The following is a 115343-nucleotide window of genomic DNA, read 5'->3' on the forward strand; positions in this document are numbered from 1 at the left end:
GCCGTTTATATCTTTAACTTTAAATTCCGGTGCCTGCTCCGACAGCATTTTGGCTGCTATTTCCGCTTTATATTTGTCGTCAAACTGCTTGGTTAAGGTATCGAGGTAAGCATTTGCATCTTTCCCTGGATGCACCCTTACATAAGCATTTTTTAGTTCGGTCTTAACATCATCATTAGCCAGGCCTGATAAAACTGCTTTCTCCAGTTCAGGAAGCGCTTCCTGGTACCTGCCGGTTTTGCTCATCAAATAATAATACTGTGCAGTCAATCCTGCACTTTTCTTGTTAGCCTGCTCATAGCACTCTTTTATAGCAGCGAAAGCTTTCTCATGATCGCCCAGTTTATCCGCCACCTGACTGTATAATTGTAGCAAATACAACCGCTCTTCCTTTGCATTTGTTGAGTTGTTTAATTCTTGTTTAACCAAAGTTTCAGCTGCTTTCAAATCATAAGCCACTAAACCGGTAGTAACATTTTCAACATACATAATTCTTGCAGTTTCCTGGATTTGGTTAAAATAATATAAAGCCTTCGCAGAATTTTTTGCTACTATAAAATTATCTACGAGTATAGCCCTGTATTGGTCAAAGCTTTCGTTTGGATGGGCTTTGACCAGGCGATTAAGAATGTCTTCTTTTTTTGAAAGATCAATGAAGATTTTCATAGAATCGAGACTTGCCTTGTAGGCTGGTTGTGCTTGCTGGCTATATCCTGATAAACCTGTAAACAGGAGCGCAATAAACATTGTTATTTTTCTCATTTTGATTAGATATTATAAATCTTTTTCTAAGTTACATCGACAGATTTTGTCTGGCAGCGGCAATTTGCATAATTTCCCCAAAGCCGGTAAATTTCTTAGTGTACGTACCGTTGTTAAATTCTCCCTGCGCATTGATGTCGAAATAATAAACTTCGCCCGCTGAACCATTATTCACACCAATCACCAGTTGTTTGCTGGTACTTCGTTTCATTTCGATATCTTTAATTGCATACCCAGTTGGGAAAGTGTAGATAAGTCTTGCCGATTTAGCAAGCATGTCGTATAAATACACGTTATTTCCGGCGGTATAATAAAGTTGTTTTAAGATGGAAGAGGTTGCAAAGTTAGTGGCGCTACCAATTTCCGGACTACTATCCATTTTTTGATTAACCCCAGGGTGAGTACTATTTCCATCCCCTGTTAAAGATAGTAAGTAGCGTCCATCGTTACCTTCCATAATATAATACCATTCAATTCCCTCTTGTGATAAGGTTGTTACGCCCCGATCATAAGCGATCATTTTTTTGCCTACGTTTGCCATATCAAACGAGTTTGTTGTTAAAGGTGTTGCAGGTGCACGATCCAGAATTCTCGACAAATAAGGCATCTGCATAAAACTCATTGTGTTGTTGTCGTAGAAATAAGTCATACTATAATCGCCGGGGAATATGCCAGGGAATAAATCATAGTTACCAGGAATGCGCTGAGTAAAGGGTTTGACATTGTCTGAGTTTGCACCGGAAAGCCCAACATACAAATTGCCGTCTGCCACTATATACTGTTCAAATTGTAAATTATTTATCATGAATACTGGGGCAGTTTTGAACGGAAGTGGTGTAGCCAAACCCGGGAGAATCGAACTTTTGTCACCAAGATCCAGCCAGTCGTTCATGTTAAAACGATAAACATTTTGATCACTGAAGTAATAGAAGAAACCACCCTTACCAAAATTATATATGGCCAGTGCTTTACCTGGATAGGTTTTATTGTTTGCCACTTCCATAGGATTGTCAAAAATGACATCGTCTGTCCGAATCAAAGAAACTTTGCCTTTTCCATCTTTGTTATTGACAATATACCAACCATCAGGATAAACACCATTCACTGTGATGGTATATTGCTTTACTGTATAAATGCCATTTCTCTTGCTCGTCACTTTGTATACTACCGGATAAGTGCCAGGACTTAATGTTACTTTTATCCGTAGATTTTTTGTTTTAGCAATTGTTGTTGTATCTGTTGCGGTATTAAGTTTCCAGCTATAGGTAAATGAATCACCTTCCGGCATGGTTTGCGCCAATGTTGGTGTGATAATCAACGAATCCAGTTGTGGAACTGTAAAAGTAGTTATAGCATCTGTAATCTTAATGTCGTTGATTTGATCATATTTAAACGATTGATTGTCTTTTTTGCAGGCCGAAAATGCCAGCATGATTAGAATAAAAATCGGGCTGAGCTTTAAAAAGTATTTTAAATGCATAATATTTTAAATTAAGGGAACGATATCTCTTGACCGTTCTCATCTAACAATGGACCATTTGCAGCCTCGTAAGCGGCCAGCGCATTCCTTAGGGTAACCGGATAGTTCAATAAACCGTCAGAACCAATATTCTCGTAAGAGAAATCTGTTATACCCAATATCTTAACCATGAACTTGTACTTTTCGGCGCTAAATTCCCCGAAATCTGCATCTAAAAGATCCCAGTAAGCAGGCCTGACATACATACCGGATACATCGATCTTCAGATATCTAAAGTTTTCCTCCGTACCTTGGTTAGTGACGGTCTCCGGTGTCTGTCCTAAAGTACCCAAAATAAAGTCTTTAGTTTCTGCGGGCTCCAGCACAATTCTGTACACATTTTTAGCCATTCCGGCAGAATTGAGCAATATTAAGGGATAATTAAATTTCGATGCGCCTGCAGGAACGGTGAATTCTTTCAACTCAAAATCTACTCCTGCAGTTGCGGTAGTTCCCTGAGCTGTTTTCAGCAGCACCGTGCGCGGTTTATCGGATAACTTCCCGGTGATGCGCATGGGTATAAACAGGGTGTCCCTTTGCTTTTCAGTAGCCTGAAAGGCAAAAGAGTAGCTTCTTATGGCTGTGGTATTTAATTGTTCGTAGGTATAGGCAAAGAAACTAACGCCATCCTTTCCCTGGTAGGTTTCGACTGCTTCTTTCTTGCATGAAAAAAGACAAGCCGCTACCATGATATATGATAAGTATTTCATAATACAAGTGTGATTAATTAGCATAATTTGGATTAAATTGAAGTTCAGAAGGCGGAATTGGGAGTACATACTGCGCAGGTGCCATGGCAGGACCAAATTGCATTCTGGAGGCTTTAATGCGCTTATAGTAAAAGAACAATTGTCCTTCTGCATAAAATTCCTTCTGATATTCTTTCGTAATCTCCGCTTTAAGCGTCACTGCTGTAATCGTATTCGGCAAAACTTTAATTCCCCTGTTCAGGCGCACCGTGTTTAAATATCCAACACCAACATCAGGCGTTGATGCCGTCTCAGCCAGGATATAATACATTTCGGAAAGACGGATACCTGGTACATACTGGTCGAGTAAATTATCGGTAATTGGGGTGGTAGATGTAGAAGCCTGCCAGAATTTGGAAGGGAATACGGCTGTGCCATCCTGCTCAAGGCGAAACGCAAATCTAAAGTCTGAAGTTCCCCCATTGCTGGTTTCGTAAAGTGTAGCAAAATTAGCGGCGCTACGTGTAAGCGTTTGGCTTGCAGCCCCCCTAAATCTAAAATAATTTTGTACCGTGGGCAGTATATCCCTAACCCTGATCATAAACACCTGTTCGTTAAAATACAAGCGGTCACGTACTGTCAATCCCGTAGCAATAACACCAGCTTGTGCCTGGGTAACAAAAGTATATTTTGCAGAGTTAACGACCACAATTGCAGCCGCCGCCGCCCCGATATTATCGCCGCTATACAACATAATTCTCGCTTCCAGCGCTTTTACACCATAATAATTAAGCTTATTCCGCCTGGTCCGTAAATCGCTGGTCACAATCGGATCAACAGGTAACAGTAGACTTTCCGCTTCTTTCAAGTCGGCCAGGGCAAATTTAACCACCTCTGCAGTTGTTGCTGGGGGATTTGCATTTTGGTTGACATCTTTTTTATATGGGATGGCTTTTAGATTGGCACCCGCAGTATATTCAGGCCCAAACATCCGTAATAAATCAAAATGCAAAAATGCCCTTAAGGCTAAAGCTTCACCACGTAATAGTGCGTACGAATTATTAGATAGCACAGATCGGTTTGTTTCTGTATTTGCAATTATTTTATTAGCTGCGGCAATTGCACTATAACTGGCAGACCAGATGGAATCGGTATAGCTTACGACTTCCGTTGAAGCGTAGTTCAGGATTTGTGTCTGTTGCAACTGAACTGACGATGCAGGATCAATTGTCGCATAATTTTGAGCAAGCGCGGAAACGAAGCCCATGGAAAGGTTATCCCCATAGAGTTTGCTACCGGCAAGCTGACCATATACGCCTGATAAAGCCTGTTGAAAACCAACTTCTGAAGTAAACAGCTGTTCTTCAGATAGACTCGTTTTGGGTGTTACATCCAAAAATTTCTTACAACCGGAAAACATCGCAACTATTGCCAGGATTCCTATAATTAATGTTGTTCTTTTCATTGGGATATGAATATGTTTTTTGAATTTAAAATCTTGCACTTAAACCAAATGTATACTCTCTGGCAAAAGGGTTATCTGTACCACGTTCTATTTCAATGGAGCTAAAGGTAGCTAGGTTGTTCGTTGTGGCACTAACACTTAGGTTCTGCAAGCCTAACTTTTTTACAAATGCGGTTTTGAACTGATAACTCAAATTAATTGAGCTGAGCTGAATGTTATTATCGCGCTGAACAAAACGTGAAGTAAGCTTTGTTGGTGTCGGCGAGGTTGTAATTCTACGGTATGGGCTCAAACTTCCAGGTCCAGTCCAACCCAGGTCATACGCTCTTCGGTCTACGTTGTTACGCGCATCAACGGCCTCTACACGGTTTAATAACGTACTGTTATACAAATCAGCACCATAATTATAATTGAAACTGAAATTTAAGGCAAAACCTGCATATAGGAAGTTTGAATTGATGGCTCCAGTCCATCTGGGGCGGGTATCGCCGACATAGGTTTTATCGTTAACGTCCCATACAAAGGTTGGGGTACCATCTGCTTTCAGGTAAACTTCCTGGCCGGTAACCGGATCAATGCCCAGTGACCTCACCGCATAAATGGCCGTTGTCGATTGACCTTCAATAAACTGCGCATTTTCAGCTGTCTGATCAGGATTATTTGCATTCAATGCGGCGTTGAAGGCTTTAAGTTTATCAGAAACTTCTTTTAAAACCGATTTATTAGTGGCTGCGTTCACAGAAACATTCCATTTTAAGCCTTTACGAGGGTCAGATAGTATGGTATAACCGAGGTCGAGTTGCAATCCCCTATTCTGAATTTTACCCAAATTTTCAGTGTACGAAGGGAAACCGGTGCTAGATGCCAGCGAAACCGTAGTCAGCGCATTCTGCGTGACTTCGTTATAAAATTCTGCATTAAAAGTTAAACGGTTATCCAGAAATGCTGAAGCAATACCAATGTTAGACTTCAATACCTGTTGCCAGCTTAAATTCGGGTTTCCAAGTGCACCGGGAATAGCACCTACCTCGCCGAAATAACCGGTCGATGTACCCAGGTTGTACCTGAATTGTGCGGCGTAAGGATTTTGTACAGATGTACCGGTAGAACCGTAACTACCCCGAATCCTCAACAGGTTAACTGTTCTGCTGTCCTTAAGGAATTGTTCATTATTGATGTTCCATCCTAAACCTGCAGACCAGAAATTACCAAACTTATTATTCTCTCCATAAGCAGAAGAGCCATCTCTGGTATAAGTAAAATCGGTAAAATACCGGTTATCATAAGAGTAGTTCGCACTTCCGGTATAAGAAAGATTGTTAATGGTACTTTCCGTTCCGGTAGGTCTGCTGTTTAAATATTGCGCAGCAAACAGGATGTTATCTAAACGATCGAAAGGGAAACCCTGTGTAGATACATTATAAGAATTTAAGCTTGTGCTGGCAAGCCTGAATCCTGCATATACCGTAACGCCATGCTTTCCAAAATTCTTGTTGTAGTTCACAGCACCTGTTCCGTCCATGGTAAAGGCATCACTATTGTCTTTCGAATAGGAACCTCTTGCACTTAAATCTGCGATACCATCGAACCGGCTATCTAAAGCGGAATAGAAATTATCTATTGTACCATTCACTTTGGTGATGCCCAGTGCACCAGTGAACCACAAAGACTTACTATAGTCGTAACGAATAGTGGTGTTGTTTCTTAAATTAAAGTTCTTATTTCTGTTGTTGATAGTATTGTACTTAATATCCATTAATGGGTTTAAGACAACCGAACCTGCTACACCGAAGCCCAAATTGATGTTCTCCAGGTACTGGTTTATATTACCATTTTCATCGTAAGGTTTCCAGTAGGGATTCAAAGCCAGGTACTGACTAAATTCTCCATAGGGCGAGTCATTAGAAATAACCTGAGTGGCAATCGTGTTGTTTTGGAAGGTTAAATTATTGGTTTTATAACTCAGCGTAAAACTTCCAGAATAATTTTTCCTATCCTGTTCTTTCATTACGCCCTGTAACAGATTTCCGCTGAAAGTAAGGTTGAAGGTCAAAGACTGGTCGCCTCCACGTAATGACAGGTTAGTTCTGTTGTTGATCCCTGTTTGAACGGGGATAGATTTCCAATCCGTATTCACACCGCTCAACATTGCTTTATATCGTTCGGCATTAATGGCTTGTCCTCTATAACTGTTTAGAAAACCTACCCGACGTTCGAAATCCAATTTTTCTTCTGAATTCAGCATATGATAAACAGAAAGATCAGGAGATGATAATGTTAAGTTATTGGTTATGGAAACTTCTACTTTTCCTCTCGGAGGGAGGATTGTTGTAACAACCATCACACCATTACCCCCACGAGATCCATACATTGCAGTAGCAGAAGCATCTTTTAATAATGTTACTGATGCAATTTGATTCATGTCGAGGTCTACGATTGCCTGTAATGAAACCTGGAATCCATCGAGAATAAACAATGGCGTATTGGGATTTCCAACAAGTTCTGAACCCAGGGTTGGGTAAGAAGTTTGTCCACGCATGGTAATTTCAGGTAGCGCATTGATGTTACCCCCAATCTTATTATTGGGAATGATTCTGAAAGAAGGGTCAAGGGCGGCAATACCAGCAAATACATTTACCGGACTCACGGCCTTAAGCTCAGCTCCGGTTATGGTTTTGGCTGCTCCGGTGTAGGTGCTTACCTTCCTGTCGACCATTCCTGTGATCACCGTTTCATTTAGTGTCAACTGATCCTCCTGCATATAAATGGTATAATTAGAATTAGAGGAGATAGGCACATCAACTGTCTTATAACCTATAAATCTGAACTCCAAAGATGTTGCACCCTGTGGTATGCTGATGGAAAACTTTCCACTCTTATCTGTCTGAACCGCAGACTTTGTTCCCTTTATAGATACCGTAACTCCTGGGATTGGCTTGTGTTCTTTGGCATCGCCAACAAAACCAGAAATGACATCCACATTAGCCTTTACGCCTGCTTTAATCACCACAGTTTGGTTACGTATGGTAAAGTCCAGATTTTGTGCTGCAAAAATTTGCTTAAGCACAGCAGGCAATTCAGCATCTTTAACATTGATGGTTACAGGTATTGAATTTTCCAATAGATTGTCCGCATAAAAGAAATTATAACCAGTTTGTTGGTTAAGTTCCTTAAAAACGGATCGAAGTGAAGCATTTGACTTGGTTAAAGTCACTTTTTGAGCGAGACTTGATGCACTTACCTGCATAAGGCACGCTATTATTATTACAATGGTTAGGCGCATGGTTAACAATAATTTGAGGTACAGCCGGTTAGGTATACCAAATTTCCTTGATTTTTGATACATTAGTAGTTGGTTTGGTTAAACAGTCTCTGATGCGTTGGTCCGTAGCAAGACTGTGGTTGTAAATTGATTTTCAATCGAATATTCCAGACTATGATCAGGTCCCGGCAGTTAAACGGGGCCTGTTTTTTTGGGGATATCTTTAGTTATCGTATTTCTTTTATCATCTAGTTTGTTTAAAGGTTAAAATTCAGTTTATTATTCGTTATTTATTATTTGGATACATATACGGTTCGTCCTTTTAAATCGAAACGAGCTTCCCCTGTTGATTCCACGATTTCAAGCACCTTTGACAATTTATCAAACCTCGACACTTGACCACTAAAACGCTGGGTGGTTTTTTCACCGAGGTAAACAACCTCCAAATTATACCAGCGACTGATCATTTTCATGATTGTTTCGATGTTTTCACTTTCGATTACAAATTCATTATTTTTCCAGGCAACAGCCAGATCGGTATCCGTTTCACTAATCGTTATTTTGCCAGCGGATAGCTTTGCTTGTTGCCCTGGTTTTAGCAATTTGTAGTTACCCGATGCTGAGAGCTTTACGCTTCCTTCCAGCAAGGTGGTTTTTTCAACTTCATCATCGGCATAGCTGCTGATGTTAAAATGAGTTCCTAATACTTCTACTTCCTGCCGGCCTGTCTTTACAATAAATGGATGTTGCTTATCCTTCGCCACTTCAAAATACCCTTCACCACTAAGGGTAACTATACGCTGTCCGTTTTGAATGAGGGAGGTGGTATAGGTGAGGCTGGAAGCGGCATTTAAATATACAAGTGATCCGTCAGGCAACCGCACCTGATAGGTTTCGCCACGGGCGGTAGACAGGGTATTGGTAGCATTTGGATCCGAACCCTTTTCACTAACCTGGTACACCAGTTTGCCGTCGCCTGATTTAGTGATGATTATTCCGGATTCTCTTCCTATTTCACCTTTGGACGCATTTGCTAAGCTGACCTTCCTGCCATTTGCCAGGGTAAGTGTAGCACCATAGCCCCCTGACTTGATATCATATAAAGTAACTTTGGGAACAGTGGCAACCTTTTCCGGTTGGTTGTTGAAAAAATAAACACCCAGGTACACTACAGCTAAAACTGCAGCAACAGCAACAATTTTTAACCAAAGTTTAAGTATTTTATTCTTCCCTTCTGGTACGGCATGTGCTGATTCATGAATCTGAACAAACAAATCATGGTCAACCTTTTCCAATACCCCGGCAATGGCTAAATCATTTTCATAGTGTTCATCCTGTATTGCTAAGGCGCCGATGATGAGATCTTTCAACACCTCCTGATCTTCGTCAAGTTGAAAATAATTCATCAGACGCTGGGTTTCTTCGGGACTACAGGTATTATCCAGGTGTTTTTTGAAGAGTATATGAAGTTGTTCAAATGGTTTCAAGGTTCGATTTTTACAGCTAATACGGAGCTGCGCAAAAATATCCTTAGTCTCTTAACAAAAAATTAACAATTAATTTCCAAAAACAACGATCAGGATCAAAATCCTTTGCATAAAACAGCCAAAACTATCGAAATGGTAAGTGTGGGTGAATCTCTAAAATAGGTTTTAAGAAATCTATTGGCCTGCAGCATGTGGCTACTGATGGTTTTAGCATTAATGCCCATAATCTGCTCTACTTCTTTATAAGATTTACCCTCTAATTTGCAGAGTGTAAATACCATTTTACGCTGTGGGGGCATCAGGTCTATGGCTTTCTGCAATTTTTGAGCATCTTCTTTACTCAGCAAATCTTCTTCAACGTGAAGATATAATTCTGAACCTGAAGCAACCATTTTAGTTAACAAACGTTTGTCTTTCGCTACTTTCCGGAAATAATCATGTACCAGGTTCTCTGCTATACGAAAGAGATAAGATTTAAAAGATTTTTCGGCATCAATCTGTGTCCGCACCTCCCATATTTTAAAAAAAAGCTCTTGCAGCACTTCTTTTACCAGGTCGTCAGATTTGAGAAGTTTAAATAAATTTCCAGCGATCCGGTATTTATAGTTATTGTATAGGATTTCAAATGCCCGCTCGTCACCATTTTTTAATTGAAGTAATAAAGACTTTTCATCGGTGTGATTAACGTTGATCATTCGTCTGGCAAATATACATTAACTTGAAAAGACAAGGTAGTTATAATTTTGGAAACGCAGTGCCGCGTTATTTAACTATAGTTATTTTGATATTGATCAAATATTCCTCGCAATGGAAATGAAAGCCTAAACAACAAGGATATGACTGAAGATTTATCCTTTGTGATCTTAGGCTAAGTATTGAGGTTAATTAATGAACTTTAAAAAGCCAGTTCAAATTTGACTGTACGCATTAAATCCAATTTGGAATTAATTAATTTTTAATTGGGTATAGTGTTTAATAAACCATATTAATGCCGTGTTTTTGTTGGATTCTTTATAAGCCAATACCACCTCTGTATTAACAGGAATGGCATCAATTTCAATAAAAGATACCTTTAATTGTGCATATTGCTTTTTTAGTGATAATGGCAAAATAGATACACCCAGACCCGCTTCTACCAATTGTAATATAGAGTGTACGTTGTTAGCCTCGTGGGTAATATCCGGACTAAAACCCATTCTCTGACAAATCTCGATGAGTTTCTGGTTATACTGGGGTGCAAAATCTTTATTAAAGAATATAAATGGACTTTTTTTCAAAAAATCTGCAAGTTGTTGCTGGTCATCAATTTTTTGATCTGTTATGGGGATAACCACTACAAAGGGATCAAAAAACAAAGATTCTACTTTCAATTTCTCGGATAAAACCGGAGCTCTTAAAATCCCAACATCCAGGCTGCCATGTTCCAATGCTTTAATCTGGGTGAGTGTAGGTACTTCAAACAAACTCGTTTTTAGATAAGGAAATTCCTGATGCATCAATTTTAAAATTTCTGCAAGGTGCGATTGGTAAACCGAACTGATATAACCGATCCTTAATTCGCCGCTAACGCCTTCATGAATTTTACGAACCACTTCTTTACTTTCTTCCAGCTTGTTAAACATGGTATCAACCTCACTCTTAAAATATTTGCCGGCGTTTGTTAATGCCACCCGCTTATTATTCCGAACAAACAGCTGTACACCAAGCTCTTCTTCCAGCTCTTTAATCTGCCTGCTCAAAGGCGGTTGCGAGATAAAAAGTTTGGTTGCTGCTTTGGTAAAATGAAGTTCTTCTGCAACAGTTTTAAAATACAACAGATGTCTGAGTTCCATAACTATAATACTTAACAGGTATTGATATATGCAAAAATTGATATTTTACAAATATGATCAACAGCACTAACTTTACAAAAAATTAAAGCAATGAACAAAGATTATTCGCATAAAGCAACAAATGAAGAAATCAAAACAAGGTTTGATAACGATGTAGAACGTTTCTCGAACTTAGAAAGCGGTCAACAAACCACTATCGACGCACCACTTACCATGGAGCTTTGCACCGGAGCAGCCAAATATATTAATCCGGATGCCCAGGAACTGTTGGATATTGGATGTGGTGCGGGCAATTACACATTAAAAATGCTCAGCAAAATCCCAAATCTTAACTGTACACTGAACGACTTGAGTTTACCGATGCTGGAACGTGCAAATGATAGGGTATCGGAACAAACTACCGGAACAGTAACCGTTATACAGGAAGATATGCGAAACCTTAATTTACCTGACAATCATTTCGATATTGTACTGGCCGCAGCAACATTTCATCATTTGCGTACTGATGCCGATTGGGAACTTGTTTTTACTAAAGTTTACCGCGCCTTAAAACCCGGTGGCAGTATCTGGATTTCAGACCTCATTGCCCACGATTCTGTATTGATCGATAATCTTTTTCAAGATCAATATGGGGCCTACCTCGAAACACTTGGTGGTGAAGCCTATAAGCAAAAGGTATTTGATTATATTGAATATGAAGATACCCCCCGTTCTTTAAACTATCAGCTGGCATTACTGCAAAAAGTTGGGTTTAACGTTACCGAGATACTGCATAAAAACTCTTATTTTGCAGCCTTTGGTGCGATAAAATAAAACGATTCTGCCAGGTAATATTACAATCATTACCAGGCATAATCTCCACTAAGATTAATGAATAGCAAGAATAATTCTATTTTAAAAAACGAGAATCCCGGGTTTATTTTTAATAAATGATTTAATTGACCTCCTACCAAATTAAGGGTAGCCAGGTTTAAAACTTTTACTTAATATAGTTAATTCATCTTGATTGATCAGATTCGGATCTTCGAACTGTAGCTTTAAAAAGTTAACCGGAACTTTTAAAGTACCATTTGTAGTACGCAATATGCAAGCTTCTTCATTCGCTGTGGAGGATACATAATGACCGATTTCGGATTCAATTTCAGATAAACGGATTAGCAATTCGTAATAGATGTAGAGTGGGATATTCACAACGCAAAGTTACCACAATAAAAAGCAAACATTTAATTATTGTTACATTAACATTAATTCATCTGCTAACCATAAATTAACAGTAAGCATTTTTTTCATTTAAGCTCATCAACCGGGGTTTAAAACTTAATCCCTGCTTAACAATAGTAGTTTTAAGTTTGCTGTTAAAATCAGAAAGGTTATGAAAAAACGCTCAACTCACTTAATCAACTCACTTAAAAAGAATGGTTTATTTCGGATAACAATGCACCTGCAGAAGAGTTAAAAAACAACCACCCACTTTAACGTATTGATAACAATCTTTTAACATTCAAAACGATTTAAATCAGTTAGTTATTCAGTTATTTGAAAGCGCAGATATTGATCTGCAACATCAATATCCAAACTGATTTTATGCCGTCTTTTTGCACTGTTATACCCTTTTTAGGGAACACCAATTTAAGTACCCCTCTTGCCATTGTTTTTATCGTTTGTCTGCTTGCCGTAGTCGGATTTGAGTTTGTAAATGGTTTCCATGATACTGCCAATGCTGTAGCTACTGTAATTTATACCAAAGCTTTAAAACCTGTTATCGCCATCCCCTGGTCGGGATTTTGGAATTTCATGGGTGTATTTACCGGAGGAATAGCCGTAGCGATGGGTATTTTAAAACTCGTTCCGCTTGATGCTTTAATGAACCTTCCTGTTGGCGTTGGCGCTGCAATGGTTTTGGCTGTTTTACTGGCCTCTATCGCCTGGAACCTGGGCACCTGGTACCTGGGCATCCCCTGCTCGAGTTCGCATACCATGATTGGTGCCATGATTGGTGCAGGTTTGGCTTTTACCTGGTACTACGGTGGCCAGGGCGTAAACTGGGGCAAGGCCGAAGAAATCGGTTTATCGCTCATTTTGTCCCCTATTATCGGTTTTGGCCTGGCCATGTTGCTGATGTACTTTTTAAAACATGTGGTTAAATACCATGCCCTTTTTCATATCCCAACAGGCGAGAACGACCGTCCGCCCTTATTGATCAGGGGTTTATTGATTACCACCTGTACTTTAGTAAGCTTTTTCCACGGCAGTAACGATGGACAGAAAGGTGTGGGTTTGTTGATGCTGATCCTCATTGCTTTTCTCCCTGCAAAATTTGCCGTGAACCACCATATCCCCAATGATAAAGTATTGTTCCAGCTTAACCAAACTGAACAACTGCTGCAAAAAACAGCAAAACTTAATCAAGGTAAAATACTCGATATTACCGCTCTTGTAAAGGAAATAGACCAAGCGAAATTCCACCTTTCCCTTAAAAATGAAACCGACAAGAAAAACACTTATCTTTTCCGTAAACAGATTGAAGAGGTTATTGCTGCTATAAAAACAGTAAGGGAAGATAAAACATTGGTAATTAACACAACCGACGATCAACTCCTTCATGATAATGCTTCCGAATTATCGAAACTGGTAGAATTTGCACCACTTTGGGTAATTCTTGTCATTTCGATTTCACTCGGACTAGGCACCATGATCGGTTGGAAACGCATAGCGGTTACTATTGGCGAAAAAATCGGTAACGAGCATTTAAATTATGCCCAGGGTGCTACTTCAGAAATTGTGGCAGCTTCTACCATTGGCCTGAGCACCGCTTTTGGCTTGCCGGTAAGTACCACACACGTATTATCGAGCGGTATAGCTGGTGCAATGGTGGCTTCTGGCGGACGAAAAAACCTGAACAGTAACACACTTAAAAATATTGGATTGGCCTGGGTGCTTACCTTGCCGGTATCGATTATATTGGCTATTTTGTTATTCATGCTTTTTCACCTGTTTATTTAACAGTTTTAAAATATTATTCTCCAAAAAATGAAACAGATACTTGTAGCAACGGATTTTTCAAGAAGTGCAGGAAATGCCCTCTCCTATGCACTGGCCATGGCAAAAACGCTGAAAATGGAAGTTGTAGCCATTCACGCCATCCATCCTACCGAAGGTATAAATAACAGTACCTACAATGCCATTTTTATCGAATCTTATTACGGAAATAAAAGAGCTGCTTTAAAAGAATGGGCTGAAAACATCCGTGAAAGGGAAAACCTTAAAGATGTAAAGCTCGAAACAATATGTGATGTTGGTTTTTTAAAAACAGTAATTACCAAACATACCGAAACCAATCCGGTAGAGCTTTTGGTAATGGGCATTACGGGTGCCACCGGGATCAGCGGAATTGTAGGCAGCAACGCCAGCATGGCGGTTACCAAAATGCGGATCCCAACATTAATTGTTCCTTTGGAGAGCAGTTTTACCAATTTCCCGATTATTACGCTGGCCACTGATTACGAAACCGTATTATCGCCAAAAGATATTACCGCCCTTAGCGAACTGTTAAAAGCCTCTGGAACGAGGAAAATGCAGGTACTTTATGTGGCCGAAAAATCGGATGAAGTACACATACAGACGGGTGAAAAACGGATCAGGGATCTTTTGCCAGATACGGAGATCGAATTTAACTACATTATGGACAGCAGTGCCCCAAATGGCATTATGGATTTCATTAAAAGTAACCATACCGATATCCTTTGCTTGGTTAAACACCATCACAATATTATTTACCGCTTATTTACCAGCAGCACTGTTAATCAGGTAATGAACAAAACGGTGAAGGCTATTTTGGTATTGCACGAATAGTTTTTTAGTCCAGAGTCGGGAGTCCGGAGTCTTTAGTTGATTGACGCTAAAGCAATGATAAAAAATCAATAAGCAATGAATGTTCTCCCTGGATACATTTCTTTCCACTCATTGTCATCCTGAGCGCAGTCGAAGGATCTTTCAACATGGAAAATGTAAGATGTATAATGGAATTAAATGATCAATTAGCGACAGCTACTAAAACTTTATATTCTCCCCTCGGCACACTCCCATCGATCAATTTGTCATCCTGAATGCAATGAAGGATCTTTAAGGATGGAAAATGTAAGAGGGATGATGGAAATGAATCACCAATGAGCAATTTTCAATGAGCAATGAGCAACCGCCATTAGAACATTACATCCTTTTTCGGCACACTCCCATCGATCAATTTGTCATCCTGAATGCAATGAAGGATCTTTAAGGATGGAAAATGTAAGAGGGATGATGGAAATGAATCACCAATGAGCAATTTTCAATGAGCAATTAGCAACCGCCATTAGAACATTACATCCTTTTTCGGCACACTCCCATCAATCAATTTGTCATCCTGAATGCAATGAAGGATCTTTAAGGATGGAAAATGTAAGAGGATTGATGGAAATGAATCACCAATTTTCAATGAGCAATTAGCGAGCGCCATTAGAACATTACATCCTTTTTCGGCCACTCCCATCGATCAATTTGTCATCCTGAATGCAATGAAGGATCTTTTATAATGAAAATGATTATATAGATCTCTCCTTTTCGCTTTGCTCCGGTCGAGATGACAACTTTTCTAATAAAATCTCCAGCTTGTAAATTTTTAAATAAAATCTTAATGTCCTTAATTTCTTAATGGTCAAAACGAGTAAGAACCAACAAATTAAAATGACTAAATGGCAACTACTGCTTCAACAATTTAACAATGAAATAAATAGGCAATTTTCAGCTCCTAACAAACCAATGACTAATAAACATCTATCTCCTTACCTTCTTATAAAGCCTCTCGATTTTTTTAGCATCCTTTTTAAAGGTTTGGATATAATCTTCTATTTCCTTTTTAGATAAGGTTTCTACCTTCGCCTTAACATCATCCTTAAAACGACCTACAGCAAGTAGTTGGTTTTTATTATCGCGAAATTTCACATTAGGAAAAAGTTCGGTGATGTGGCGCTTATTCCTTTCCCTGATCTCGCTCAGTTTAGTAAAGGATTTTGGATGTTTGTCGCTGTTAATGTCTGTAAGTGAATCATAATAGTCGTAATCGCCGATGTAATTGATAAGATTTAGGGTAACAATGTTCGGATCCATATTGTACATTTGTTTCAGTTAAATATAGGATTTTGTGTTCAGAATACAAGAAGTAACAGCATTTTTATAAGATAATTGGAGTTAATAATATGAAATTAGCAATGTCTATTATTGGGTGGTCTGGAGTGGTATTTTGCACCCTCGGATACCTTTTATTAAGTATGAAATTAATCCGCGCAGATTCAATTTCCTTCCAGGCACTTAATATTATGGGTGGATTATGCCTCGCAGTTACTGCCCTTGATACCCATGACCTTCCCAATGCAGCAGCAAATGTACTCTGGATGTCTATCGGTTTATTTGCTTTAAGCCGTCAGTTTAGCAAACGGGAGCAGAAACAACCTTAACTGGAGGTATGCAAAGTGTATCGTAGGCTTTTTGCTTATAATAGGCTAAACGTTCCGAATAAGCTTTTTTATCACTTTCCATCGAAAGATAAAAATAAACCCCATCAACCATTACAAAAATAAAATCTGCAGCAACCTGTGGGTTATCTACATTTGTAATGCATTGTGCATTGCATTGTTCGATCAACAGCGCAAGTTTATTGCGCAACGAATCCAGAATCAACTTATATTTTAGCTTGATTTTTTTTTCCCTGAATGCCAAAGCATAAAAAGTATAAAATAAACCGTCATCAAAAAGCAGGTTCCATTTTTTAGAAAACAACATTTCTATAGTTTTCTGTAAGTCATCCAGGCTTGCCTGTCCTTTATGTTTGATGGTATAAATCAATAAATATCGGTCTAGTATGTGGTCGATCAATTCGTAAGTGAGTCCTTCCTTGGTTTCAAAATAATGAATAATAAGGCTTGGGTTAATATCCATCACCTTGGCAATCTTGGCAATAGATGTATTTTCATAACCTTCTTTTTTGGCTACCTGATAAAATACTTTAATAATTTCCAGTCGTCTGGTCTCTTTTAGGCTTTTGCGTCCCATTATTCAGTTAATTTAATTGAGCAAACTACTCAAAAATAGCTTGATTCTGCAAATCTATTTTATTAATAGATTGAATGAACGTTCAATTAATATATTAATTGAATCTTAACTTAACCTTAATATGATATGTTCAATTTAGCACCGTTGAAAAGCACCTGTCATTTCAAAACAAACAACTAAATATTAAGTAAAATGAAAAAAAAGCTTCTATGGATGTTCAACCTTCTGATCCTACCTGCTAGCGCATTTGCTCAGGAGATTGCCATTAAAGGAATGGCCTCTGATGCAAAGACGGGAGAAACGCTACCAGCGGTAAACAAAGGGCTATGTTAGGAGCAGGGCAAATGGAAACCAAACTGAACAAAGTTCCCGATAATAACACCAAAAAAACATTTAAAATTTTAACAAACGAATTAGCTTTTATGAAAAAAAGATTTACTTACCCATCTTTGTTTTGCCTGAAGAAGAGTTTATGGGTAACCTGTTTACTTATCGTTATTTTCAATTCTGCCTTTTCCATTCCAAAAACGAATGATAAAACTGTTCAAAAGCCTTCGCAGCAAAAAAAAACAACAGAAAATGCCAGAATTATTAAAGGCCATGTTACCGATGAGAAGAAAATGGGTATTCCCGGAATATCAGTATTGATAAAAGGAACCAATACAGGTACAGTTACTAACCAGGAAGGCGATTTTTCAATCAAGGCTGACGATGGCGATGTACTTGTTTTAAGTAGTATCGGATATGTGAACAAAGAAATCACGGTTAATCATTCCGATACCTACCAGATTGTAATGACTGAGGATGCAAAAGCATTATCTGAGGTGGTAGTTACTGCTTTAGGTGTTAAAAAAGAACGGTCAAAATTAGGTTATGTGGCGCAAACGGTGCAAGGCGAAAATTTAGTGAAGGCAAGAGAGGCAAACCTAATCAGTTCGCTTACCGGAAGGGTTGCTGGCCTCAATATTAACAATTCTACTGATTTGTTCCAGGAACCAACTATTTCATTAAGGGGAAGAAAGCCACTTATTGTTATCGATGGCATACCAGACCAATCTGCAGATCTTTTTCGCGTAAATGCAGATGATGTCGAATCGGTAACCGTATTAAAAGGTGCCAATGCATCTGCACTATATGGCTCTATCGGACAAAATGGTGCAATTATGATTACCACAAAACGTGGCAAAGGGAATAATCTTAGTATTGATGTAAATAGTTCTACGCAAATACAGCCAAGTTTTATCAGGATTCCGCAAGTACAAACAGAGTATGGTGCAGGTTATAAGGGAAAATATACCTATGTTGATGGTTCAGGAGGAGGACCAGAAGGCTCTGGATGGATTTGGGGTCCGAAACTCGATCAGCCCGATGCCACTACGCCAAGTGGTTTTTTTGAAACGCCTCAATTTAATAGCCCAAGAGACCCGGTTACCGGAAAATTAGTTCCGCTTCCATTCCTTTCTAGGGGAAAAAACAATGTAGAAGACTTTTTTCAAACCGGACTAATTTCAAGTAATAACATTAGCATTACCCAAAGTTCGGAGAAAGGTTCCTTCCGGGCTTCAGCTTCGCATATTTATCAAAAAGGTATTGTGCCGAATACCGATTTAAACAATAGTTCCTTTAATGTTTCCGGCAATTATAAACTCTCAGATGCATTTACAATTGATGCAAGATTGAATTACAACCGCCAGTTTACCAAAAACTTTCCTGAAACAGGATACGGACCAACCAACTACCTTTACAATTTAGTTTTATGGACAGGGGCCGATGTAAGTGTGCAGGATTTAAAAGACTATTGGGTGCCGGGCAAAGAGGGCATTCAACAACGCAATTATAATGTCTCTTACTATAATAACCCATATTTCCAGGCTTATGAATATTTGCGCGGTTATGATAAAGACAACACCTATGGTTCATTAAACCTGAATTACAAAATCAGTCCGGCTTTTAGTGTTCAGTTTAGAAATGGACTAAACGCTTATGGCCTGAACCGAACCTATAAGGAACCAATGAGTTATATCGGCTATGGTAATAAATCAAGAGGACAGTTTACTGTTGCTACCCAAAACTACATTGACCTGGTTACTGATTTAATTGGAGACTACAACCATACTTTCAGCGATAAGTTTAAGCTACATGCTCAAGTTGGTGCTTCTAATTATTATAGAAATCACAAATACGGTTCTACAAATACTGATGGATTAAGCATTCCAGGTTTTTATAACCTTAGTAATTCTGCAAATCCACTTCAGGGCAGTAATGCTATTGAAGAAAGAAGAACAAGCAGCGTTTATGCGATTTTAGATCTGGAATTTTTAAATGCAATTTATTTAACTGCTACAGGCAGAAACGATGTCATTTCCACACTCCCAACGAATAATAACAGCTTTTTCTATCCTTCAATAGGCTCATCTGTCGTTGTTTCCCAGTTAACAAAATTGCCAGACTGGTTTAGCTATTTAAAAGCACGCGGTTCGTGGTCAAGAGTTTCAAGCGGTACACTTGGTGATGATACTTATACCTATGGTTATCTTCAGGCATTTGATAAAGGAACGAGCTGGAACAGTACTCCCGCACTAACTTTTGGCCGTTTGCTTAAACAGGCTAATCTTACCCCACAAACTTCCGACAGTTGGGAGGTAGGTTTGGATACCAAGTTTTTTAAGAACAGGTTAAGTGTTGAAGCCACTTATTACCAGACAAGCGATTTTAACAATATCGCTTCTCCGGATATTTCCATAACAAGTGGTTATGGTAGCCAGTTGGTTAACGGAAACGTTTATCAGCGTAAGGGAATGGAGTTTGTGGTTAATGGAACCTTGTTAAAAAGCAACGATTTTCAATGGGATATGGCCATAAATCTGAGCAAGTACCGCAGGTATTTAAAAGAAATTTATGGGGGTGCCGAAACATTGGGCAATCTGCGCGTGGGTGATAGGACAGACAGGATCTATGGTTCGGTTTATCAGACCAACAACCAGGGACAGATTATTTACGGAAGCAACGGTTTTCCATTAAATGATAATTTTTCAAGGTTTATTGGACACGAAGCTCCAGACTGGACTTACGGTATCGAAAATACTTTTAATTATAAGAGTTTCACATTAAAGTTTCTGGTTGATGGACGACTTGGCGGATTGATGTACTCGACAACCAACCAGAAAATGTGGTGGGGTGGTACACATCCGGGTACAGTTAACCAATACCGTGTTGATGCCAATGCAGGGAAAGCAACCTTTGTTGGCGATGGTGTCGTGGTTACCAGCGGAACAGCTACCTATGATGCCAAAGGTAATATTACAAGCGATACCCGTGTTTTCGCCCCAAATGCCAAAGCGGTAAACTACATCGATTATATGATCGAGACCAGTAATGCTGCCTACAATAACTACAACTATTTTTCGCAAACCTTCCTGAAATTAAGAGAAGTAACATTAGGATGGCAGGTACCAGCCAAGCTGCTGGGCAAATCATTTGTTAAAGGTTTAGATGTTTCAGTAGTTGGCCGTAATCTTTTATTGTTCTCAAAAATGCCAAATATTGATCCTGATCCTGCAAAGGATAACCTCCAAACGCCTTCGACCCGTTCATTTGGTTTTAACGTTAACCTTAAATTCTAATCTGAATGTATATGAAAAAGACATTATATATTGTATTATTTGCAGCAATTGCACAAATGGGCTGCAAAAAATTTAGCGAGTTCCAGGTAGACCCTAACAAAACTACTGCTGCAACACCCGATTTATTATTGAATGCCATTGAGCAAAAAGCCTTCCAGTCAACTAATCTTGATGTAGCGCTTGCTTCCCGTCAAATGATAAATACAGATGAAATTACCTTAAACCAATACTATGGTTGGAACCGGGGCAGCTATGCTACTTATGATACCCTGCGCCAGGTCGTGAAGATGGAACAAGCTGCGATAAACACAAACAAACCTCAGTATTTGCCACTTGTGAAGTTTTTTAAGGCCTGGAATTTTTTACAATTAACCCAGACTTTCGGCGATATTCCTTACAGTGAGGCTTTAAAAGCCGAACAAGGTATTGTTGCGCCAAAATATGACAAGCAGGAAGACATTTACTTAAATATTTTAAATGAGCTTAAATCTGCCAACGGAATGATTGACGGAAATACCGCAAATTTACAGGGAGACATTGTGTTCGGCGGGAATATACAACAGTGGAAACGCGCAATCAACTCACTTTCCTTAAGGGTATTAATCAGTTTATCGGTTAAGGAAAACGACTCCAAATTTGACATCAAGAAACGTTTTGCCGAAATTGTGAACAATCCAACGGATTATCCACTGTTTACTGGAAACTCGGACAACGCCCAGCTTAAATTTTACGATCTCCAGGGAAACCGCTATCCATATTTCAATAGTAACAGTATGCAAACCGCATATTATATGGATGAAACTTTTATCAATTTGTTAAAATCGCTTCAGGATTCCCGTTTATTCCGCTTTGCCGATAAAGCACCAAAATTCGCATCGCTTGCCGCAACAGATTTTAAGGCTTACGGCGGGGGAAATGGTAGCGCACCAAAAGATGAAAATACGGCCCGTACGCTTGCGGGAGAAGTTTCTAAAATCAACCCGCGTTATTACAATAGCCCGGCAAATGAAGCAAGTATCGCATTGGGTTATGCCGAGCAGCAGTTTATACTTGCGGAAGGCGTTGTAAGAGGATGGATTTCAGGAAGCGCAAATGATTACTATCAAAAAGGCATCAGGGCATCTATGCAGTTTTATACTATCGACGAGACCACTATCAATGCCTATCTGGCGCAGGCAACAGTGCAGTTAAATGCTAATGCAAATCCTCTGGCGAACATTATTACCCAAAAATACATCGCATCTTTCATGAACAGCGGCTGGCAGCCATTTTTTGAGCAGAGAAGAACTGGTTTTCCTGTTTTTGATACTACAGGAGCCGGTGTGTTAAATAACAAACGCATTCCAAAACGTTGGATGTATCCGGAATCTGAATTACGATTGAATCAGCAAAATGTTAGTGGGGCAATAGCAAGACAGTATCCCGAAGGTGACGACATTAATGGGGTAATGTGGTTATTGAAACCATAAAACAGACCATAACAGCACCGCCAATTTTGTCGGTGCTGTTTATTTAACCACAATCTCTAATTTCTACAAAACATAAAATGATTAAAAAAATTCTTTTCCTCTTCCTGATTTTGGTTTCAGTAAATGGCTGGGCGCAGAAAATAAAAACTAAAAAAGTGGTGTATGTTATCGCCGACGGCATTCCGGCTGATGTGTTTGAACGCTTAGAACTGCCAAATTTTAAACGGATTATTCAAGCCGGATCGTATTCCCGCATGCATGTGGGTGGCGATAAGGGTACCTACAATGAAACACCGACTATATCTGCAGTTGGCTATAATAGTTTGTTAACTGGCACCTGGGTTAATAAACACAATGTGCCTGATAATGCAATCAAAGCACCTAATTACAATTACCAGCATATTTTTAGGCTTTTTAAGAGTCAATATCCAAAAAAGACGACCGGCATATTCTCGAGCTGGACAGATAACAGAACAAAACTATTGGGCGATGGACTAAGTGAAACGGGTAATTTTAAACCGGATTATGTTGCAGATGGCTTTGAGCTGGATACGCTGCACTTTAAGCATGATAAAAAGGCCGATTATATGCATCTGATTGATGAGGAAGTGGTTAAGCAGGCCGCCGAAACGATCCAGAATAAAGCGCCCGATCTTTCCTGGGTCTACCTGGAATACACGGATGATATGGGGCACCAGTTCGGAGACAGCCCTCAGTTTTATAAGGCTGTCGGCATGCTCGACAAACAAATGGGTAAAATCTTCGATGCGATCAACTACCGTCAGGCTAAATTTAATGAAGACTGGTTAATGGTGATCACGACCGACCACGGAAGAGATGAGCAAACCGGTCGCGCACACGGCGGACAATCTGAGCGTCAACGTTCTACCTGGATGGTAAGCAATTATAAAAACCTGAATAATTATGCCCACTATTTTGATCTTGGCATTGTCGATATCATGCCCTCAATTGCACGTCACCTGAATTTAAAATTTCCCCGGAACGTAGAACAGGAGGTAGATGGAACACCGTTTATTGGCCCTGTATCCATCACGGCTTTAAAAGCAAATTATGTTCAAAACCATTTAGACATTAGCTGGAAAGCACTGGAAAAGAAGGGAAAAGTAAAAATTTGGCTGGCAACCACCAACGCTTTTAAAACAGGAGGAAAAGATGACTATCATTTATTGGGCGAGGTTGACGTTAATCAGCAACATTATTTGGCAGACCTTAAAAACTACCCATCCTCTTTCTATAAACTCGTAGTTGAAGCACCAGATAACATGCTCAACAAATGGATAAGCGTTAAGTAACTAGATTTATTCTAATAACTTTTGCAAGCCCAATAGCTGATCGTTTAAGATCAGATATTGGGCTTTTTTAATTACTTATTGCACTTATCTTAATTGAATAACATAAACAAAAAACTATATTTTTAAACTTCGGGATATCGTACTTTTCAACCAATTTTTAGGATGTATAGACCTTTTTTAGCAATACTTCCTGAGCGAAATTTGTATTCTAATTATCGGCAGAATCACGTTTATTGATTTTTCTAGCTGATGACAAATCCAAATTCAATAAAAAATGGTCAGTCCCACAATCTCATCAAGCCCCAGCGGTTTAAAAACTGCTATTATCCGATTTCTTATTTATGGTTCAATAATGGTTTTATTGTCTGAATTTTTAAAGTGGAATGTGCAGCACGAAGCAGGAAGTAATAAATTCAATGAAGAATCAGTTGTAGAATATGTGCAGAGCTTGCTACTCCTGCTAAGTGCCATTACTTACCTTTATATTTCATTCAAACATAAATCATCATTCCCACTTGCTTTTGCGTTATTTAGCTTCACAATGGCGTCTCTTATCAGAGAGCAGGACGCTTTTCTTGATGAGCATGTTTATGATGGAGCGTGGCAAACCGGTGCTTTTGGTCTACTTTTTCTTGCAACTATTATTGTATACAGAAATAAAAGACTCTTTTTTGCTAACCTAAACGGTTTCGTAAATAAATTTTCCTTTGGGATACTGCTATCAGGAATTTTAACTACTTATATTTTCGCGCGTTTGTATGGTAGAAAAGTGTTTTGGATGGCCGTTATGGAAAATCAATATATCCGTGATGTGAAGAATGTGTCAGAAGAATCGCTTGAACTTTTTGGTTATACACTTATCCTTATCGCTACTGTAGAATTTTACCTGCTTGCGAAAGCAAAAAGCAATTACCTGGCTTTAAAAATGAGCAACAGCCAAACGAAATTTAACCTTTCCGCATAATATACTTAATATATAATTTAAACCGATCAATGCCTGATTACCTAATGACTAATGGCATTGATCAGTTTTTTCCCAAGGCTCTTTAAACCTGTATTTCGTATTAAATAATTGAAAGAAATAATACCCAATATAGCGCAGCTTAATCCGGCTAATACATCAAGCGTATAATGATGACTGGTATAAACTGCCGAAAACCAGATGCCAAGCATTACCGTAAAAAAGAAAATATTAATTTTCCCCAAACGGTTCTTTAAGCCATAATAAACAACAATAACGGGATAAGATGAGTGTAGCGATGGCATTGCCGCAAATACATTAGAACCTTTGCTGTATATCCCGTGAAAAAGGGTAATGTTAAAATAATGATCGAAACGCGCTAATCCGGCAGTATTGCCAGCCGTTTTAGCTATAAACTCAAAGCCATGTTCCTGCACATACCAGGGCGGTGCTGCCGGGAAAGCATAATATACCACAAAACCCAACAGGTTTACCCAAACAAAAGTGAGCGAAAACCGAACAAACTGTTCTTTGTTTTTAAAGAACAGGTAAGTAGCGAATGCCAGCGGGACAGGCACCCACATCAAATAGAAAACCCCTGTTAATACATCTAAAAATGCAGTACTGTTTATCTTCCAGTACTCGTTCGGCGTAAGTATTAAGCCATGGTAGTTAATGCCAAACATTTTTCTTTCCAGCTCATATAAATCTTCAATATGGACGGTATTGAACAGGTAATTCGGAAAGGCTTTCATGTAATCGAAAAGGATCCAATAAACAATGAAGATCGAAAAACCGAGAATAAATCGCCTTGTTCCTACAGAAATATAAAACAGGCTGTTAAAAATAAAAATCAGCACCAGCTGATCGGTTTTAAAGCCGACCAGTAGTACTGATAACAACAGATATCCAACAGATACAGCAACTGTCAGATAAATATTCCGAAGATTATAAAAACTGTTTTTAAGCAATACTTCTTGCTGCATATTATTTTTTATCAAAATTAGACCGAAAAATATGGTCCCAAAAAGTCCAGCTTACCCCATAACCTTTGGTCGAATCGGAATAGTGGTGAAGCATGTGGTGTTGCTTTAGCTGTTTCCAGAAACCACTTTTAAAATTGGCATGATGAAGTGCGTAATGCACCATATCGTAAAAGAGATAACCGATCATAAAACCTGAGAAAAACGGATAAACTGTTGTATCTGGTAATAACCAATCGAAAAGAAAGTAAAAACCCAATGCCATCGGGATACTGGCTGAAGGCGGCATGACCAATCTTTTGGCATCATTGGGGTAATCGTGATGTACTCCATGAAAAATAAAATGGATTTTTTTGCCCCATTCTACATCTGGTTCGAAATGAAAAACATAGCGGTGCAGGATGTATTCTGTGATGGTCCAGATGGCTAAGCCCAACAAAAACCAGCCAGCAAAGGTTAAAGCCGGCATCTGTATTTCTGCCAATGCTTTCCAAAAAAGAAAACCGATAACGGGTACATATACCACCAAAGGCACGTAAAATTGTACTTTTGAAAGGCTTTCTAAAAAGTCGTTTCTAAACATCCTGATGGATGATTTCGAATTTGAAACAAAATTCTTTTTCATTTGGTAAAATTATTTAAACTGGTCTTTGACTCCGTTTATGTGTAATCGTCATCCTTAAATTGTTTCAGGATCTTTTCCTCAAACCACTTGTCATTCTGAACGCAGTGAAGAATCTCTAATCTATAAAACACAGAACCCATAAATTAACTTTAAAGATTCTTCCTTGCACTTAGCATAACAAATAAGGCCGTTCAAACTAACATTTACGACGTACGAAAAGACTTATTCAACACCTTATATGTTCCTAGGTGACTCAGGTGGTCAAGTATTAAACAGGTGCATTTTTATGACCACCTTAGTCACCTAAGCTCACCTTAGTTTTATACGTAGCGTCTTTCTAATGAGCCTTAACAAAAGATTCTTCGTTGCACTCAGAATGACAATCAACGCCACCCGCAAAACGCCCCACGCTACACCTTAATTCTTTCAACTAACACCTTTGAAGGCTCTGAAGCATCAAAACCTTTTATCTCTACATATTTTACATTCGGAAACCAGAATGTACCGCCTTCAATCCGAAGGAATATCCTTTCTAACTGCATTTTTTTATTGTTAATTGTCGCAAAAACATGGTATTTTTTGTCTGCACCAGATTTATTCAGGTACATAGGCAGTTTTTTATGTGAGGTAAACCGCAGTTCAAACTGTCCGTTACCCAGATTTTTGCTCATAATTCCATAGGCAAATTTCCGTTGGATATAACTCAGTTCTTTCTTCTCGCCATTATCCCCATAACGTATCCAGAATACATTTACAGGTTGATCTTTATTCACTACTCCATGTTTGTCTATATTTAACTGGCAAATAATGGTATTGGTATTCGGATCGCGCTGTAGATAAAAAAGCTGGTTACTGATGTCTTTTGGAGTTGGAAAAGTAATCGGCGAAGGATCACTTCCCTGTGCATTTGCATGAAAAGAAAGCAGACCACCTAAACTCGTCATCAAAACCAGTCCCGCAATTAATGCTGCCCTGTTATTTCCTTTTCTTTCGTTAAACTCTTGCGCCTCGAGACCTTTTTTGGCTTCCTGCAGCCGTTTTACAGCGGTGATATTGGTCAATAAAGCCATTATGGTAATTGGCATGGTAAAAATCGACATCGTTTCAAAAACATGGAAGGATATGCCCGGCACATAAAGTTTATAATTGCCACCAATAAAGTGCCCGGCGATACCACAGACAATGGCAAAAACACCGATGGTGACTACACGTTCCGGCCTTTGCATTAAACCACCTTTACACTCCACACCTAATCCCTCGGCCCTTGCGCGGGTATAACTCACCATCATTGAACCGATGAGCGCAATAAAAGCAAATAGCGAACTTAAAAAATAATGATGTGCCACCAGGTAATAACAAATCCCTAAAAACATAATCATTTCGCTATAGCGATCGAGCACCGAATCGTACAAAGCACCAAATTTCGAACTCATGTTCCCTAAACGGGCTACCTGCCCATCGAGCATATCGAATAAACCCGCAAAAAGCACCAGTGCTCCTCCCCAACCGATGTATGACATATCACCGCGGTTTGATTTTTCGGCACCCAGCACAAAAATGATTGCCACACCGATATTCAGGATCAAACCGATAGTGGTGACGGCATTTGGGGTTAAGCCAATTTTAATCAAGCCCCGAACAAAAGGATTGATCACTTTATAAATGCCCTGTTGCAGGCTGTCCCTTAATTTCTTTTCCATAGCTTTTTTCTTAAAAATCAAATTTTACCCTTGCCCTTATTCCCCATTCTGAAACCTCCGGATGGTTAAGGTAATTGAAGCGTTTTACCAGATCGACCCTTAACAGTTTAAAGATATTGCCTACCCCAATACTGCCTTCCATATAAGGATCATTACCCAATGCATAAGTCCGCTGTGCACCATTTTCATAAACCGGAAGCTGATATAGACCAGATTGAAAATTCGGATTGTTCTCGTTCCTCAAACCACCATATAAGGCTTTGAACGACACCACTTCTCTCAACTTTAATTTTTTGATCAATGGCACTTTGTTAAAAAAGAAACCGTTAAAATTATGGTCGATATTGATGCTTACGTAATGATCGCTCACAAACTCAAGAAAGTTCATCAGGTTATATGAGTTAAGCTGATAAGCATAGGTTTGGTTGGCCCGGTGTATATCCAATAAAGGGAAAGGAACTTTTCCGGCAATATAACTGCCCTCTACCGTTACATCACTATAGCCCAGCTGTGATAAATAAAAACGTTTATCAATGCTTCCCAATAGGTTATGATAATTGTATTCGCCACCCAAAACACCTTTTAAACCAGCGGTATAACGTAAATTAAATACCGGATAGCGGTCGGCAATCGGCACACGGTATATTTTTCCCTGGTAAAATTTCTCATTCGGGGCGTATCTTAACTGTAGCGAAACCTCACTGGTGGTTAACCTGTTTACCAATTGATTATTTGAATTTAAATAATTCAATCCGCCGGCTGGTGTCTGACTCCATTTTTTAAAACCCAGGTTATAAGAAAAGTGGTTTTCGAACTCTTTTACATAATCCAGGCGGTAAAAATCGTTATACAGCAACATATCATTTACACCTCTTTTAAAGGAAAGTAAAAAGTTATCTTCCTGCACAAACTGAAGCTCTTGTCCGGGGATTTTGGTATCACGCTGAAAACTGGCCCTGATGTAGTTTTGAGGAAATTCGTAGATCGATTTATTGTTTAACGAATAAGTTCCGGAAAGAAAAAACTTCCATTTCTCATCTTTGATACCATAAGCCAGGTAATTTTCGAAATAATAACGTTTACTGAGCTCGGGTGTTGTTCGGCCTCCAAACCGCAGTCTTAAACCCTCTACATTGTTAAAACTGTAAAAAGTATTTACCGGACCAATTTCGTAAGGACCAAGATTCTGATAACCTGCAAATAAAAGGGTTACGATTTTCATCGTGCGTTTAAAAGATGGCAGATTCTGCAGGGTATCAATATTGCCATAAATCTTCAACTGATTTTTTGAAATGGTATCAAGCCTGTTTTTCTCCCAAAATTTATCATCTTTTTTTGCAGCATCAGCCAGCACAACAGTGCTTTTCCCTTGAAAAACGGAATCAGGCAACGCGGTATCGAACTGATAATTTTTGAAAGTAACCGTACGTTCGCCAGTAAAGCCTATGCCTTTTGTTTTGCCGATACCGAAATCGGCCAACAGATTGCTTTTGCTTAAGCTGTATTTGCCTTTATCGTTGGCTTCAAAATCAAGATCGACTTTGAGTGCACGTACAAAGTTGAGGTTAATGTTTTTGTTTACGCCAAATGAAGCGCCGGTAACAGCATAATGACTATCATTGGTTACATAAATTTTCCCCTCGAATAACATATCATTCGTATTGCGGGGGGTAAAAGACAACTCAATAACCTGTGGTTTTTGATTTTTTAGCGTATCGGTGATGAAGAACTTATAAAAAGCAGGCGCACCATCTGCAATCGGACTTAAAAACTCATTGCTGATCACCGAAATGTTGTTTTTATAAATATCAATATCCTGATACATTCTATCGAAATAAGTTTTCATTCCTTTATTATCGATGTACCTGCTATCGAAGTTTACCTGCTTTTCGGCAATAACAATAGTTTTATTCTTTTCAGGATCTTTACTGAGGTAATGATCGGCCAGTTTCTCCTGAATATATACCGGTAACAGGTTTTTTCCGCCAATTAAGGTAGAATCCTGTTCCTGAAACAGAAACTGATAATTCCTGAACATTCTTTTGCTCTTGAACTTATCCGAAACATTGCTTAAGGAAAACAACATCTTCTCATACTCCCTGAAAGAAGCCGTATTATAACTCTTAATGCGGTTTTCTTCTTTATGGGCAATTACCTGGCGGATCAGCTCAACTGCAGGATTATCTTTATTGCGGTACTTCACCTTTTTCCCACCTACAATAACCACTTCATCCAAAGCCCTTGCATCGGGTACTAAGGCCACGTCAAATTCCTGCGTAGCAGAAGGCACAATATTTTTAAAAACGGTTCGGTAGCCCACGTAGTTGAAACTGATTTCGCTTTGTGGATTTGGCGAAACGAGTGTATATTTTCCATTTACATCCGTCTGTGTACCAATTTGGGTATCTTTAAAGAAAACGGAAACATTGGGCAGCGTTTCTTTGGTTACAGCATCGCGCACGGTTCCAGAAACCACAGTTCTTTGGGCAAAAACATTTACCTGCAAAATAAAACTTGGGATCAGGAATAAAAAAAATGAATAAATCGCTTTCATTTAACTTGTAAAAATAAACTGCCTTTGCATGATATAATTGTAGCTGATGCCGGTTAAAACCGAGCTTAGCACTTTAGCGAGTACGTAATTGAGATTAAAAAAATGGGTAAAAATAAACACCCCGGTGGTAACTATGGCCAGATTGCCTGCCCATACCAAAATATACCTGAACACCTGCCACTTCACCTCCTTCGACCGGCTTTGAAAAACCCATTTGCGGTTAACATAAAAATTAACCACACCGCCAGAAATGGTGCCTATGATGCTTGCTGCCAGGTACCACAGTCCGAAAAGGTTTACTGCAATGATGGTGATACCAAAATCGGTTGCAGAAGCTATTAAGGATGATGCCTGTGCTTTTAGGTAGGTAAGCATGTCTAAAAAAAATCGAAAACCACTACCAGCTGGAGGAGTATATTTGCGTAAATCCCGGCCAGTATATCATCAGCCATTACGCCCCAACCGCCTGGCAATTCTTCCAGTTTACGGATATAAAAGGGTTTCAGAATATCAAAAAACCTAAAAAGAACAAGCCCAATAAGGGTATATTGCCATTTTAAAGGCACAAATAACAGGGTAATGCACATTCCCGCCACTTCATCAATCACTACCCTGTTATGGTCTTTGCCCCAAATCTCTTCTACCCGGTCGGCACTCATGATCCCGATCATTACAATGAACATGGTAGAAAGTATTGGCCATAAATATGGGTTGGTATAAGGGCTCTGGCAAAGGTGCCAGCAGATACAGGTTGCTATAGCAGCGTATGTACCGGCGCCTTTGCCGATGTAGCCAATGCCCAGGGCCGTTGAAAGAAATTTGTGGATAAACACTATACCGTTTCTATCAGTTCTTCTTCATAATCCTGACCTAAATGGGTGATCAACTCTTCGCCCATGATGTAACGTAAGGTATTCTGAAGTTTCATTAACTGTTTGAAAATGTCGTTCTCTGAAGGTACACCTGGAATCGTTTGTGGCGATTTCAAGTAGAATGATAACCACTCCTGGATACCCGACATATTTGAGCGTTTAGCAAGATCGATAAACAAAGCAAGATCCAATACAATTGGTGCAGCTAAAATTGAGTCGCGGCAAAGGAAATTGATTTTGATCTGCATTTTGTAACCCAACCAACCGAAAATATCGATGTTATCCCAACTTTCTTTATTATCACCGTGAGGAGGATAATAGTTGATCCTGATTTTGTGGTACATATCGCCATATAAATCCGGGTTAACTTCTGGTTTGAAAATATCTTCCAGCACACCCAGTTTAGATACTTCTTTGGTTTTAAAATTATCCGGATCGTCTAATACCAAACCATCACGGTTGCCTAAAATATTATCTGAGAACCAACCATTTACACCCAATGAACGTGCAGCTAAACCTGGTGCCAAAATAGTTTTCATTAAGGTTTGACCAGTTTTAAAATCTTTACCTGCAATTGGGGTATCGGTTTCTTTAGCCAGTTCGATCAATGCAGGGATATCAACTGTTAAGTTTGGTGCACCATTAGCGAAAGGAATGCCCAGTTTTAATGCAGCATAGGCGTAAATCATACTTGGCGCAATACGCAAATCGTTGTCTTTTAAACCTTGCTCAAATGCAGCAAGCGATTCGTGTACTTCTGATGCTTCAAAATAAATTTCGGTAGAACCACACCAAACCAATACAATACGGTCGCAGTTGTTTTCGGCCTTGAAGTTTTTAATATCTTCCATTACCGCTAAAGCCAGTTCGTAACGGTTATCGATGTCCTTTACATATTTACCATCCAGGTTTTTTACGTAGTTTCTGTCGAAAGCGGCGCGCATCGGTTTAATGGCCTGTAACTCTTCACGCACATCGCGCAAAAGGTTGGCATCCAGTACACGGGCGTTTAACGCAGCTTCGTAAACATTATCTTCATAAACGTCCCAGCCACCGAAAACTAAATCTTCCAGATTGGCTAAAGGCACAAAATCTTTAATTTTTGGCTCTTTTTTTTCTGTTCTTTTACCCAAACGGATAGTGCCCATCTGCGTTAACGAACCAATCGGTTTTGAGATGCCTTTTTTAATTGCAGCAACTCCGGCGATCATGGTTGTAGCTACAGCGCCAAGTCCTGGCATTAATATTCCCAGCTTACCTTCAGCTGCTTTTACTTGTTGTTTCATTCTGTTTTTTATTTAAAATCTTATAACCAATTGTTTTTACGGTACCAGTTGATGGTTTCGTTTAGTCCCTGTTCCAATCCGAACCGGGGAACAAAACCAAAATCGTTCTGAATATTTTTAATGTCGCAGCCCCAGTTAAGGGCAGTGAGCTCTTTTATTTTATCTACATTTAGGGCGGGTATTTTATTAAATACGCCATACACATGTTCCATCGACCATGCCAAACCTTTAATCAACGGCACAGGTACATTTACCCTTACCGTTTTTTTACCTAAAGCCTTACTTACATAATGAGCGAGCGATGAGCGGTTGTACACTGCCCCATCGGATATATTGTAAGCCTTGCCCGCCACTGCAGAAGCAAGCGCTTTAATGATGATATCGGCCAGATCAGTAGCATATACAAAACTGAGTTCCTGTTCCTGCTTGCCGATGTAAAGCTCCAGCCCAGCTTTAATGGTTTTGATCAGTATGAAAATGTCTTTCTCCCGTGGGCCATAAACCGCTGTAGGCCTGAAAATGATCAGTGGCAGATTGGAAATTTGCGCCAGATAAGTCTCAGCCAGCGCCTTACTGATGCCATATTGGGTTACCGGATTAGATGCACTTTTTTCCGTCAGTTTATCGTTTTTCTGCTTTAAAGGACCCAGAGCCGCCAGACTACTGATAAATATAAATTTCTCTATCGCATGTGTTGATTTCGAAGCAGCTACAGCTAAATTCCTGGTATATATTGCGTTGATCTTATTGTAATCTCCCAAATTCTTTGCCTTGGTTACTGCAGCGGCATGTACGATATAATCGTATTTTTTCTCTTCGATATTTTCTTTTAGTAAGTAGATCGATTCAAAATCCAGGTCGACATAATTGATCTTAAAATCTTTAAGGTGATTTGCGGCGGCCGATTGACGCACATTTGCATATACTTCCAATCCATTGGCTAAAGCAGATTTAATCAGGTGGTACCCTACAAATCCTGTCGCCCCGGTAATCAACACCCGCTTTTTCATATCGCTTTCTCTAAAATTCTGTATTTGCGGTACAGTTTGCCGCCTATATCTTCAATCGGTTTATTGATCAGATCGTTATGGTCTAAAGTCCAGCTCGCCTCTGCATATTTCATATTTTTAGCCTTGAAATGTTTGATGATACGACCGTAAAGACAAGCTTCAATCCCCATTTTGCGGTAACCATCAACCACACCAAGCAGTAAAATGCGGATACCATCTATTTTCTTTTTATTAGCTAAAAGTTTGATCAAACCTGTAGGAAAAAGCCTTCCACGTTTAATTTTGATCAGAATCTGATTGATATCAGGAATGGCCAGTGCAAAACCCACAATTTTACCATGCTGCTCTGCCAGGATGCAAAATTCAGGATCAAGGATCATTTTTAAATCGTTTGCCGTATAATCAAACTCTTTATCCGTCATCGGTACAAAACCCAGGTTTTTATCCCAGGCTTTATTGTACACCTCTCTTACCGCATTACATTCCTCTTTGAATTTCTTCATGTTAATTTTACGGAGGATGATGTCGTTACGGAGAAGCCGTTCTTCTATCCTATCCAGTAGTTTAACTGATCTTTCGCTATAATTACCAGCGGTATAACGATAAGCCCTTAAATCAACATTTTTTTGAAAACCCATTTGCTCCAAAAGCGGCAGATAATATTGGGCGTTATAAGGCATCATGGCTACGGGCGGACCATCAAAACCTTCAATCAGCAATCCACACACTTCGTTGGTGGAGAAATTAACCGGTCCTAAAACTTTGGTTAACCCATTTTCCTTTAACCATTCCTGTGCCGCATCAAAAAGCTGTTTAGCTGCAGATGCATCATTGATACAATCAAAAAAGCCAAAAAATCCGTCTGTTGATTCGTAGACTTTATTATGGTTGGTATTGTTGATTGCTGCAATACGTCCAATTACCTTGCCTCCATCATAAAGCAGAAAAAGCTGGATTTTGGAGTGTTCGTAAAAAGGATGTTTGCCAGGGGTAAGTAGGTCGCGCTGCGCAATAAAAAGTTCAGGAACGTAATTTACGTCATCTGCATACAGTTCATGCGGGAAATCTACAAATGCCGCCAATGCTTTTTTATCAGAAACCTTGATCAGTTCTCTCATGATTGGCTTCCTACTAATTCTACGTTAACAGCCTTAAAAGCTGCACTTAATTGCTCAATCGCCGATTCAATCTGTTCGAAGCTATGTGTAGCCATTAAAGAAAACCTGATCAAAGACGAATCTGAAGGTACTGCTGGTGAAACAACCGGATTAACGAAAACCCCGTTTTGCTGAAGGATATTCGTAATCATAAAGGTTTTGGTGTTATCGCGGATGTAAATGGGTATAATCGGACTGTTGCTGTGCCCAATATCGAAACCTGCATTGAGCAAAAGTTTCTTCGCATATTCTGTATTGGCCCAAAGTTTATCAATACGTTCAGGTTCTGATTCGATGATATCCAATGCAGCAATCACACTTGCCACGGCTGATGGCGGCATACTGGCACTAAACATCAACGACCTTGCACGGTGTTTGATATATTCGATGGTTTCGGCACTTCCCGCAATAAAACCACCAAGAGAGGCGAGCGATTTGCTAAAAGTACCCATAATCAGGTCTACATCCTCCGTAAGATTGAAATGTGATGCCGTTCCTGATCCATTAAAGCCAATTACCCCAAGGCTATGCGCATCATCCATCATGATGTTGGCACCAAATTCATTGGCAATTTCTACCATTTCTGGAAGATTAACTAAATCGCCTTCCATACTAAAAATACCATCAGAAACAATCAGTTTGGCGGCATCTTCAGGTAAACGGCTTAATTTGCGGCGAAGATCCTGCATATCGTTGTGCGCATACTTGATTGTACGGGCAAAGGCCAGGCGACTGCCATCAATAATCGAAGCATGATCGTACTCATCAAGCAAGAGGTAATCATTACGATCTAATAAACAGGATATTACCCCTAAATTCACCTGAAAACCAGTGCTAAAAAGCACCGCAGCTTCTTTGCCTACATACTCGGCCAAACGGTTTTCCAATTCGAGGTGGATATCGAGCGAACCATTTAAAAACCGCGAACCAGCACAACCTGTACCATATTTTTCGATGGCGGCTTTTGCAGCTTCTTTTATTTTAGGATGATTGGTTAACCCTAAATAGGAATTAGAACCAAACATGAGCACCTTTTTCCCATTGATCACCACCTCGGTATCCTGGGCAGATTCTATCGACCTGAAATAAGGATATAATCCCTTTTCTTTTATCACCGCCGCATCCTTAAAAGAGGCAATTCTATCTTGTAATTTTTTACGCATGCTGAACACTTATATTCTTCAGTTTTTAAAACCCTGTTCTGAAAGTTTAGCCAGCAACTTGAATGCTACTTGTAGAGATTGAAATCAACCAGGTAGATTAAGACCGCATTAGCCAAACGATTTGATAACACAATTTTAACGCGGAATTGAGGCCAAAAAAAGGTTCAAATGTGGGATATATTGGTCAAAAAGTCGGATCGATGAAATGTGACATTCAGATGAATTGACCAATTGACATTCTGACTTTTATTATAAAATAGTAAAAAAGTTAAAAACAGCTTAAAACGTACTATAAATCACATAAATAACTGTTTTTTAGCAAAGTACAAACCAATAATTTATTAATCAAAAACATAAAAATCAATCAGAAATTAGTCATTTTAAAAAATTATGCTTGCAAAAATGATCTTGAACATTACATTTGCGGGTACAAAATCCGACAGATAAAGGGCGAAATCCATCCGAAAAAAGATGGCTGAAATTGGTGTATAAAAGATGATCGTATCTGTTAAGAAATTATTAAAAAATACTGAACGATTTTATGCAACAAGAGTTACTCAATAAAACTTTTTCAGAAAAAAACCATGAGGAAGCACTTTCTTTGAACGATGGCCTGATGGCAAAAATACACCACAGCAGCGATCCAAATTATTGCAGTTCGGAGCCTTTCCGTGTATCGAGTTATGCCCTAATCCTTATTACTAAAGGCAAGCTCAATATTAAGATCAATTTTGAAGATTATGTGCTCAACCACAGGGATATTTTACTGGTTTTGCCACATTCTGTTTATGAAATTGCAGATAATAGCAGCGTTTCGTTTATCAGTATCCATTTTAATAAGAGCTACCTTAAAAATAAGGGTATATTTTTTAACAATGGCGAAACATACCGGATGTCGAAAGATGTTCAATCACATAAATTTTCATTATCGAAAGAGGAATACACCTTTATTTATTACGATATGCTGGCGCTCCACAAGAAACTTAATGTTTCAAAAGATACGCCACAGATCAAAAATATTGTGCACAACAGCTTTTTGGAACTTCTTTATGATATTTTCCTCCTTAAAAACAAACAGAAAGATTCTAAACCATTAGTACATAACAGTCGCACGGAATTAACCAACCGGTTTTTATCGCTGGTCTCGGAAAACTTTAAAAAGGAAAAGCGTGTAATTTATTATGCCAATTGTTTGCGCATTACGCCGAGGCATTTATCGCAGGTGGTGAAACAGGTTACAGACAGAACAGCTGGAGAAATTATTGATGAAATGGTAATCAGGGAAGCCAAATTGCTACTAACCAGCCATGTAATGAATATTTCGGAAGTAGCCATGGAACTACGTTTTAGCAACTCCTCTTTTTTTGGCAAGTATTTTAAAAAACAGACGGGAATTACGCCTTCTGAGTACAAAATGTCGAATAATATTGCAGTATAGATCAGTGAACCGTCATTTCGATTGAAGCAAACCGATTTAAGGATTTGTTTTTATTTACCTATGGTATGCAGCTTGTTTCACAGGTTTCACCGGTAGCGAAATGGAGAAATCTTTCGATATAGATTTCTATACTCCTCGACGCCACTATCGATGACATATTCTAAAAATCGGCGTCATCTCGACCGGAGCAACGCGTAGTGGAGAGATCTTTGGACTACATTAAAAGATCTCTCCACTACGGTCGAGATGACGAATTAAATGAAATTGGACAGGAAGATGGAAGTCTTAATCTATTCCTTTTTTTGAAAAGCAGGGATAGTGGTGCTTCGGCCGCCCTGGTCCCGCCCTTTGCTTTATCCCGACAGAAGGAATCGGGGATAACGCTGTCGGTCGGGTTTATTTCACCCATAATAGCAGTACTATTCATGCCACCTAAACCCGATCAAAGCGGGATGCCGATTTCCTTCAAATTGGCAGAAGCGGGAGCGGGACTGAACCCACCCAAATGCTCCTGCAACTGCTTTCCAGAAAATAAATGTTAGCACCTGTTAAATTTTACAACAAATATTACATAGTCTTTTGCTGCCATGTTGAGTTTAATGGATCGCTTTTACTAATGCGTTGAAATGGTCTTCGACTACGCTCAGACTGACATAGGAAATAATTTTATTTAATTTTTAAATAGTCTCTTAACCTTAAGGATTTATACTAGTCATTTTTTTACCTGCTATATCTTCCCACCTATAAAAATGAAAGGTTTTATCATCGCTCATCGCCACCAGCAAGCCATGTTTAAAATCGTTATTCAAAGGAACGGAAACCACATCAATACCATCTGTTTGATTAGCCGAATATTTAACTGTGGTTAAAAGCGGGTGGGGCTGAGCAGTATTGGCTTTCGCTACCCGATCGTACACTTTTAACTGTCTGGCGCCCTGATCGGATACCAGAATATATCCTTTATTTCCTGAAGTTTTATAAATAGCTATTCCTTCATTATCGACAGCAAAATCGCCTTGTCCAAATAGTGCCAATTCTTTATTTCCTTTGGCGGGGTCTGCATAATACTTGCGTACCCCTACCTGCTCATCGCAATAATAAACATACCCGAGTTCGTTATCAACGGCAATGGCTTCTATTTCTTTTTTACCACTATATAGACCAAATTTCCGCACCAAATCTGCTTTAACATTGCCTTTTCCGTCATCAGTTAACAAATATTGCCAAAGATAACTTCCGTTTTTAGGTCCGGTTTTACGACCAACAATTGCATAAATTTTTCCACTTGGATCGGTATACATCGAAATCCCCATCAAATCGCGGTACTCTGCTCCTGTTTCACCTACAAAAACCGGAATTCCGCCATTGTCGATTGCTTTCATATCGGGAAGAGAAAATATCCGCAGTTTATGGGTGTAACGTTCTGTTGTAACCGCAATATCTGTTTTTTTCCCAGCCAACTGTAAACCATAGGCAATATCAACGTTGTTAGGTCGCTTTAAACCTTTTATGGTTTTTGATTTGATGATTTTACCTTTCAGATCGAAAACATACAAGCCACCGCTGCTATCTTTATCGGTACCGATTACCAATGACTGTGCCGGATCATTAGGGTTTACCCAGATCGCAGGATCATCGGTATCAACATCGACAGGATCAGACACATATAAAGGTTTTACGGCTGTACTATTTCCGTTTTGTGTACCTCCATTACAAGAAATGGTCAGGCTTAGAACCGCTAAAGCGGCAAGTTTTAATATATTATGCTTCATTTTATATCTTAGTTCCGTATGCACCAACAAATGTTGATGGTGAAGGTGAGCTATAGGTGATACCATTTTTCATTGTAATTCCGGCCTGGTAATGGCGGGTAAAGTTAGTAATGCCCTTACCCAAAGCCGGTGAGTTGCCTTGCAGGTGAAAATCCCATGCGGTATTAAAATCGGCATTGGTAACTGCTGTGTTTAGAGGATAGTTCACAAATTTAGGATCATTAGCTCCGGCAACATTGCTAATCACATCGTTTTTACCACCCACAATATCGCCGGTTGGCTGAAACTGATTTACAGTCGCCTGATCAAAACCATAATACCAGTTATTGCTATAAGCAGAACGGCTATCTTCAGGCTTTTTCGGGTCTCTTTTCACACCAAAACGGGTATTGGCGAAAAGATTATTATATAAATTGGCACGTACTGTGCTCTCCAGCCAGATCGATCCGCCTTTGGCCGTTGGTCTTCTCCAGCCCGTATTCACCATGGTATTGTTATAGGCAATAATATAGGCTTGTGGTTTTTTATCTCCAGTGTTAGATAATTTTAAGGCATTGGTATTGGTACTATAAACCAGGTTATAGGCCACATCTGCCAAACAACCCGACTTAAAGTTCATGGCTTCTCCTCCTGTTACGCCAGTGGTATAAAACACATTATTGGCAAAAATAATCTTTCCACCATCAATGTAAGTACAATCTTCCTGAAGGTTTCTGAAGATACTATTTTGAACGACTAATTTACCATTAGCATTGGTAAACCAGAGCGCGGGTAAGTTTTCTCCGGCCCTTGCTTTATAAAGTCCCATTTTAACAGATGTTGAAGCATCTGAAGTAGTTGATCCTGCATATTCGAGAATTACGTGATCAAGCACCAGTTCCTCACATGTTTGGCCGGCCAAAATACCTCCCCAAAGCTTTCCGAATTTTTTTGATGAGGTTTTATAGAATTCATTTACCGTAAATCTGATCGGATTTTCTGCAGTTCCAAGCGCATACAGATTACCTTTTATAATAATTTCTGGTTTCGCAACCGTATCCATCAGCACCGTTACGCCCTCTTCAATCGTTAGTGTTTTACCTTCCGGGATTACAATATCGCCTTTAATTACCTGCGTACTGCCTTTTGCCCAAACACCGGAAACCTCACCAATTGCCGAGCCATCAACAGCAGTGGTATCAACATCTATATTGGCTTTTTCACATCCTGCTAAGGCCAGCACAACCAGGATTAATAATTTAAAAATCTGATTTGATTTCATGTCTTTGTTTCTTTAAATGCTATTAATTAAATTTATACCTAAAGCCAACAAGATAATTCTGGCCATAATAATCGCTTCTGATCAAGGTATTTCCATTTTTAACCAAATCTTCTTTGATATCGTTATTTGCCGGGTTTGTACCTTTTATAAATAGTTTTGTTGGTGTATTTAAGATGTTATTGGCTTTAACAAAAACACTGATGCCACCTTTAAAACGTTTCTCTGCAGATGCATCCACTTGAACAAATCCTTCCTGCCACAAATCGTTATTTAAGAACTGTGAAACGGTATTGATGCGTGGTCCCGTATAGGCACCGGCAACCTGTGCATCCCAGCCTTTTTTGGTGTCTTTAAACAATACAGATAGGTTGGCAATATGTGCAGACTGACCGTAAAGTGGACGTTCCTGGTTTACATTGGCAGGCTCGGTATCTCCGGTAGTGCTATTAATAACCCTGGTGGTTTTAGTGGTGTTAATGCGCGAATGGGTGTAGGTATAATTGGCCTTTACACCTATTTTACTGAAATATTTGATGTAATCTACCTCAGCTCCATAGTTATTGGCTGTACCAAAGTTTCCTGGACTATAATAAATATCCTGACCGCGAACAGCATCGGCCTGAAAGGTATATTCAATTGGATTTTTTATCCTTTTGTAGAATGCACCAACCAATAATTGCTCGGAAGCGCCAGGAAAAAGTTCGTACCTTAAATCGAAATTATCAGCCAGTGCACGTTGCAGGTTAGGATTACCACGTTCCTGAAATTCTTCATTTACAACTTTTCCGGGTACAATTTCGTAAAAACCAGGGCGATTAAGTGCTTTGTAGTAAGAAGCATGTAACTGTGCTTTTTCTGTTAAAAAATATTTTGCAGTTAAACTCGGTAATACATCGGTATAAATCTGGTTTCCTTTTGGAAAAGATTCTCCTGCCGGAAAAAGAAGATTATAACCCTGATTGGTATGTTCTACTCTTGCACCACCAATTACTTCTAACTTAGCTGAAGTATATTTAAACATTCCATAACCTGAAGTGGTTTGCTCAGTTGCATCGTAGGTAAGGGAATTGGCTACTGCACCTGTTGGATTGCTGACTACCAGATTCAGGTCGGTATAATTTTGGAAATTTACACCATAAATATCATTTGCATGATCTGCTCCCTGAGCCAAATTGTAATTATTAAAGAAGCTGCTCCTCTTTTTATCGCGGTATAAACCTCCTGCCATAAGATCCAGTTTATGGGTTCCTGATAAAACATGGTAAGTCAAATCAAGATAACCAGCTAAGTCCTCGTCGGTATTTCGTTCCCATCTGCGCGTAACCGGATTGGTATTGACTAAACTGGTACGTTTGCGTTGAAAATTCTGCTCCAATCCATTCAAACTGATACTGGTATTTTCCGGCACATCATTTTTGGCAGAAGAATAAACAGCCGACCATTGCACCTTAAATTTATCATCAAAAAATTTATGGTCGCCATGCAGCGTAGAATTGTAAATCTGCTGCTCCGTTAAACGGCTACGGGTATCGAAGACCAATTGTGCATTTCCTGCTATAGGATCATAATCCTTGTTGTAAGTTGTGGTTACGGCATCTCTAACCTGCTGGTTTTTCAGATTAACGTACACATTGTAAAAACTGATCTGATGGTTTTTGTTAAACACATAATCAATTTTCCCGTGCAACCCAGTACGCTGCTGTTGTTCAGAAAACTCGCGGTAACTTTTACTGGTAATTGTAGCATAAGCATCTGTACCAACCACTGAATTATTGTAGAAAGTGCTATTACTTCCACGGTAAGTATTCTGATAACTTCCTGCTAACACGACGCCTAATCTGTTATCTAAAAAGCGTTTACTTAAAGATAAACTTCCGATTAAATTAGGCGCAGGGTTTTTATACTTATAATCGAGTGTACCCTTGCTAAAATCGTTCTGTGTAGCATTATAGTTTTTCCCGTTTACTTCGTAAGGCGATTTATAATTAATATCTGAAGCATTGTAACTGGTAAACTTACGATCGAAAAACAATTGGCTATAACCGGTAGAAACGTTAGCATTTACCTGTAATTGGCCTGGTGCATTTTTCATCACCATATTAATGGCTCCGCCAATGGCATCGCCCTCTAAATTTGGCGTAAGTGTTTTGTACACCTCTAAACGGTCGAGCAAATCAGAAGGGAAAAGATCAAGCGGAACATAACGGTATTTATTATCCGGACTAGGGATTTTAATGCCATTTACCAAAGTATAATTGTAGCGTTTATCCATTCCCCTTAATATGGCGTACTGTCCATCGCCGTTGCTATTGCGCTCAATAGACACCCCTGAAATGCGTTGCATTACATTGGCCACCGTTAAATCCGGTGAAATTTCAATTGCCCTCCCTGATACGATATTCATCAGTTGCGGGGCATTTTTTTCTAAACGTCTTGCCCCCTGATCGGTAGAACTCACGGCATTTGACTTAATGGTGATATCGTCAAGGCTTTTCGAATCGCTCTCCATGTAGAACTTTAAGTGATCGTTATCCTCTTTCAGTATCACTAAGGTCTTCTCAATGGTTTTGTAAGTAATGTAGCTTACACTAATTTTAGTAGCACCTGCTTTTACATCCTTAAATTCGAAAGTACCATCTAATCCGGTATTCGTTACGCGCCTTGGGTTTTCTAAAACCACTGTTGCACCTACAATTGCTTCTCCAGTTTGCTTATCGTAAACGTGGCCTTTCAGTTTTGTGGCATTTGCTGTGCCTGCACAAAAAAGAAGTAAAAACAGAATTTGTAATAGTTTATTCATTGTGTTTGGTCATGTCTTTTTATTATCGACGGGGCAAAGGTGTATACACCATTTTACACAAAGAAATTATTGAGGTTACATAAAGGCAACAGCGTTACAACAAGCATATATCAAAAGGCAACATATAAACACAAAATATTGATTATCAACAAATTAAACACACACCGAAACGCCGTTATGTTATTATTACCGTTACATTAACAAATTGTTAAGCCTTTAAAATCCAAAAAAAATGGTAATAATATTACAGCTCATGTAACGGTTATAATGCCTGGATAAATGCTGATAAATTATCGCCTTGCGACAGATTCAGCTTTTTCCTTAGCCTGTATCTTGATACCCTTAAGCTATCGGTAGATATACCGAGCAAGGTTGCAATATCAGCTGAATCGAGATTCATTTTTAACAGTGCAATTAAGCGCATATCGGCTGAGGTAAGCTCGTGGCTATATTTTTTTAGACTTTCGAGAAATTGATGGTGCACCTGTTCGAAAGCCAGCGTAAATTCCTTCCAGTTGCGTTCGTGGTTAAAACTCTGATTAATCTCGGCGAGAATCTGGTTCATCTGCTTTTTCTGATCCCGTTTATCCTCTTTCACCATCGCTTGTAAGGTACTTCTAAGATTTTCTAAAAATTGGTTATGCTTAATCAGATTTAAAGTGTGGGTAGATAGTTCCCTGCTTTTAACCTCCAGCAATTGTTTCAGACTTTGTTCTTCGAGCTGAAGATTTTTAAGCTCGAGACTAGTCATATCGTGTTCTATCGCCTTCTGTCTCGCCAGCATCTGTTGATCTCTTAATTTTAAACGTTGTCTGCTGAAAATAACAAAACCTAAAACAACCAACAATATCACTACGATTGTGGCAGAAAAAGCAATAATCCTGTTCACCTTCCGGTCGTTTTTCAGTTTATTAATCTCCTCCGATTTTTTATTAATATCGTAAAGCACCTGCAAAAATGCTACCTGCCGGGCACCATCTTCCGAATACAGATCAATGGTGTGCTTATAACCAAGTTTTACATAGTGGTAGGCGCTGTCCATGTTGTTCAACAGTTCGTAGGCCTTGCCCAAATCCCTGCAGCAGGAACTCAACTGGTAAATATTCCCCATCTTTTCCGCTAATTTCAAGGCAGTTTCGGTTTGCACAATGCTTTCTTTATAACGGCCGGTTTTACGCAGGATATCGCCGAGATTATTAATTACCTCAATACTTCCCAAATTATTATGATCTTCCTGATATAAGTTTAATGACTGTTTAAAATGTACATAAGCAGAATCGTAACGCTCCAGATCTTCATATATACTACCCAGATTTTCGTGTATTTTTGCTGCTCCGCTTTTATCGTTAACCTGTTCGTTTATTTTTAAAGCCAGTTTTTGATAGTAAAAGGCACTATCGTACAATTGCCTTTTTTCGTATAGCTGTCCAATATTACCCAAAACGGTTGCCTGACCGGTTAAATTATTCGATTTTTTATAAATACCAATGGATTTGTTATAGCTATTCATGGCCTTGCCTTTCTGCTTCATATAATAGTAGAGCACGCCAGCATCATTAAGGTTAGCGGCCAATAAAAGCGATTGGTTGGCATTGTTGAATATTTTATCAGCCTTCAAAAAGAACTCTAACGATTGACTGAAATGCCCCTGTGTATAACAAACCTTTCCCATTTGCTGCAAGCATTTGCCCTCTAAAAGTTCATCATTATCGTCGATGGCTTTAGCATATATTTTTTTTAATTGAGCCAGGGCTGCAGTCGGATCTTTTTGATTCAGCGCAATAATCGATTCGAATCTGTCGCCCCGGGCGTATGTATTCGAAATGAAGAATAGAAAAAATATAAGAACACAAATGGGTTTGATCATGTTAAAAGCAATTATATCAGGCAATTCCGGACAAAGAAAGAGCACCCATGTTAACTTAAGGTTAAGTTGAAGAATTAACCAGTGATGATCAATATCATATATGTGTTTCTGATGTCGTTTTTATTATCCTCTACAAGTATATTTTGTAATTTAGAGGGTATGAATATTACCTATAAGTTAGACATTATCCCTCAGGCAGAAGAGGTGATTACTTTATTCAGCAAGGCGGGCCTTAAACGCCCTACTGAACCTGAAAGAATGACATTGATGCTAAAAAATGCCGATGTATTGGTTACTGCATGGCAAGAAGAAAAACTTGTGGGTATTTGTAGAACCCTTACCGATTGGGCCTGGTGTGCTTATCTGTCAGACCTTGCAGTATTTACAGATTTAAAAAATTCGGGAATAGGCAAGGAAATGATTTCGATAACACGAGAAAAAATTGGTCCGCAGTGCATGCTCATTCTCCTATCAGTTCCTACTGCTCTTGATTATTATCCTAAAGTGGGTTTTAATAAAGAAGACCGTGCATTCAGTATAGAACGTAAACAATAGTTTTATACGAATTAGAAAAATCATATTAAACCTTGCAAAGGCTTAATTTTTACCCTCTATTAACTGTTTTTGTGTCGGATGGAAACATCAGACACCACAAATAAGTTTTTTAACCACAGATGTACACAGATAAACACGGATTTTTATATTTGTGTGCATCCTTTTTATCTGTGGTTAAATATGCCTACCTGCGCGCTGGGGGCTTAACTCAATGACATTAAGCAAAGGGCGGAACTGATGTAACCGAAGCATCACCGGGTATTGCTTTCTTAAAAAAAATGATTAAGCCCAACATTTTATAACTACTTTAGCCCTTAATATCAAACATTTTTTCCGTGTCAGATGGAAGCATCAGACACCACAAATAATCATCAGATTCTAAACCAAGCCTAACAAAAGGTTTGATTTTAATTTTTTAAATGTAACTTTGTTGCATTGAAACATTCAACGTATAAATATCGCCGCGAAATTTTTACCCGCATATGGGGGATATTGGTATTAGTGGTATTTCTTAATGCAATGTTGTTAGAAAGTCTGCACCACCACGGAGCGAAAGAAATAACACATCATAATTCTCATTCAAAATACAATACACAACTTGGTTCGGCAAAGTTAAAATGTAAACTCTGTGAGGTGCTGAAACACCAATCGCACTTTTTCTATCTGCCAGCACCCTTTGCATTGTTTTTACCATTAAATAAACCAGGTGTTAAACCTTGCGCTTATTTGATCAAGCACTCAGTTGCTTATATCCTATCTTACGCAAATAAAGGGCCGCCAGGTTTATTGGCCTAATCACTAAAACCAGTTTTTTTTATTTATCAGACAAATCATTTTGTTAATGTGCAGCTGTGCCGGCATGCGCTATACTCTTATATTTTATGCTTCAAGCGATTTCATTATCTAAAAATTACGGGGCTTATCAAGCCCTGAATCAACTTAATTTAACAGTTAACCCTGGCGAGGTATTTTGCCTCTTAGGCCAAAATGGTGCTGGAAAAACAACGACCATTAATTTATTTCTCGGTTTTATTGAACCAAGTTCGGGTAAAATTTTAATTGACGGCAGGGACTTGGACACACATGATAGCGAGCGCCGCAAACACCTCGCTTATATCCCTGAAGTGGTGATGCTTTATGGTAACTTGTCGGCCATTGAAAACCTAGATTACTTTTCCAAACTGGCAGGTTTTAATTATGGCACCAAAAGTTTGATCGGTTTTTTAAACCAATGTGGCCTACAAGAATCAGCTCACCACAAACAGCTATCTGGTTTTAGCAAGGGGATGCGCCAAAAGGTAGGTATTGCCATTGCCCTGGCTAAAAATGCAAAAATCATTTTAATGGACGAGCCCACCAGTGGCTTAGATCCAAAAGCAACAGCAGAGTTTACACAATTGGTTAAACAATTGGCTGCCGAAGGTAAATCCATCTTAATGGCTACACACGACATTTTTAACGCGGTAAATGTAGGTTCGCACATTGGCATCATGAAACAGGGCGAATTGATCCATACCCTTAAAGCCAGCGAGATTAATGCAACCGATCTTCAGGAATTATACTTACAAACCATCTAAAAAAATCCATTTCATGTACCCAAAATATAAGGCCCTTCCTGGTGTCGTTACAATTTGTTTGCTTTTTTTACTCAATTTATTTAACCTGCAGGCCAATGCCCAAATTAAGGTAAGCGGAAAGGTGATTAATGCCCAGGATCAAGGCGTCCATAAAGCCACGATTAAATTTAAAAATGGCAAAGATCAGTTAAATGCAATTAGCGATTCGTTAGGAAATTTCTCGCTTATCTTATCTAAAACTGCAAATTATGCTGTCACCGTTAGTGCCATTGGTTATAGCAGCTTTAATCAGATTTACCCTATCAATCAGACAGGCGATTTAAATCTTGATGCCATTGTATTGCAAACTTCAAATGAAGAACTACAAACTGTTGAAGTAGTAGGTACCAACAGCAAAAAATATTACGGCAATTATTCCTTCTCAGCCACAAAAACGGCCACGTTTAATAAAGACATTCCTCAGGCTATTTCTTCGGTTTCAAAAGAACTGATTGCCGACAGGCAGGCAGCTGTACTGGCTGATGCTGTTAAAAATGTAACCGGTGTATCGCAAAGCAGTTATTATAATCAATTCTCTATCAGAGGAATTAACCAGAATGAAGAAGGTGCTATTATTAATGGCATGCGTACCCATCAATATTATTTTAACCAACCATTAACCAATAACCTCGAACGAATCGAAGTAATAAAAGGCCCTGCAAGTGCCACGTTTTCGAGCGTAGACCCAGGGGGAAGTATTAATCTGGTTACTAAAAAACCACTGACTGAAGACCGCAAGGAAATCAGCATCTCGGCCGGAAGTTTTAGTACAGTACGCGGCGCATTAGATTTTACTGGTCCGTTAAATTCAGATAAAACACTGCTTTACCGACTTAACCTTGGCTATGAAGACAGCAAAAGTTTCAGAGACCTGCAATATAGGAAGGGTTATATCATTGCACCTTCATTTTCATACATCCCAAATGACCGTACCAGTTTAAATGTAGAGGTGGTAATGAACAACAGCAATTCGAGATTAGACCGTGGACAAGCTATTTTTGGCGCCATCGCCGGGCAAACCGATTTAAAAAGCACGCCGATCAGTTTCAACATGGGTGCCAGCAACGACCGTTTTAACAGTCAGGATTTAATGCTAATGACCAATTTTTCTCATCGTTTTAACCAGGATATTATTTTCAATGTGGCTTATATGAAGCAAAACTGGAACGAAGATCTTTTGGAACATCGAACCACCAATGCTTTTGGCGTTGATGAAAACAATCAACCTATCCCTACCCTTGCGGCCATGCGGGCAGTTCAGCGTCAGCAAAAGTGGCGTACCGATAATCTAAGCACCTATTTCAGTATAAATGCCAATACGTTTAGCTTAAACCATAAACTGGTAATCGGCTACGATCGGATTAATACCCAGAAACTGCGTGGCGGTGGTGAAAATTCTGCGCAGGGTTACCGGTTAAAAGACGGAACCATTGCAGCAAGGTACGATCCCACAAAAAAAGATCTCTATTTATTTAAAGTGGTAAACGGCGTAAATGCACCTGTGCCCAACGTAGAACATTTTAACCTCGCTAACCCAAGTTATACGATTAAAAATTTAAGCGATTATATTTTTACCAAAACTGAAATACCACCGGCCTACAATTTAGTTAATGCCGTTTATTTTCAGGATCAGATCAAATATGACAAGCTTGCCTTAACCCTGGGCCTGAGACAGGAATGGTACGAAGACTACAGCAATTACAAACTGGCGACCCAGAAGAAAATTTATCAACATAAACTCTTGCCAAGAGTTGGGATAACCTACGCGGTAACCACGAACATTAACCTTTATGGAACTTATTTACAAGGTTACCAACCGCAGGGCAATACTTCAACTCTGGTCATTGTTCCGCCGCCTGCAGGTTCCAATTTTAAACCATTAGAAAGTGATTTGAAGGAAATTGGTGCGAAATCTGAATGGCTGAATAAAAACCTGATGGTAAATGTTTCGGTTTTCGAAATTAACCAGAAAAACCTATTGATGAATGCAAACGATCCTTTAGATGTAAACCGCTTAATTGAACGTGGCGCACAACGCAGCCGTGGTTTCGAATTCGAAGCTTCAGGTTTCATCAGACAGAACTGGCAGTTTAATGCAGGTTATAGTTATGTAGATGCCATTATTAAGGATGATTTCAACCCGGCTTTAATCGGTCAGCGCGTGCAGAACACACCAAAACACAGTGCCAGCTTATGGACGCGTTATAATTTTGAAACGCAACAGCTGAAAGGTATTGGTTTTGGCACAGGCTTACAATATAGTGGTACTAAACTTCCATTATACATCAGAGATTTTACACTTCCGGCCTATACCCTTGTTGATGCCGCAGTTTATTATTCTCCTGCAGGTTCTAAAGTCCAGTTGGCCATAAACATGAACAACATTTTAAATAAAACCTATTGGGTTGGGGCACAAAACTACCTACGCCTTTTCCCTGGCACACCAAGAAATGTAATGTTTAACGTAACTTATAGAATATAATGTCAGCTAGAATAAGCACTATTGCGAAACAAACTTTTAAAGCCGCCTTTAACAATAGCGCCACCTTAGCCTTAACCCTTTTATTGGGTTTATCGCTCTGTTTGGCCACTTATGTTGGCTGGCAAAACTTTAAAACGCAAAATAATCAACGGCTCCATTATAAGGAACTGGTAAGGGCACAATGGTTAGCCAAACCAGATAAACATCCTCACAGGATGGCGCACTATGGCTACCTCGCCTTTCGCGAAAAACATGAACTCAGTTTCTTCGATTTTGGCATAGAAAGTTTCGCCGGGGTATCGATTTTTTTAGAGGCACATAAACAGAACACCGTCAATTTTAGTGAAGCAGGTTTTACGAACGGCATGTTAAGCTTTGGCGAAATCAGTGTAGCCATGGTATTACAACTATTGGTACCGCTGCTCATTTTCTTTTTGGGTTATAACAGCATATCGGCAGAACGCGAATCAGGGACTTTAAAAATCCTGTTGTGCCAGGATGTAAGCTGGAAACAACTCCTTTGGGGCAAAACTATAGGTATTATTGGCGTTTGCCTCTCCATATTTATCCCACTTATATTGCTCACCATCTTGTTATGGGCATCTTTAAGTCACTGGCAAATTAGTATGGATTCAGCCTTACGCCTGTTACTCCTGGTTTTGTCTTATGCCATTTATTTTTTCATTATTTCGGCCATTACCGTTTTGGTTTCGGCCTTTGCGCGCAGTTCTAAATCAGCCTTAATTACCTTATTGGCCTGTTGGATATTTTTCATGGTCATTATGCCCCGCATTACCCAGGCGGTTGGTGTAAAGATTCATCCTTCACCTTCTAAAATAGAATTTGCCGATGCCATTGCAGCTGATGTTCATCGGCAAGGCGATAGCCACGATCCCAATGACCCACATTACGCGGCCATTAAAGATTCACTGCTTAAAGCTTACACGGTGGATGATGTAAAAAAACTCCCTTTTAACTATGGCGGTTATATTATGGCCGAAGGCGAAAAAATTACCTCAAAAATTTATAGTCAGCACCAAAATAAGCTGAACCATATTTTCGAAAAACAGAACAGCATTACTACCATTTCGGGTTTCTTAAACCCTTATTTATTGCTGAAACATATTTCGATGGCCTTAACCGCATCCGATTTTAATACCTTCGTCGATTTTCAGCATCAGGCAGAGACCTATCGCTATCAACTTGCTCAAAAGATGAATAAGCTGCAAATTGAAAAGATTAGCAATATTGCACCTGGAGAAGAAGAAAAACCTTTAGCCATCAGCAAGGCAAACTGGGCCGAACAACCCGATTTCAATTACCATTTCAAAAAACTAGGTACTGTTTTGTCGAATGAGTTATTAGCACTAAGCGCCCTAACCTTCTGGTTATTGGTTGCGGTTATGTTGCTTCAATATTCAACCAAATGGATCAAAACGATATCGTAATAAACATGAAAAAAAGTAGATATAACCTTGAATTTAAATTGTTTTTTAGAAGTAGTTCCTCATGGATTGGGATCGTTGTGCTCCTGATAACAGGCTTTGCCGGCCTGTATTTCGGCAAAACCTTCGTCGCCAGGCAAAAGGCTGTAATTGAAAAAGCGGCATTGCTACAAAAGAAAAACACCATCAATAATATTAATCACTTTGGCAAAGATATTGGCCTGTTTTTTTTCCATAATAAGTTTACGCTGGCCAACGCACCGAACAACTGGGCTGCTTTTGCCAATGGGCAGCGAGATATCAATCCTTATTTAATTTCGGTAACCATGTTGGGTTTAGAAGGCCAACTTTATGATACAGATATTAATAACCCTGTTAGCCTGCTTTTGGGCAATATGGATCTTAGTTTCGTTTATATCTTTTTATTCCCACTGGTTATTATTGCCTTTACCTACAATCTTCTTTCAGAGCAAAAGGAAAGTGGAATTTGGTCGCTCTTAAAGGCACAAACCAACCGATCATTTCAGGTAATCTGGCAAAAATTTTTAGTCAGGCTAGTAGTAATTTTTACTGTTGCGCTGTTGCTGTTATTTATAGCAATGCTTTATCTAGAACTCCCGCAAGATTTCACCTTCTTTTCGGTTACCATACTTATTTTACTTTATCTGACTTTTTGGTTTGCTATTTCATTTTTCTTTATCTCTTTAGGTAAATCTTCTAATTTTAATGCATCGGCACTGATAGCAGTCTGGGTACTGCTCTGCATCGTGATTCCTGCATCTTTCAATCTTTTTCTAACTTGGAAGTACCCGGTACCTGAAGCTTTGCAAAATGTGATCAACCAACGAGAAGGTTACCACGAAAAGTGGGATATGGCTAAAGACGTAACCATGAAACCTTTTTTTGAACATTACCCCCAATTGAAGAAATATCCTTTTCCTGAAAAGAAAACCTTTAGCTGGTATTGGTATTATGCCATGCAGCAAATGGGCGATGACCAGGCGGCAACAAGCAGGTTTGCTATCGAAAAGAAACTCGCCAGCAGGCAGTATTTCACCAATATGATTGCCTTATTGTTCCCTACCATACAAACTCAGCTTGGGGTAAATAAAATGGCAGGATCTGATCTCAATACACATCTCCGTTTTCAACAGGCGGTTAGAAAATACCACGAGCAGATCCGTCTACATTTTTATCCGGTAATTTTTCTTAATCAATCAGTTGTGAATACAGACCTTAAAAATTATAAACTGGAAAAATATAATCCGCAAGAGATTCCATATATCTGGATTAACATGCTTTCGGTTTCGCTGCTAACCATAATTATTATTGGCGCCACGGCCTTCAATTTAAAAAGGTTCAATAATTAACAGAATGGTCGTCATTGCGAGAAGGCTTTTTCAGCCGACGAAGCAATCTTTATAGCAAGTATTGCTAGCATGAAAGATTGCTTCGTCGTTCCTCCTCGCAATGACGTTTTATCGCGGATATCCGCAACCTCAAATTCTACTAGCTAATCAATTTACTCTAAGGTATCAGATTTCCTTCAACCAATGACAAATGGACAACTAACTAATGACCAATGAACCTCCCTTACAGCGGATAAGCGGTTTCACTTTTTGGCTCTGAAAGTACAAAATAGCTCTGAACGGTTGTGATATTAGGTAAAGTAGCCAGTTTATTCCGTAAAAATTCGTGATAGGCATCCATATCTTTAGTTGCAATACGGAGAATAAAATCATGAGCCCCAGTCATTTGAAGGCATTCCATTACTTCCCCAAATTTAGAAACTTCGGTTTCGAATTCAATCAGGGTTTTAGCAGTATGCTCTTTCAGTAATACATGGGAGAAAGCAATCAGGTTTCTGTTTATTTTTTTCCGATCGAGAATTGCCACAATTCTTTTAATGTAACCTTGTTCCTTTAATCTCCTTATACGTTCGTGTATGGTTGCTATAGATTTATGCAGCTTTAACGATATCTCTTTATGAGTCAGGGCGGCATCATGCTGCAGCAATTTTAATATTTCGATATCAACCTGATCTAAATCTCCGTGTATCATGTATGCCTATGAATGAAAAAAAATATAATGGACATTAAAAAACTCAGCTTAAACTGAAATAAAAATCAATATTAGTCAAAAAAAACAGAAAATTTCCGTAAAAAACAACTTGTATTGACACAAATAAGAATAATAATGAATTTTACCGAAATTAAATTACTGAAAAGCTTTCTGTAATTGATTAAAAAAAATAGCCATGAGAACATTAACAGCAAATGAAATGACAGCTTCCAATATAGGGAAATTTGAACATTTATCGCTTCTGGTTGGTAACACACCAATGCTGGAGCTTACTTATACTTACCAGGGAAGTATAGGTAAAATTTATGTTAAATGTGAGCATTATAACCTGACAGGCAGTATTAAGGATAGGATGGCGCTTTACACCCTGAAAAAAGCTTATGCTGAAGGCAAAATCAAAGCAGGAGACCGTATAGTTGAGGCTACGAGCGGTAACACCGGGATTGCATTTGCAGCAATAGGCAAAGCTTTAGGTCATCCGGTAACCATCATAATGCCCAACTGGTTGAGCAAAGAGCGCATGGATATTATTAAAAGTTTAGGTGCTGAAATTATTCTGGTGAGCAAGGAAGAAGGTGGGTTTATTGGTAGCATTAAACTTGCAGAAGAGATGGCCGAAAACAATCCGGATATCTTTTTACCAAAACAGTTCGAAAATATTGCCAATCCAGAAGCACACGAACATACCACAGGTAAGGAAATCTGGGGCCAATTAAAATTGAAAAATCTATCACCCGATGCTTTTGTTGCCGGAGTAGGCACCGGAGGAACCATCATGGGCGTAGGTAATTTTTTAAGAAAGCAAAACGCTGATATTAAAGTACACCCACTTGAACCTGCAGAATCACCTACTTTAACTACGGGTTATAAAGTAGGCAGCCACAGAATCCAGGGCATTTCTGATGAGTTCATTCCAGAAATTGTTAAACTGAGCGAACTGGATGAAGTGATACAGGTAAATGATGGCGATGCCATACTAATGGCACAAAAACTAGCTGAGAAACTTGGTTTAGCGGTAGGCATATCATCAGGAGCCAATGTGATAGGTGCTATCAAACAACAACAAAAAATGGGAATTGACAGCTGCGTAGTGACCATCTTTTCCGATAGCAACAAAAAATATTTAAGTACCGATCTGATGAAGTTGGAACCAGTTAAAACAGGGTATATTACCCCTGAAGTAGATTTTCTGGATTACCAGGCCTTTAGCAGATTACATTAATCAACATAACCAATAAACTACAACATGAAAAAAATCATCTTTTTGTTCTGTACTGTATGCCTGATTAGCCTTAGTGCATATAGCCAAATTTTAAAACCCGTAACCTGGAGTTATGCCGCAAAAAAAACAGGTCCAAATACAGCTACTGTTTTCATCAAAGCTTCGGTAGATCAGGGCTGGCACCTTTATTCACAATTTGTTAAAGACGGAGGTCCTGTTAAAACAACCTTTACTTTTCCTGCATCCGGCGCTTATACCCTGGTTGGAAAAACAATCGAACCAAAAGCAATAACCAAGTTCGAATCTACTTTTAAAATGGATGTAAGCTACTTCGAAAAGTCGGTAGTTTTTCAACAAAAAGTGAAGCTAAAAGGTAAAACCGCAACAATTAAAGGCAATGTAGAGTTTATGGTATGCGATGATAAGCAATGTTTACCGCCAGAGCAGGTCGAATTTAGTATTCCTGTAAAGTAATAGCATTACCAAGAATATGATATCCTTAAAAAAAATATGTCTCGGTTTGCTGTTCGTTTGTGCCATATCCTTAAATGGATATGCACAGGATAGCTCCGGCACCGACGACCTCACTTTTACAGAGATAAAGCCAGAAGCACCTGATAGTACGATTAAAGCAAGTGATACTGTTGCCAAAATAGCAGCCGCAGTACCCGCCACGGTTAAACAAACTGTTGCGCCATCAAAAGAAGAACACAAAACTTTGTGGGGAATTTTTATTGCAGGCTTTGTTGGCGGTTTAGCAGCCTTGTTGATGCCCTGCATCTTCCCCATGTTGCCCCTTACAGTAAGTTTTTTCACTAAAGGATCAGAAAAAGGGAAAGCCTTCCGGCGGGCAGCATTGTATGGGTTTTTTATTATCCTCATTTATGTAGTGCTTGGACTTTTGGTTACGGTAATTTTTGGTGCCGATGCCTTAAACAGTCTCTCTACCAATGGGATATTCAATTTCTTTTTCTTCTTATTGCTTGTTGTTTTTGCAGCTTCGTTTTTGGGTGCTTTTGAAATTACCCTACCCTCTTCATGGGTAAATAAAATGGATGCCAATTCGGATAAAGGCGGCATTGCAGGATTATTTTTTATGGCCGGAACACTGGCCTTAGTATCCTTTTCCTGCACAGGCCCTATTATAGGTACTTTATTGGTACAGGCAGCTACAACGGGGGCTTTGTTAGGGCCAGCAATTGGCATGTTTGGCTTTTCTTTGGCTCTGGCCATTCCTTTTGCCTTATTTGCTTTATTTCCGTCTGCGATGAACAAACTACCAAAATCTGGTGGTTGGCTAAACAGTGTTAAGGTTGTTCTAGGTTTTCTTGAGCTTGCTTTTGCCCTGAAATTCTTAAGTAATGTAGATCTTGCCTACCATTGGGAATGGTTTGACCGCGAAATATTTTTAAGCCTTTGGATTGTTATTTTCGGAATGATGGGTATTTATCTGCTGGGGAAACTAAAGTTTTCGCATGATAGTCCTTTAGCATTTATTTCAGTACCCAGGCTTTTTCTAGCCACTGTAGTATTGGCCTTTACCATTTACCTGATCCCGGGCATGTGGGGCGCGCCATTAAAAAGCATTTCAGCCTTTCTTCCACCTCAGGAAACACAGGATTTCGATTTATATACAGCCAATTTATTAGCAGGGAAACCGACTGCAACAAATGATGGTCCGCATAAATATGCTGATAAATTTCATGCACCATTAAAGCTCAATGCCTATTTCGATTATGATGAAGGTTTAGCTGCAGCTAAGAAACTGAATAAACCTGTACTCATTGATTTTACAGGCCATGCCTGCGTAAACTGCAGAAAAATGGAAGCCAATGTTTGGCCAGATAAAGACGTATATAAAATGATCAGTAATGATTATGTATTGATTCAGTTATATGTGGATGATAAAACAGCACTTGCTCCGGCTGATGTAACGGTTACATCTGAAGGAAAAAAACTCAGCACCATTGGTAAAAAATGGAGCGACCTGCAAGCAAGGAAATTCCAGTCAAATTCGCAGCCTTTTTATGTACTGCTTGATCCAAAAACAGAAGCACTATTGGCACCACCACAAGGTGCTGATTATGAAATAGCCAATTACCAAAAATTCTTAAAAAGTGGTTTAAACGCTTTCCACTAACAGATAGGACATAAAAGCGTTTATTTTAGTTAATGATGGAAGGACAGTACCGGATGGTCTGTCCTTTGTTTTGCCTTTTTTTTTCCACAGGTAAATCCACTCATTTACATACCTCAGCATTAATCTTTGCAAATACGTATCGCTTACAGGATGGGACAGGACGGATTAGCCGAATAAAAGTTCTAACATCGTATAACCAAGTATAAATCCATTCTTTTAATCATTACCTATATGAGCAAGAAAAATTACGCTAACATAATGCAATCGTTTGCATTTACTGATCTCATTATCGCCATTTTAGATTCGCGAAGCACATAAGAAGAAAAGCCAGGTGTAGCCAAACTAACTCATTTTTCATCTTGTACGAGGTAATACATCCAGATGCAATGGATTACTTGCTTAACCATACACCCTCATAACAGATAGCACAGCACCTCCGGTATGCTATTACCAAATAACCAAATATTTACAAAACCAATTAAATTATGGGTCTTAATTTTTATCCAGAAAAGTTAAAGCGACGAAGAGGTTGTTCCTACAGGGCAATCCTGATCACTAGCATGTCTGCACTCTGCATGTTATGTGTCGCAAATAATGCAAATGCTAACCATCTGAAAACAGCACTTTCGTCAGTCACAACAAACATCTCCATGAGCAAACGAGACGTTACCCTAAAAGGAAAAATTGTTGACGAAAAAGGTGAAACCTTGGTTGGCGTGAGTATAAAAGTAAAAGGTACAACTATTGTAGCCTCTACCGATGCCAATGGTACTTTCTCCGTTACTATTCCATCAACGGTGAGCAACCCGGTTTTGGTGGTTTCGTACATTGGATATGCCACACAAGAATTACCCGTAGATGGAAAAACTACGATCAGCATACAATTAAAGAGTTCCACAAATGATTTAGATGAGGTTGTAGTTGTTGGTTATAACACCGTAAAAAAAAGTGATTTAACCGGCGCGGTGGTAAGCGTGGGTGCAGAACAGATCAGATCAAGGCCGGTACAAAATGCATTACAAGCCATACAAGGCAAAGCAGCCGGGGTTGATGTTACTTCAAACGAGCGCCCTGGTCAAGTTGGCTCCATTTTAATCAGAGGTGTACGATCTATAAATGCCAGCAATTCACCATTATACGTAGTAGACGGTATTCCATTTGCAGCAGGCGGTATTGAAGCCATCAATCCTAACGATATCGAAAGTATCGACATTTTAAAAGATGCATCCGCAACTGCAATCTATGGATCAAAAGGAGCAAATGGCGTTGTATTGGTTACCACTAAAAAAGGTAAAACAGGCAGGTTAACTTTAGATTATGTGGGTACGGCAACCATCGAAACCATCCAGAACAGAACACAGATGATGAATGCTGCCGAATACATCGAATTCCGCCGCGATGCTTACCGCCGTGTAGGTTATTTAAATCCTGCAGCTCAGGCAAGCACTACTTATCCTGTTATACCAACACAAGCAGATGATAACCGCATATTTCCTAACGATAGTTATGTAACGGCAAACATTGCGCAAGGCTGGCAAAATGGTGTTTACAACGGCAGCTTAGTGCCTACAACAAACTGGACCGATTTGGTTACACGGACCGGCATTACGCAAGACCATGTATTAAGCGCCAGTGGCGGTACAGACAAATTAAAAGCTTATGCCTCATTTGGCTACTTAAACCAGATTGGTACAGAACTTGGCCAGGATTATAACCGTTATACTTCTAAGGTAAGTGTAGAACTGAATCCGGTTAAGTGGTTTAAATTCGGGGCTAACATTACCGCATCTTACGGCTTGCAGAACTATGGGTTTTCAACAGGTAATGCAACCGGACCGAGCAGTTTATATGGTGCAGCACTAGGCATGCTACCTGTTGCTGTACCTTTCGATGTAAACGGTAACAGGATCAATTTACCCGGTGCAGACATCAATATTCAAAATCCCGTGGGTGAAGATCAGTACAATATCAATTTACGTAAAGTGTTAAGAACAATCGGCTCTTTTTATGCTGAAGTAAGCCTTTTGAAAGGATTGAAGTACCGTATTAACTTTGGCCCTGATTTTTACAACAACTACAATGGAAGATACCAGGATGCAAAATCAATCAATCGTGGCGCGGGCGAATCAGGCTCTACCAATTATGCTCAGCTTAACCAAAACAACAGATTTGCCTATACGCTGGATCACCTGGTTTACTACGATAAAACAATAAAAAAACACAACTTTGGTGTTACTTTATTGCAGAGTTCATCACTCTTTAAAGAAGAGAGTTCATCAATGACGGGAACTAAAATTCCTTTAAGTAACCCACTCTGGTATGGCTTAGGCGGTGCCAATATTCCTAGCCTGGATGCTTTTAGTACCGATTTGAGTAGAAACACTCTTGTATCCTACATGGCCAGAGTTAATTACAGCTTTAATAGCAAATACCTATTAACTGCATCTGCGCGTTGGGATGGTGCATCGCAATTGGCTGAAGGCAACAAATGGGACTTTTTCCCCTCTACCGCAATTGCGTGGCGCATAGATCAGGAAGATTTCATGAAAAACATCAAATGGATCGATCAGATGAAACTTCGCTTAGGTGTAGGTAGTGTAGGTAATTCGGCCATTTCTTATGGAACAACTTTAGGTAAATTACAGCCCTTAACTTATACTTATGGTAGTTCGGTACAAACGGGATATGTAGCATCAGATGCATCACTGGCTAGTCCTCCTACCTTACCAAACAAAGCGCTTGGATGGGAGCATACTTTACAATATAACCTTGGACTTGATTTTAGCTTAGTTAAAGGAAGAGTTGGCGGTTCCCTAGACTTATATAAATCTAAAACTACCGACCTGTTATTACAAAAAGACATTTCTTCAATAAATGGTTATACTTCATCTTTCGATAACATTGGAGAAACCCATAACAGAGGTATCGACATTACCCTGAACACTGTAAACTTAAAAAACAAAGATTTTAACTGGTCTACAACCTTAAGTTTCTCGGCAAGTAAAGATAAGGTGGTTAAACTGGCCAACGGCGATGTAATTGGTAGTTTATTGTTCATCGGTCAAAGGGTTAGAGTAGCCTACGATTTTGTCAAAGATGGCATCTGGCAAAATACGCCTGAAGACTTGGCTGAAATGGCAAAGTTTAATGCTAACCTGCCAGCAGCAAGCGCTTTTAAACCAGGCAGCATCCGGGTTAGGGATCTGAATAACGATTATAAAATTGATGCCAATAACGATAGAATGATTAGAGGAAGTTACACGCCAAGCTGGACCAGCGGGATGACCAATACCTTTACTTACAAAAACTTCGACCTTTCTATCTTTATTATTGCAAGATATAATTTTTTGATTGCCACGGGCGCCGAGTCACTACAGGGCCGTTTTGCCCAACGTTTGGTTGACTATTGGACACCAACCAACCCAACAAACGATTATCCTGCACCAAATTATGGAAGTGCAGCCGGCGATCCTTACCGAAGTGCTATGAACTACCAGGATGGATCTTTCGTAAAAATCAGAAATATCTCATTGGGCTATTATTTCCCGGAAAAAATTGCTAAAAAATTAGCATTATCTAAATTAAGGGTATATGCACAAGCCATTAATCCGGGTTTAATTTACTCTAATGTTGGCTGGGTTGATCCTGATTCGGGCATCTCATCCAACAATAGCGTTACCTCAACTTTTAACAGAGGTGTCGTATTTGGTGTTAATGTTAGCCTTTAATCCTTAATCGCTATTTAAAGAAATTGATCATGAAAAAGATTATAAATATATTATCGGGTGCTGCAATATTAGGAGGACTGATGATTTTCCCTACTTCCTGCAAAAAAAGCTTCTTAGATGAAGAAGTTGTTAATGCCCGTACCACTGCAGATTTTGTTACAACTGATGGCCTCGACGGTTTAAGCATAGGCATGTACCAGAGTTTAAAATTTCACTTTAATTATACCTGGGCATATACTACCGCCAACTATGGAGTAGATGAATTTACAGTTGGTGGAGATAGAACCGAACAAATGTGGAATTCTTACGACGCAAGTTTGAATTCCCTTAATGCTGATGTAGCCAGTGTATGGGATAATATGTACGAAAACATAAATTCGGCGAATATTCTTATCAAAAACGTACCATTGTATTATCAGGGTGCAAGCAAAAACACTCGTCTGGGCGAAGGTTATTTTATGCGTGCTTTCGATTATTTCAAACTGGTAAAACAATATGGTGGTGTTCCGTTGAGGTTAGAAGCACAGGATTTCATTCAGGAAGAATTTACCAGGAACAGTGCAAAAGAGGTATATGAGCAAATAATTCAAGATTTTACACAAGCTTATAACTTTTTACCGGCTACAGTAACAGAAACCGGCCGCATTACCAAATGGGCAGCAGCACACTTTTTGGCAAAAGCGTATTTATTCCGTGCAAGCGAAATAAACAATAGCTGGAATAGTGATACCAAAACCGCCGATCTTCAGAACGCTGTAAAATATGCCGATCTGGTGATTAACAGCGGTCAGCATACTCTGGCTACCAACTTTAGCGATTTATGGAATTTCACGACCATTGATGGCACAAACGAAACCAACAAAGAAATCATTTTAGCCGCCCAGTTCTCTGGCAATACAGCTACTCAGGGGCGTTATGGTAACCAGGTACATCTGTATTATCCGTCTATTTACCAAAATTTACCAGGCATGCAACGCGATATCCCTGGCGATCGTGAATTCCAGCGTTTAAGGTCTACAGATTATGCCCTCGATGTTTTTGACCGTGTAAACGACTCGAGATTCTGGAAAAGTTTTAAAACACGTTATTTATGTAACAGGCCTGCCGCAGCACCACTTTGGACAGCAGGAACAGCACCAACACCAGATCTTGTGGGTAAAGCAAAATTTGCCGGCGGTGAAGAATCTATTCTATATATCGTTAATAATGCAGGCGATACCAGGTATACACCTGCAGTTGCAAATGCAAACCCTGCACTTCCCACCGATATTAGTCGCCGTAAACCAAGTATGTATGTAAGGTACTTTGCTGGCCAAACTCAAAGTTATTTGGGTGGACATGGAAATTATGGTGTGAGTCAGTTTGTTGCTCTATCTAAATTTATGGATGGTTCAAGAAATGCGGTAGCCTCTCAATTTGGTCAACGGGATGGTATTTTAGCCCGCCTCGCAGAAACCTATTTAATTGCAGCTGAAGCTTACGGACGAATGGGCCAGTTTGCGCAGGCCATTCCATACTTAAATAAAGTTAGAGATCGTGCTGCGTATAAGGAAGGTGAAGACCGTTCTGCTTATGTAGATGGTGGCGCATCATATAAAAACAATGCTGCTGCAAACACAGCGCAATTTGTTTCATATTCTGATAAAAACAGCTATTTCGAGTCGAATAACCTAACCGCTACAACTGCCACTACCCTAACAGGTATGCACTTAAACAGCGAAGCTGACATATTTAACTCCAATAAAGAGTTTTATGATAAAATTGGTGCTACCTCACAGGAAAATAAGTTTACCGCTTTTATCTTAAACGAACGCTCCAGGGAGCTAATGGGCGAGTTATTGCGCTGGGAAGATTTGGCACGTACCAAAACATTGGTAGCCAGAACAGCTGCCTTTAACGATGAGGCAAAACCTTCAGAGAGCAAACATTACTTACGCCCAATTCCTCAGAGTTTCTTAGATGTGATTAAGAGCGGTGGAGCTGCATTAACACCTGAACAAAAACAGGCCATGCAAAACCCAGGCTGGTAAGTAATTTAGGGTAAAAAAAGGTTTATTATAAATATAGCTTGGTCATCCTGAAGGATAATTTATTATACTAAAACCAAAATAGATGATAGAGACTTTTTTTTTTGCGGTGATAGGCTGCGAAGAATCGTCATTGCGAGAAGACTTTTTTCAGCCGACGAAGCAATCTTAATGCGCACGCTTTTAGCGATTGTTGTAAGATTGCTTCTTTTCTCGCAATAATGGCATTTTATTGAATCTGTAAAATGGCAAGTCGAAGGACCTAATTTAAATACTTTGAAGTGTTTCGACAGGCTCAACATGACAGAATCTGATGAAAAATTAACTGCCTCGTCAGAGATGAAGAAATCTTTTCTTATTGGAATTGCAATAGTCTACTGGAGATTTTTTTTTGTCATATTATTTTTATTGAGAAGCATTACTTTAGATATTTTTCTTTCTTTTAAGCTGCGATTTTAGGATTTATTGAGCTGTTTGCAAACTCTAATGGCGATAAGTACCCTAAGTATGAATGTCTTCTTTTTCTATTATACCAGACCTCTATATATTCAAAAATGGCTAAACTAGCCTTCGCTCTTGTTTTATATATCTGCTGGTATATCATTTCTGTTTTTATAGTTTTAAAGAAACTCTCTGCAACTGCGTTATCCCAACAGTTTCCTTTTCTGCTCATGCTTTGCTTTATCCCTAAGCATTCTAATTTTTTTCTGAACTCGGAACATGCATATTGTATACCTCTGTCTGAGTGAAAAATTAACTGTTGGGTAATAGGTCTATTCTTTATAGCCATTTCTAATGCCTTTATCGTGGTGTTCTCAGCTTCCATATTTTCACTTAATGACCAGCCTACAACTTTTCTATCCGCCAGATCTATAACTGTTGTCAGATATAGCCAACCTTCCCCAGTTTGTATATAAGTGAGGTCTGAAACCCATTTCTCTCTAATATTGGCGGCATAAAAATCTCTATTAAGGAAATTTTCTGCTAAGGAGTAAGTGTGCTGTGAATCTGTTGTCTGTACCCATTTCTTACGGATGGTACTCTTTATACCCAATCTGCGCATCAGCCTGGCAACTCTGGGCCGAGAGATAAAGATCCCTCTGGAACATAATTCGGCAGTAATACGCGGACTCCCGTAACACCCTTTACTCTCTGCGTAAATCTTGCTTATCTCTATCATAAGATAATTATCATCGGTAAGCCGCTTACCCTGGGGGTTTTTTAACCAGTAATAAAAACTACTGTTGTTTATTCCAAATACCCTACACATCCTTTCAACAGAAAATATCTTTCGGTAATCTTTTATAAATCCGAATATCTCCCGTCTCCCTTGGAAAAGATGCCTACCGCCTTTTTTAATATATCACGTTCTAGCTGGGCTTCTTTAAGCTCCTTTTGAAGTTTCCGAATCAATTGCTGCTCCTCGCTAAGGCTTGTAGTATCAGCTTTTGCAATTCCTTCGCGCTCTTTCCATTTACTTAAAAGGTTCGAACTTATACCCAATTCTATTGCAACATCCTTTATCGAACCCCGCGCATGGGCCAGATCCAAAGCCATTCTTTTAAAAGGCTCATCAAATATTCGTCTGCTCATATATTCAAATTTAAAGTTTAATGTTTAAATCTGACAAATAAAACCCTCCAGTCAAATGTAGCAACTCCATATCTTTTTGATGCTATTTCGATATAAACTTTTAACAGATACCATACCATTGTTGCGCCTAGAAAAAGAAAACTCATATATTGGCCTAGAGGTAAATGGTAAAAACCTGATGATGGCGTTAACCATACTGAAACCAAATTAAAGGGTGATTTAAGTATTATTGAAGCAGAAATTTACGAGCAGCCTTAGGCAGACTTCTGAAGTTTACAGGCCCGTTCCGTTGGCAGATGCTAATAGAAAGGTCGTCATCTCGACTGAAGTGCAACGGAATGGAGAGATCTTTTAACCAAGTTATTGAAATGAAATTTAAAGATTTCTCCACTGCGGTCGAAATGACGACACTTCGAGGAGACAAATTAGCCCCTCAGATTGACATTAAAAACACGATATGAAAAAATTTAAAAAAGCTTACTTGCTGCTTTTTTGCTTAACCGCTTTCATCCATTCGGTTAATGGGCAGTCTAAAGCCAACATCGAAGTTAATTTCGACAAGAATATAGCGCCCATGAAACCCATTTGGGCCTGGTTTGGTTATGATGAACCGAATTATACCTATATGAAAGATGGTCAGAAGTTATTGACCGAACTTTCTAAATTAAGTCCGGTTCCGGTATATGTACGTGCGCATAACTTGCTAACCTCTGGCGATGGTACTCCTGCTTTAAAATGGGGATCAACAAATGCCTATACAGAAGATGCCAAAGGTAATCCCGTTTACAACTGGAAAATTGTTGATCAGATTTTCGATACTTATGTAAAAAGAGGCATGAAACCTTTGGCACAAATTGGCTTTATGCCCGAAGCGCTATCAACCAAACCTTTTCCTTATCAGCATAAATGGAAGCCAGGCGCCCGGTATGATGAAATTTTAACCGGCTGGGCATATCCCCCTAAAGATTATAAAAAATGGAGCAATTTGGTTTACGAGTGGGTAAAACATTGTGTCGCACGGTATGGCAAGGCTGAGGTAGAAAGCTGGTATTGGGAAGTGTGGAACGAGCCCGATGGCGCTTATTGGAAAGGTACACAGGCCGAATTCTTTAAACTTTACGATTATGCTGCCGACGGACTTAAAAGGGCTTTACCCACTGCAAAAATTGGTGGTGCCAATGTAACAGGTGGAGGAACAAAATATTTAGATGCCTTTATCAAACATTGTTTAAACGACACCAATTATGTAACGGGTAAAATCGGTTCTCCTTTAGATGCTGTACTTTTTCATGCTAAAGGCTCGCCAAATGTGGTTAATGGAACCGTAGTGATGAATGTAAGGACTCAGCTCCGCAATATTGATGGAAATTATAAGATCATCAGTAAATACCCTCAGCTTAAAAATATCCCTGTAATTATCGGAGAATCCGATCCTGAAGGTTGCGCTGCTTGTGGCATGAGTACTAACCCAGAGAATGCTTATCGCAACGGCACCATGTATTCGAGCTATACAGCAGCCTCTTTTGCCCGACTTTACGAACTTACAGATAAATATAAAATCAATCTGTTGGGCGCTGTTACCTGGTCGTTCGAATTTGAAAACCAGCCCTGGTTTGCAGGCTTTCGAGATTTAGCGACTAATGGCGTTGATAAACCTGTGCTGAATGTATTCAGGATGTTCGGCCAGATGAAAGGGAACCGTGTTGAAGCCATAAGCAACCGCATGTACAATTTAAATGCTATTTTGGATTCGAGCATCAGAAAACCGCAAACCGATATAGGTGTTTTAGCCACTAAAGCTGAGAAAACCGCTGCTGTTCTGTTGTGGAACTACCATGATGAGGATAAAACGGATTCGAAAGATCTTATTTCTATCTTGCTGAATAAACTGCCCGCAAAAACGGTAATGGTTATAGAATATCGCATTGATACCGAAAACAGCAATTCTTACTCAGAATGGAAAAAAATGGGCTCACCCCAAAATCCAGATGCAAAACAGATTGCTGCATTAGAGAAATCCGGGCAACTTAAAATGATTGGTAAACCGAAAAAATTTGACACCACAGGTGGTGCTTTTGAAATGGAATTAGCCCGGCAAGGAGTAGTTTTGCTGAAATTGGATTGGTAGCTTTTTGCTTTTTTTACCACGGAAACACGGAATGCACAGAAATAAATAATCGTTTATAACGATATAATCGTAATCCTATTTATGCACTCGTTTGGAAACGAGCGCAAGCAATAAATGTGAAATTTCCTACTCCGGTCGTCAAACTGAATTTATTTCAGGGTCTTAACAGCATGATAGATACTGACCTGTAGCGAAGCGGAAAGCTACGAGTAAAACAAGTTTAGTATGACGCAATATTAATTTGATTAAGGCTTAACCACCAATGGCGCTCCGTTTACCATTACGTTCTCCATTTTAACATCCTGATGCCTGTTTTTTAAAAAAGGTGTTTTCGTAGTTACTTCCAAATCTTTAAAAAGAAAGCCAGATACCTTATCTTCCGGGTTTCCATCCATTTCGCCAAATTTAGTTGCCTCAACTTTAATGTTGGCTATCTTAATGTTCCTGATTGTACCAAATGGTTCCGCAGTGCTGCCTGCCAAATCGAAAAACTGTTTCCAGGGATTTAAGTCGATAATTGCACCGCATTTCCCGGTAATGTTTTCTACCGTAATATTTTCGTAAAGCTGAAAAGTATCTCCACGCATTTTCATTTTTAAAATGGGGCAATTATTATCCACTTTACAGTTGCGCATGGTAATATTACGTGCATGGATACACTCACTTCCCATGGTTAAAGTAGCATGTGCTTCGCCAATGGTACAGTTTTCAATTAAAATGTCTTCAACAATCCCGTTTTCTGGCAATTTCTGTGCATCAGGACCTTTACCGCCTTTAATACAAATGGCATCATCATTTACCGAGATATAACAATTCCTAATGGTTACTTTTTTACAAAAATCAATGTCTATACCATCAGTGCTTGGTGCTTTTACTGGGCGAAATGGCGAACGGATATCACAATTCTCAATTAATACATTGTTAGATTGGTACAAATGGGTGGTCCAGAATCCTGCATTACGCAATTTCACCCCCTTAATAATCACATTGTTGCATCCCCATATAAAAAGTAACCGCGGACGGCTTACCTCCAGATTTGTAGATTCCCTTCCTAATTTTTTAAGTGAATCGAGATGTGCCCAAAATGTTTTCCAGAATTTAAGGCCATTTCCATCAATGGTGCCTGGGCCTGAAATACTAAAACCATCTACCTTTGTGGCATTAACCAATGCGGCAAAATATTTAAGGCTCCTGCCTTCCATCCGCGATGGGATAAAAGGATAATCTTTTATATCATCAGAGCCCTTAAGCACAGCGCCTTCCTGTAATAACAACTTCGTTTTAGGCTTAAAAAAGAGTGCTCCGCTAAGATAAACACCTTTAGGAATTACAATCGTTCCTCCTCCTTTTTGATAAGCCTTATCAATTACACTTTGAATGGCTTTGGTGTTCAGTTTAGTGCTATCATTACCTACACCAAATTTTGTGATGATATAATCTTGTGCCATGGCATTTATACCGATGACGGTAAACAAAGTGAGTATTAGGAATCTTTTGATGATAAATTTCATATTATTTGTATAATTTTTTTTTAAAATTTCGTGTGCCGGAGTTAATAATATATGTTTAGTTGAAAGCTGTAATGCTTACCTGGCCGATTAACCCTGAAGGCATTACACTCCAGTTTGATGCATCAAAATCCTTATAGTTAATATTTACGAAATTAATCTCGTGGTAATTCCGCCACTGGATTTTTTTGATATCCATATCACGGATCCGGTTCGCCATCAAATTAACCACTTCAATTTTTATGGTATTATGTCCTGTTTTTAAATATTTACCCACACGTGCCTGAAAAGGGATACTACATAAAATGCCTACTTCTTGTCCATTAATCCATACACGTGCACTTTCATCTACCTGATTCAGGTTTAGAACATATTCTTTGGCCGATTTTGAACTCAGCGTAAAGCTTGAAGTATAAACACCTGTACCAGAAAAGGCCTGTAATTTAGGATCGTTTAAAGTAGTCCAGCTTACCAGTTTAGCTAACTGCTGATCTGCAGGAAGTTCTGGTCCACCCTCAGTAAAATGTAAATTCCAGGCTTGGTTGAGATTAACAGTACTGGTAGCTTTATTTAAATAAACCCAGGGCGTTTTGGTTGTTCCATTCTGACCGACCTTTAAAAACAAACTCTCACCCGATTTAAGCTGTACACGAACCTTTTTATCACGTATTGCCGCCAAACCCACATTCGAGCTTTGCGGATCCATGATTAAAACCTGTCCACTTTCATTTAAAGAAAGTTCGGTATCAATGTCTTTAGCGCTGTGGTTTACCAGATAATAATATTTGCCCGTTGTTGTTTTCCTCCTGATAAACTGCAGTCCGGTATCGGTTAATGTTTCTCTGTTAATATTTATCGAATTTAATGCCTTTTGCACATCCGCAGCCAATAAAATTACGCCTGGTCCAATTTTAAACTGTTTAATACCATTTGCCCCATCCGTAAAGATAAATTTTGCTAAATCAGCTTTTAGCTGTGCTCTTCTGGCTTCCAGATTATTTAAACCCGGAACATCTTTAGGTAATGCCTGAAAAATGACTTTTGCTCCATTGCTGACCAGTTTTATTATCTGATCTAATGTTTCCGGGCTCATCATTTCGCATTGCGGAACAATTAATACCTGATATGGCGAAGCATCTGCGTTGGTACTGATTAATACCTGGTTAACCGTTGATTGCTTTAACAAGCGATCGGATGCAAAATCGAACGAATAGCCAGATTTAGAAAGATCTTTTGATAATTTATAAAAGGCTGTTGGGTGTAACCATTCATCAACATCATGTACTTTTAAGGCCATATCCAAACCTTTCGCCTTGTTCCAAACATCATAAATTGGCCAATAAATTAATAGTTCGTTGTCTGGCTTTCCTGATTGAAGAACAGACTGACAACGGGCAATATAATTATTCAATCCTTGTGCATGTGGCCATAAACTGTTGTTCGGGTTCATTTCTACCGAAGCGTAAAACAGCCATCCCGGCCAGGGCACATTTGCTGGCGAATTGGTGGTTCCATGATAAAAAACATGGTTTATCCCCGACAAAAACAATTGCTCCGCTTCTGGTTTGCATTGCGAAAACGAGGTTTTAAAATGCTCAGTTAGCCAGGTAAATGTTTCGGAAGAAACCAGTTTTTTGCCGCCTGTATGCGCGGCAGAAGAAGCAAATTTGAACATCATCGGATCTGGATCTACGTTGCGGATATCCGCTGCATCACGCCTAAGTCCTGAAATCGGGAAGTAACTTGAACCAAAGGTTTCGGTTTCTGGAATGTCAACGGCCCCATAAAGATCGAGCAGATTGCCCGGCGAACCATGCGACTGGTTTTTGGTAACCGATTTAAGCTGATGTGCCCAATTGGTCCAGTTTTGCGTAAAATTATGGAGCAGAAGCTCATCCATGGTTTCCCGGTAATCAGATTTTAAACGCGCAATATCTGCACTTGTAGAATCTTTACCGGTTAGTTCTTTAATATGAGCCGCAAGATCATAGCCCCTGTTTTTCTTAAATTCCTGAAAGAAAGTTGGTGTCCAGGTAGCGCCATACACTTCATAACTATCATTAAAAAACGACCGGACACCTTGCGGTTTTTCCTTAAAAGCATCTGAGAATCTTTTCAGGTAAATATCAACTGCATTTTTATCGAGGTGATCTAAAGTAAAACCTTCCCCCCCAGGTGCAGCACGTTTAACCATTTGTCTTGTTTTACCTGCAAAAGCAGCATAGATACCCCAAATACCGCTCGTTGGCGACCAATTTAAAGCTCCATCGGCCTGAACTTTTGGAAGCAGATTGAGCACCTCACCATTTGGCCCATAAGCGGTTAAAGCCTGCAACTGCGCGAAATCCTGTTTCGCTTCTTTAACTTTAATGGTTTCGGTTAACTTCTCGCCCGCTTTGATTGTATATTGCTGGGTAATCAGTTTGGTGGCGGCATTTTCTGGCTTAATCTGCGGACCGCCAAACGGCCAGCCTGTACCTGTATTCATGTCTACTCCTAAACCCAAAGTATTGGCTTTATTTACCGTATAGTGCAATATATCTATCCACTTTGGCGATAAAAACTGGAGGTATTGTTTTTCATAACCCTTAGCACCATAAATTGGTGTAATTTCTACTCCACCGAGACCAGCATCTGCGTATTTCTTTAAAACCAGGTTTAAATTCTTTTCGTCTACAGCATTTCCCATCCACCACCAGCGGGTCCAGGGCTTCATCTGCTTTTCGATAACAGGCCAACTGCTGGTATTTTTCACAGGCTTTTGTGCTTTAGCCAAACTAAAAATCAATGTACTAAGCAGCAGGACAGAAAAGAATCTTTGTAATTGCATAGGTTTAATCTAAATGGAAAACCATTTCTAAAGGAAGTGTTTTTGGAGAATTATCAGCATTGGTTTCCATAATATCCGCCATGTAGGCCCACCATTTCTGCACAATCCGGGTACTGCCTAAATCCTGCGAGGAACTGCCATTTTGTTGTTGCACAGCAAAAAGTATATTGGTTTCTTCATCTAAAAAAATAGAATAATCGCTGATCCCATTTTCCTTTAATAAAGCAGATAGTTCTGGCCAGATCTCATCATGGCGCTTTTTATATTCTGCTTTAAAACCGGGCTTAAGCTTCATTTTGAATGCAATTTTCATGTTTTTAATTTTATTTTTAATGAGTTTTAGTAACCAGTCCTGTCATTCTTAACGCAGTGAAGAATCCCGAACAGATAAGCACTCAAACAGAGTTCTTCATTTACATTTTGGTTCAGTGTTTTTAGCTAGACCTGTATTCTATGCTTAAAGATTCTCCACTATGTTAGAATGACAAATATCCATGGTCTGTGTTTTCCCTAAATCTCTGAAATTCATCTCAGTTACTTTTTAAGCTTATATACCTCTGTTCCGGCCAATAGGAAACAACCTAGGCCATAATCTTCAAAATCAGGCATGCTGGTGTAACTTACCGGCTGTCCGTCTTTTGGTTCCTTACCTGTTCCCTGCATAAAACCAATAAAGCCATTTTTTTGAACAGCATCTCTCGTCATGGCGTTCCAGGCTTTGGTAATAATCGGCAGATAAGTAGCCTTATCTAAAATACCTTGATTTACACCCCAGGCCATGCCATATACAAACAAAGCAGTACCCGAAGTTTCCTTACCACCAAAATGGGTCGCATCGTGTAAACTTACATTCCAGAAACCATCAGTACGCTGGATGGCCGCCAAAGCTTTAATCATTTCTTGATAGGTTTTTAAGTATTCACTGCGGTGAACTTCATTTTCAGGAATAATTTCTAACACACGTACCAGTGCAGCGACCACCCATCCGTTACCTCTTGACCAATAACAATCTTCACCATTTGGTTCTTTATAAGGAGGCACAAAATCTTTATCGCGCCACCAAAGGCCATCTTTGGCATTGTACAAGCCACCACCCTCAGTATTTTTAGCATGCATATACATTTTGTACATGTAATTATAATAGGTGGTATCGTTGTATAATTTACCCAGTTTAGCAAAAACAGGCATTCCCATTTGTATGGCATCAATCCATGTCCAATCGTTTACCTTGCCCGATTTGATTACCAGATCGATGGAAGCTTTAATGTCTTTAATGCGTTCGGGTTGTTTATCGATCAGGTAAAGATCGATATAGGTTTGTCCACAGGCCTGATCGTCGGCATTTTTTGTAGTAATACCATTTCTTAAACCCCAGTTATGTTTTTCGCCCCATTGAACCGCATAATCGTAATATGCTTTTTCAGGATGAATTTTATAAAGATTCATTAATCCTTCGTAATATACTGCCCTCGTCCAGATATTGCTTGGTCGCTCCCTATTGGTTATAATCGACTTCCCCGCATCAGGCCACTTGTTCATGAAATAAGCATTTGTTAATTTCAATACTTTTAAAACATCCTTTTTATTGGGGATTTTTTGTGCAAAAAGTACCTGTGTAAATACGCTGAGAATCAGAGCGGAACTGAATATAAATTTCTTCATGGTGATATTTCGCTTATCGATTAATTGGAATTAGGTTTTGGTTTTAACTCATCCGGACTATCTTTTGTAAAGGTATCGAACTGAATTTTCGACGGACTTTCGAAAATATCTTTCACGGTATTAAAAGCCACTTCATATTTTGGATTAAACTGATCAGACATCATATATTGCTGCAAGCTGAAATAAAGTTGTTGCGCAGCAGGAGTATCTTTTAAATCAGGTGAGAGATTAGCGCTAGAAACCACAAGTTTCCCCTTACCTACCCTCGCTTCGAAAACCAATGCCAAACGGCGGTTCAAAAACCAGGTATCTATCGGTTGAATAATTGGCTTAAATCCAGAGGGAAAATCTTCGAGGTTCATTACCTGCGATTTGTTTACAATTTCCCACCATTGCATATCACTATGATAATCCGTTGGAAAATTTTTAAAAGCAGCATGTTTTGGATCACATAAAATCCCTAAAGTATGTGGTGGACGCATTTTAAACCATGAGGTATTCCAGAAAACAGGAAGAAAGGTTTGCACTACTTCTTTTCCTTTTACTACTTTGCCAGCTGCATTGAGAAAAACATTGCCACCATCTGCTAAAACGGACCGGGCTTGATCATCTAAACTGGTGCAATAGTATACGTTGCTCTTAACCGCTTGCAATTTCGCAGGATAAACCCAAAAGCTCCAATCGTTCGCAAATTCAGTTCCATCAATGGTAACTTCCAGTTTCAGTTTTGCTGCTTTTGTAATACCATTTAGGGGGAATTTGATTTCTCCGATCGCAATACAATTGGTAATATTGAGCGTTTTAGGGCTAAAATTACCTTTGACCACATTTACTCCTCTTTCATCGTTGAGGGTCCACGAGAGTTTTGCATTTTCAATTGGCGCTTGCCCGAAATGTGCCACTTCTACAGCAGCTTCTAAGGTTTCGTTATTGGTAAAAACAAATTTTGAAACTTTTAGCAAAGGCACCGTGCTATTAGAAAAGCGTTTAAATTCCTTAGCGGTAATATAACCTTTCTCATCCCAGAAGGCATCCAGAACACCAACAAGTGCTGTTCCCTGCCCTGGATAATCATTTAGCGATAATAACTGGTAGCCATTGTAATTTGGTGTGCGTAATGCCTTTTCGATTTCATTTTTATAACAAAGGGCTTGTAATTTACCCGAAGCCATTAAAAAATCGTGCCCCTGATCGGCCATATCGTGGTCTTTGAGATCTTCCTGAAACATCTCGAAGTTTTTTGCACGATAAACACCCGTGTATTTTTTTATTTCATCGAAATTTGGGAAAGCACAATACTGTCCCATTTCATGTGCTACAAAAGGCACTGTAAACTGCTCGATCTGTTTGGCATAAATAGAAATAGTCTCTGGTTTTCTGCCCCAGTCTAACCCCCTGGCACCTGCACGTACCATAAATTCGTTGTTTGGAATAACCGGCCAGCTACCACCAACTGACGCGCCTGTATATAATCTTCTCGAATCTTTAGCTTTCCAATAATTATTAAACTTAGTAAGATATTCAACCTGTCTGCCGCGCGGTTCGTTACCATAGGCCATCATACAAAAGGATGCATAATTGCCATAGTTTTTAGTCATGCGGTTGGTTTCATCATAAATAAACTGATCGATCGGTTTTCCATCTCCGATAGAAGTACCATGATTGGCCCAGCTTGGTCCCTCTGGCTGAAGGTAAAAGCCGATTTGATCTGCAGCGATAAAAGCAGCTTCAGGCGGACAAAACGAATGGAAACGCATGTGGTTTAACCCATGAGCCTTCGAAATTTTAAAAATGCGTACCCATGCGGCAACATCCATTGACGGATAACCTGTTAACGGAAATTCGCAATTGTTAACCGTACCGCGTAAAAAAACCGGACGACCGTTAATTTCAAAAGTTCGGCCTACAGCTTTAAACTCGCGCATGCCGAATTGCACTTTTTTCTCGTCTTTTTTGCCATCTTTCGATAGTAAAGTTGCTGTTAAACGGTACAATGCCGGATTGAACTCATCCCAGGTGGCTATTTTATCGCCCATTGGCAAATCGATTTCTAAGCTACCTTCGCCGTTTGTGATCTCATAAGTTGCTGTTACCGGTTTTACCTGCAGGATATTTTTGGTATTGAAACTGCTGGCAGAAAGTATAATTTTTCCTGCAGAAGATTGATTGGCACTGGCTTTCAACTGGATTTTAACCTTCGCTGACTTTTTCTTTAAATCAGGGTAAACCTGGATATCTTCAAAATACACTGGCGAACCGGCAGTTACCTCCATTTTACCTACCACACCATTCCAGTTACCTTGGGTATGGTCGGTTAAACTATGTGAATCTTGCCCAACATTAATCGCTTTGATACGATTATCGATTAATAAAGTAATGGTATGTTTTCCTGCCTTTAAATTTGCCGGGAGTTCAAAATTCTGCGCAACCACAAAGGTATACTGTGTTCCGATCTCAATATCGTCTATCCAAACCCTTGTTTCCGAATGGGGGTATTCCAGAGATATCACCATTCTTTTACCTTTCCAACTGGATGGAATTAAGATATCTTTCTGGTACCATGCTGCGCCAGTATAATGTTTGGCGGGGGTTAACCAGAAAGGCATTTTCAGGTTACCAGGTTTTCGATATTTTTCTAAGCGGGGATGAAAAAAGTACGAGCTATCGTAAATACTTCCGGTCCATTTTGTTTTTAAGGTAATGTTGTCGCCCTTTAGGTTTTCGGCCATTGAGCCTGGCAGATGAACAGATTCTGGAAGAATGGTGGAATACCATTTTCCTTTAATACCTTCGTCTTTAGCATCAATTTTGAAACGCCATTTACCTGCAAGCGAAATGTTTTGGGCATGTGTTTGCGTAATGCTTAAAAATACGAAAGCAATGCCTATCAGCACTTTGAAAACCCGATGAACCTGTTTATGCATAAAATTTAACGGCTTATCACCGCTGGTATTTGGTTAGGCTGTTAAAATAAGACAATATCTTCAGCAAAGCATCCTGTAGTATCCTGCTCTATGACTTATTTCAGGTAGCTATTCAATTTATTGTGTCTTAATTTATTCAGGCCTTCTACAACAGCAGCTGCATTTAACTTCGCTCCTGCCTCATTGGTATGCGTATGGTCTTTCTCGGTAAAAAATGTCTTTACCTCAGTTGCACTTAAAGCGGCATATTTATCTTTAATAATTTGGTTCAATGGAATAAAATCGACTTTTTCGGCTTTTGCAACTTCTTCTGCCCAGCTGGCATAACTGTCGTTGGCTAAAACTACAGCATCATCTTTAACCGGATTGCGTGGAATTGGTGAGCAAACAATAGGTGTTGCGCCTTTTGCTTTAATATCGCTGATGAATTTGCGCAGGTACCAGCCATAAGTATAAACCACTTCCTGCTTTTTCTTAATCGGGTTATAAATTTCTTTACTTTCCATTCCGATACCTTTTATGGTACCACGGGCACGGGCAGTATCGTCTAACGGGCTGCTATCGTTATGGCCAAACTGCATCATCACGAAATCGCCTTTTTTTACTTTTGCCAAAACAGCATCCCACAAACCATTGGTTTGGAAAGTACGACTGCTGGTACCGCCAAGTGCATCGTTTTCGACATTGATTTTTTCACTGTTGAATAAATCTCCGATAAAACTTCCCCAGCCCCATAAAGCGCCGTCGCCTTTTCCTTTCCCGTTTTTAACGGTCGAATCGCCAATGAGGAATAAAGTTGGTTTTTTCTGTTGTTTTAAGATGATACAAGAAGAAAAAACAAGAAAAGCAGTTAAGAGAATGAGGGGTAGGTATTTAGTCGATTTCATTTTTATTAGAATGATTATACAGATTTTAGTCTATTCAAACCTCGTAGGTTTTAAAAACCTACGAGGTTTAGCATTTTAAAGCAAATACTTTTTCAAATCACAGTCTTTTAATTCTTTAATTCCTTCTACAACAGAGGCAGCGTTAACTTTAGCACCTTCTAAATTGGTATGGGTATGGTCGCCTGGAAAATACAGTTTTACCTTATCGGGACCGAGCGCGTCATATTTATCGGCTGTTATTTTATTCAGATCAACGAAACAGGCATTTTCTTCTTTGGCAACTTCAGCGGCCCATTTTCCAAAATCGTTATTGGCTCGAACCACTTTGCCATCTTTAAAAATGTTCCTTGGGATCATGGAAAGTACAATTGGTGTGGCGCCTTTTGCCTTGGTTTCGCGTACAAATTTGCGGATATACCAGCCATAGGTATGCACCGTTTCTACCTGTCCATCCGGCCAGGTTAATACTTTGGTTTCTTCGCCGGTTCCTTTTAACACACCTCTTCTTCCGACTTTTGTAGTATCAGGTACGCTTCCGTCGTTGTGTCCGAACTGCATGGTAACGAAATCGCCTGGCTTTAGTGTTTCCAGAACCTTCTCCCACCTGCCTTCCGATAAAAAAGTCCGCGTGCTCCTTCCGGCCATAGCGTTATTTTCTACATCAATCCTGGTGCTATCAAAAAGAGAAGCAATCGGTGTTCCCCAGCCCCAGGTTTCTTTGTTCAAATTACGGACAGTAGAATCACCAATGATATGCAAAACGGGCTTATGTTGAGCGATAAAGGCAGCAGAACAAATAATGATGATCATTCCTGCCAGGATAAAGCTATATTTTTTCATTTTATAATTATTATTTTTGGGGTTCTACAAGTGTGATATTGGGTTTTGGTGCTTTCTTCATTCCGAAGCCGAAATAAAAGCCGGTATGTGGCGGTTGGTTGTAGCCATCATTTTGCCAGGCGATACTTAAACGGTACTGCGGATCGTGCATTAAAGTATAATTACGGTGTGCTGTTGGTATTGTGGTGGTATAAATGCGTAAACTTTGGTTATCATACGACCTTAAGATCAGCTCTTCACGCCAATCGCCAAAAATATCGGCACTTAATGCTGGTGTAGATTTGGTTCCGTTGTTAGCAACAGCTCCATCAGCCGTAAAAAGCCTGCCGCCATTGTATTTATCAATGTGGTTTGCATCTAAAAGTTCTCTGGATAAATCACCGTCCCAATAAATCAAAAAATTAGTTGATCTTGGCTGATCCCCAATTCTATTGCCTTTTATATCATATAATCCGTTCGATCCTGACCACCACATCTGTGCACCGAAACGGCTATTGTCAATATTATCGGCCACTCCCCGGCCTACATCCTCGTCGGGTGATCCTTTCCATAATATTTTGCCGGTTTTCGCATCGTAAACGGCCACACCAGGCCCTTTTGTACCTTCTTCTATTTCATGAATACCAAAAACTTCCAAACCAGGGTGTTCAGGATCAAGATCTGAAACATGAATGGCATCACCATGCCTCAATCCTGTGGTATATAATCCTTTCCCATTATCATCCACACACATCGAACCGTAAATAATTTCGTCTTTTCCATCGCCATCTACATCTGCAACCGTAAGATTGTGGTTCCCTTGACCCGAAAATGCATTTTTAGCGTCTTTACTATCAAATACCCATCGTGAAATTAGTTTACCATTGCGCCAGTCCCAGGCCGCCAAAACCGTTCTGCCGTAGTAACCTCTGCACATCACTACACTTGGATGAATACCATCTAAATAGGCCACGCAGGCATTAAACCGATCTACCCGGTTACCAGAATTATCGTTTTTCCCGTTTCCGCCTTTGCCTCCCCAGGCGCCAATATTGCCACGGGCAGGAATATAATCTGTTGTGGCCAAAGCCTCTCCGGTTTTTCCGCTAAACACAGTTAAAAATTCAGGACCATCCAGTATTTTACCGTTCGCGTTGCGCCAATATTTAGTCGCATCGCCAATTACTTTTCCTTTGCCATCTATTGTTCCGTCAGCAGTTTTACATACCATTTCGGCAATGCCATCGCCATCCAGATCATACACCATAAATTGAGTATAATGGGCACCTTCGCGGATGTTTTTCCCTAAATTAATCTCCCACAAAAAAGTTCCATCTAATTTATAAGCCTGAAAAATTGGTGGATCAGTAATACCGTTTGATGAGTTATCCTTGCTCCGGCCAGTTTGATGCAATACAATTTCATATTCACCATCTCCATCTAAATCGCCTACTGAAGCATCATTAGGCGTGTAACCTGCTGGTGTTTTTAAAGGAATCGTTAAATATTGCTGAATAGGTGATTTGGCTGGCAACCTGAAAGGTTTACTGGCTTCTAATTCAATGCCTTTTAAAATCGGTTTTACAAAATAGCTGTTTGGAAGATCGAATTTAACTCCTGCATCAACAAAATTAGTGCTCCTGGTAATGGGATCGTGATTGAGTTTTATGGCTTCATTATTCCCTGATTTGCGGTATAAGTTAAAAGCAATTTCATCGGCATCGGCACCCAACATCCGCCAACCTACATAAACTGAATCATTATTTTGCCTTACTGCAATTACACCACGGCCCAGTTTTTCCATTTGGCGCTGGCCGAAAAGCTGAGTTGCAAAGAACGAGCAGATTATGAAGCAGGAAAATGTAATGGTTTTGGTCATCATGGCTTGTGTAAAAGCTTAATTAAAAAATAGAATCGATTCACTATATAGGCAGTCTTGGCTAATATAGCTACTCTTTTATCGGTAATTACAATGGGCTTGATCAACACCAGAATATCTAAGAAACGAAGGATCATCAATGCATAATTTGGTTAGTAAACTTAACAACTGCCGGGTAACCGCTATTAAAGATTTATGTCCAATGTAAATAGTATATTTTTAAGGCGCATCCTGTAGTATCCTGCTTTTCGAAAATGACAATAAGCTATAATAAAGATTTCTGCTAAAAAATTTAAACATTAAGCAAAATTCACTTTACTGAAGCCTTTTACACTTTCCATTTATATTTCTTTGCTTATCTCATTTTCGCTAATGCAAAGATTGTAGAATTTAAAAACAAAATAGCTGAAAAAGAAAAAAAATAAATGTTTAGTTAACGTTTATTATTTTAAATATTTTACTTTTACCTTTAGGATCTTCCAAATATTAAACCGTATGAAATTAAATTACCCTGTAAAAAGTGTGTTTTCGGCATGCATAGCGTATGCAATTGGAATTGGCTATACTACAGAAGTGCAGGCACAAACTGTAAAAGTGATCAAAGTTAAAACAGACCATTCTATTGCCAAAGTGCAACCGAATATGTGGGGTGTTTTTTTCGAGGATATTAATTTTGGCGCCGATGGAGGCATTTATGCCGAACTCATCAAAAACCGCTCTTTCGAATTTGCAAAACCGCTAATGGGCTGGACGATCCAGCGGAAAAAACAGCAAGAAGGCGAAATACTAGTGGTAAACCGCAAAGAGGTAAACACCGCCAATCCCAGATATTTACAAGTAAAAAAACAAACCGACGATTTTGAGCTCGTAAATGAAGGATTTAAAGGTATCGGTGTAAAAAAAGGATTACGCTACGATTTTTCATTGATGTACCGCCAATCAACTCCGGGAGTTAAACTCGTGTTGTTGTTAAAAGATGCGAACAATAAAATTATTGGACAAGGAAGTTTAACACCTGATCAAACTGGTAGCGACTGGAAAAAACAATCAGCAAGTTTTACCGCTACTGAAACCGTTCCAAAAGCGAAATTCTCCATTCTGTTTCAAGGAAAGGGAAACATTGATCTGGACATGATTAGCCTTTTCCCTGGCGATACCTGGAAAAACCGTCCACAAGGATTAAGGGCAGATATGGTGCAGTTATTGGCTGATATGAAACCCGGTTTTATCCGTTTCCCTGGTGGATGTATTGTAGAAGGAACCGATCTGGCCAACCGCTACCAGTGGAAAAAAACTATTGGTCCGATTGAAAACAGACAACTGATTATTAACCGCTGGAATACTGAATTCGCAAATCGTTCAGCACCAGATTATTACCAGAGCTTTGGTTTAGGCTTTTTCGAATATTTCCAACTGGCAGAAGATATAGGCTCAGATGCCTTGCCGATATTAAATTGCGGTATGGCTTGTCAGTTTAACACTGCAGAAGTAGCTTCACTTGACGAACTGGATCCTTATGTACAGGATGCGCTAGACCTGATCGAGTTTGCCAATGGCGATGTAACTACCAAATGGGGAAAAATGAGGGCAGATCTTGGTCATCCAAAACCTTTCAATTTAAAAATGATGGGGGTTGGCAACGAAAACTGGGGCCCACAATACCTGGAAAGGTTAGCCATTTTCACTAAAGCCATCAAGGCAAAATATCCTGACTTTAAACTGATCAACAGCTCGGGAACCGATCCTGAAGGCGATCGCTTTAACTTATTGAATACTACTTTAAGAAGCAATAATGCAGACTTTATTGATGAACACTATTACCGCTCTGCCGATTGGTTTTTAAAAAATGCCGGACGTTATGATAACTACCCAAGAAACGGATCGAAGGTTTTTGTTGGCGAATATGCAGTACATGCAGACAATAGTATAGTTGGAAGTAACCGAAATAACTGGCAAAGTGCACTGGCTTCGGCTTCCTTAATGACAGGTTTGGAGCGCAATGCGGATGTGGTACAAATGGCCTCTTATGCCCCGCTTTTCGCTAATATTGATGCCTGGCAGTGGGCACCCGATATGATTTGGGTAGATAACCTGAAATCGTACGGAACACCTGACTATTATGTACAGAAACAGTTTTCTAACAATAAGGGAACGGATGTAATTGCAATTACGCTTGACGAGAAGAACATTATCGGTCAGGATGGCCTTTATGCTTCTGCGGTAACCGATCAGGCAAAAAAAGAACTGATCATTAAAATCGCCAACAACTCCGATCAATCGCAGAACATTGATTTTGACCTGGAAGGAAAAATAAAATTACAAAATAAGGCCACTAATGAGGAAATAGCGAACAGCAACCTTAAACAGGTTAATTCTTTCGAAAATCCTGAAGCGGTAAGCCCGAAAAAAAGCACAATTAACCTAAAAGGCAAAAAATTAAGCATCGCGTTGAAACCTTACTCTTTTAACGTGATCAAAATCCCATTTAACCAATAGATTTAACGAGATCATGATGAAAAAACTTCTCTTATCTGCAGCCCTATTCTGCAGTTCGATTTTAGTGCATGCACAAAATGAAACCCAGTTAACCATTAAACCTGCAGGCGATCAAGTGGTGAGCAAGCACATTTATGGTCATTTTTCCGAACATTTGGGCCGCTGTATTTATGATGGCTTTTGGGTGGATGAAAATTCGACAATCCCTAATAAAGGTAGAATAAGATTAGATATTGTTGAGGCATTAAAAAAGATAAAAGTTCCGAACCTGCGCTGGCCGGGAGGTTGTTTTGCTGATGAATACCATTGGAGAGATGGCATTGGACCGAGAAACCAACGTCCGAAGATGGTTAACACCAATTGGGGCGGTGTAACAGAAGACAATAGTTTTGGCACACACGAATTTCTGGATCTTTGCCAGATGCTTGATTGCGAACCTTACATTGCAGGTAATGTAGGCAGCGGAACTGTTGAAGAAATGGCCAAATGGGTAGAATATCTGAATTTTGATGGCGTAAGCCCGATGACGGCCATTCGCAGCCAAAACGGAAGAGAAAAACCATGGAAAGTTTCTTTCTGGGGTGTAGGTAACGAAAGTTGGGGTTGCGGTGGAAACATGACACCTGCTTATTATTCTGATTTATACCGCAGATATGCCACTTATGCACGCAACTATCCGGGTGCTCCGTTAAAAAGAATTGCCAGTGGGGCTAATTCAGGTGATTACAACTGGACTGAAACCTGTATGAAAAATATTGGCGATCAAATGTGGGGATTAACTTTACACTATTACACCATCCCAACAGGAAACTGGAGCAAAAAAGGATCGGCTACCAAATTTGATGAAGCACAATACTTTTCGACCATGAAAAACTGCTTACATATGGAAGAACTGGTTAGCAAACACTCCGCGATAATGGATAAATACGATCCTAAAAAGAAAGTTGCTTTAGTGGTTGATGAATGGGGAATCTGGACAGATGTGGAACCTGGAACTAACCCTGGTTTCTTGTATCAGCAGAACAGTTTACGCGATGCTTTAATTGCAGGAACGACCTTAAACATCTTCAATAACCATTCCGATCGTGTTAAAATGGCTAACCTGGCACAAACTGTAAATGTACTACAGGCTTTAATCCTGACAGAAAAAGACAAGATGATCCTTACCCCTACTTATCATGTTTTTGATCTGTACAAGGTGCACCAGGATGCCAAATACCTACCGATTGCCTTTACCAGCCCTGATTATGTTGTAGGTGATCAAAAAATCCCGGCCTTAAACGTTTCTGCTTCGCAGGATGCGAGTGGTGCCATCCATATTTCTCTGGTTAATTTAGATCCTAACAAAAAAATTGCCCTGAGTACGGTTTTAGATGGCTTGAAATGGAGCACAGTTACAGGACAGATTTTAACTTCAGCTAAACTAACTGATGTAAATACATTTAACGATTTGAACAAAGTACACAATGTAAAATTTACGGGCGCAAAAAAATCAGGCAATTCATTAAAAGTAGAATTACCTGCTCAATCTGTTGTTGTACTGGAACTAAAATAATTTAATCAGGACAAGAGCGTTTAAAACCTTGTCCTGATTCATGAAAAAATTAATATGCCACATTCAGTGGTCTGTGTCCCTCACAGACCACTTAGATTCTTGAAAAAGATTTCTCCATTTCGTTGCACTTCATCAGATAGCTATTGGACCGAAATGACGATCTAGATTTATCGTCCTTTCGACGGCAGTGGAGAAATCTAACTTGATAAATCCCCTCCGTTCGTCATTAAGAACTTGTTTTACTGCGTAACTTTACGCTTCGCTACAGGTCAGCATCTATCATACCTGGTATAAAACTTCTCAAATAAGATCCTGAAACAAGTTCAGGAAGACGAATCGCTTTAGGCACATTTTCCTTTCAATCCACATTCCATGGTCTGTGCCCTCACAGACCACTTAGGTTCATGAAAAAGATTTCTCCATTTCGTTGCACTTCATCCGATAGCTCGGATCGAAATGACGCCTTAATTAATAAACTTCACTTTAATAAATCCCCTCCTTGCGTCATGCTGAACTTGGTTCAGCATCTATCATACCTGGTATAAAACTTCTAAAGTAAGATCCTGAAACAAGTTCAGGAAGACGATATCTTTTGATAATCACAGTGGGCAGTTTCTCGCAAACCATATTGTTAAACCACATCAATTTACCCACCACGCGTCATGCTGAACTTGGTTCAGCATCTATATAGTCTATACATATCCACTTCAAAATCTTCCTCATAGATCCTGAAACAAGTTTAGGATGACGATCGCATTTGAATAACGCTAGTGGTCTGTGAGGACACAGACCACGGAATAAGCTATTGGACCGAAATGACGCCTTAATTAATAAACCTAATCCCCATGGTCTGTGTCCCCACAGACCACATCAGCATAAATCTATTTCACCAACCTCACCTCATATATATTGGCAATAGCAGATCCCTGATCGGCAACAAATTTTACTTCTACATCTGCTTTTAACAGCGCTTTTGGAATCTGATACTCCTGAGTATAAAAAACATCACCCCTGCTCCCATCTAACTTTACATTTTCAACGGCAACACCATTAATCAGAATAGAGAAACTTTTATTCTTTTCCTTTCCGAAATATGTTAAACGGAGCTTATTTCCGGATAGGTCTTTATTTTTAAGTACATAACTAAACCATGCTTTCCCATTCCTGAAATGCCTTTCCTGAAACGTTCCGTTATCGGTTAGTTCACCTTTAAAATTGTGGTCAGATTCTGGCTGCTGCTCTCCCGTATTGATCAGATCGACCGTTTCCTGTTCAATCTTCATCTTTTCTTCTTCAGCCAACTTAATCGCCTTCGCACGTTCCGGCAATGCCTCAGCGCTGCTGTAAGGAAAATAAACCACATACCGTTTTTCGGCCAGGGTATAAAAAGGAACTAATTTTAAGGATTTGTATTTTGGTTGATAGATTGCATTTCGTGCATTAAAAGTTAAACTCTTTTTATCGGTCAACGTAATTTCATTTGCCAGCATATTTTTAGCCCCGGTAACCAATGGTGCATCGCTGATCGGAAATAAAGTACCCGAAGCAATATGCCCCATCCTGCTGCCATCAGCGGTTAAATTCGGCTGTTTTAAAGTATCCATTGCCGCAGCAAGTACAATCGGTCCATGGAGAAAGGCTACCCAATCAGAACCATCGGGCATAAACTCCGTAGTGGTATGCATTGGCAGAGCAATATTAATAACGTCGCCTGTACTCCAGATACGATCGATACTGGCATAACCATTTGCATCGCTTTTAACAGTTGCTTTTTTTCCGTTTACCAGCACAGCCATTTTCTCATGCTCTACCCAGGCAGGCTGACGAAAATGTAAGGCAAAACGTTGCTCGTGTTTTAACTGCAACTTGATTGTCGTGTTCTCAGCATCTGGAAAAAGTGTTTGCTGTACAAGCTGAATACCTTTTTCTTTCCAATTTAAGGTTGAAGGGATAAAAAGATTCACATATATATCATTCGCATTGTGTGCATAAATCAGTTCTCCATATTTGCCGTGGTTCTCCAATCCTGAACCTACACAGCACCAGAAACTTTCCTGTGGATTGGAATAGGTACGGTAATGCCCTGGTCGCATTGGAGTAAAATACACAAAACCACCTTCCGGCCTTTGCGAAGAAAGGATATGATTGTAAAGTGTACGTTCGTAGTAATCGAGATAAGTATTTGAAGGAGCGGCTAAAAACAACTGTTTAGTAAGCTTCAGCATGTTGTAAGAATTGCAGGTTTCGGGCCCTTCGCGCGATTCTGTCATTGAAGAAAAGTCATTGGCGGGATGAAAATGTTCTCTTACGCTATTTCCACCGATGGCTACCGTTCTATGTTCTACCAACGTTTTCCAAAAAAAAGCAGCTGCATTTGCCCAGGCAGCATCTTTATCCAACAAAGCAATCTGTTCAAAACCAATCACTTTCGGAATCTGCGTATTTGCGTGCAAACCGTTTAGGGCATCCGTATTTTTTAATAGTGGATTTAAAATGGATTGATCCGAAAACCGTTTGGCCAATTGAAGATACTTCGGGTTTCCAGTTATCTCGTAAACATGAGCAAAAGTTTCATTCAACCCACCATGTTCACTTTTTAACAATTCCTGTATCTGCTGATCAGATAAATTGGAAACCATGTCTACACACCAATCAGTTAGTTTGATCAGCATCTGCTTTGCTTTGGCATTGCCCGCAACTGCATAAGCATCGTACAGCCCCGCATAAATTTTATGGATATTATACAGCGGTACCCATTTTCCATTTAACGAAAAACTGGATGACTTGATATTTCCGGCTTTAATCTCTTTCCAGATTTCCTTGCCGCCCGGGATCCCGGCCAGATATCCATCTCCATTTTGGCGCTGACATTTATCCAATTCGGCAATCATATATTCCATCCGCTCCTTCACCTTTGCATCGCCGGTGGAAGCATACATTAAAGCCAGGGCCGACAAATAATGTCCACCGATGTGCCCATCTAAACCGGTATTTTCCCAGTTACCATAAGATACTGCTTTGGGTTTTAGTCCTGCCTCCCTTAAATATGGCGCCAGAAGCCTGTCTGCATTTAGTGATAGCATGTATTTTTTATCGGTTTCCTGGGCCTGTTTAAATGGGCCAGCAAGCAAGCGGACTTCTGCTAAACTAAATGGCTGCAATGCAGTTTGACCGAAAACAGTTCCGTATAGAGCGGTAATTAAAACGGCAGTTATTATTTTTTTCATCTTTTTAGGTAATATTTTGTTCTAATTTCCATCTGGCTTAAGCACACTACTTTTAGGGCTTTCCGGCCAGTGCCAGTTTGCAGGATCATCTGGTTTTGCAGGATCGAATTTTGGTAAATCATTTATCAGATATTTTGCAATCCCCAATTGCTGTTCTTTAATGCCTAAGATTATACACTTTGCAATTTCATAAGCGCCATAAGGGTTAAAATGCGTGTTATCGGCCAATGCTTTATCCTGGCCAGGATAACTGTTGGCAGGATAATGAACAAAAGCTTTTTTCGATGGCTCTTCACCTAATGTATTAAACAAAACTGATGTCATCGCATTCAGATCAATCAAAGCCACTTTCTCTTCGGCAGCAACCTTCCGTGCTGCGTCAGGAAAATCGCCTAGAGAATTTACAATTTTCCCATCTGCACCAAAAGATCTTCTGCTGGTTGAGGTAACCACCACCGGAATTCCACCTTTTTTCTTCACTTCCGAAATAAATGTTTTTAATCTTTCGGTATACGATTTATAGGCACCATCATTTGGTCCTTTATCTTTTTGATCATTATGTCCAAATTCGATAAACAGGTAATCGCCGGGCTTCATTATACTTAAAATCTTGGCTAAACGTTTGCTACCCAAAAACGAACCCAGTGTTAAGCCCGATTCAGCATGATTGGCAATGGCAACTCCTGGTTTAAAAAACCTTGGAATCATTTGCCCCCACGATGCCCAAGGTTCATCATCCTGATTTACCACTGTCGAATTCCCTGCGAGGAAAACAGTAATCTGATCCTCAACTTTCGTAATTTCGAGTGCCTGTAAGGCAGTTTGATGATCAAATTCCAAAGTCAGTTTATCATCCCAATCAAGTTTGTTGAGTTCCCGCGGCTTTAGCGAAACCACTTGCCCGCCAGCAATATGTTTATCTTTAATATTTACAATAAATGTTTTCGTTATCGACTGCCCTGCCCTTGTTTTTACATTTTCGAGCATCAACCTTCTCGATTCGGCTTTTACTGTACTTAACATTGCCACCTTCGGATCGCCAAGTGTTACCTTGATTTTGTAATTTCCTTCGGGCACCGAAACTGAAAAATAAAATGGTTTATTGCTTTTAACCAGATCCGAAGTTAAACGATTCTTCCCGTCATAATTTATACCTTCAACTTTCGAATCAAAATCAAAACCAAAGCCTTTTTCTTTACTGTAAGCATCGTCAGGTAAAACTTGTGTATAACCTTTAACAACCTTTCCAGGTCCGAAATCGAAATTGTAACTGTTTTTTTCCTGCGCCTGTGACAGATTGGCTATCAAACCAAGGAAAACAAATGGTTTAATAAACTTTTGAATGCTCATATCGTTCGGATTTGCTGCAAGATCTGGTACAATGGTTTTATCCATTCAGACCGTTTTCTCATAAAAATTGACATCTTGCTAATTAAACGTCATAATGACGATTATTATACGAATATATAAAAACAATTTCCATTTAAAATGAGAATGATCAGCGTATTTAAAATTTTACGCGGTTTTTCATTAAATGTGCATCATCGACAAACACACAAAACAACAAACACCCTACTTAAAATACTAATTAATAATACAAAAATTGTCAATTCTAAATGTGATATAAATTTCTTCAATTTTTAATTAAAAATCTCTAAGCTTAAGAAATATTAATCAACAAGACGAAAAGCTCCATTTCACTAACTTAAATCAATAAAAATTTATTTTTTTTCAAAAAAAATCAACACAAAATGTATAAAATCAAGCAATTACAAAAAATAATTCATAAATTAACCCATTATTAATATTAACTCAACACGGTCTCTATTCTTTTGTATATAAAATTTATATAAAAAATAAAAAGAAAGACAATTGAAAATATTAACAAGAATTTTGTTCTTAAAATTCATTTTTTAATGAAAAAACAAAGCATTTTTTAAGCTATTGTTCAGTTCATTCATTTATAAATTTTTAAAACAATTGACTTATAATATCACTACATTAGTGATATTAATCATACAAATTATGTTTAGCCCTAAAAAAGCTTTGTAATTCTGTATTACGGCCGACATAAAGAACCATTATGTTCCGCTTAAATCATCCACCAAACAGAAGATTAGAATCAAAATCTAAAGCCATGAATAAACACGCCATTATTGGAGTAACTCCATTCGAAATTCCTGATAGTAGATTGGTTTCCAATTTACAAAAAGCAGATTGCTTTCCGGTTCTCAGTCTTGGGTACAGTAAAAATGAAGCCCAAAAAGCTCTTCAAGAAGTTATAGAATTAGCTATTGCAGATTTCGGCGTAAGCATCAATTCATTAGAATTAGCAGACATTGATCTTCCCACCCAGGTAAGTTTAATTATTTTACCTTATGATTTCGTACTCAAACGTAAAACATCAGCAAAAATTTTCTATCAGGTTTTTGATCTGGAGTCGGCACGGGTTGCGCAAGCTAACGGTGCAGATGGGATTATAATAAAAGGTAATGAAGGCACTGGTCGTGTGGCTTACGAATCTTCTTTTGTTCTCTTTCAGCGGATTATTAAAGAAATCACTTCCATTCCGGTATGGGTTCAGGGTGGAGTGGGTATCCATACAGCTGCCTCTTTAATGGCTCAAGGCGCAAGAGGTATCATTTTAGATAGTCAACTCGTATTATTCCCTGAATGCTCAGCTCCTGAAGATTTAAAAACTGTTTGTGGTAAATTAAGTGGAACTGAAACCAGACTAATCGATAACTGCCGTGTATTGGCCCGTCCTAATTCACCAGCATTGGCAGAGGATATAAATTATAATGGTCTTCAACAGTACTTTAAAGGTTACGACCTGGAAGCAAACTACCTTCCAATGGGTCAGGACATTGCCCTGTCGATTGATCTGGTAACCAAATACAAAAAGCTCGACAAATTGGTTTTTGGTATAAAAGAAGCCATTTATGGCCATTTAAAACAAGCCAAAGCCATTAATATTATCAAGGCAAACAATCCATTAGCTAAAGATTTAAACATTACCTATCCTATTGCACAGGGACCAATGACCAGGGTAAGCGATGTAGCGCCATTTGCCAATGCTGTTTCAGAAGCTGGTGCCTTATCGTTTATAGCGTTATCATTGTTAAAGGGTGCATCGGCAAAAAACCTGATCGAAGAAACCAAAAAACTGGCTGGCGAAAAAACCTGGGGCGTAGGTATTTTAGGTTTCGCACCACAAGAGCTTAGAGATGAACAACAGGAATATATATTAAATGCGAAACCTCCTGTTTTACTAATTGCAGGCGGAAGGCCATCGCAGGCTAAACCCTTCGAAAAAGCAGGGATCAAAACTTTTCTCCATGTGCCCTCTGCCTCTCTATTAGATATGTTTTTAAAAGAAGGCGCTAAACGTTTCGTATTCGAAGGCCGGGAATGTGGCGGACATGTTGGCCCGCTATCGAGCATGGTATTGTGGGAAAAACAGATCGAACGTTTATTAAAAGAAGAAAATCCTGAAAGCATTAGTATTTTCTTTGCTGGTGGCATTCATGATGCTTTTTCTACCGCCTTTATTTCGGTGATGACTGCTCCTTTGGCTGCCAAAGGAATGAAAATCGGTGTATTAATGGGCACCGCTTATTTATATACCAGAGAAGCCGTAAGTACAGGTGCAATTTTAGACAAATTCCAGCAGGAAGCCATGCAAGCGAACGAAACTGTTTTGCTCGAAACTGCTCCGGGACACGAAACAAGGTGTTTAAATTCTTCATTTGCCACTTTCTTTAACGAAGAAAAAAAGAAACTTCAGGCAGAAGGCATGGATAAAAAAGAAATCTGGGTAAAACTGGAAACCCTGAATGTTGGACGTTTACGTATTGCTGCAAAGGGGATAGAAAGACGTGGCGATGAACTCGTAAAAATTAATGAAACTGAACAAACTGATTTGGGCATGTACATGATCGGTCAGATTGCACCTATGCATAAAGAAGTAATGTCATTGCTCGATCTTCATCAGGATGTAGCAGACAATAATTACACACATATTTTAAGCGCTAAACTTTCTTCACCTCCTGAAAATAAAACCAAAGCTTTGGATGTTGCCATTGTGGGTATGGCTTGTATTTTCCCCGGAGCTAAAAACCTTGAAGAATACTGGCGCAACATCATTTTGGGCAAAGATTCGGTAACAGAAGTACCAGATGAAAGATGGAACAAAGAATTGTATTACAATCCCGATTCTACTGCTGGCGATATGTCGCACTCTAAATGGGGCGGTTTTATTCCGAGAATAGATTTTGACCCTTTAGAATTTGGCATTCCACCACAATCGCTTGCGGCCATAGAGCCTACCCAATTGTTAACCTTAATGGTGGCTAAGCAGGCCATGCAGCATGCAGGTTATGCCGAGGGCGGTGTGGATAACGAAAATGTTTCTGTAATTATCGGTGCAGAGGGCGGAAACGATCTGGCTAACAGTTATAGTTTCAGGGGCTTTTACAAACAGGTTTTTGGCGAAATGCCTGCCGAGTTAGACGCGGCCTTACCAAAAACAACAGAAGATTCTTTCCCTGGCATTTTGGCGAATGTAATTTCGGGCAGAATTACCAACAGGTTAAACCTTGGTGGCAGAAATTACACCGTTGATGCGGCTTGTGCTTCCTCTTTGGCAGCAATCGACCTGGCCTGTCAGGAGCTATTTTTAGAAAAATCGGACATGGTTTTGGCCGGTGGAGCAGATCTTCACAATGGCATCAATGATTACCTCATGTTCTCGAGCACGCATGCGCTATCTAAAAAAGGACGATGCGCCACTTTTGATACCGAAGCTGATGGAATTGCACTTGGTGAAGGGATTGCCATGATTGTATTAAAAAGATATGATGATGCTTTACGTGATGGCGACACCATTTATTCTATTATTAAAGGTGTTGGAGGATCGAGTGATGGAAAAAGCCTTGGTTTAACTGCTCCACGCAAAAATGGACAGGTAAATGCCTTAGAAAGGGCTTACAGCCAGGCTGGAATTACCCCCTCACTGGTTGGTTTGGTAGAAGCGCACGGTACAGGTACAGTTGTAGGCGATAAAACTGAAATCAGTGCATTGACCGATATGCTTAACCAATCTGGTGCAACCGCCGGACAAACACATTTAGGCTCTGTAAAAACGCAGATCGGCCATACCAAATGTGCCGCGGGAATTGCCGGTTTAATAAAAGCAACCCTATCCGTTTACCATGGAATAAAACCACCAACCATCAATTTAAAAACACCAAACAGCATTTATAATGCACAAACCAGTCCTTTCGCTTTCCATACTGAAGCGGGTTTATGGATGGAAGAAAAACGATATGCAGGTGTAAGTGCCTTTGGTTTCGGTGGAACAAACTTCCATGCAGTACTGGAAAGTGCTCAGAATACGAAAAATAAGAATTCGATCTTGAAATCATGGCCTTCCGAACTTTTTGTTTTCAGAGGAGATACCTATGAAGAGGCCAAAAACCGCGTGATTTCGGTAAAAACCCTCTTAGAAATAAACGATCAGATCGAACTGAAAGATATTGCATATAGCCTTGCAACAGTCGATACCAAACCTGTTCAACTGAGCATCGTTGCCAACCATGCAGAAGACCTGGTCATGAAAATCGACCTGGTTTTATCCGGCGTAGAAAGCAAAGACACCTACCTCACTAAAAAACAGAACGGTAAAGTTGCCTTTATGTTCCCAGGCCAAGGTAGCCAACGCGTAAACATGGCCAGAGATCTTTTCGTTGTTTTTCCGGAAATGAGAAAACTGCTGACCGCTTATCCTGAATACGAAAAAATCCTTTTCCCTAATACTGTATTTAATGAGGCTGATGCAAAAGCACAAAAAGAACGAATTAAAGATACCCGCATGGCACAACCGTTATTGGGTATCGTCGATCTTGCAATCGCTAACTTCTTAAAATCATTAGGAATTGTTCCTGATATGGTTGCAGGCCACAGTTATGGCGAATTGCCTGCACTTTGTTTTGCTGGTGCTTTTGAAGACGAAGCTTTGGTTTACCTGAGTGCTGAACGGGCACAATCTATTTTGAATGCCGTAGAAAACGGCGATCCGGGCACTATGCTCGCTGTGAGTGCAAAACAGGAAGATCTTTCACAATACATGGGCGGCATCAAAGACGTTTATCCGGTAAACTTTAATGCGCCAACACAATGTGTAATTGCAGGTAGCACTGCAGCCATTGGCCAATTGGCAGCAGTGCTAAAAGAAGCTAAAATTTCTTTCCGTCCGCTTGAAGTAGCCTGTGCTTTCCATAGTCCGTTAGTGGCCAAATCGAAAGCACTTTACCTGGAAGTACTATCTGGTATAAACTTCAGCGATCTGAAAATCCCCGTATGGTCTAACACCACGGCAAAAGAATACCCCGTTAAAGCTGCAGCAGTTAAAGAACGTTTAACTGACCATTTGATAAAACCTGTCCTTTTTGTTGATGAGCTAAGGGATATGTATGCTGCCGGAGCCAGGGTTTTCGTAGAAGTTGGCCCTGGCAAGGTGCTAAGCGGTTTAACCAAATCGTGCATCGGCAAAGATGAAGTGATTTTACACACCGAAGATCAAGGACAGAACAAATTGAGCAATTTATTGGGCACGTTGGCTGGCTATATGGCTACAGGCCGTGAAATCAAGCTTGAAAAATTGTTCGAAGGCCGCTCAGTTAAAACCATCAAACTGGAAGAGCCCTCAGCCTATAAAAAAAGTCCTGCCATCTGGTACGTAAACGGCCAGCACGCTGTTCCATCAACAGGTAAACTTCCGGCAAATGGTGCATCCCCTATTACTAAACCGATCATCCTTATGAATAACACCTCTACACTAACTGAAAATCAAACCGTTAATGGCTCTGCCAAAGACTTAATGATGCAGGAGTACCTGCATAGCATGAAAATGCTGATTCAGGCACAACGCGATGTGATGCTTTCCTTTTTAGGACAGGCTCCTGCAATGCCTTCACAAATCATTAATCAACCCCTGGCCTCCTATCAGGCACCCCAACCGGCCCGCATTGAAAATCAGGTCATGATAAAACAGGAAGTGCCGCAAGCGCAAACCATCGAAGTAATAATACCTGTGGTTGCACAAAAAGATTTAAAACTGGTGCTTTTACAAATTGTAAGCGATAAAACTGGCTATCCGCAGGAAATGCTGGGTATGGAAATGGATCTTGAGGCTGATTTAAGCATCGATTCGATTAAACGTGTAGAAATTATTGGTGCTTTGCGTACAGAATTGGGTGGTTTTTCTCAATTGAGCCTTCCGGAAGATAAAATTATGGAGCAGCTTGCAGGCCTTAAAACCTTAAGCAGTCTTGTAAACTGGATGACCGAAAATACCGAACAGCCAAAATCAGCTCACGCTCCTATTCTGGTAACCGCAGCAACAAGCCAGGCCGAACCTGCAAAATTCTCTTTAGACCAGTTAAAATCAGCCATTCTTGATATAGTGAGTGAAAAAACCGGCTATCCAAAAGAAATGTTAGGCATGGAGCTAGATCTTGAAGCCGATTTAAGCATCGATTCGATCAAAAGAATGGAAATTATCGCCTCGCTTAAAGAAAAAATCGGATTTGGTTCACAGGGCGATCAGGCTGACGATTTAATGGAGAAACTGGCTGCAATTAAAACTTTAAATGCGCTGGTTAACTGGATTGCTAATGTTGAAGCAGAAAGCTCAGAGGTGCTTACAGAAGCAAAAAAGCTTATTGAGGAGAGCATAGACAATCAAACGGTTAGAGAAAAATTATCGCGTTTAAGATTTGAGCTGACTCCTGCTGCGCTTACCATTACTGAAGCAGCCATTTTAAAAGGGCAACGTTTTGCCTTAACTGATGATGGCGGAGGCCAGGCGATCAAAATCAAAAAAGTGCTGGAGAAACATGGTGCCATTGCCGATCTGGTGAACTTTGAAGATTCATTGGATGGCTATCAGGGCCTTATTATCCTGAATATGTTCGAAGCACAGCAAAAAGTGGGTATTCTCGATCATTTCGCCACCATTAAAAAACTAAACTTTGATACCGTAAAGTGGGTGTACCTGATTGCGGATACCAAACAATATTTTAACGATCAATCGGATATTTCTTTCTTGAGAAATTACCAGGGTTATTCTGGTTTCTTTAAAAGCTTAGATCGTGAATACGAACATACCAAATGCCGTTTCATCAGTCTGGAAACCAAAATGTCTCCAGATGAAATCACCAATATTACCTTAAACGAAATCCTCAATCCGGATAAACCTTCGGAAATCATTTACAATGACCATAAAAGACACATTATGGAATTGGTACCACACCAGTTGAGCACCGAAACCGATGCACATATCCACCTGGATAAAGATGCCGTAGTGATGGTTTTAGGAGGTGCACAAGGGATTACGGCTGAATTAATGATCCATTTTGCGAAAGATTACCCTTGCAGATACATATTAGTTGGCCGTTCGGCAAACCCCATCGCCTCTGCAAATGAGGCCAGTTCTTCATTAAAAACCAAAGACGAGATCAGGCAATATATAATTAAGCAGGGTGAAATTAAAAAACCTGCCGAAATAGAACAGGAAACAAACAGAATCTATAAAAACAACCAGATTTTACGTTGCATTGCAACTTTAGAAGAAGGTGGATCTACGGTAGTTTACGAATCGCTGGACCTTAAAGATGAAGAAGCTTTGACCCGCTTAATCAACCAGGTTTATGAAGATTACGGACGTATTGATGGCGTAGTACATGGTGCAGGTTTACTGGAAGATAAATTGTTCCATAATAAAACTTCCGAATCATTTGGACGTGTTTTCGATACCAAAGTAACTCCATTAAGGGTATTGGCGGAGCAATTACGACCAGAAACCCAGTTTGTAATTCTTTTCTCGAGTATTGCTTCTGTTTATGGAAATCGCGGACAAACCGATTATGCTGCTGCAAACAGTGTGATGGATAAATATGCCTGGGCCTTAAAACAGAAGATTCAAGGTAAGGTAATGGCCATAAACTGGGGTCCGTGGAAAGGTGCAGGTATGGTTTCACCAACCCTGGAGAAAGAATATCAACGCAGGGGAATTGCCCTGATTCCTTTAGAGGATGGTATGGAAACTTTCTTAAACGAACTTAAATATGGTAAAGAAAGCCAGGTATTAATCATGGCCGGAAACACCTGGACATAGAAAATCGCATAACCAAACAGCAGATGAAGAAAAGCGACGTAGCAATTATTGGAATGTCATGCATTTTTCCGGGCGCGAAAGATATGCAGACCTTTTGGGAGAACATTATCAACCGGGTAGATTCTACGCAAGCAGTTCCGGCCGACCGGATTGATCCTGTACATTTTGATAAAACGGTAAGCGGGGTAGATCGTTTTTATTGCAATAGGGGTGGTTTTATACCCGATCATCAGTTTGATCCGCAACGTTTCGGCATTTTACCGCTGGCTGTTGAAGGTACCGAACCTGATCATCTGATAACCTTAGATCTTGTTCATCAGGCATTGGAAGATGCAGGCGTATTTGAAAAAAAATATTCCCTTGATAAAACAGGGATCATTATTGGCAAAGGCAATTATGTAGGACCCGGGGCAACCCGAGCCATCGAAATTGTAAGAACTGGCGAACAGATTTCGAGCGTTTTGAAAGATTTGATGCCACAACTTACCGAAGCCGAAATCGAAAAGGTGAAACACGAATTCCAATTGCGTAAAGGTCGCTTCAGTGCCGATACCGCAATGGGCTTGATTCCCAATTTAGTGGCCTCACTGGTAGCCAACCGCCTCAATTTAGGCGGACTGGCCTTTACTTTAGATGCTGCCTGTGCCAGTTCGCTTATTGCAGTTGACCATGGCGTACAGGAGCTAAATAATGGCCGTTGCGACATGATTATTGCAGGTGGTGTGCACTTAGGTCAGAATGCAGCCTTTTGGAGTATATTTTCTCAACTGGGTGCTTTATCAAAACAAGAAAAAATTAAACCATTTGACCAAAGCGCTGATGGATTGATTATTGGCGAAGGTTGTGGTTTCGTCGTGCTTAAACGATTAGAAGATGCCATCAGGGATCAGGACAAAATCTATTCGGTAATTAAAGGCGTTGGCATCAGCAGCGATGGCAGCGGAACCAGTGTAATGAGTCCATCGGTTAAAGGCCAGTTGAAAGCCATTACCGAAGCGTGGAAAAACGCAGAACTGGAAAGTAAAAATATTGGCTATTTAGAAGCACACGGTACAGGTACACCACTCGGCGATAAAACCGAGATAGAAACCTTAAAACAATTTTTCGGTCAGGATGCCGATCTGCCAAAGGCCGGTATCGGTTCCGTAAAATCAAATATCGGCCACGCCATGCCCGCAGCAGGTATTGCAGGCTTAATCAAATCGAGCTTAGCACTCTACCATGGCATCATCCCACCTACTTTACATTGCGATGAGCCTGTAGCACAGCTGGCCGAAACCCGTTTTTCTGCTGTGCAAAAGGCTGCAGACTGGAATCAATCAGGCTTACCAAAACTGGCAGCCGTAAATGCATTCGGTTTTGGCGGAATCAATGCGCATGTGGTTTTAAGTGCTTACGAAACCTCTAAAAAAGATGAGGTTTTGGTTATGGCAAGGCCTAGTCATGAGGCTTTGATCGAGTCATTAGAAGATGGAAATTACAGCAATGGGGATGGAAATTTCCGCCTGGTATTATTTAACCCTAGTCCTGAAAGAATCAAAAAAGCCTTAAAAATTGTAGCTAAAAATTCTCCCTGGAGAAATAAACAGGATATCTGGTATACCAACGCTCCATTATTAGCAAACGAAGGTAAAATAGCTTTTGTTTTCCCGGGTTTAGATGGACTTGCTGGCGGAGAAATTAAATCGGTAGCTGATTATTTCAAAATTAATATCGACGAAAACGAAAAACAGGATGGTCTTTTAAGCGAGGCACTCAACATACTCAACAAAAGCAGCGTTTTAGATCAGGCTTTAAAGCAATTGGGTATCAAATCTGATATGAATGCAGGCCACAGCCTTGGTGAATGGCTTGCAGCAAGATCTTCAGAATTGGCAGAAGAAAGTTCGGTAATGAATTTGCTGAATGTGCTCAATCCAGAAACCTTTGAGCTGAAAGATTCGCGTTTTATTGCTGTGGGCTGTGGTTTAGATACCCTTCAACCCATTATCGAAAGCATTCCTGACTTATACCTTTCTAACGATAACTGCCCGCAACAGGTAATCCTCTGTGGTAGTAAAATGGCGCTGGATGAGCTGGTACCGATCTTAAAAACGAAACAGATTTTCCATCAGATTTTGCCATTCCAATCAGGTTTCCACTCGCCATTTGTAGCTGATAAATTGGGATTGATCCTCGAAGGTATGCAGGAAATGCAGTTCCGGAAAACCACTACACCGCTTTGGTCGGCTACTACTTTAGAAACTTACCCTGAAGGTTTTGAAGCCATCCGACAGTTAAGCGCTGAACATTTAATTAAACCGGTACGTTTTCGTGAACTTACCGAAAAACTGTATAACGAAGGTGCACGTGTTTTTATCCAGGTGGGTTCAGGTGGTTTAGTTGGTTTTATCGACGATACTCTAAAGGGAAAAGAAATCAGCACCATCAGTGCAAATGTGCCGATCCGTTCGGGCATTACCCAGCTGCAAAGAGTTTTGGCTGCGCTTTTTATTGAAGGAAAAGAAATCGGCCTGAGTTATTTGGGTAACGTCAAATCTACTCCTCCACAAAAAAACAAAGGCATTAAACTCGATTTGGGCTCACCAATTATCCATAACCTGCAAACGCTTAAGGGCTTAACCATTAAACAAACTCAACCTGTACAGTCCAAAACTTTTGTCGAAGCCAAACATCCGGTTTTACAGGCTTTTAATGAGAATGTAATGGAGATGATCAATATGCAAAGTGAAATGATTAATCTTTTTGAAAATGCAGCTTTACAAGTCGATCAACCGGGTAACTGGGCGCCAGCTAAACCAATAAAACCTGTAAGACAGCCCTTTAGCCAAAAGCTTGATGTGAGCCTGGACAATTGTCCTTACCTGATTGACCATTCACTCTTGAGGCAACCAAAAGGATGGCCAACGGTTGAAGATATGGATCCGGTAATCCCAATGACCATGATTTTCGAAGTATTTGCTGAGATTGCCAATGCGCAATCGCCAGAAGAAAAGGTACAAAAAATCATGAACATGCGGGTTTTCCAATGGATGAACGTGGTTAAACCTTTTCAGGAAACCGTAACTGGCGAATGGAAAGATGGGCAAAGGGTTTACCTTAATCTGGAGCGTTTTGCCAATGCAGAAGTGCAGCTGGCTTCACAATTAAATCCTGCTCCGGATAGAACTTTCGATATTGGAAAATTATTGAAAATAGATCGTACTTCCGAACAGATTTACGATGCCCACATGTTCCACGGACCGGATTACCAAGGCATTAAAAAACTGATCGCCGTTGGCGAAAAAGGAATTACAGGCATTATTGAGGCATCGGGCGGCAAAGGTTCCTTGCTTGATAATGCTGGCCAATTGTTTGGTTTATGGCTTCAACTCACTTTAGAAAAAGATAGGATTGCTTTCCCGGTTAAAATCCAGGAGATAGAATTTTTCGGCGATATGGCCGACCAGAAAGGGCAATTCGAATGTACCTGCGTACTCACTGAAATTAATGATGAATTTGCTACTGCTGATATCCTAATGAAACGAGATGGCATTACCTGGCTCATTATTACAGGCTGGCAAAACCGCAGGCTCGAAATAGACGAACCACTTTGGAACGTTTCGATGTCGCCGCTCCACAACCGTTTATCAGAAGAAGTAGCACCTGGTGTTTTTCTTTTTGGCAATGCTTACTCTCGTGTGGTATCCTGGGATTTTATTCTTAAAAGATATTTCAACCAGACAGAGAAGAAACATCATCAAAACCTTTTACCCAATAAAAGAAGAACCTGGATGATCAGTCGCGTAGCGGCAAAAGATGCCGTTCGGAATTTATTAAATACACAGAAAAATCAGGCCTGTTACCCCATCACTTTCGAAATTTATTCTGATGAGCACCGCAAACCTTATGTTAAAGGGGGTTTAACAGAAAACATCAATATTTCCATTGCCCACAAAGGAACTGATGCTGTTGGCATAGCCCGTTTTAACGAAGCCGTTGGTATTGATATCGAACATATTGAAGAACGCAGCGCTGGTTTCTTCGACCTTGTGTTTAACGATCATGAAATGGCCCTGCTTGAAAGCCGCGACAAAATTGAATGGGCAACCCGCTTTTGGGTAGCTAAAGAAGCCTATGGAAAATACCTGGGCAAAGGCTTACAGGGCAATCCAAAAGCCTACACCGTTGAAGAAATTAACGGCGAAGAATTACGCATCAATAACATCAAAATCAAAACAATCAAACATAAAAACTATATCATCGGATGGACACTATAACGACAAAATTAAGCAGCGAAGAAATCTTCAGCCTCATGAAACAATTCATCACAGAAGTAATCGGCGAGGAATTTGTTGAAGAAATGGATATTACCCCTGAAAGTTCTTTCACCAAGGATCTGGAAATGGATAGCATCGAAATTGTATCTTTTTCCGAAAAAATCAAAGCGCATTTTGGCGATCAGATCGATTTTACAGGCTGGTTATCATCAATGGATCTTGATCAGTTGATCAACTTAAACTTAGGCATGATCATCTCTTACATTGAAGAATGCCAATCGTAACGGTAAACGGCAAATCGGTTCACATTCAGGAGCTCAATAAAGAAGCTACTGAAAGCATCGTTCTGGTTCACGGGATGTTTAGTAACCTGTCTGTCTATTATTTCAGTATTGCACCCCTACTCGCCACAAAATATCACGTCGTGCTTTATGATCTGAAAAGCCATGGCATGAGCGAAAAGGCGTTAACAGGCTACGATCTGGAGAGCATGACCAACGACCTACTTGCATTGATGGAAGAATTAAAGCTGCAAAAAGTGCATTTGGGTGGTTATAGTTTCGGTGGATTGATTGCTTTAAAAATGGCTATCCGCTTCCCCGAACGAATTAACAAACTGGCCGTGATTGAAGCACCAGATCCTAATGATGATAAAACAAGGGGAATAATTGATGAGTATAGTCGTGAGTTTTTAGAACATTACGTCGAAAACTTTACCGATACCACTAAAGCAAAAATGGGTAAAAGGCAAATGGAGCGTAACCACCGCATGTATGAGTACCTCTTTTATCAAACTTCAATTAAAACCGACATGGAGCTGGAAAAAGATTTTTTTGACAGCCCTGCGATCGAAACGATAAAAAAGGCCACCCTGTTGCTTTATGGTACCGATTCTAATTGTCTTAATGCAGGCAAACAGTTAGATGGGGCGATTGAAAATGCGTCGTTAATTGCCGTTCCAGGTGACCATAATATTCCGATCCAGCAACCATTGGTAATCGCTGAAGCATTGTTAAACTTCTTTCAGGAAACATAAATTAAACACATATGGCAAAATTCGTATTCGTTGTTCCGCCCCTAACCGGCCATATTAACCCTACACTGAGTATGGGTACAACCTTAATCGAAAGAGGTCACCGTGTAGGATGGATTACTTTAGATGAATCATTAGGGGATAAACTTCCTGAAGGTGGTGAACTACTTGTGATCAGATACAATCAGAACGACCAACAGAAAAAAGATTCAGAAAAATACCTCGATATCATTACCAAAAAAATTGTTTATGGCATTGATAGCATCAAATTTTTGTATGAAGAAGTATTGATTCCGCTCAACAGGCATAGTTATGAAGGTATTGCCGGTTTACTTGATCAGTTTAAGCCAGATCTGGTGATTACTGATCATCAGATGTTTGCAGGAGCTATTGCAGCAACGAATAAAAACTATCCTTATGTAACCTCAGTTACTGCACCTGCAGCGATAAAAGTAATGGATGAATTGCCAAAAGTACACGAATGGGAAGTGAATCAGATTGTAGAACTGCAAAAAGAATTCGGCATTAGTACAACCGGCTCTATTGCCTGTTCTGATCTTGCCACCTTGGTATTTACTTCGAGGGATTTTTTCGGGGAGATGGATTTGCCAGAACATTTTAAGTTTGTAGGCCCCGTTTTTAACCGCCGTAAAAATAAAATTCCTTTTACATGGGAAGCATTTCATACCAGCAAACCAAAAATACTGGTCAGCATTGGCACCACCTTCGACCATGAGCATAAGAAAAACTTCTTCGCCAAAGTAATCGATGCTTTTGCTGATGAAGACCTGCAGGTGGTTGTGGTTTCAGATCCTGCTCTATTTGAGGAATGGCCGGCTAATTTTACGGTACAGCGCCAGGTGCCACAATTGGAACTTTTGCCACACCTCGATGCCGTGGTTTGCCATGGAGGGCACAATACTGTTTGTGAAACCTTGATGAATGGCCTCCCTATGGTAGTTATTCCTATAGCCTACGATCAGAGCCATGTAGCCGGACGTGTTTTTAGGGTTGGTGCAGGAGAACGTTTAAATTTTAACCGCTTTAAAGCCAATCACCTTAAAGAAGCTGTAAACAAAGTGCTGCAGAACGACAGTTACAAAATAGCTGCAGAACAAATTAAACGGTCCTTTATTCAAGCTGGCGGAACAGAAAGCGCCGCCGATTTACTGGAGGCATTAAGCAACAAAACCTCAAACGTATTCATCAGTTAAATTATAACCTTATGTCAAAATTCCTTTTCGTTGTCCCGCCCTTTTTCGGCCATATTAGCCCAACATTAAGCATTGGTGCAAGTTTATTGGCCAGAGGCCATGAGGTAAAATGGCTGGGTATTACCCCGCTTGCACAGGTGCATTTACCTGAAGGTGGTGAGTTTATTTACCCGGAAGAAGATTTAGCAGAATATGCTGATGAGATACAACGCATTCTAAAACGTCAGGATGATGGCCCTGCCTGTTCTGGTCCCGAGGTGATGAAACTTGCGCTCGAAGAAACTTATGTTCCTTTTGCTAAAATGATGATGAAAGGGCTGAATAACTTTGTTGATGCCTGGAAACCCGATGTAATGATTAATGACTGCATTACTTTCGCTGGTGCACTAAGCGCACACTTAAAAGACATCCCATTGGTTACCACTACACCAGTTCCGCCAGATGTAATGGGCGATACGGCTAACAGTGCGCCTAAAATATTTGAATGGCAACAGAATCTGATTAAAGGTTTACAAAGGGAAGTTGGTATTTACAGCGACGATATCCATATTCATTCGCATAAATTGAATATGGTTTTCACATCACAGGCTTTTGCAGGTTTCGAAGAAAAGCCAGCACACATGCATTTTGTTGGTCCGGTAAAAGGCCGGCCAAATCTGGCCCCTTTTGATTGGGAACGTCTGAGTAAGGCAACCACACCTAAGGTTTTTGTTTCCTTGGGTACGCTATTGGTTGATATCCGCAAGGAATTTTTCCAAAAACTGATTAATGCCTTCGAAAATCAACCCGTAACTATTGTGGCAGCAACCAATCCCGACATCTTCGAAAAATGGCCTGATAACTTTATCGTAAACGGTTTTGTGCCACAATCAGAACTGATGCCACACATGGATGCCGTAATTTGTCACGGTGGTTTCAATACTGTAAATGATACTTTCACCAACGGTTTACCGATGTTGATCACACCAATTGCCTATGATCATTTTCATACTGCCAAACTAATTGAACAGGCAGGTTGTGGGATTAGCATCCGCTATAAGCGACTACGCATCAGCGATTTAAGAGACACCGTTTTCGAACTTTTAGAAAACCCTAAATACCGTCAGGCCGCACAAAAAATAAAAGGAACATTTATCGAGGCCGGTGGTAACGATAAAGCTGTGCAATTGTTGGAAGATTTTGCTGAAGTTCATAGAGTTGTCGACTTTGATAGCCCCCTCGCCTAGAAGTTATGAGTTGTCAACTTTCATAATACGATCGCGCGAAAGTTGACAACTCTGGGAGTAAATCGCAATTGTACGTCATTTCTACTGAAGCGCAGCGGAACGGAGAGATCTATCCAGACAAATCTCTCGGCTGCATTGCACTTCGCTCGAGATGATGACTTTCTATCTGAATAATACTAAAAAATGAAAAGAAAACTGCTATTCGGCGAAAGGATGTTATACGGAGATGGGAAAAGTCCGTTTAATCTCGTGCTACCTTTTAAAATCAAGGGCGAAATACAGGAAGATGACCTAAGGTTTGCCTTATTTAAAATTCAAAAAAAACACCCTTGGTTAACTGCATCAATACATTTCGATGAAGATAAAAGGCCTTGGTTCGTAACCAATCTTACTGAAACTTTTAGAATCCCCATCCGCATTGTAAACAGGTTAAGTGATGAGCATTGGAAAGAAGAATCTACATACGAGTGGGAAACCGTTTTTGACGCTTCCATTGCACCACTTTGCCGCATCACATGGATTAAAGGCAAATCCGTTTCTGAATTTTTGATGGTATATCACCATTGCCTTTGCGATGGTACTTCTGTACTTTCTATTTTAACAGAATTGCTTCAGCTTTTGGATGATCCGGAGACCAACATTGGGAAAGAGATTCCGATTATGGGAGTGGAGGATGTAATCCCTAAAAAGATATTAAAAAGTTACCGGAATAGAACTAAAAACGGATTGATTGGTAAAATTGCTACGCTTGCACTTTGGGTGATCCCCATCAAAAAGGTAGCGGTAGAACGTAAAAAGGATTTTATGCTCCACTGGAAATTCGATCAGGAATTCACCAAACAGATTATCCGGTTTTGCAAAGCCAATCAGTTTACGGTAAATACACTCCTAAGTGCTGCGGTTTTAACCGCATTTAGAGCAGTAAGAAAAGAAAAAGCATTTAACAAAATATCATTACCGGTAGACATCAGGAACTTTAACCCGATTATTAAAAAAGACCACATTTTTGCCTTTGGATTAATGATTGTACTTTCACTATTGCCTGAAAAAGACTTTTTAGGCAACGTTAAAGCATTACAAAAGGACGTAAATGAGAAATCGGCCAAACTGAATCCTTACAGTTTGATGATGATGATGGAAGCGTGCCATCCAGCGCTTAAAAATTTCACCAATTTCTTAAAATATGGCAAATCGAGCAACGATTGTATGTTTTCTAACCTTGGTAAAATCGACATCCCGTACCAATATCAAAACTTTGAAGTAGAAACCATTTTCAGTCCTTCGGTAATGGGGCCATTGGGCAATACCACCACCCTAATTACCTCCACTTACCGCAACCAAATGGACTTTACCTTTATGGCCAGTGAAGGTTATGTTGCATTTGTAGAAGCAGAGGCTATCAAAGAAAAAGTAATCGCTATCCTTAAAGAACAAATTGAGATTTTAACCGCTAACGCATGAAAAGAAGATTAATTTTAGGAGAAAGAATAATGCATGTAGATACCAAAACACCATTAAATTGTGTTTTTGGCGCTAAAATATCAGGTAAAATCAGTGAAGAAAACCTACATAAGGCATTGCACAAAATTCAGCTAAAACATCCCTTATTGCAGATGAATATTGACGCCACAGGCAAAGTACCTTACTTTGTATTAAACGAAAATATCAGCAAAATACCGATTAGGATTGCCAGTCGCCCAACAGACCAGAGCTGGCTGGCTCAATCCAAAATAGAGTGGTACAAACTTTTTGATGCCCATAACGAACCATTGGCAAGAGTAGTGTGGCTAAAAGGCGAAACAGAATCTGAGCTTTTACTTGTTCTTCCACATTGCATTTGTGACGGAACTACTATTTTAAATTTAATGCGGGAGCTCATGACTTTATTAGATAATCCTGAACAAGATCTGGCTCCATATCCTTCATTTCGTTCCGTTTATGACCTCCTTCCAGTAGATTTTAAGATCACTAGAGCAGCCCATTTTAAAGGAAAAGTCTTCGCAGCGCTTGGTCGTTTATTCTTCTTTTTTAAAGCTACTTCCAATAATAATGTAGACCAGAGCAATTACGTTGTTCATTGGAAAATCAGCACCGATGATACCAAACAACTATTGGTTAAGTGTAAAGCAGAAAATACTACTGTTCATGCCGCCATCTGTGTAGCCTTTATGGAGGCCTTTAAAAGTGTACGGGGTACCAAAGCACATGGCAAGGTCATTTGTCCTGTTGATATCAGGCGCTTTGTAGAGGCGATTAAACAAGATACCATGTTTGCTTTCGCACCCATTGCAGAGTTAAAGCTAGAACAAAGTGAAAATGATTTCTGGATAAAAACCCGAAAATTAAAAAACGATTTGGAAACAAAGGTAGCTGAAATGAAAGTTTACGATCTGTTAAACATGAGTGAGTATTTCCATTCGTCCGTAAATAAAATGATCGGATTTTTAAAAACAACCAAGGGTACACACGATGTTACACTCAGTAATATGGGCCTTTTAAACATCCCTAAAGATTATAAAAGTTTTATATTAAAAACCATTTACAGTCCTACGGTTGCTTTCCCATGGAAAAATGCAAATACATTAGTTTGTAGCACTTTTAATGGGCAATTGGATTTCTCATTCATGTCAAACGAATCGTTTCTTCGTGAATTTGAAGCCTGGCAGATCAAAGACAGGGCAATGGAACTGATTAAAGAAAATTTAAAGGAGCTGGTCAATGTCTGATTACCTGGAGCATAATGAGCAGACAAAAGTATCGAATTGGAAGAAGTTTGTACGAAAAAACCTGCTGTTACACCTCATCCCTAACACCGTATTAAATACTATTGTGCCTTACTTTGCTTTTAAAGCACAAAATTCGGTTCATTTATTTAGTGGTGAGCAAAATCTAGCCAGGTTTTTATTGCCCATGTCTCTACTACTCCCATTTATGATTACGCTCGACATTTTAAAGAAAATAAAACTGCTTCAAAACTCAGGTGCAATTAATTATAAGGTAGACGAGAAAATTTCGGGTTATCCTTTTATCTTGAAAAAAGCAGGCCTTAATGGTTTGTATAGCATCGCCGTTGTATTTACCATAATGCTTGTACTGCACTTCTCTTTCCCTAAAAATCACGATTTCGGAATCACACCATCTGCTGTAGGTGCGGGATTATTGGCGGGATTATATTCTATTACCTTTTTTTATCTCGCAATCAGGCGGTTTAAAAATGATGCGGTAACATATTATCCTTTCGAAAACACTTGTCATTCTGAACGCAGTGAAGAATCTTATCGTCATCTCGACTGAAGCGAAGCAAAATGTAGAGATCTATCTAGGCAGATTTCTCGACTGCGTTGCACTCCGCTCGAAATGACGATTTCAAGCACAGTCCCTACTCCAACCAAACCATTTGCGTAAAAGCACCATTGGTAGCAATGTCCCAGGCCTCTACCCTTACCCACTTACGGCCTTTTAAATTAATTGCCCAACTGTAATCTTTTGTTCCAAAAGCCTGGGTAGTGTTTAAATTAATGCGGTTACGATAAACCTTTCTGCCGTCACCCGATACAATTTCGACAAAACTTAAGGGGAATGTCCAGTTGAGTTGCATATTTATTTTTGCTTTACCACTATGATCAATCTTTAATGTTTCCCCTGCGCCTTTTCCATTAATGTTAAACTTTGGAATCAATACCTCTCCCGTAGAAACAAAAAATTTGCCTTCGCGCATTACATCTAAAACAGGCTTCCATCCGTCTGCATAGTTTGGCAACTTGTCCATCTGTAAATAATTTACGTTGAGGTGTGCGTACATTTCATTTTGTTCAGTAATAGTAAAAATGTCAGCTTCAGAAATGATATGTTTTTTCAGCCCCCAATTCGCCATATCGTCCATTAAGTTCAATACTCTTTTACTTAAGGTTGGTAAGGAAAGATCGCCGGGAATCGCCTTCCAGGCTGCCCCCATGAAGGTTTCCGATTTAAAAAAGTCTTCCTCCTTATATTTATCCGGATAACCGGTTGAGGCCTTAGTCCGGGCATGGGCTGTCCACGCCAGGCCTTGCTCCTGTTCCAGTAATTTCAGCATTTCAGCCTTATTGCTAACTCGGTAAACTTTCCCATACTTTGGATCATTGGTTTCGAAAGGCAGATCGCTTTTTCGCGACATTATCCAATAAATTGGTTTAGGAAAAAATGCCAGCCAATGCCCGCCGTAAAAATTATTGGCTTCTTCTCCCGGTAACAGTAAAAAATTAGGATCAGATAACCTTTTGGTTTGTTTAAACAAGGCGTTTAATTCTTTTAAACGGATCGAATCCGGTCCTTTTGGATGTCCCGGTCCATGAAATTCGGCAAGCTTAACAATATTTAAACCTGCTTTTTTTAATACGTCAACAAATTCCGGTTTTTCAGGAATGGTCTTTCCGCTCAGCACTACATCCGAAATAAACTCGTTGTGGAAATGGCTGGCCATTGTTTTATATCCTGCCAAGGGTACATAAGTATCGTTGTGTGTAAACTTTTTAACTGCTGTCAAAACTGTTTCTGCATTCCCTGTACTTAATAAACAGAAAAAATTAAGGCGCTGTTGGGTATTGGGAGGTGCATTAAACCATGGTACATAACGTTTATCTCCTAAAGGATCCTGACGGATGCCAATACCAAAATCGGGAATCAAATTTAAGTAATTGCTCCCTTTCCAGGTAAATTTAAGGTTAAAAGCTTCATCCAGGGGATAAAAATATTGATGTGGGGCAGGAAAAACAGCCAAACTTCCACCTTTATTTTCGCCGATAACGGTACGGTATTTTACTTCCAAATTTTTCGCTGAATCTGCTTTGAATCCTTTTTCCCGCTGAAGATTTCCCTTTACATCAGACCAGGCTACATTAGACCAGGTCTCTTTTTTACTTATTAATCCGGCATCGTACAAAATAGCTGTCGAATCCTTTGAAGTAGATACTACAGCTGCTACATTAAACAAAGGACTTCCATTATAGCATGTTATTTCTAAAGCACCACTAAATGTTTCGCATTGCACTCCATTTATTCGCACTACTGTTTGCGCGCCCTTTGTAAAAACACTGGTAGCTCCCTTAGCAAACTTTACAATATTTGTGGTGTATGGCCTGGTTGGAACACGATCGAAAAAAACATCCCAGCCTCCACTATTTGGACTTAAGGTTCGTTTACCTATTCTCAGCACAAATGCAGGATCGAGATTTGCAGCTACTTCTTTTAAGGCACCAGGTTTACCCACCTGCAAACTGCTGAACAGTGGTCTCCCATTTTCCAGATCAAGAACCATTTTACCAATGGCACTATTGCCAACCGGCCAGCTTACCACCAGTCCTTTTTGCCTTAGGTAAACAACTGCTCCATTAGGTTTAACACCCTTTAAATTAACCTGAGCAGATGCATTTACAAAGAATACACAAATAATAATAAAAAATGGAAGTGACTTTTTCATCAAGGATATTAGTTTTTTGGTTAGCAGATCACATGCAAGATAATGATTATGAGCAAAATATGTAATTTAACGATGAAGTTCCAATTATCATAAATATTTTAATTCCCCATTTCTAAAACCTTAAGCCCCTAAACTTCGTATAATAAAAATCAAACAAACATTTGACCATTAAGGAATTAAGAAGATTTAAATTGAAGTCGATGCCTGTTCACAGATTACAGTATGCGTTTTGTTCATTTTTTATTTTTTCATAAAAAATCCGTTACATTATTTAACTTAATTCAAAATTTTAAAATCAAACATTTTGCACCCTATACTGCTTAGAAATAACGTAAAAATCCTTGGCGAAGGTAGCCAGGTTATTGTATTTGCTCATGGCTTTGGCTGTGCGCAAAGTTCCTGGAAATTTATTACAGATGCTTTTCTGAAAGATTACAAGGTAATCCTATTTGATTATGTAGGATCGGGCGATTCAGACCTAAGCCAATACGAGCAACGGAAATATGCTACTCTTGAAGGATATGCCTGTGATGTAATTGAAATCATAGAAGCACTTAATCTGAAGAACATTATATTTGTTGGACACTCGGTTAGCAGTATGATTGGCATGATTGCCGCATTACAAATGCCTGAAGCATTTAAAAAACTTATTTTTATTGGTCCTTCGCCAAGATATTTAAACGATCATAACTACATCGGCGGATTTAATGCAAGCGATATTGAAACCATTTTTGAACATATTGCCCATGATTATGTAGCCTGGAGCAAACAATTGGCTCCAGTGGTGATGGACAGCCCTTTCAGACCCGAATTATCTGATTTTTTACAGGAGTGTTTTGAAGCTACAGACCCAAGTGTGGCCCTGGCCTTTGCAATGGCCACCTTTAAAGCAGATTACAGAGACAAATTAAAAAACCTCGAAGTACCAAGTCTTACCTTGCAAGGTACTAACGATGTCATATCTCCATTATCGGTTGGAGAATTTATTCATAAAAATACGCCAGACAATTTTTTGGTTGTGATGAAAGCTACTGGTCACTTTCCGCATATTAGCGAACCGGAAGAAACAATAAGGGAAATAAAGAACTTTATAGAAGATATCAGTTCAAAATCAGCATCAGATCATCGGCATACACCAGAAAATTTCGCCCACCATTAATTTAAAACATGGTAACAAAGAAAGTATAGGTTATTGATCAAAAATGCCTTCACTTCTTTTCTGACCTTTTTGCATGGTCATCGCAATTAATTATATCGGATAAGGCTGTCTCAAAATATAGAATTGTCATCCTGAGGGTTAATTTATTTCATAAAAATCAATATAAATAACAGTATTATTCTATGCGTAAAAACCCCTCTGGTTACCGTCATTTCGAGCGGAGTGCAACGCAGTCGAGAACCACGAAGTGCTCAGCGAAGCTAAATCTAACTAAATAGATCTCTCCACTTCGCGTTGCTCCGGTCGAGATGACGACCATTCTATTGGAGTCTGTCAATGGTAGCCTCTTGAAGGACCTGTTTTAAATACTTAACAAGGCATTTCGATACTTCATCAAGCTCAGTACAGGCTGAGCTCAACGAGACAAATTCAATTGAATTACAATTTATGATACAGCCTCTAACCTACCTTCCTCAATCGCCTGCAAACGTACATTTAGTTTAGCCTTACCATTAAATGGTTAAAAGAAATAAAGGCAATACGTTTAGCATTTCATATCCCTGACTACCAAATATTATTAACCAGTCAATTTCTTAAGATTTAATTCTAAAAGTTTCTTTCGCAGCTAAGTGAATGATAAACAGGCAATATTATCAGATTTACGTCACAAATGAATCGATGCATAGCCAGCAGGAATATTTGAACTGAATAAGTAATGAACAAAATGAATAAAATATACATTTGCAGAAATCCGATCCGATTTTCTTCACGTATATAAGCGCATTCGTCTCTGATTTCTTGTCTTTATTTACTTTAAATAATGCCCAGGAACTAGTCAGACTTATATTAATTCAACATTATTCAATAAATGTATCCTATTATCCATAAAAAATAAAATGAACAGAATTAAAACAATTGCAATTTTGGCCTTTGCCATCTTCTCGGCTTATACAGCTGGAGCACAAACCTTTAAGGAGCCTGTAAGCTATAAACTTAAAAATGGCATGAACATTATCATCTCTGAAAACAACAGGTCGCCAAAGGCTTATTCCAGCTTTACTTTAGATGCTCAAGCATTCAGTAATCAAAAAGATGGCGTAGTTGAGTTATTAAATGCCGTATTAAATGAAAATGTGTGCAAAAATGCGAACATCAGTTTTAAAGATAACAGTGGCAAACTGGCTACCGCTAGTGCCGATCTTGGAAAAGATTTAACTGAAATGGCTTCTTTGATCCGCAACGCAACAATCGATCAAAAAACTTTCAACATTGCAAAAGCTAAATTGATAACCAGCTTACAAGCAAATGATTATGATTATGATCAATCGGTAAATGAAAATTCGATCAATGCATTAACTTTAGCGGATGTAAAAAGTTTTTATAGCCAGATATCTCCGGAAAAAACGTTTTTAACCATTGCAGGTGATGTGGAATTAAATACAGCCAAAGCTTCAGCAAAAAAAGCTTTTGGCAACTGGAACCGAATACAAGAACCTGCATTAACTGCAGCAAAGTAATATTAAAATTAAATTCAGGCCCTTTGATTTGTTCAAAGGGCTTTTTTATGCCCAAAATGTTACAAGAGATTGAATTTAAGCGGCACGTATTCAAGAAATCATTCAATATATTCGTTTTAAATAAAGCATCATTTCTGAAACCGACAGATGAAAAAAACACACTCACTCCTAATTTTTTTTACTATAATAGTAAAGACAATTATTTATTTGCCGTACAAAGTATCGGAAATGACGACACTGAAAGCCTGCCTGTTGTCCCAGGCATTGGCAGGTAATAAAACATTTAGGATTTACCTTTGTTTAACCCCAAATTTGGCGCAATGAAATTTAAACCACTAGCTTTTATTATTAATATAGCCATTACACTGGGTGTTGGTGCTTTAGGAGGATGGGCAACCGCTCAATCGGTAAAAACCTGGTATCCAACATTAAATAAACCATCCTTTAATCCACCAAATTGGCTTTTTGCACCTGTTTGGACAACACTTTATATACTTATTGGAATCGCTGCTTACCTCGTTTGGATAAGACGTGATAAAATAGTCCATTTCCCCCGAACAGTTGCCATTTACCTTATCCAGTTAATTTTAAATTTAGGCTGGTCTTTCATTTTCTTCTACCTTCACGAAGTTGGCTTTGCGCTGGCTGAAATTATTTTACTGTTAATTTTCATTGTCATCAATGCAGTTATGTTCTATAAAATAAACAAATGGGCAGGACTGATTTTTATTCCATATTTCATTTGGGTAAGTTTTGCCACAATTTTAACTTATAACATTTTCATATTGAACTAATTTTAAAAGAAAACCCTATTTTTAGAGAGTGGTAACTTTTAAAAGATATTTGCTGATCCTGTTCGTTCTGTGCTGTAGCCAATTGCAGGCGCAAAAGGTAGGTCTTGTATTTAGCGGGGGCGGTGCAAAAGGATTGTCGCACATTGGCACGTTAAAGGCTTTAGAAGAAAACCACATCCCTATTGATTACATCACCGGCACATCGATGGGTGGCATTGTTGGTGCTATGTATGCTGCAGGTTATAGTCCTGCAGAGATAGAAAAAATTGCGTTGAGCAACGACTTCCAGAATTGGGTAAATGGCCGGTACACAAGCGACTATACTTATTACTTCCAGAAAAATGCGCCTAATGCCTCCATGCTAACTGCAAAAGTGGCTATTGATACCGGTTTTCATTTTAGTTTCCGCTCTAACCTGATTAATGATATTCCATTAAATTTTGCTTTTCTTGAGCTTTTCTCTCAGGCTTCTGCAGTATCAAAAGACAATTTCGACAACCTTTTTGTTCCCTATCGCTGTATGGTGGCCGATGTGCTTTCGCAAAAAAGCATAACGGTAAGCAAAGGAAGTTTAGCTGAAGCAGTTAGGGCCACCATGACGGTACCCATTATCTACCGGCCAATTAAATTAGACGGAAAATATGTTTTCGACGGTGGACTCTATAATAATTTCCCTGCCGATGTAATGGAAAGAGATTTCAAGCCCGATTATGTAATTGGCGCCAATGTTTCTTCTAAAACGTATAACGAATACCCTAAAAACATCGACGATCGTTTAATGAACCGTTTTCTGGTTTACATGTTTCTATCCAAATCAGACTCTACCATGATCGGTAAAAATGGGGTATACATCCAACCAGATTTAGCTACTTATAGCACAACTAATTTTGCCCCTGTAGCAGAGCTGATCAAAAAAGGATATGATGCAACCATGGCCGATATGCCAAGAATTAAAGCGTTAATCAGCAAAAGAGTAAGTGATGAAGAACTGGCAAAAAGAAGAGAAAAATTTAATGCAAAAAAACCTGAATTAAAGTTTAGCAACGTTACCGTATCAGGGGTTAATGCACAACAAAAAAAATATGTAGAAAGGCTTTTTAAAAGTGACAAAACCACTTTTGATCTGAAGGATATCAGAAGGGGCTATTACAAACTGGTTGCCGACCAGACTTTCGAAACGGTATATCCTAAAATTTCTTATCAGGCTGCCACAGACAGTTATACTTTTGAAGTGGTGGCACAGCCTAAAAAGAGCTTTAAGCTCGAACTAGGCGGCAATATTTCCACCAGGCCCATCAGCAATGTTTTTTTGGGTGCCCAGTACAATTACCTTAACCGAAAATCGTATACTTTTGGAACCAGCTTTTATTCTGGTCGCTTTTACGAATCGGTGCAGCTGAACGGCCGGGTAGATTATCCAACTAAGCTGCCATTGTTTCTCGCTGCCGAATTAACCTATAACCACTGGAATTTCTACAATACCAGCCAGATATTTATCGAGAACCCACATCCTATTTATATCGAACAATCAGACCGGAAGATTGACCTGATGATGGGAATGCCCCTGAATTACAACACTAAAGTCGTCCTCCATGCTACATTTATCAACAACAACGACCGTTACAGTCCATATAATGCTTTTGCGGTAGGCGATTTATTAGATCAAACAATATTTAATGGCTTCAGAGGCTCATTAAATTTAGAAAAAAACTCCCTTAACCGGAAACAATATGCCACCAACGGGCAAAGCTTCTCATTAAGTTTTAATTATACCACGGGCCGTGAGAACTACAATCCAGGTAATATTTTCCGCAATACTGCGGGTTTTGTAAAAATTCCTGAGCTTAGCCAGCTGCACCATTGGGGAAGCATTAAGCTTACCCAGGAAAACTATTTTTTACACCTTAAAAAATATACTTTGGGTTATATAGTTGAAGGCGTTATCTCAAACCAACCCTTATTTAGCAACTACTACGCAACACTTTTAACCGCTCCGGCCTTTTACCCCCTGCAAGATAGCCGCTCGCTATTTCTGGATAAGTTTAGGGCAACTACTTACGCAGCTGGCGGAATAAAAAACATTTATAATGTTAAAAAAAATCTCGATTTTAGATTGGAAGGATATTTATTTTTGCCACATAAAGAGTTTGAGCTGAACAATTTCCAGGATGTAGATTACGCAAAAGCGATTACAAAATTACGCTATGCGGCCACTGCAGGTTTAGTTTATCATTCTCCACTTGGCCCCGTAAGCTTAAGTTATAATTTATATAATGATGCAGTTAAAAGAAATGGTGTATTATTGCATATCGGTTATTTAATTTACAATAAACGTTCTATCGAATGAAACGAATCTTAGTCTTATTATCCCTGTGTTTAATCGGCTTTTCCGGCTTTGCCCAAAATGCAGCAATCAATAATTTTCTGGTAAAAGAAAACCTGCTTAAAAACAATAAACTAGCCATTATTGCAGCCGATTCGTTGAATAACCCTAACGAAAATATAAACGGAACATACACCTTCAGCGTAAGCGGTTTCACGCAGATTTTAAAATTTAACGATGGTATTGCCGTGCTGCCACTGCCAATCGATAAATCTACATTCGTTTACATTAAACACCAGAACGATACCGGTACACACAGCAAATTGGTATATGTGTATAAAAAAGATACCGATTTAAGTCCTTACGCCATCAATAGTTTGTGGCTGTTTATCATCCCCATAGCACTCATTATAATTGCCTTCGCCTTCCGCAAGCTCATCATATTTGTGGTGATTGTGTTTTTGGTATTTGTATATTTTAACCACAGTAACGGACTAAACCTTTCTACCTTTTTCGAAAGTATATTTGATGGGTTGAAGAACCTAATTTGATGCATCCAGAGAAGAGTTGTCAACTTTCTAGTAAACTAGATATGAAAGTTGACAACTCTAAATAAACCGTCATTGCGAGACGGCTTCTTCAGCCGGCGAAGCATCTTTATACATGGCTTGCGAATTGTTAAGAAAGGTGTAAAAAAGAAAAACGAAGATTGCTCGTACTGGCTCTACATTCATGCTCACGCTCGTTTCTAACGAGTGTGAAAATAACAAATCGTTTTTAACGATTAACTTTATTGTTTATCACGAAAGGTTTAATGCAATTTCTATTTTTTTTTAGAAAAGCAAGGCCTGCAGTTCTTCTATTCCGCCAGTCCCGCCCTTTGCTTAATCCCGATAAATTTAACGATAATAAAATATCAACTAAATCGGGATAACGCTGTCGGTCGGGTTTATTGAACATAGGTCCGTTTCGTGGAATCCCTCCGTGTTAATCTGTGCTTCTGTGGCAAAAAACTTCAGTGAACTGTGAGGACATAGACCACGGCAATAAGAGAGAACAATTGCATAAACGATCGTCATCCTGAACCGAGCCTTAGCGAGCTCACCGAAGGTAATTTATTTCAGGATCTTTCTGGTTCGATTGGAATTCATGCTCACGCTCGTTTCCAACGAGTGTGAAAATAACAAATCGTTTTTAACGATTAAATTCATTGTTTATCACGAAAGGTTTAATGCAATTTCTATTTTTTAGAAAAACAAGGCCTGCGGTGCTTAGGTTCCGCTAGTCCCGCCCTTTGCTTAATCCCGATAAATTAAACGATAATAAAATACCATCTAAATCGGGATAACGCTGTCGGTCGGGTTTATTTCATCCTCAATAGTAGCACATTTTAAGCCTCCTAAACCCGATCGAAGCGAGA

General features: G+C 39.5%; 76 protein-coding genes (1 of these 76 running past the window's edge). 37 read left to right on the forward strand and 39 right to left on the reverse strand.

Annotation, left to right across the window (positions count from 1 at the left end):
- From KYH19_RS12790 to KYH19_RS12825, 8 genes are all read right to left on the reverse strand, one after another.
- Positions 1-762: the 5' portion of a redoxin domain-containing protein gene (locus tag KYH19_RS12790; protein WP_219075397.1), read on the reverse strand. The gene continues 414 nt to the left of window position 1, outside the view; only the first 762 of its 1176 coding nucleotides appear in the window; its start codon is at positions 760-762; its stop codon lies beyond the left edge, outside the window.
- A gap of 31 nt (positions 763-793) precedes the next feature.
- Positions 794-2242 (reverse strand): PKD-like family lipoprotein, encoded by a 1449-nt coding sequence (locus KYH19_RS12795; RefSeq protein WP_219075398.1) that lies wholly within the window; start codon positions 2240-2242, stop codon positions 794-796.
- Between the two features lie 11 nt (positions 2243-2253).
- Positions 2254-2991: a DUF4843 domain-containing protein gene (locus KYH19_RS12800; RefSeq protein ID WP_219075399.1), complete on the reverse strand. Its 738-nt coding sequence runs from the start codon at positions 2989-2991 to the stop codon at positions 2254-2256.
- Positions 2992-3004: 13 nt separating this feature from the next.
- Positions 3005-4435 carry a RagB/SusD family nutrient uptake outer membrane protein gene (locus tag KYH19_RS12805; protein WP_219075400.1) on the reverse strand — a complete coding sequence of 477 codons (1431 nt, stop codon included), beginning with the start codon at positions 4433-4435 and terminating at the stop codon, positions 3005-3007.
- A gap of 25 nt (positions 4436-4460) precedes the next feature.
- Entirely contained in the window at positions 4461-7781 is a 3321-nt protein-coding gene (locus tag KYH19_RS12810) for a SusC/RagA family TonB-linked outer membrane protein (protein WP_219075401.1), read from the reverse strand.
- Positions 7782-7990: 209 nt separating this feature from the next.
- Entirely contained in the window at positions 7991-9184 is a 1194-nt protein-coding gene (locus tag KYH19_RS12815) for a FecR family protein (protein ID WP_219075402.1), read from the reverse strand.
- Positions 9185-9279: 95 nt separating this feature from the next.
- Positions 9280-9879, reverse strand: a complete 600-nt coding sequence (locus tag KYH19_RS12820) for an RNA polymerase sigma factor (RefSeq protein ID WP_193421518.1) — start codon at positions 9877-9879, stop codon at positions 9280-9282.
- 249 nt (positions 9880-10128) lie between these two features.
- Positions 10129-11016 (reverse strand): LysR family transcriptional regulator, encoded by an 888-nt coding sequence (locus KYH19_RS12825; RefSeq protein WP_219075403.1) that lies wholly within the window; start codon positions 11014-11016, stop codon positions 10129-10131.
- Between the two features lie 90 nt (positions 11017-11106).
- Here KYH19_RS12825 and KYH19_RS12830 point away from each other — a divergent pair, with 90 nt between their 5' ends.
- Positions 11107-11829, forward strand: coding sequence for a class I SAM-dependent methyltransferase (locus tag KYH19_RS12830; RefSeq protein ID WP_219075404.1), 723 nt, complete (start codon positions 11107-11109; stop codon positions 11827-11829).
- 141 nt (positions 11830-11970) lie between these two features.
- Here KYH19_RS12830 and KYH19_RS12835 read toward each other — a convergent pair whose 3' ends face one another.
- Positions 11971-12207 (reverse strand): hypothetical protein, encoded by a 237-nt coding sequence (locus KYH19_RS12835; RefSeq protein WP_219075405.1) that lies wholly within the window; start codon positions 12205-12207, stop codon positions 11971-11973.
- A 393-nt stretch (positions 12208-12600) separates the two neighbouring features.
- On the opposite strand from KYH19_RS12835, the gene KYH19_RS12840 reads away from it, so the two are divergent.
- Together KYH19_RS12840 and KYH19_RS12845 are read left to right on the forward strand one after the other, a co-directional pair.
- Positions 12601-14019: an inorganic phosphate transporter gene (locus KYH19_RS12840; protein WP_219075406.1), complete on the forward strand. Its 1419-nt coding sequence runs from the start codon at positions 12601-12603 to the stop codon at positions 14017-14019.
- Between the two features lie 27 nt (positions 14020-14046).
- Positions 14047-14868, forward strand: a complete 822-nt coding sequence (locus KYH19_RS12845; RefSeq protein ID WP_121286897.1) for a universal stress protein — start codon at positions 14047-14049, stop codon at positions 14866-14868.
- Between the two features lie 960 nt (positions 14869-15828).
- Here the strand turns inward: KYH19_RS12845 and KYH19_RS12850 are convergent.
- Positions 15829-16161, reverse strand: coding sequence for a hypothetical protein (locus tag KYH19_RS12850; protein WP_219075407.1), 333 nt, complete (start codon positions 16159-16161; stop codon positions 15829-15831).
- 161 nt (positions 16162-16322) lie between these two features.
- Between KYH19_RS12850 and KYH19_RS12855 the strand changes: the two genes are divergently transcribed.
- Positions 16323-16508: a hypothetical protein gene (locus tag KYH19_RS12855; RefSeq protein ID WP_132400892.1), complete on the forward strand. Its 186-nt coding sequence runs from the start codon at positions 16323-16325 to the stop codon at positions 16506-16508.
- Here the strand turns inward: KYH19_RS12855 and KYH19_RS12860 are convergent.
- Positions 16480-17103, reverse strand: coding sequence for a TetR family transcriptional regulator (locus KYH19_RS12860; protein WP_219075408.1), 624 nt, complete (start codon positions 17101-17103; stop codon positions 16480-16482). The genes KYH19_RS12855 and KYH19_RS12860 overlap by 29 nt on opposite strands.
- 326 nt (positions 17104-17429) lie before the next feature.
- Between KYH19_RS12860 and KYH19_RS12865 the strand changes: the two genes are divergently transcribed.
- The 4 genes from KYH19_RS12865 (at position 17430) to KYH19_RS12880 (ending at position 24472) form a co-directional block, all read left to right on the forward strand.
- The gene (locus KYH19_RS12865) at positions 17430-20726 is read left to right on the forward strand and encodes a SusC/RagA family TonB-linked outer membrane protein (protein ID WP_219075409.1); all 3297 of its coding nucleotides are present in this window, start codon (positions 17430-17432) and stop codon (positions 20724-20726) included.
- Positions 20727-20737: 11 nt separating this feature from the next.
- A complete protein-coding gene (locus tag KYH19_RS12870) occupies positions 20738-22195 on the forward strand; it encodes a SusD/RagB family nutrient-binding outer membrane lipoprotein (RefSeq protein ID WP_219075410.1) in 1458 nt (485 codons plus the stop codon).
- Positions 22196-22272: 77 nt separating this feature from the next.
- Positions 22273-23508, forward strand: a complete 1236-nt coding sequence (locus KYH19_RS12875; protein ID WP_219075411.1) for an alkaline phosphatase family protein — start codon at positions 22273-22275, stop codon at positions 23506-23508.
- 274 nt (positions 23509-23782) lie between these two features.
- Complete coding sequence (locus KYH19_RS12880) at positions 23783-24472, forward strand: hypothetical protein (protein ID WP_219075412.1); 690 nt, start codon at positions 23783-23785, stop codon at positions 24470-24472.
- 41 nt (positions 24473-24513) lie between these two features.
- On the opposite strand, the gene KYH19_RS12885 is transcribed toward KYH19_RS12880, so the two are convergent.
- The 10 genes from KYH19_RS12885 to KYH19_RS12930 form a co-directional block, all read right to left on the reverse strand.
- The gene (locus tag KYH19_RS12885) at positions 24514-25455 is read right to left on the reverse strand and encodes a phosphatase PAP2 family protein (RefSeq protein ID WP_219075413.1); all 942 of its coding nucleotides are present in this window, start codon (positions 25453-25455) and stop codon (positions 24514-24516) included.
- Between the two features lies 1 nt (position 25456).
- Positions 25457-26077: a sterol desaturase family protein gene (locus KYH19_RS12890; protein WP_219075414.1), complete on the reverse strand. Its 621-nt coding sequence runs from the start codon at positions 26075-26077 to the stop codon at positions 25457-25459.
- A gap of 410 nt (positions 26078-26487) precedes the next feature.
- Positions 26488-27777 carry a DUF4833 domain-containing protein gene (locus KYH19_RS12895; RefSeq protein WP_219075415.1) on the reverse strand — a complete coding sequence of 430 codons (1290 nt, stop codon included), beginning with the start codon at positions 27775-27777 and terminating at the stop codon, positions 26488-26490.
- Positions 27778-27787: 10 nt separating this feature from the next.
- Positions 27788-30331, reverse strand: a complete 2544-nt coding sequence (locus tag KYH19_RS12900; RefSeq protein ID WP_219075416.1) for a DUF5686 and carboxypeptidase-like regulatory domain-containing protein — start codon at positions 30329-30331, stop codon at positions 27788-27790.
- On the reverse strand, positions 30332-30706 hold the full coding sequence (locus KYH19_RS12905; RefSeq protein ID WP_219075417.1) for a GtrA family protein: 375 nt from the start codon (positions 30704-30706) through the stop codon (positions 30332-30334).
- Between the two features lie 2 nt (positions 30707-30708).
- Positions 30709-31164: a phosphatidylglycerophosphatase A gene (locus KYH19_RS12910; RefSeq protein ID WP_255562416.1), complete on the reverse strand. Its 456-nt coding sequence runs from the start codon at positions 31162-31164 to the stop codon at positions 30709-30711.
- Positions 31164-32489 carry an inositol-3-phosphate synthase gene (locus tag KYH19_RS12915; RefSeq protein WP_219075418.1) on the reverse strand — a complete coding sequence of 442 codons (1326 nt, stop codon included), beginning with the start codon at positions 32487-32489 and terminating at the stop codon, positions 31164-31166. Before KYH19_RS12915 ends, KYH19_RS12910 begins: the two co-directional genes overlap by 1 nt.
- A gap of 20 nt (positions 32490-32509) precedes the next feature.
- Positions 32510-33499: an NAD(P)-dependent oxidoreductase gene (locus KYH19_RS12920; protein ID WP_132400855.1), complete on the reverse strand. Its 990-nt coding sequence runs from the start codon at positions 33497-33499 to the stop codon at positions 32510-32512.
- Complete coding sequence (locus tag KYH19_RS12925; RefSeq protein ID WP_132400852.1) at positions 33496-34617, reverse strand: hypothetical protein; 1122 nt, start codon at positions 34615-34617, stop codon at positions 33496-33498. Before KYH19_RS12925 ends, KYH19_RS12920 begins: the two co-directional genes overlap by 4 nt.
- Positions 34614-35819: a pyridoxal phosphate-dependent aminotransferase family protein gene (locus KYH19_RS12930; RefSeq protein WP_219075419.1), complete on the reverse strand. Its 1206-nt coding sequence runs from the start codon at positions 35817-35819 to the stop codon at positions 34614-34616. Before KYH19_RS12930 ends, KYH19_RS12925 begins: the two co-directional genes overlap by 4 nt.
- 541 nt (positions 35820-36360) lie before the next feature.
- On the opposite strand from KYH19_RS12930, the gene KYH19_RS12935 reads away from it, so the two are divergent.
- Complete coding sequence (locus KYH19_RS12935; protein WP_121286932.1) at positions 36361-37257, forward strand: AraC family transcriptional regulator; 897 nt, start codon at positions 36361-36363, stop codon at positions 37255-37257.
- Positions 37258-37952: 695 nt separating this feature from the next.
- Here KYH19_RS12935 and KYH19_RS12940 read toward each other — a convergent pair.
- The 4 genes from KYH19_RS12940 to KYH19_RS12955 form a co-directional block, all read right to left on the reverse strand.
- Positions 37953-39029, reverse strand: a complete 1077-nt coding sequence (locus KYH19_RS12940) for a phytase (RefSeq protein ID WP_219075420.1) — start codon at positions 39027-39029, stop codon at positions 37953-37955.
- Position 39030: 1 nt separating this feature from the next.
- Positions 39031-40290 (reverse strand): right-handed parallel beta-helix repeat-containing protein, encoded by a 1260-nt coding sequence (locus KYH19_RS12945; protein ID WP_219075421.1) that lies wholly within the window; start codon positions 40288-40290, stop codon positions 39031-39033.
- A gap of 22 nt (positions 40291-40312) precedes the next feature.
- The gene (locus tag KYH19_RS12950) at positions 40313-43090 is read right to left on the reverse strand and encodes a TonB-dependent receptor (RefSeq protein WP_219075422.1); all 2778 of its coding nucleotides are present in this window, start codon (positions 43088-43090) and stop codon (positions 40313-40315) included.
- A 262-nt stretch (positions 43091-43352) separates the two neighbouring features.
- Positions 43353-44957: a tetratricopeptide repeat protein gene (locus KYH19_RS12955; protein ID WP_219075423.1), complete on the reverse strand. Its 1605-nt coding sequence runs from the start codon at positions 44955-44957 to the stop codon at positions 43353-43355.
- Between the two features lie 159 nt (positions 44958-45116).
- Here KYH19_RS12955 and KYH19_RS12960 point away from each other — a divergent pair, with 159 nt between their 5' ends.
- The 6 genes from KYH19_RS12960 (at position 45117) to KYH19_RS12985 (ending at position 52425) form a co-directional block, all read left to right on the forward strand.
- Entirely contained in the window at positions 45117-45512 is a 396-nt protein-coding gene (locus KYH19_RS12960; protein WP_219075424.1) for a GNAT family N-acetyltransferase, read from the forward strand.
- Positions 45513-45947: 435 nt separating this feature from the next.
- On the forward strand, positions 45948-46307 hold the full coding sequence (locus tag KYH19_RS12965) for a hypothetical protein (protein WP_219075425.1): 360 nt from the start codon (positions 45948-45950) through the stop codon (positions 46305-46307).
- 86 nt (positions 46308-46393) lie between these two features.
- Positions 46394-47089, forward strand: a complete 696-nt coding sequence (locus KYH19_RS12970; RefSeq protein WP_219075426.1) for an ABC transporter ATP-binding protein — start codon at positions 46394-46396, stop codon at positions 47087-47089.
- On the forward strand, positions 47049-49610 hold the full coding sequence (locus KYH19_RS12975) for a TonB-dependent receptor (protein WP_219075427.1): 2562 nt from the start codon (positions 47049-47051) through the stop codon (positions 49608-49610). Before KYH19_RS12970 ends, KYH19_RS12975 begins: the two co-directional genes overlap by 41 nt.
- The gene (locus KYH19_RS12980) at positions 49610-51058 is read left to right on the forward strand and encodes a DUF3526 domain-containing protein (protein ID WP_219075428.1); all 1449 of its coding nucleotides are present in this window, start codon (positions 49610-49612) and stop codon (positions 51056-51058) included. Before KYH19_RS12975 ends, KYH19_RS12980 begins: the two co-directional genes overlap by 1 nt.
- Before the next feature lie 5 nt (positions 51059-51063).
- Positions 51064-52425: a DUF3526 domain-containing protein gene (locus tag KYH19_RS12985; RefSeq protein WP_219075429.1), complete on the forward strand. Its 1362-nt coding sequence runs from the start codon at positions 51064-51066 to the stop codon at positions 52423-52425.
- Positions 52426-52648: 223 nt separating this feature from the next.
- Here the strand turns inward: KYH19_RS12985 and KYH19_RS12990 are convergent, their stop codons facing one another.
- A complete protein-coding gene (locus tag KYH19_RS12990) occupies positions 52649-53116 on the reverse strand; it encodes an Lrp/AsnC family transcriptional regulator (RefSeq protein WP_121286955.1) in 468 nt (155 codons plus the stop codon).
- Positions 53117-53312: 196 nt separating this feature from the next.
- Between KYH19_RS12990 and KYH19_RS12995 the strand changes: the two genes are divergently transcribed.
- The 5 genes from KYH19_RS12995 (at position 53313) to KYH19_RS13015 (ending at position 62257) form a co-directional block, all read left to right on the forward strand.
- Positions 53313-54359, forward strand: coding sequence for a PLP-dependent cysteine synthase family protein (locus tag KYH19_RS12995; RefSeq protein ID WP_121286957.1), 1047 nt, complete (start codon positions 53313-53315; stop codon positions 54357-54359).
- A gap of 24 nt (positions 54360-54383) precedes the next feature.
- Positions 54384-54833, forward strand: coding sequence for a protein-disulfide reductase DsbD domain-containing protein (locus KYH19_RS13000; protein ID WP_121286959.1), 450 nt, complete (start codon positions 54384-54386; stop codon positions 54831-54833).
- Between the two features lie 16 nt (positions 54834-54849).
- On the forward strand, positions 54850-56499 hold the full coding sequence (locus tag KYH19_RS13005) for a protein-disulfide reductase DsbD (RefSeq protein ID WP_219075430.1): 1650 nt from the start codon (positions 54850-54852) through the stop codon (positions 56497-56499).
- A 650-nt stretch (positions 56500-57149) separates the two neighbouring features.
- Positions 57150-60227 (forward strand): TonB-dependent receptor, encoded by a 3078-nt coding sequence (locus KYH19_RS13010; RefSeq protein ID WP_219075431.1) that lies wholly within the window; start codon positions 57150-57152, stop codon positions 60225-60227.
- A gap of 29 nt (positions 60228-60256) precedes the next feature.
- Positions 60257-62257 carry a RagB/SusD family nutrient uptake outer membrane protein gene (locus KYH19_RS13015; protein WP_255562417.1) on the forward strand — a complete coding sequence of 667 codons (2001 nt, stop codon included), beginning with the start codon at positions 60257-60259 and terminating at the stop codon, positions 62255-62257.
- A 439-nt stretch (positions 62258-62696) separates the two neighbouring features.
- Here KYH19_RS13015 and KYH19_RS13020 read toward each other — a convergent pair whose 3' ends face one another.
- Together KYH19_RS13020 and KYH19_RS13025 are read right to left on the reverse strand one after the other, a co-directional pair.
- Positions 62697-63614 (reverse strand): IS3 family transposase, encoded by a 918-nt coding sequence (locus KYH19_RS13020; protein WP_132404431.1) that lies wholly within the window; start codon positions 63612-63614, stop codon positions 62697-62699.
- Positions 63557-63847 carry a transposase gene (locus KYH19_RS13025; protein ID WP_132404428.1) on the reverse strand — a complete coding sequence of 97 codons (291 nt, stop codon included), beginning with the start codon at positions 63845-63847 and terminating at the stop codon, positions 63557-63559. The genes KYH19_RS13020 and KYH19_RS13025 overlap by 58 nt, the downstream gene beginning before the upstream one ends.
- A gap of 457 nt (positions 63848-64304) precedes the next feature.
- Here KYH19_RS13025 and KYH19_RS13030 point away from each other — a divergent pair, with 457 nt between their 5' ends.
- Positions 64305-65975 (forward strand): beta-xylosidase, encoded by a 1671-nt coding sequence (locus tag KYH19_RS13030; protein ID WP_219075432.1) that lies wholly within the window; start codon positions 64305-64307, stop codon positions 65973-65975.
- 245 nt (positions 65976-66220) lie between these two features.
- Here the strand turns inward: KYH19_RS13030 and KYH19_RS13035 are convergent, their stop codons facing one another.
- The 8 genes from KYH19_RS13035 to KYH19_RS13070 form a co-directional block, all read right to left on the reverse strand.
- Positions 66221-67486 carry a glycoside hydrolase family 28 protein gene (locus KYH19_RS13035; RefSeq protein ID WP_219075433.1) on the reverse strand — a complete coding sequence of 422 codons (1266 nt, stop codon included), beginning with the start codon at positions 67484-67486 and terminating at the stop codon, positions 66221-66223.
- Positions 67487-67541: 55 nt separating this feature from the next.
- Positions 67542-70313: a glycosyl hydrolase gene (locus tag KYH19_RS13040; protein WP_219075434.1), complete on the reverse strand. Its 2772-nt coding sequence runs from the start codon at positions 70311-70313 to the stop codon at positions 67542-67544.
- A 4-nt stretch (positions 70314-70317) separates the two neighbouring features.
- Positions 70318-70626: an L-rhamnose mutarotase gene (gene rhaM, locus KYH19_RS13045; protein WP_219075435.1), complete on the reverse strand. Its 309-nt coding sequence runs from the start codon at positions 70624-70626 to the stop codon at positions 70318-70320.
- A gap of 221 nt (positions 70627-70847) precedes the next feature.
- A complete protein-coding gene (locus KYH19_RS13050; RefSeq protein WP_219075436.1) occupies positions 70848-71975 on the reverse strand; it encodes a glycoside hydrolase family 88 protein in 1128 nt (375 codons plus the stop codon).
- A gap of 20 nt (positions 71976-71995) precedes the next feature.
- Positions 71996-74899, reverse strand: coding sequence for a sugar-binding domain-containing protein (locus tag KYH19_RS13055; RefSeq protein WP_219075437.1), 2904 nt, complete (start codon positions 74897-74899; stop codon positions 71996-71998).
- A gap of 95 nt (positions 74900-74994) precedes the next feature.
- Positions 74995-75786 carry a rhamnogalacturonan acetylesterase gene (locus tag KYH19_RS13060; RefSeq protein WP_219075438.1) on the reverse strand — a complete coding sequence of 264 codons (792 nt, stop codon included), beginning with the start codon at positions 75784-75786 and terminating at the stop codon, positions 74995-74997.
- Between the two features lie 75 nt (positions 75787-75861).
- Positions 75862-76626 carry a rhamnogalacturonan acetylesterase gene (locus KYH19_RS13065; RefSeq protein ID WP_219075439.1) on the reverse strand — a complete coding sequence of 255 codons (765 nt, stop codon included), beginning with the start codon at positions 76624-76626 and terminating at the stop codon, positions 75862-75864.
- 10 nt (positions 76627-76636) lie between these two features.
- The gene (locus tag KYH19_RS13070) at positions 76637-78484 is read right to left on the reverse strand and encodes a rhamnogalacturonan lyase (protein WP_219075440.1); all 1848 of its coding nucleotides are present in this window, start codon (positions 78482-78484) and stop codon (positions 76637-76639) included.
- A 495-nt stretch (positions 78485-78979) separates the two neighbouring features.
- Here KYH19_RS13070 and KYH19_RS13075 point away from each other — a divergent pair, with 495 nt between their 5' ends.
- Complete coding sequence (locus KYH19_RS13075; protein WP_219075441.1) at positions 78980-80980, forward strand: alpha-L-arabinofuranosidase C-terminal domain-containing protein; 2001 nt, start codon at positions 78980-78982, stop codon at positions 80978-80980.
- 16 nt (positions 80981-80996) lie between these two features.
- A complete protein-coding gene (locus KYH19_RS13080; RefSeq protein ID WP_219075442.1) occupies positions 80997-82535 on the forward strand; it encodes an alpha-N-arabinofuranosidase in 1539 nt (512 codons plus the stop codon).
- Between the two features lie 881 nt (positions 82536-83416).
- Here KYH19_RS13080 and KYH19_RS13085 read toward each other — a convergent pair.
- Together KYH19_RS13085 and KYH19_RS13090 are read right to left on the reverse strand one after the other, a co-directional pair.
- Positions 83417-85762 carry a glycoside hydrolase family 127 protein gene (locus tag KYH19_RS13085; protein WP_219075443.1) on the reverse strand — a complete coding sequence of 782 codons (2346 nt, stop codon included), beginning with the start codon at positions 85760-85762 and terminating at the stop codon, positions 83417-83419.
- A 21-nt stretch (positions 85763-85783) separates the two neighbouring features.
- Positions 85784-87157: a rhamnogalacturonan acetylesterase gene (locus KYH19_RS13090; protein ID WP_255562418.1), complete on the reverse strand. Its 1374-nt coding sequence runs from the start codon at positions 87155-87157 to the stop codon at positions 85784-85786.
- A gap of 742 nt (positions 87158-87899) precedes the next feature.
- Here KYH19_RS13090 and KYH19_RS13095 point away from each other — a divergent pair.
- The 9 genes from KYH19_RS13095 (at position 87900) to KYH19_RS13135 (ending at position 105966) form a co-directional block, all read left to right on the forward strand.
- A complete protein-coding gene (locus KYH19_RS13095; protein ID WP_219075444.1) occupies positions 87900-94940 on the forward strand; it encodes a type I polyketide synthase in 7041 nt (2346 codons plus the stop codon).
- Positions 94941-94963: 23 nt separating this feature from the next.
- Complete coding sequence (locus KYH19_RS13100) at positions 94964-99199, forward strand: type I polyketide synthase (RefSeq protein ID WP_219075445.1); 4236 nt, start codon at positions 94964-94966, stop codon at positions 99197-99199.
- Between the two features lie 35 nt (positions 99200-99234).
- Complete coding sequence (locus KYH19_RS13105; RefSeq protein WP_223833381.1) at positions 99235-99483, forward strand: phosphopantetheine-binding protein; 249 nt, start codon at positions 99235-99237, stop codon at positions 99481-99483.
- Positions 99471-100235, forward strand: coding sequence for an alpha/beta fold hydrolase (locus KYH19_RS13110; protein WP_219075446.1), 765 nt, complete (start codon positions 99471-99473; stop codon positions 100233-100235). Before KYH19_RS13105 ends, KYH19_RS13110 begins: the two co-directional genes overlap by 13 nt.
- Positions 100236-100246: 11 nt before the next feature.
- A complete protein-coding gene (locus KYH19_RS13115) occupies positions 100247-101446 on the forward strand; it encodes a glycosyltransferase (RefSeq protein WP_219075447.1) in 1200 nt (399 codons plus the stop codon).
- Positions 101447-101457: 11 nt separating this feature from the next.
- The gene (locus tag KYH19_RS13120; protein ID WP_219075448.1) at positions 101458-102672 is read left to right on the forward strand and encodes a glycosyltransferase; all 1215 of its coding nucleotides are present in this window, start codon (positions 101458-101460) and stop codon (positions 102670-102672) included.
- Positions 102673-102855: 183 nt separating this feature from the next.
- Positions 102856-104133 (forward strand): condensation domain-containing protein, encoded by a 1278-nt coding sequence (locus tag KYH19_RS13125; RefSeq protein WP_219075449.1) that lies wholly within the window; start codon positions 102856-102858, stop codon positions 104131-104133.
- A complete protein-coding gene (locus KYH19_RS13130) occupies positions 104130-105398 on the forward strand; it encodes a hypothetical protein (RefSeq protein WP_219075450.1) in 1269 nt (422 codons plus the stop codon). The genes KYH19_RS13125 and KYH19_RS13130 overlap by 4 nt, the downstream gene beginning before the upstream one ends.
- A complete protein-coding gene (locus KYH19_RS13135; RefSeq protein WP_219075451.1) occupies positions 105391-105966 on the forward strand; it encodes a hypothetical protein in 576 nt (191 codons plus the stop codon). The genes KYH19_RS13130 and KYH19_RS13135 overlap by 8 nt, the downstream gene beginning before the upstream one ends.
- A gap of 85 nt (positions 105967-106051) precedes the next feature.
- Here the strand turns inward: KYH19_RS13135 and KYH19_RS13140 are convergent, their stop codons facing one another.
- Positions 106052-108130 carry a hypothetical protein gene (locus KYH19_RS13140; protein WP_219075452.1) on the reverse strand — a complete coding sequence of 693 codons (2079 nt, stop codon included), beginning with the start codon at positions 108128-108130 and terminating at the stop codon, positions 106052-106054.
- A 304-nt stretch (positions 108131-108434) separates the two neighbouring features.
- On the opposite strand from KYH19_RS13140, the gene KYH19_RS13145 reads away from it, so the two are divergent.
- The 5 genes from KYH19_RS13145 to KYH19_RS13165 all read left to right on the forward strand — a co-directional run bounded on the left by KYH19_RS13145 (position 108435) and on the right by KYH19_RS13165 (position 114474).
- Positions 108435-109289: an alpha/beta fold hydrolase gene (locus KYH19_RS13145; RefSeq protein ID WP_219075453.1), complete on the forward strand. Its 855-nt coding sequence runs from the start codon at positions 108435-108437 to the stop codon at positions 109287-109289.
- Between the two features lie 896 nt (positions 109290-110185).
- Positions 110186-110806 (forward strand): hypothetical protein, encoded by a 621-nt coding sequence (locus KYH19_RS13150; protein ID WP_219075454.1) that lies wholly within the window; start codon positions 110186-110188, stop codon positions 110804-110806.
- Positions 110807-111126: 320 nt separating this feature from the next.
- Complete coding sequence (locus KYH19_RS13155) at positions 111127-111600, forward strand: TspO/MBR family protein (RefSeq protein WP_219075455.1); 474 nt, start codon at positions 111127-111129, stop codon at positions 111598-111600.
- A 28-nt stretch (positions 111601-111628) separates the two neighbouring features.
- Positions 111629-113947 carry a patatin-like phospholipase family protein gene (locus KYH19_RS13160; RefSeq protein ID WP_255562419.1) on the forward strand — a complete coding sequence of 773 codons (2319 nt, stop codon included), beginning with the start codon at positions 111629-111631 and terminating at the stop codon, positions 113945-113947.
- Positions 113944-114474, forward strand: coding sequence for a hypothetical protein (locus KYH19_RS13165; RefSeq protein WP_132400738.1), 531 nt, complete (start codon positions 113944-113946; stop codon positions 114472-114474). The genes KYH19_RS13160 and KYH19_RS13165 overlap by 4 nt, the downstream gene beginning before the upstream one ends.
- The last annotated feature ends 869 nt before the right edge of the window (positions 114475-115343 follow it).

The sequence above is a fragment of the Pedobacter sp. D749 genome (assembly GCF_019317285.1).
In the GTDB taxonomy this organism is placed as follows: Bacteria; Bacteroidota; Bacteroidia; order Sphingobacteriales; family Sphingobacteriaceae; genus Pedobacter.

Bases quoted from the DNA above. Each gene is read 5' to 3' on its own strand.
- KYH19_RS12795 (WP_219075398.1), bottom strand. From the start codon at position 2,242: ATGCATTTAAAATACTTTTTAAAGCTCAGCCCGATTTTTATTCTAATC.
- KYH19_RS12800 (WP_219075399.1), bottom strand. From the start codon at position 2,991: ATGAAATACTTATCATATATCATGGTAGCGGCTTGTCTTTTTTCATGC.
- KYH19_RS12805 (WP_219075400.1), bottom strand. From the start codon at position 4,435: ATGAAAAGAACAACATTAATTATAGGAATCCTGGCAATAGTTGCGATG.
- KYH19_RS12810 (WP_219075401.1), bottom strand. From the start codon at position 7,781: ATGTATCAAAAATCAAGGAAATTTGGTATACCTAACCGGCTGTACCTC.
- KYH19_RS12820 (WP_193421518.1), bottom strand. From the start codon at position 9,879: ATGATCAACGTTAATCACACCGATGAAAAGTCTTTATTACTTCAATTA.
- KYH19_RS12825 (WP_219075403.1), bottom strand. From the start codon at position 11,016: ATGGAACTCAGACATCTGTTGTATTTTAAAACTGTTGCAGAAGAACTT.
- KYH19_RS12830 (WP_219075404.1), top strand. From the start codon at position 11,107: ATGAACAAAGATTATTCGCATAAAGCAACAAATGAAGAAATCAAAACA.
- KYH19_RS12840 (WP_219075406.1), top strand. From the start codon at position 12,601: ATGCCGTCTTTTTGCACTGTTATACCCTTTTTAGGGAACACCAATTTA.
- KYH19_RS12845 (WP_121286897.1), top strand. From the start codon at position 14,047: ATGAAACAGATACTTGTAGCAACGGATTTTTCAAGAAGTGCAGGAAAT.
- KYH19_RS12850 (WP_219075407.1), bottom strand. From the start codon at position 16,161: ATGGATCCGAACATTGTTACCCTAAATCTTATCAATTACATCGGCGAT.
- KYH19_RS12855 (WP_132400892.1), top strand. From the start codon at position 16,323: ATGAAATTAATCCGCGCAGATTCAATTTCCTTCCAGGCACTTAATATT.
- KYH19_RS12860 (WP_219075408.1), bottom strand. From the start codon at position 17,103: ATGGGACGCAAAAGCCTAAAAGAGACCAGACGACTGGAAATTATTAAA.
- KYH19_RS12865 (WP_219075409.1), top strand. From the start codon at position 17,430: ATGTTAGGAGCAGGGCAAATGGAAACCAAACTGAACAAAGTTCCCGAT.
- KYH19_RS12870 (WP_219075410.1), top strand. From the start codon at position 20,738: ATGAAAAAGACATTATATATTGTATTATTTGCAGCAATTGCACAAATG.
- KYH19_RS12875 (WP_219075411.1), top strand. From the start codon at position 22,273: ATGATTAAAAAAATTCTTTTCCTCTTCCTGATTTTGGTTTCAGTAAAT.
- KYH19_RS12880 (WP_219075412.1), top strand. From the start codon at position 23,783: ATGGTCAGTCCCACAATCTCATCAAGCCCCAGCGGTTTAAAAACTGCT.
- KYH19_RS12885 (WP_219075413.1), bottom strand. From the start codon at position 25,455: ATGCAGCAAGAAGTATTGCTTAAAAACAGTTTTTATAATCTTCGGAAT.
- KYH19_RS12890 (WP_219075414.1), bottom strand. From the start codon at position 26,077: ATGAAAAAGAATTTTGTTTCAAATTCGAAATCATCCATCAGGATGTTT.
- KYH19_RS12895 (WP_219075415.1), bottom strand. From the start codon at position 27,777: ATGGAAAAGAAATTAAGGGACAGCCTGCAACAGGGCATTTATAAAGTG.
- KYH19_RS12900 (WP_219075416.1), bottom strand. From the start codon at position 30,331: ATGAAAGCGATTTATTCATTTTTTTTATTCCTGATCCCAAGTTTTATT.
- KYH19_RS12905 (WP_219075417.1), bottom strand. From the start codon at position 30,706: ATGCTTACCTACCTAAAAGCACAGGCATCATCCTTAATAGCTTCTGCA.
- KYH19_RS12915 (WP_219075418.1), bottom strand. From the start codon at position 32,489: ATGAAACAACAAGTAAAAGCAGCTGAAGGTAAGCTGGGAATATTAATG.
- KYH19_RS12920 (WP_132400855.1), bottom strand. From the start codon at position 33,499: ATGAAAAAGCGGGTGTTGATTACCGGGGCGACAGGATTTGTAGGGTAC.
- KYH19_RS12925 (WP_132400852.1), bottom strand. From the start codon at position 34,617: ATGAGAGAACTGATCAAGGTTTCTGATAAAAAAGCATTGGCGGCATTT.
- KYH19_RS12930 (WP_219075419.1), bottom strand. From the start codon at position 35,819: ATGCGTAAAAAATTACAAGATAGAATTGCCTCTTTTAAGGATGCGGCG.
- KYH19_RS12935 (WP_121286932.1), top strand. From the start codon at position 36,361: ATGCAACAAGAGTTACTCAATAAAACTTTTTCAGAAAAAAACCATGAG.
- KYH19_RS12940 (WP_219075420.1), bottom strand. From the start codon at position 39,029: ATGAAGCATAATATATTAAAACTTGCCGCTTTAGCGGTTCTAAGCCTG.
- KYH19_RS12945 (WP_219075421.1), bottom strand. From the start codon at position 40,290: ATGAAATCAAATCAGATTTTTAAATTATTAATCCTGGTTGTGCTGGCC.
- KYH19_RS12950 (WP_219075422.1), bottom strand. From the start codon at position 43,090: ATGAATAAACTATTACAAATTCTGTTTTTACTTCTTTTTTGTGCAGGC.
- KYH19_RS12955 (WP_219075423.1), bottom strand. From the start codon at position 44,957: ATGATCAAACCCATTTGTGTTCTTATATTTTTTCTATTCTTCATTTCG.
- KYH19_RS12960 (WP_219075424.1), top strand. From the start codon at position 45,117: ATGAATATTACCTATAAGTTAGACATTATCCCTCAGGCAGAAGAGGTG.
- KYH19_RS12970 (WP_219075426.1), top strand. From the start codon at position 46,394: ATGCTTCAAGCGATTTCATTATCTAAAAATTACGGGGCTTATCAAGCC.
- KYH19_RS12975 (WP_219075427.1), top strand. From the start codon at position 47,049: ATGCAACCGATCTTCAGGAATTATACTTACAAACCATCTAAAAAAATC.
- KYH19_RS12980 (WP_219075428.1), top strand. From the start codon at position 49,610: ATGTCAGCTAGAATAAGCACTATTGCGAAACAAACTTTTAAAGCCGCC.
- KYH19_RS12985 (WP_219075429.1), top strand. From the start codon at position 51,064: ATGAAAAAAAGTAGATATAACCTTGAATTTAAATTGTTTTTTAGAAGT.
- KYH19_RS12990 (WP_121286955.1), bottom strand. From the start codon at position 53,116: ATGATACACGGAGATTTAGATCAGGTTGATATCGAAATATTAAAATTG.
- KYH19_RS12995 (WP_121286957.1), top strand. From the start codon at position 53,313: ATGAGAACATTAACAGCAAATGAAATGACAGCTTCCAATATAGGGAAA.
- KYH19_RS13000 (WP_121286959.1), top strand. From the start codon at position 54,384: ATGAAAAAAATCATCTTTTTGTTCTGTACTGTATGCCTGATTAGCCTT.
- KYH19_RS13005 (WP_219075430.1), top strand. From the start codon at position 54,850: ATGATATCCTTAAAAAAAATATGTCTCGGTTTGCTGTTCGTTTGTGCC.
- KYH19_RS13010 (WP_219075431.1), top strand. From the start codon at position 57,150: ATGAGCAAACGAGACGTTACCCTAAAAGGAAAAATTGTTGACGAAAAA.
- KYH19_RS13015 (WP_255562417.1), top strand. From the start codon at position 60,257: ATGAAAAAGATTATAAATATATTATCGGGTGCTGCAATATTAGGAGGA.
- KYH19_RS13025 (WP_132404428.1), bottom strand. From the start codon at position 63,847: ATGAGCAGACGAATATTTGATGAGCCTTTTAAAAGAATGGCTTTGGAT.
- KYH19_RS13030 (WP_219075432.1), top strand. From the start codon at position 64,305: ATGAAAAAATTTAAAAAAGCTTACTTGCTGCTTTTTTGCTTAACCGCT.
- KYH19_RS13035 (WP_219075433.1), bottom strand. From the start codon at position 67,486: ATGAAATTTATCATCAAAAGATTCCTAATACTCACTTTGTTTACCGTC.
- KYH19_RS13040 (WP_219075434.1), bottom strand. From the start codon at position 70,313: ATGCAATTACAAAGATTCTTTTCTGTCCTGCTGCTTAGTACATTGATT.
- rhaM (WP_219075435.1), bottom strand. From the start codon at position 70,626: ATGAAAATTGCATTCAAAATGAAGCTTAAGCCCGGTTTTAAAGCAGAA.
- KYH19_RS13050 (WP_219075436.1), bottom strand. From the start codon at position 71,975: ATGAAGAAATTTATATTCAGTTCCGCTCTGATTCTCAGCGTATTTACA.
- KYH19_RS13055 (WP_219075437.1), bottom strand. From the start codon at position 74,899: ATGCATAAACAGGTTCATCGGGTTTTCAAAGTGCTGATAGGCATTGCT.
- KYH19_RS13060 (WP_219075438.1), bottom strand. From the start codon at position 75,786: ATGAAATCGACTAAATACCTACCCCTCATTCTCTTAACTGCTTTTCTT.
- KYH19_RS13065 (WP_219075439.1), bottom strand. From the start codon at position 76,626: ATGAAAAAATATAGCTTTATCCTGGCAGGAATGATCATCATTATTTGT.
- KYH19_RS13070 (WP_219075440.1), bottom strand. From the start codon at position 78,484: ATGACCAAAACCATTACATTTTCCTGCTTCATAATCTGCTCGTTCTTT.
- KYH19_RS13075 (WP_219075441.1), top strand. From the start codon at position 78,980: ATGAAATTAAATTACCCTGTAAAAAGTGTGTTTTCGGCATGCATAGCG.
- KYH19_RS13080 (WP_219075442.1), top strand. From the start codon at position 80,997: ATGAAAAAACTTCTCTTATCTGCAGCCCTATTCTGCAGTTCGATTTTA.
- KYH19_RS13085 (WP_219075443.1), bottom strand. From the start codon at position 85,762: ATGAAAAAAATAATAACTGCCGTTTTAATTACCGCTCTATACGGAACT.
- KYH19_RS13090 (WP_255562418.1), bottom strand. From the start codon at position 87,157: ATGGATAAAACCATTGTACCAGATCTTGCAGCAAATCCGAACGATATG.
- KYH19_RS13095 (WP_219075444.1), top strand. From the start codon at position 87,900: ATGAATAAACACGCCATTATTGGAGTAACTCCATTCGAAATTCCTGAT.
- KYH19_RS13100 (WP_219075445.1), top strand. From the start codon at position 94,964: ATGAAGAAAAGCGACGTAGCAATTATTGGAATGTCATGCATTTTTCCG.
- KYH19_RS13105 (WP_223833381.1), top strand. From the start codon at position 99,235: ATGAAACAATTCATCACAGAAGTAATCGGCGAGGAATTTGTTGAAGAA.
- KYH19_RS13110 (WP_219075446.1), top strand. From the start codon at position 99,471: ATGCCAATCGTAACGGTAAACGGCAAATCGGTTCACATTCAGGAGCTC.
- KYH19_RS13115 (WP_219075447.1), top strand. From the start codon at position 100,247: ATGGCAAAATTCGTATTCGTTGTTCCGCCCCTAACCGGCCATATTAAC.
- KYH19_RS13120 (WP_219075448.1), top strand. From the start codon at position 101,458: ATGTCAAAATTCCTTTTCGTTGTCCCGCCCTTTTTCGGCCATATTAGC.
- KYH19_RS13125 (WP_219075449.1), top strand. From the start codon at position 102,856: ATGAAAAGAAAACTGCTATTCGGCGAAAGGATGTTATACGGAGATGGG.
- KYH19_RS13130 (WP_219075450.1), top strand. From the start codon at position 104,130: ATGAAAAGAAGATTAATTTTAGGAGAAAGAATAATGCATGTAGATACC.
- KYH19_RS13135 (WP_219075451.1), top strand. From the start codon at position 105,391: ATGTCTGATTACCTGGAGCATAATGAGCAGACAAAAGTATCGAATTGG.
- KYH19_RS13140 (WP_219075452.1), bottom strand. From the start codon at position 108,130: ATGAAAAAGTCACTTCCATTTTTTATTATTATTTGTGTATTCTTTGTA.
- KYH19_RS13150 (WP_219075454.1), top strand. From the start codon at position 110,186: ATGAACAGAATTAAAACAATTGCAATTTTGGCCTTTGCCATCTTCTCG.
- KYH19_RS13155 (WP_219075455.1), top strand. From the start codon at position 111,127: ATGAAATTTAAACCACTAGCTTTTATTATTAATATAGCCATTACACTG.
- KYH19_RS13165 (WP_132400738.1), top strand. From the start codon at position 113,944: ATGAAACGAATCTTAGTCTTATTATCCCTGTGTTTAATCGGCTTTTCC.